The sequence below is a fragment of the Roseomonas gilardii subsp. gilardii genome (genome assembly GCF_023078375.1).
In the GTDB taxonomy this organism is placed as follows: domain Bacteria; phylum Pseudomonadota; class Alphaproteobacteria; order Acetobacterales; family Acetobacteraceae; genus Roseomonas; species Roseomonas gilardii.
Map to the genome: position 1 here is coordinate 958,252 of NZ_CP095554.1, position 113,387 is coordinate 1,071,638.

General features: G+C 70.3%; 98 protein-coding genes and 1 tRNA gene (2 of these 99 only partly in view). 51 read left to right on the top strand and 48 right to left on the bottom strand.

Annotated features, from left to right (window positions below):
* Positions 1-453: the 3' portion of a hypothetical protein gene (locus tag MVG78_RS04430; protein ID WP_247558557.1), read on the top strand. The gene continues 183 nt to the left of window position 1, outside the view; the window shows 453 of its 636 coding nt (coding positions 184-636); its start codon lies beyond the left edge, outside the window; it ends in the stop codon at positions 451-453.
* Positions 454-840: 387 nt separating this feature from the next.
* On the opposite strand, the gene MVG78_RS04435 is transcribed toward MVG78_RS04430, so the two are convergent.
* The 10 genes from MVG78_RS04435 to MVG78_RS04480 form a co-directional block, all read right to left on the bottom strand.
* Positions 841-1,836 carry a 2-hydroxyacid dehydrogenase gene (locus tag MVG78_RS04435; protein ID WP_247558560.1) on the bottom strand — a complete coding sequence of 332 codons (996 nt, stop codon included), beginning with the start codon at positions 1,834-1,836 and terminating at the stop codon, positions 841-843.
* Between the two features lie 62 nt (positions 1,837-1,898).
* Positions 1,899-2,573 carry a GntR family transcriptional regulator gene (locus tag MVG78_RS04440; RefSeq protein WP_247558562.1) on the bottom strand — a complete coding sequence of 225 codons (675 nt, stop codon included), beginning with the start codon at positions 2,571-2,573 and terminating at the stop codon, positions 1,899-1,901.
* A 62-nt stretch (positions 2,574-2,635) separates the two neighbouring features.
* Positions 2,636-4,477, bottom strand: a complete 1,842-nt coding sequence (locus MVG78_RS04445; protein WP_247558564.1) for a response regulator — start codon at positions 4,475-4,477, stop codon at positions 2,636-2,638.
* A gap of 70 nt (positions 4,478-4,547) precedes the next feature.
* Positions 4,548-6,284 carry a response regulator gene (locus MVG78_RS04450; protein ID WP_247558566.1) on the bottom strand — a complete coding sequence of 579 codons (1,737 nt, stop codon included), beginning with the start codon at positions 6,282-6,284 and terminating at the stop codon, positions 4,548-4,550.
* Positions 6,281-7,339: a chemotaxis-specific protein-glutamate methyltransferase CheB gene (gene cheB / locus MVG78_RS04455; protein ID WP_247560311.1), complete on the bottom strand. Its 1,059-nt coding sequence runs from the start codon at positions 7,337-7,339 to the stop codon at positions 6,281-6,283. Before cheB ends, MVG78_RS04450 begins: the two co-directional genes overlap by 4 nt.
* Positions 7,340-7,389: 50 nt before the next feature.
* Complete coding sequence (locus MVG78_RS04460) at positions 7,390-9,741, bottom strand: hybrid sensor histidine kinase/response regulator (RefSeq protein WP_247558568.1); 2,352 nt, start codon at positions 9,739-9,741, stop codon at positions 7,390-7,392.
* Between the two features lie 34 nt (positions 9,742-9,775).
* Positions 9,776-11,443 (bottom strand): methyl-accepting chemotaxis protein, encoded by a 1,668-nt coding sequence (locus MVG78_RS04465; RefSeq protein WP_247558570.1) that lies wholly within the window; start codon positions 11,441-11,443, stop codon positions 9,776-9,778.
* A gap of 6 nt (positions 11,444-11,449) precedes the next feature.
* The gene (locus MVG78_RS04470; RefSeq protein ID WP_247558572.1) at positions 11,450-12,124 is read right to left on the bottom strand and encodes a chemotaxis protein CheW; all 675 of its coding nucleotides are present in this window, start codon (positions 12,122-12,124) and stop codon (positions 11,450-11,452) included.
* A 37-nt stretch (positions 12,125-12,161) separates the two neighbouring features.
* Positions 12,162-13,715: a CheR family methyltransferase gene (locus tag MVG78_RS04475; protein WP_247558574.1), complete on the bottom strand. Its 1,554-nt coding sequence runs from the start codon at positions 13,713-13,715 to the stop codon at positions 12,162-12,164.
* A complete protein-coding gene (locus MVG78_RS04480; RefSeq protein WP_247558577.1) occupies positions 13,712-14,257 on the bottom strand; it encodes a chemotaxis protein CheW in 546 nt (181 codons plus the stop codon). The genes MVG78_RS04475 and MVG78_RS04480 overlap by 4 nt, the downstream gene beginning before the upstream one ends.
* A 562-nt stretch (positions 14,258-14,819) precedes the next feature.
* On the opposite strand from MVG78_RS04480, the gene MVG78_RS04485 reads away from it, so the two are divergent.
* Positions 14,820-14,902: transfer RNA gene (locus MVG78_RS04485), tRNA-Leu, on the top strand.
* Positions 14,903-14,950: 48 nt separating this feature from the next.
* Here the strand turns inward: MVG78_RS04485 and MVG78_RS04490 are convergent.
* On the bottom strand, positions 14,951-15,973 hold the full coding sequence (locus tag MVG78_RS04490; protein WP_247558579.1) for an SAM-dependent methyltransferase: 1,023 nt from the start codon (positions 15,971-15,973) through the stop codon (positions 14,951-14,953).
* A gap of 225 nt (positions 15,974-16,198) precedes the next feature.
* Here MVG78_RS04490 and MVG78_RS04495 point away from each other — a divergent pair, with 225 nt between their 5' ends.
* The gene (locus MVG78_RS04495; protein WP_247558580.1) at positions 16,199-17,266 is read left to right on the top strand and encodes a YihY/virulence factor BrkB family protein; all 1,068 of its coding nucleotides are present in this window, start codon (positions 16,199-16,201) and stop codon (positions 17,264-17,266) included.
* Positions 17,267-17,365: 99 nt separating this feature from the next.
* Here MVG78_RS04495 and MVG78_RS04500 read toward each other — a convergent pair whose 3' ends face one another.
* Genes MVG78_RS04500 through MVG78_RS04515 form a run of 4 tightly spaced genes read right to left on the bottom strand, consistent with a single transcriptional unit; the run spans position 17,366 to position 21,919 of the window.
* Entirely contained in the window at positions 17,366-17,710 is a 345-nt protein-coding gene (locus MVG78_RS04500; RefSeq protein ID WP_247558582.1) for a DUF3325 domain-containing protein, read from the bottom strand.
* Entirely contained in the window at positions 17,707-19,290 is a 1,584-nt protein-coding gene (locus tag MVG78_RS04505; RefSeq protein ID WP_247558585.1) for a PepSY-associated TM helix domain-containing protein, read from the bottom strand. The genes MVG78_RS04500 and MVG78_RS04505 overlap by 4 nt, the downstream gene beginning before the upstream one ends.
* Entirely contained in the window at positions 19,287-19,631 is a 345-nt protein-coding gene (locus tag MVG78_RS04510) for a DUF3649 domain-containing protein (RefSeq protein ID WP_247558587.1), read from the bottom strand. The genes MVG78_RS04505 and MVG78_RS04510 overlap by 4 nt, the downstream gene beginning before the upstream one ends.
* Positions 19,632-19,633: 2 nt before the next feature.
* Entirely contained in the window at positions 19,634-21,919 is a 2,286-nt protein-coding gene (locus MVG78_RS04515; protein WP_247558589.1) for a TonB-dependent siderophore receptor, read from the bottom strand.
* 224 nt (positions 21,920-22,143) lie between these two features.
* On the opposite strand from MVG78_RS04515, the gene MVG78_RS04520 reads away from it, so the two are divergent.
* Positions 22,144-22,593 carry a DUF805 domain-containing protein gene (locus tag MVG78_RS04520; RefSeq protein WP_247558591.1) on the top strand — a complete coding sequence of 150 codons (450 nt, stop codon included), beginning with the start codon at positions 22,144-22,146 and terminating at the stop codon, positions 22,591-22,593.
* A 31-nt stretch (positions 22,594-22,624) separates the two neighbouring features.
* Here the strand turns inward: MVG78_RS04520 and ssuD are convergent, their stop codons facing one another.
* The 10 genes from ssuD to MVG78_RS04570 all read right to left on the bottom strand — a co-directional run bounded on the left by ssuD (position 22,625) and on the right by MVG78_RS04570 (position 34,032).
* Positions 22,625-23,806: an FMNH2-dependent alkanesulfonate monooxygenase gene (gene ssuD / locus MVG78_RS04525; protein ID WP_247558594.1), complete on the bottom strand. Its 1,182-nt coding sequence runs from the start codon at positions 23,804-23,806 to the stop codon at positions 22,625-22,627.
* Complete coding sequence (locus tag MVG78_RS04530; protein WP_247558597.1) at positions 23,803-24,783, bottom strand: aliphatic sulfonate ABC transporter substrate-binding protein; 981 nt, start codon at positions 24,781-24,783, stop codon at positions 23,803-23,805. Before MVG78_RS04530 ends, ssuD begins: the two co-directional genes overlap by 4 nt.
* 267 nt (positions 24,784-25,050) lie before the next feature.
* A complete protein-coding gene (locus MVG78_RS04535; RefSeq protein WP_247558599.1) occupies positions 25,051-26,097 on the bottom strand; it encodes an isopenicillin N synthase family dioxygenase in 1,047 nt (348 codons plus the stop codon).
* Between the two features lie 24 nt (positions 26,098-26,121).
* Positions 26,122-27,435 (bottom strand): O-acetylhomoserine aminocarboxypropyltransferase/cysteine synthase family protein, encoded by a 1,314-nt coding sequence (locus MVG78_RS04540; protein ID WP_247558601.1) that lies wholly within the window; start codon positions 27,433-27,435, stop codon positions 26,122-26,124.
* 11 nt (positions 27,436-27,446) lie between these two features.
* Positions 27,447-28,394 (bottom strand): ABC transporter substrate-binding protein, encoded by a 948-nt coding sequence (locus MVG78_RS04545; RefSeq protein WP_247558603.1) that lies wholly within the window; start codon positions 28,392-28,394, stop codon positions 27,447-27,449.
* Between the two features lie 14 nt (positions 28,395-28,408).
* Complete coding sequence (locus MVG78_RS04550; protein WP_247558605.1) at positions 28,409-29,515, bottom strand: LLM class flavin-dependent oxidoreductase; 1,107 nt, start codon at positions 29,513-29,515, stop codon at positions 28,409-28,411.
* A 345-nt stretch (positions 29,516-29,860) separates the two neighbouring features.
* Positions 29,861-30,604 (bottom strand): ABC transporter ATP-binding protein, encoded by a 744-nt coding sequence (locus tag MVG78_RS04555; RefSeq protein ID WP_247560313.1) that lies wholly within the window; start codon positions 30,602-30,604, stop codon positions 29,861-29,863.
* A gap of 56 nt (positions 30,605-30,660) precedes the next feature.
* Positions 30,661-31,659 carry an ABC transporter permease gene (locus tag MVG78_RS04560; protein WP_247558606.1) on the bottom strand — a complete coding sequence of 333 codons (999 nt, stop codon included), beginning with the start codon at positions 31,657-31,659 and terminating at the stop codon, positions 30,661-30,663.
* A complete protein-coding gene (locus MVG78_RS04565; protein ID WP_247558608.1) occupies positions 31,659-32,711 on the bottom strand; it encodes an ABC transporter substrate-binding protein in 1,053 nt (350 codons plus the stop codon). Before MVG78_RS04565 ends, MVG78_RS04560 begins: the two co-directional genes overlap by 1 nt.
* Positions 32,712-32,952: 241 nt before the next feature.
* The gene (locus tag MVG78_RS04570; protein ID WP_247558610.1) at positions 32,953-34,032 is read right to left on the bottom strand and encodes an ABC transporter ATP-binding protein; all 1,080 of its coding nucleotides are present in this window, start codon (positions 34,030-34,032) and stop codon (positions 32,953-32,955) included.
* 128 nt (positions 34,033-34,160) lie between these two features.
* Between MVG78_RS04570 and MVG78_RS04575 the strand changes: the two genes are divergently transcribed.
* The 8 genes from MVG78_RS04575 (at position 34,161) to MVG78_RS04610 (ending at position 40,923) form a co-directional block, all read left to right on the top strand.
* The gene (locus tag MVG78_RS04575) at positions 34,161-34,853 is read left to right on the top strand and encodes a GntR family transcriptional regulator (protein WP_247558612.1); all 693 of its coding nucleotides are present in this window, start codon (positions 34,161-34,163) and stop codon (positions 34,851-34,853) included.
* The gene (locus MVG78_RS04580; RefSeq protein ID WP_247558614.1) at positions 34,850-35,806 is read left to right on the top strand and encodes an alpha/beta hydrolase; all 957 of its coding nucleotides are present in this window, start codon (positions 34,850-34,852) and stop codon (positions 35,804-35,806) included. The genes MVG78_RS04575 and MVG78_RS04580 overlap by 4 nt, the downstream gene beginning before the upstream one ends.
* 85 nt (positions 35,807-35,891) lie before the next feature.
* Positions 35,892-37,175, top strand: coding sequence for an ABC transporter substrate-binding protein (locus MVG78_RS04585; RefSeq protein ID WP_247558616.1), 1,284 nt, complete (start codon positions 35,892-35,894; stop codon positions 37,173-37,175).
* A 59-nt stretch (positions 37,176-37,234) separates the two neighbouring features.
* Positions 37,235-38,173 (top strand): carbohydrate ABC transporter permease, encoded by a 939-nt coding sequence (locus tag MVG78_RS04590; RefSeq protein WP_247558618.1) that lies wholly within the window; start codon positions 37,235-37,237, stop codon positions 38,171-38,173.
* Positions 38,173-39,006: a carbohydrate ABC transporter permease gene (locus MVG78_RS04595; protein ID WP_247558619.1), complete on the top strand. Its 834-nt coding sequence runs from the start codon at positions 38,173-38,175 to the stop codon at positions 39,004-39,006. Before MVG78_RS04590 ends, MVG78_RS04595 begins: the two co-directional genes overlap by 1 nt.
* A gap of 11 nt (positions 39,007-39,017) precedes the next feature.
* Positions 39,018-39,932: a sugar phosphate isomerase/epimerase family protein gene (locus MVG78_RS04600; RefSeq protein WP_247558621.1), complete on the top strand. Its 915-nt coding sequence runs from the start codon at positions 39,018-39,020 to the stop codon at positions 39,930-39,932.
* A complete protein-coding gene (locus MVG78_RS04605) occupies positions 39,929-40,105 on the top strand; it encodes a hypothetical protein (RefSeq protein WP_247558623.1) in 177 nt (58 codons plus the stop codon). Before MVG78_RS04600 ends, MVG78_RS04605 begins: the two co-directional genes overlap by 4 nt.
* Entirely contained in the window at positions 40,072-40,923 is an 852-nt protein-coding gene (locus MVG78_RS04610; RefSeq protein ID WP_247558625.1) for a Gfo/Idh/MocA family protein, read from the top strand. Before MVG78_RS04605 ends, MVG78_RS04610 begins: the two co-directional genes overlap by 34 nt.
* Positions 40,924-40,968: 45 nt before the next feature.
* On the opposite strand, the gene MVG78_RS04615 is transcribed toward MVG78_RS04610, so the two are convergent.
* Positions 40,969-41,937: a GntR family transcriptional regulator gene (locus tag MVG78_RS04615; protein ID WP_247558627.1), complete on the bottom strand. Its 969-nt coding sequence runs from the start codon at positions 41,935-41,937 to the stop codon at positions 40,969-40,971.
* A 199-nt stretch (positions 41,938-42,136) separates the two neighbouring features.
* Here MVG78_RS04615 and MVG78_RS04620 point away from each other — a divergent pair, with 199 nt between their 5' ends.
* The 6 genes from MVG78_RS04620 (at position 42,137) to MVG78_RS04645 (ending at position 47,209) form a co-directional block, all read left to right on the top strand.
* The gene (locus MVG78_RS04620) at positions 42,137-43,258 is read left to right on the top strand and encodes a mannitol dehydrogenase family protein (RefSeq protein WP_247558628.1); all 1,122 of its coding nucleotides are present in this window, start codon (positions 42,137-42,139) and stop codon (positions 43,256-43,258) included.
* Positions 43,255-43,938 (top strand): amino acid ABC transporter permease, encoded by a 684-nt coding sequence (locus tag MVG78_RS04625; RefSeq protein ID WP_247558630.1) that lies wholly within the window; start codon positions 43,255-43,257, stop codon positions 43,936-43,938. Before MVG78_RS04620 ends, MVG78_RS04625 begins: the two co-directional genes overlap by 4 nt.
* Positions 43,939-43,953: 15 nt before the next feature.
* Entirely contained in the window at positions 43,954-44,607 is a 654-nt protein-coding gene (locus MVG78_RS04630; protein WP_247558632.1) for an amino acid ABC transporter permease, read from the top strand.
* Positions 44,591-45,319, top strand: a complete 729-nt coding sequence (locus MVG78_RS04635) for an amino acid ABC transporter ATP-binding protein (protein WP_247558634.1) — start codon at positions 44,591-44,593, stop codon at positions 45,317-45,319. Before MVG78_RS04630 ends, MVG78_RS04635 begins: the two co-directional genes overlap by 17 nt.
* A 23-nt stretch (positions 45,320-45,342) precedes the next feature.
* A complete protein-coding gene (locus MVG78_RS04640; protein WP_247558636.1) occupies positions 45,343-46,131 on the top strand; it encodes a transporter substrate-binding domain-containing protein in 789 nt (262 codons plus the stop codon).
* A gap of 67 nt (positions 46,132-46,198) precedes the next feature.
* On the top strand, positions 46,199-47,209 hold the full coding sequence (locus tag MVG78_RS04645) for a zinc-binding alcohol dehydrogenase family protein (RefSeq protein WP_247558638.1): 1,011 nt from the start codon (positions 46,199-46,201) through the stop codon (positions 47,207-47,209).
* A 200-nt stretch (positions 47,210-47,409) separates the two neighbouring features.
* Here the strand turns inward: MVG78_RS04645 and MVG78_RS04650 are convergent, their stop codons facing one another.
* The 3 genes from MVG78_RS04650 to MVG78_RS04660 form a co-directional block, all read right to left on the bottom strand.
* Entirely contained in the window at positions 47,410-48,696 is a 1,287-nt protein-coding gene (locus MVG78_RS04650) for an MFS transporter (protein WP_247558640.1), read from the bottom strand.
* Positions 48,693-49,154 carry a MarR family winged helix-turn-helix transcriptional regulator gene (locus MVG78_RS04655; protein ID WP_247558641.1) on the bottom strand — a complete coding sequence of 154 codons (462 nt, stop codon included), beginning with the start codon at positions 49,152-49,154 and terminating at the stop codon, positions 48,693-48,695. The genes MVG78_RS04650 and MVG78_RS04655 overlap by 4 nt, the downstream gene beginning before the upstream one ends.
* A 76-nt stretch (positions 49,155-49,230) precedes the next feature.
* A complete protein-coding gene (locus MVG78_RS04660; RefSeq protein WP_247558643.1) occupies positions 49,231-49,962 on the bottom strand; it encodes a GntR family transcriptional regulator in 732 nt (243 codons plus the stop codon).
* A gap of 133 nt (positions 49,963-50,095) precedes the next feature.
* Between MVG78_RS04660 and MVG78_RS04665 the strand changes: the two genes are divergently transcribed.
* The 6 genes from MVG78_RS04665 to MVG78_RS04690 all read left to right on the top strand — a co-directional run bounded on the left by MVG78_RS04665 (position 50,096) and on the right by MVG78_RS04690 (position 56,871).
* Positions 50,096-51,118, top strand: coding sequence for a 4-hydroxythreonine-4-phosphate dehydrogenase PdxA (locus tag MVG78_RS04665; RefSeq protein WP_247558645.1), 1,023 nt, complete (start codon positions 50,096-50,098; stop codon positions 51,116-51,118).
* Between the two features lie 64 nt (positions 51,119-51,182).
* The gene (locus MVG78_RS04670) at positions 51,183-52,193 is read left to right on the top strand and encodes a Bug family tripartite tricarboxylate transporter substrate binding protein (RefSeq protein WP_247558647.1); all 1,011 of its coding nucleotides are present in this window, start codon (positions 51,183-51,185) and stop codon (positions 52,191-52,193) included.
* A 31-nt stretch (positions 52,194-52,224) separates the two neighbouring features.
* A complete protein-coding gene (locus MVG78_RS04675; protein WP_247558649.1) occupies positions 52,225-52,707 on the top strand; it encodes a tripartite tricarboxylate transporter TctB family protein in 483 nt (160 codons plus the stop codon).
* Between the two features lie 12 nt (positions 52,708-52,719).
* On the top strand, positions 52,720-54,252 hold the full coding sequence (locus tag MVG78_RS04680) for a tripartite tricarboxylate transporter permease (RefSeq protein ID WP_247558651.1): 1,533 nt from the start codon (positions 52,720-52,722) through the stop codon (positions 54,250-54,252).
* Positions 54,253-54,604: 352 nt separating this feature from the next.
* Positions 54,605-55,495 (top strand): NAD(P)-dependent oxidoreductase, encoded by an 891-nt coding sequence (locus MVG78_RS04685; protein WP_247558653.1) that lies wholly within the window; start codon positions 54,605-54,607, stop codon positions 55,493-55,495.
* Entirely contained in the window at positions 55,492-56,871 is a 1,380-nt protein-coding gene (locus MVG78_RS04690; RefSeq protein WP_247558655.1) for an NAD(P)H-dependent oxidoreductase, read from the top strand. The genes MVG78_RS04685 and MVG78_RS04690 overlap by 4 nt, the downstream gene beginning before the upstream one ends.
* 175 nt (positions 56,872-57,046) lie before the next feature.
* Here MVG78_RS04690 and MVG78_RS04695 read toward each other — a convergent pair whose 3' ends face one another.
* From MVG78_RS04695 to MVG78_RS04710, 4 genes are all read right to left on the bottom strand, one after another.
* Positions 57,047-58,867, bottom strand: a complete 1,821-nt coding sequence (locus MVG78_RS04695) for a CocE/NonD family hydrolase (protein ID WP_247558657.1) — start codon at positions 58,865-58,867, stop codon at positions 57,047-57,049.
* On the bottom strand, positions 58,867-59,397 hold the full coding sequence (locus tag MVG78_RS04700) for a GNAT family N-acetyltransferase (RefSeq protein ID WP_247558659.1): 531 nt from the start codon (positions 59,395-59,397) through the stop codon (positions 58,867-58,869). Before MVG78_RS04700 ends, MVG78_RS04695 begins: the two co-directional genes overlap by 1 nt.
* A complete protein-coding gene (locus MVG78_RS04705) occupies positions 59,394-61,016 on the bottom strand; it encodes an ABC transporter substrate-binding protein (protein WP_247558661.1) in 1,623 nt (540 codons plus the stop codon). Before MVG78_RS04705 ends, MVG78_RS04700 begins: the two co-directional genes overlap by 4 nt.
* 126 nt (positions 61,017-61,142) lie before the next feature.
* Positions 61,143-62,528, bottom strand: a complete 1,386-nt coding sequence (locus tag MVG78_RS04710) for an alpha/beta hydrolase (protein ID WP_247558663.1) — start codon at positions 62,526-62,528, stop codon at positions 61,143-61,145.
* Between the two features lie 244 nt (positions 62,529-62,772).
* On the opposite strand from MVG78_RS04710, the gene MVG78_RS04715 reads away from it, so the two are divergent.
* Positions 62,773-63,831, top strand: coding sequence for an AI-2E family transporter (locus tag MVG78_RS04715; RefSeq protein ID WP_247558665.1), 1,059 nt, complete (start codon positions 62,773-62,775; stop codon positions 63,829-63,831).
* Positions 63,832-63,845: 14 nt separating this feature from the next.
* Positions 63,846-64,553, top strand: a complete 708-nt coding sequence (locus tag MVG78_RS04720; protein WP_247558667.1) for an alpha/beta fold hydrolase — start codon at positions 63,846-63,848, stop codon at positions 64,551-64,553.
* A 19-nt stretch (positions 64,554-64,572) separates the two neighbouring features.
* Here the strand turns inward: MVG78_RS04720 and mnhG are convergent, their stop codons facing one another.
* The 8 genes from mnhG to MVG78_RS04760 all read right to left on the bottom strand — a co-directional run bounded on the left by mnhG (position 64,573) and on the right by MVG78_RS04760 (position 72,380).
* Positions 64,573-64,923 carry a monovalent cation/H(+) antiporter subunit G gene (mnhG, locus tag MVG78_RS04725; RefSeq protein WP_247558669.1) on the bottom strand — a complete coding sequence of 117 codons (351 nt, stop codon included), beginning with the start codon at positions 64,921-64,923 and terminating at the stop codon, positions 64,573-64,575.
* Positions 64,920-65,201: an MrpF/PhaF family protein gene (locus tag MVG78_RS04730; protein ID WP_247558671.1), complete on the bottom strand. Its 282-nt coding sequence runs from the start codon at positions 65,199-65,201 to the stop codon at positions 64,920-64,922. Before MVG78_RS04730 ends, mnhG begins: the two co-directional genes overlap by 4 nt.
* A complete protein-coding gene (locus MVG78_RS04735) occupies positions 65,198-65,548 on the bottom strand; it encodes a Na+/H+ antiporter subunit E (protein WP_247558673.1) in 351 nt (116 codons plus the stop codon). The genes MVG78_RS04730 and MVG78_RS04735 overlap by 4 nt, the downstream gene beginning before the upstream one ends.
* The gene (locus MVG78_RS04740; RefSeq protein ID WP_247558675.1) at positions 65,545-67,050 is read right to left on the bottom strand and encodes a proton-conducting transporter transmembrane domain-containing protein; all 1,506 of its coding nucleotides are present in this window, start codon (positions 67,048-67,050) and stop codon (positions 65,545-65,547) included. The genes MVG78_RS04735 and MVG78_RS04740 overlap by 4 nt, the downstream gene beginning before the upstream one ends.
* Positions 67,040-67,420 carry a sodium:proton antiporter gene (locus tag MVG78_RS04745; RefSeq protein WP_247558676.1) on the bottom strand — a complete coding sequence of 127 codons (381 nt, stop codon included), beginning with the start codon at positions 67,418-67,420 and terminating at the stop codon, positions 67,040-67,042. The genes MVG78_RS04740 and MVG78_RS04745 overlap by 11 nt, the downstream gene beginning before the upstream one ends.
* Positions 67,417-70,146 carry a hydrogen gas-evolving membrane-bound hydrogenase subunit E gene (mbhE, locus tag MVG78_RS04750; protein WP_247558678.1) on the bottom strand — a complete coding sequence of 910 codons (2,730 nt, stop codon included), beginning with the start codon at positions 70,144-70,146 and terminating at the stop codon, positions 67,417-67,419. Before mbhE ends, MVG78_RS04745 begins: the two co-directional genes overlap by 4 nt.
* A 165-nt stretch (positions 70,147-70,311) precedes the next feature.
* Positions 70,312-71,007, bottom strand: a complete 696-nt coding sequence (locus MVG78_RS04755) for a TetR/AcrR family transcriptional regulator (RefSeq protein ID WP_247558680.1) — start codon at positions 71,005-71,007, stop codon at positions 70,312-70,314.
* A 461-nt stretch (positions 71,008-71,468) separates the two neighbouring features.
* On the bottom strand, positions 71,469-72,380 hold the full coding sequence (locus tag MVG78_RS04760; RefSeq protein ID WP_247558682.1) for a LysR family transcriptional regulator: 912 nt from the start codon (positions 72,378-72,380) through the stop codon (positions 71,469-71,471).
* Positions 72,381-72,535: 155 nt separating this feature from the next.
* Here MVG78_RS04760 and MVG78_RS04765 point away from each other — a divergent pair, with 155 nt between their 5' ends.
* Together MVG78_RS04765 and MVG78_RS04770 are read left to right on the top strand one after the other, a co-directional pair.
* Positions 72,536-73,459 (top strand): ring-cleaving dioxygenase, encoded by a 924-nt coding sequence (locus MVG78_RS04765; RefSeq protein ID WP_247558684.1) that lies wholly within the window; start codon positions 72,536-72,538, stop codon positions 73,457-73,459.
* Between the two features lie 109 nt (positions 73,460-73,568).
* The gene (locus MVG78_RS04770) at positions 73,569-74,225 is read left to right on the top strand and encodes an alpha/beta hydrolase (protein WP_247558685.1); all 657 of its coding nucleotides are present in this window, start codon (positions 73,569-73,571) and stop codon (positions 74,223-74,225) included.
* Between the two features lie 212 nt (positions 74,226-74,437).
* Here MVG78_RS04770 and MVG78_RS04775 read toward each other — a convergent pair whose 3' ends face one another.
* On the bottom strand, positions 74,438-75,793 hold the full coding sequence (locus MVG78_RS04775) for a glycosyltransferase family 87 protein (protein ID WP_247558686.1): 1,356 nt from the start codon (positions 75,791-75,793) through the stop codon (positions 74,438-74,440).
* A gap of 416 nt (positions 75,794-76,209) precedes the next feature.
* Here MVG78_RS04775 and MVG78_RS04780 point away from each other — a divergent pair, with 416 nt between their 5' ends.
* From MVG78_RS04780 to MVG78_RS04805, 6 genes are all read left to right on the top strand, one after another.
* Positions 76,210-79,554, top strand: a complete 3,345-nt coding sequence (locus tag MVG78_RS04780; protein ID WP_247558688.1) for a phage head spike fiber domain-containing protein — start codon at positions 76,210-76,212, stop codon at positions 79,552-79,554.
* A 50-nt stretch (positions 79,555-79,604) separates the two neighbouring features.
* Positions 79,605-80,753, top strand: coding sequence for an acyltransferase family protein (locus MVG78_RS04785; RefSeq protein WP_247558690.1), 1,149 nt, complete (start codon positions 79,605-79,607; stop codon positions 80,751-80,753).
* A gap of 242 nt (positions 80,754-80,995) precedes the next feature.
* Positions 80,996-82,456, top strand: a complete 1,461-nt coding sequence (locus MVG78_RS04790; RefSeq protein ID WP_247558692.1) for a UbiA family prenyltransferase — start codon at positions 80,996-80,998, stop codon at positions 82,454-82,456.
* Positions 82,457-82,506: 50 nt separating this feature from the next.
* Positions 82,507-83,946 carry a hypothetical protein gene (locus MVG78_RS04795; RefSeq protein WP_247558694.1) on the top strand — a complete coding sequence of 480 codons (1,440 nt, stop codon included), beginning with the start codon at positions 82,507-82,509 and terminating at the stop codon, positions 83,944-83,946.
* 18 nt (positions 83,947-83,964) lie between these two features.
* The gene (locus MVG78_RS04800; protein ID WP_019462852.1) at positions 83,965-84,339 is read left to right on the top strand and encodes a DMT family transporter; all 375 of its coding nucleotides are present in this window, start codon (positions 83,965-83,967) and stop codon (positions 84,337-84,339) included.
* Positions 84,340-84,592: 253 nt separating this feature from the next.
* Positions 84,593-85,807 (top strand): MFS transporter, encoded by a 1,215-nt coding sequence (locus tag MVG78_RS04805; RefSeq protein ID WP_247558696.1) that lies wholly within the window; start codon positions 84,593-84,595, stop codon positions 85,805-85,807.
* A 382-nt stretch (positions 85,808-86,189) separates the two neighbouring features.
* Here MVG78_RS04805 and MVG78_RS04810 read toward each other — a convergent pair whose 3' ends face one another.
* The gene (locus MVG78_RS04810) at positions 86,190-88,448 is read right to left on the bottom strand and encodes a type IA DNA topoisomerase (protein ID WP_247558698.1); all 2,259 of its coding nucleotides are present in this window, start codon (positions 88,446-88,448) and stop codon (positions 86,190-86,192) included.
* Positions 88,449-89,265: 817 nt separating this feature from the next.
* Between MVG78_RS04810 and MVG78_RS04815 the strand changes: the two genes are divergently transcribed.
* The 5 genes from MVG78_RS04815 (at position 89,266) to MVG78_RS04835 (ending at position 94,003) form a co-directional block, all read left to right on the top strand.
* On the top strand, positions 89,266-89,538 hold the full coding sequence (locus MVG78_RS04815; protein WP_428480751.1) for a MucR family transcriptional regulator: 273 nt from the start codon (positions 89,266-89,268) through the stop codon (positions 89,536-89,538).
* A 405-nt stretch (positions 89,539-89,943) separates the two neighbouring features.
* Entirely contained in the window at positions 89,944-90,168 is a 225-nt protein-coding gene (locus tag MVG78_RS04820; RefSeq protein WP_247558702.1) for a hypothetical protein, read from the top strand.
* An 80-nt stretch (positions 90,169-90,248) separates the two neighbouring features.
* Positions 90,249-90,548: a hypothetical protein gene (locus MVG78_RS04825; protein WP_247558704.1), complete on the top strand. Its 300-nt coding sequence runs from the start codon at positions 90,249-90,251 to the stop codon at positions 90,546-90,548.
* Positions 90,549-90,735: 187 nt separating this feature from the next.
* Entirely contained in the window at positions 90,736-92,670 is a 1,935-nt protein-coding gene (gene acs / locus MVG78_RS04830; protein WP_247558706.1) for an acetate--CoA ligase, read from the top strand.
* A 130-nt stretch (positions 92,671-92,800) separates the two neighbouring features.
* Positions 92,801-94,003, top strand: a complete 1,203-nt coding sequence (locus tag MVG78_RS04835; RefSeq protein ID WP_247558708.1) for an MFS transporter — start codon at positions 92,801-92,803, stop codon at positions 94,001-94,003.
* Positions 94,004-94,422: 419 nt separating this feature from the next.
* Here the strand turns inward: MVG78_RS04835 and MVG78_RS04840 are convergent, their stop codons facing one another.
* Positions 94,423-95,298, bottom strand: coding sequence for a LysR family transcriptional regulator (locus MVG78_RS04840; protein WP_247558710.1), 876 nt, complete (start codon positions 95,296-95,298; stop codon positions 94,423-94,425).
* Between the two features lie 106 nt (positions 95,299-95,404).
* On the opposite strand from MVG78_RS04840, the gene bla reads away from it, so the two are divergent.
* The 5 genes from bla (at position 95,405) to MVG78_RS04865 (ending at position 102,069) form a co-directional block, all read left to right on the top strand.
* Complete coding sequence (gene bla / locus MVG78_RS04845) at positions 95,405-96,331, top strand: class A beta-lactamase (RefSeq protein WP_247558712.1); 927 nt, start codon at positions 95,405-95,407, stop codon at positions 96,329-96,331.
* A gap of 345 nt (positions 96,332-96,676) precedes the next feature.
* The gene (locus MVG78_RS04850) at positions 96,677-97,411 is read left to right on the top strand and encodes a gluconate 2-dehydrogenase subunit 3 family protein (RefSeq protein ID WP_247558714.1); all 735 of its coding nucleotides are present in this window, start codon (positions 96,677-96,679) and stop codon (positions 97,409-97,411) included.
* Positions 97,412-97,455: 44 nt separating this feature from the next.
* The gene (locus MVG78_RS04855; RefSeq protein ID WP_247558716.1) at positions 97,456-99,222 is read left to right on the top strand and encodes a GMC family oxidoreductase; all 1,767 of its coding nucleotides are present in this window, start codon (positions 97,456-97,458) and stop codon (positions 99,220-99,222) included.
* Positions 99,219-100,598: a cytochrome c gene (locus tag MVG78_RS04860; protein ID WP_247558718.1), complete on the top strand. Its 1,380-nt coding sequence runs from the start codon at positions 99,219-99,221 to the stop codon at positions 100,596-100,598. The genes MVG78_RS04855 and MVG78_RS04860 overlap by 4 nt, the downstream gene beginning before the upstream one ends.
* Positions 100,599-100,725: 127 nt before the next feature.
* A complete protein-coding gene (locus MVG78_RS04865; protein WP_247558720.1) occupies positions 100,726-102,069 on the top strand; it encodes an amidase in 1,344 nt (447 codons plus the stop codon).
* Positions 102,070-102,460: 391 nt separating this feature from the next.
* Here the strand turns inward: MVG78_RS04865 and MVG78_RS04870 are convergent, their stop codons facing one another.
* The 4 genes from MVG78_RS04870 to MVG78_RS04885 all read right to left on the bottom strand — a co-directional run bounded on the left by MVG78_RS04870 (position 102,461) and on the right by MVG78_RS04885 (position 106,339).
* On the bottom strand, positions 102,461-103,879 hold the full coding sequence (locus MVG78_RS04870; protein ID WP_247558722.1) for a glycosyltransferase family 4 protein: 1,419 nt from the start codon (positions 103,877-103,879) through the stop codon (positions 102,461-102,463).
* Positions 103,880-103,970: 91 nt separating this feature from the next.
* Positions 103,971-104,705: an ABC transporter ATP-binding protein gene (locus MVG78_RS04875; protein WP_247558724.1), complete on the bottom strand. Its 735-nt coding sequence runs from the start codon at positions 104,703-104,705 to the stop codon at positions 103,971-103,973.
* Between the two features lie 7 nt (positions 104,706-104,712).
* Positions 104,713-105,549, bottom strand: coding sequence for an ABC transporter permease (locus MVG78_RS04880; protein WP_247558726.1), 837 nt, complete (start codon positions 105,547-105,549; stop codon positions 104,713-104,715).
* Between the two features lie 223 nt (positions 105,550-105,772).
* Positions 105,773-106,339 (bottom strand): outer membrane lipoprotein, encoded by a 567-nt coding sequence (locus MVG78_RS04885; RefSeq protein ID WP_247558728.1) that lies wholly within the window; start codon positions 106,337-106,339, stop codon positions 105,773-105,775.
* A gap of 319 nt (positions 106,340-106,658) precedes the next feature.
* On the opposite strand from MVG78_RS04885, the gene MVG78_RS04890 reads away from it, so the two are divergent.
* From MVG78_RS04890 to MVG78_RS04920, 7 genes are all read left to right on the top strand, one after another.
* Entirely contained in the window at positions 106,659-108,143 is a 1,485-nt protein-coding gene (locus MVG78_RS04890) for a lytic transglycosylase domain-containing protein (protein ID WP_247558729.1), read from the top strand.
* Between the two features lie 50 nt (positions 108,144-108,193).
* Positions 108,194-108,493, top strand: coding sequence for a hypothetical protein (locus MVG78_RS04895; protein WP_247558731.1), 300 nt, complete (start codon positions 108,194-108,196; stop codon positions 108,491-108,493).
* 46 nt (positions 108,494-108,539) lie between these two features.
* Positions 108,540-109,271 (top strand): aspartate/glutamate racemase family protein, encoded by a 732-nt coding sequence (locus MVG78_RS04900; RefSeq protein ID WP_247558733.1) that lies wholly within the window; start codon positions 108,540-108,542, stop codon positions 109,269-109,271.
* Positions 109,272-109,724: 453 nt separating this feature from the next.
* Positions 109,725-110,822: a flagellar motor protein MotB gene (locus MVG78_RS04905; protein WP_247558735.1), complete on the top strand. Its 1,098-nt coding sequence runs from the start codon at positions 109,725-109,727 to the stop codon at positions 110,820-110,822.
* Positions 110,819-111,685: a flagellar motor stator protein MotA gene (gene motA / locus MVG78_RS04910; protein WP_247558737.1), complete on the top strand. Its 867-nt coding sequence runs from the start codon at positions 110,819-110,821 to the stop codon at positions 111,683-111,685. The genes MVG78_RS04905 and motA overlap by 4 nt, the downstream gene beginning before the upstream one ends.
* A 62-nt stretch (positions 111,686-111,747) precedes the next feature.
* Positions 111,748-112,182: a PaaI family thioesterase gene (locus MVG78_RS04915; protein WP_247558739.1), complete on the top strand. Its 435-nt coding sequence runs from the start codon at positions 111,748-111,750 to the stop codon at positions 112,180-112,182.
* Positions 112,183-112,628: 446 nt separating this feature from the next.
* Positions 112,629-113,387, top strand: the 5' portion of a protein-coding gene (locus MVG78_RS04920) for a methionine ABC transporter ATP-binding protein (RefSeq protein ID WP_247558740.1). Its footprint extends 309 nt past the window's final position; only the first 759 of its 1,068 coding nucleotides appear in the window; it begins with the start codon at positions 112,629-112,631; its stop codon lies off the right edge, out of view.

The following is a 113,387-nucleotide window of genomic DNA, read 5'->3' on the forward strand; positions in this document are numbered from 1 at the left end:
CTGCGCCTGGAACTACCCCGCCAGAATGGCTGGGGCGTGCTGGACCGCCGCAACGGCCAGGCGAAGCTGGTGATGGACAAGATGCGCCTCGTCACCGAACTTCCGGCCGAGGAATTGCAGAAGATGGGCCTGCCCGCCGATTTCGGGCCGAACACGCGCTTCACGCGTGAAGGGGTGGCGACGATCGCCGGGCTGTCCTGCACCAACTGGCGCTATGAGGAGCGCGACGCCAGCGGCCGCGCCTGTCTGACGGCGGATGGCGTGCTGCTGCGCGCCGAAGGACAGGTCCAGGGCCGCCAGGGCGGCATCGAGGCCACCAGCGTCACCTATGCCCGCCAGGACTCGGCCCGCTTCCGCATCCCGCAGAACTACCAGACCCTGCAACTGCCCCAGGGCCTGCCGCCCGGTCTCACGCAGAACCTCCTGGGCGCCATTCCAGGGCTGAAGCGGTAGCGCCGGCTACGCGCTCCTGGCGTTGTTCTGTCTTCCGGGGGAAGGCTCCGCCTTCACCCCCGGACCCCCCATCCGCCAGGACGCTGCGCGCCCTGGACCCCATTCGCTGGCTCTTGCTGACACCGGATCGCGCCGGAGAGCATGGCTCTCCGGCGACTGCGGGCGCCACCAGCACGGACAAGTTGTCTTCTTCTTTTCGGGCGCCCCGCTGATCCGTCTGCGCTCAGGGATCGGACGGCAGACTGACGGCCGCCACCAGCGTCCACGAAAGCCCGGGGTCCGGGGACCGGCTTCGGTCCCCCATCATGGTCATGGGCGGAGTGGGGGTCTCGGGGGCGAGGCAGCGCCTTGCCCCCGGCGGTCAACCACGACGAGCGACGCTTCAACTCAGACCGGATCGATCGCCCCGCGTCCGGACAGCACGCTGGCGATGTTGTCCAGCGTGCGGAAGCCCATGGCGTCGCGCGTATCCACCGTGGCGCTCGCCACATGCGGCGTCAGGAAAACATTGGGCAACTCGGCGAGGCGCGTGTCGAAATCCGGTTCCTTGCGGAAGACATCGAGGCCCGCGGCGAAGAGCTGGCCGGACTTCAGCGCCTCGATCAGCGCATCCTCGTCCACCAGCGAGCCGCGCGCGGTGTTCACGAAGACGGCGCCGCGCGGCAACAGCGCGAAACGCTCACGCGTCATCAGCGTGCCCGTCTCGGCACTGGCGGGCAGGTGCAGGGACAGGATCTCCGAACGCCGCAGCAGCTCGTGCAGATCCGCGACATGCTCGGCGCCCTGCTCCAGTTCCGGCGGCAGGCGACGGCGGTTGTTGTACAGGATTTTCATGCCGAAGCCGCGCGCGCGCTGCGCCACGGCCTGGCCGATCCGCCCCATGCCGACGATGCCGAGCGTCTTGCCGCTCGGGCGCAGGCCCAGCAGGTCCGGCATGCCATAGGGCTTGCGCCAGCCCTCGCGCATCACCTGGTCGTACTCGCGCGCCCGGCGGCTGGCGTTCAGGATCAGCATCATGGCGAGGTCGGCGGTGCAGTCCGTCACCACATCCGGCGCGTTGGTCACGACGATGCCGCGTGCCTTGGCGGCCTCCACATCCATGTGGTCGAAGCCGGCGCCGGGATTGGCGATCACCTTCAGCCAGTCCGGCATGGCCTCGGCATGGGCGGCGGTGAATTTCACCTTGGGGCCGGAGAAGAGCCCGGCGATGTGCTCCTCCCGGATCACGCGCAGCGTGGTGTCGGCATCCATGTCCGTCTCGGTGACAATGGCGTCGAACATCTCGCGGGCGCGGGCGGCGACATTGGGCGGCACCCGGCGTGCGACGAGGACGCGCGGCTTGTCCTGAGGGGACTTGTCCTGGGACGACGGGTCTTCGGTCATGTTTCGTGCGGGTCCTTTTCGTCAGGGGTGCCGGGCGCGGCGCGGTCGATGGGCGCGGGCCGTCACCGGCCTGCTTCCGGAAAGGCCACGGCCAGGGAGCGCAGCGCATGGGTGCGCATCAATCGTTCGGCCCGCTCGGCCTCGCCGGTGGCGATGGCATCCAGGATGGCCTGGTGCTCCTCCAGGGCCAGCCGGGTTTCCGCCTCCCCGGCCAGGACACGCCGGCTGCCGACATGGAAATAGGCGCGCAGGGCCTGGAGGCTGCGGATCAGGAAGGCATTGCCAGTGATCCGGTGCAGCGCGGTGTGGAAGGCATCGTTGGCCCCGGCCAGCGCGGCGCGGTCTCCCTGGGCCGTCGCGGCGCGGATGGCATCGAGCCGCTGTTCCAGCACCCGCAGGTCGGCCGGGCCTGCCCGGCGGGCCGCCAGCGCCGCCGCGGCACCTTCCAGCGCCGCGCGGATACGGCCCATCTCCGCCAGCCTCGTGCTGTCCAGGGAGGACACGAAGGTGCCGCTCTTGGGGCGGGTTTCCACCAGCCCCTCGCCTTCCAGGCGGCGCAGCGCCTCGCGCACCGGCTGGGCGGAGATGCCCAGTGCGACGGCCAGCCGGCGTTCGGACAGCTTGGTGCCGGCGGCGAGGTGTCCCTCCACGATCGCATCCCGCAACCGCTCATAGGCGCGTTCCGCCAGGCTGGGCGCGGCTTCGATCTCCAGGGGGGCCAGGGATACGGGCGGCATGAATCTACAATATCAGAAGAGCAGATTCTGTCACCTGCCCGCTGTGCTGCCCATCGCCCCGTTCAGGGCCGGCTTTCCATCAGTTCCTGGATGCACCGTGCCAAGTCCGCCTGCCGGAAGGGCTTGTGCAACAGCGGGTATTCCTTGGGCAGCTTGTCCAGCTCGGCATAGCCGGTCACCAGCAGCACCGGCATCCGGGGATGGGAGGCCTTCACCGTGGCGGCAAGCTCCGCCCCCGACATCAGGGGCATCGCCAGATCCGCCACCATCAGGTCGATCCTCTCAGCCTCCAGGGTCCGGAGGGCGGAGGGGCCGTCCCCGGCCTCCAGGATCTCGTGACCGAGTTCCTCCAGGAAGGTCGCCGTCACCTCGCGCACGGCGGGGTCGTCATCCACCACCAGGATCCTCAGCGGCCGGGTCCGCGGCAGCGGCACGGGGCCAGCCTGGCTTTCCTCCGGGCCCGGCAGGCCGGACAGCGGCAGGAACAGCTCCACCAGCGTGCCCTGCCCCAGCTCACTCTGCAGGCGGATGCCGCCACCGGACTGGCGCATGAGGCCATAGACCATGGAGAGGCCCAGCCCCGTGCCCTTGCCCACTTCCTTGGTGGTGAAGAAGGGCTCGAAGGCATGGCTCAGCACCTCCGGTGCCATGCCGGCGCCCGTGTCGCGCACCGAGAGCACGGCATAATCGCCCGGCTTCAGCTCCGGCACGTCGCCGGCCTCGACCCTGGCGCGGCCCGTGCCCAGGGTCAGCAGCCCGCCCTCCGGCATGGCGTCGCGGGCGTTGATGCAGAGGTTGAGCAGCGCCAGTTCGAGCTGACCCGGGTCCACCAGGACCGGGCCGAGATCCGGGGCGAGGTCGTGCTCGATGCGGATCAGCCCGCCCAGGGTGCGGCTGAGCAGGTCCTCCATCCCCTGGACGAGCTGGTTCGCATCCACCGGCCGCAGGTCGAGATCCCGCTGCCGGCTGAAGGAGAGCAGCCTCTGCGTCAGCCCGGAGCCGCGCTCCGCGGCGGCGATAGCGTTGCGGAGCTGCCGCTGCTGGCGGGACCCCTCGGGCGCCGTGCGCAGCGCCAGTTGCAGGTTGCCCAGGATCGCCGTCAGCAGGTTGTTGAAATCATGCGCCACCCCGCCGGCCATGGTGCCCAGCGCCTGCATCTTGTCCGCCTGGCGCAGCCGGGCCTCCAGGTTCCGGCGCTCGGTGATCTCGTGCTCCATGGTCACGAGGAAGGCGGGCGCATCCTGGCGGATCACCGGCACGCGGCTCACCGAGAACCAGCGCGTGCCGCCCTCCCGGCGCTCCTCCTCCACCGCCTCGGCGGAAGCGCGGCCGTGCAGGGCCTCCGCCTCGATCCGGGTCAGTGCCTCGGCGGCGTCGGGGGGCAGGAACTCCTGCTCGCGCCGGCCCAGGCTTTCCGCCACGCTGCGACCCATCGATTCCGCCTTGGCCGCGTTCAGCCGCACGAAACGGCCCTGCGCGTCCTTGAAGGAGAGGCGGCCGGGGGAATTGTCCAGCAGCCCGTGTAACAGGCTGCGCTCCGTTTCCAGCGCCCGCGCCAGGGCCCAGCGGTCATGCGCGCTGCCCACCAGCCCGCGCAGCGCCACGGGATCCCAGGGCTTGGGCGAATAGCCGGCGATGCGCCCCTTGTTCAGCGCGGAGACCACCGCGTCGAGATCGGCATAGCCCGTGAGCAGTAGCGCCTCGGCCCTGGTGATGCCGCGCGCCCGGGCCAGCATCTGGTCGCCGGTCATGCCCGGCATGCGCTGGTCGGACAGGATCACCGAGACGTCCGGCTCGCTTTGCAACAGCCGCAGCGCGTCGGTGGGCGAGGTGGTGGCGAGGACGTCGTACTCGTCCTCGAACAGGTCCTGCAGCGCGGTGACGATCTCCGCCTCGTCATCCACCAGCAGGATGGTGCCCCGATGGGCGCCCCTGCGGGACCCCCATCCGCGCCCGGCTCTCCCGGAAGGCCGCTCATGCGGCGGCCCGCAGCGGCACGCTGATGGTGAAGCGCGCGCCGCCTTCCGGCGAGGCTCCCACGGCGATGTGCCCCTCATGCGCGCGCACGACGTTGTAGGCGATGGCGAGGCCGAGCCCGGTGCCGGAGCCGATCGGCTTGGTCGTGAAGAAAGGCTCGAAGATCCGCTCCCGCAGATCCTCCGGCACGCCGGGGCCGGTATCGGCGATCTCGATCACGTATTGCCCGTCCGACTCGCGCGTGGCGATGGTGATCGCTCCCTGATCCTCGATCGCGTCCGCCGCGTTGCCCACGATGTTCATCACCACCTGATTCAGCAGGGAGGGGGAGCAGAACAGCTCCGGCCTCGCATCGAACTGGCGCCGCACCACGATCCGGTTGGACAGCTTGTGCGTCAGCAGCGCCACCACCGTCTCGATCGCTTCCGGCACGTTGAGCGACTGGAACCCGCCATCCTCCAGCCGCGAGAACTTGCGCAGGTTCAGCACCAGGTCCTGGATCCGCTTCAGGCCCAGCGTCATGGACTGCGAGCGCTGGCGCCCCTTCTCCACCAGAGCCCGCGCCTCAGCATCCGCCGCGACATGCGGGCCCAGCCGCTCCAGCACCCGCTCGACCGTGCCCTGATGCGCCAGGATGAAGGCGAGCGGGTTGTTGATCTCGTGCGCGATGCCCGCCACCAGTTCGCCCAGCGAGGCCATCTTGGCGGCCTGCACCAGCTTGGCCTGGGTGTCGCGGAGCTGGCGGTTCGCTTCCTCCAGCTCCGCATTGGCCCGCGCCAGCGCCTCGGCCAATGCGGCCCGGGCCTCGGCGGCCACGGCCTCGGCTCGCGCATGCGCCAGCGCCAGCTCCCGCTCGCGCAGCTCGGCATCGATACGGCGGTTCTCCTCCTGCATCAGCCGGCGGCGCACCACGGTGCGGATGCGCAGCCGGATCGCCTCGGCACTGGCGGTGGCCGAGACCAGGTCGTCCGCCCCGGCCTCGAAGACCTGGGACAGCATCTCCCGCCCCGTGCTCTCGTCATTGCCAAGGCCGACGATCTGGAAGGAAGGGCCGTCGCCCGGCCCGCTGCGCAGCGCATTCAGGCGGCGGCACAGCGCCACACCGTCGAAGCCCGGGCTCAGCATGGCGATCACGACGCAGTCCCAGGCGGCATCCTCCGCCCGGATGGCGGCCAGCGCCTCCTCCGGCCCGGCGACGGCATGGACGGTATAGCCGTCCTGCGACAGCATGTGGCTCATCCAGGCCCGGCGGGTGGCGCTGTCCTCCACCAGCAGGATGGCGGCACGGCGGAAGGCCGGCTGCGCCTGGGAACCGGGGGCCGGTGGCGCTTCCGTGCCGCCCCGCGGCCGGCGTCGCAGCAGCGCCCGCAGCCGCAGCAGGATCACCTCCTGCTCCGCGGATTTCGGCACATAGGCATCGGCACCGCTTTCCAGCCCCTGCCGCTCCAGGTCCTGTTCCCGCGCGTTGGTGAGCATCAGCACCGGGATCGCCCGGGTGCGCAGGTTCATGCGGATGCGGCGCGAGAACTCGTCGCCGTTGATGCCCGGCAGGTGATAGTCGGCGATCACCAGGTCCGGCAGCCCGTCGTTCAGCCCGTCCAGTGCCGCCTCGGCCGTGGCCGCGCGCGTCACCGTGAAGCCCTGCTGCTCCAGCATCCGGCGCAGTTGCAGGGCCTGGGTGTCGGAATCCTCGACCAGCAGGATGCTGGCGCCGGCCGTGCTTCCGCCGCTCATGCGCCCGCCTCCGGCATGGCCAGGCGCAGCAGGCGCGGCGCGATCAGGTGCAGCGGCAGGCTCGCCGAGGAGCCGCCCATCCGCACCGCCGCCGCCGGCATGCCATAGACGACCGCGCTGCTCTCATGCTCGGTGATGGTGAAGCCGCCCTGCCGTCGCAACTCCGTCAGTCCCCTCGCTCCATCCTCGCCCATGCCGGTCAGCAGGATGCCCAGCCCCCTGGCCCCGGCGGCCTGCGCCACGGACTGGAACAGCAGATTGGCCGAGGGGCGCTGGCCGCCCACCGGCGGGCCGGCGCTGACCTGCAGCGGACCGGCCGGCGACAGCAGCAGGTGCCGGTCGCCGGGCGCCACATAGACATGGCCGGGCAGCGGCGTCACCCCGTCGCGGCCGATTTCCACCTTCAAGGGAACGAGACCGTCCAGCCAGGCTGCGAAGCCCTCCATGAAGGGCGCCCCCATGTGCTGCACCAGCAGGATCGGCGCCGGGAAGCCGGCGGGCAGGGCGCCGATTACCCGCGCCAGGGCCGGCGGCCCGCCGGTGGAGGCGGCCATGGCCACCACCGCCGGGCGCGGCGGCGTGGTCCCGGGGGCCACCGTGGGGAAGGGCTCGGGCGGCGCGGGGAGGGACGGCTCGGCGGCCCGGCCGATGGCGCGGCGCCGGATCACCGGCACCTGGCTCATGATGAAGAGCTGGGTGCAGATCTCTTCCGCGATCGCCTCGTAGTGGCGGGAGGACAGGCCGACCGGCTTCTCCACCACGGACAGCGCCCCGGCGCGCAGCGCGTTCATGGAGATGCGCAGCGAGGCATCCTCCACCGCATCGGCGATCACCACGATCGGTGTCGGCGTCTCCTCCATGATCCGCCGCGTCGCCTCCAGCCCGTCCATGCCGGGCAGGCGGATATCCATGGAGATGACATCGGGCCGCAGGCGCGGCAGCGACCGCAGCGCGTCCTCCGCCGATTCCACCGCCCCCACCAGCAGCAGGCGCGGGTCGCGGGCGATGATGTGCATGAGGAGCCGGCGCACCACCAGCGAGTCCTCCACGATCATGACCCGGACGGGCCCCGCGGTCGGCACCGTCCGTCCGGAGGGGGCGCCGCTCACAACAACTGTCCGATCGTGGCCAGGAGCTCGCGCTGGTCGAATTTCTGCTTGGTGAGATAGGCCCCGGCGCCCAGTTCCAGGCCGCGCCGGATGTCCTCCTCATCGGCGCGGGAGGTCATCAGGATCACCGGCAGCCCGGCGAGGCGCGGATCGTTCTTGATGGCCTGGAGGAGCCCGAAGCCGTCCATCCGTGGCATCTCCACATCCGCGAGCACCAGGTCGATCACGGCTTCGCCGCCGCGCAGGAGGTTCAGCGCCTCCACGCCGTCCACCGCCAGCAGGACGCGGTAGCCCTGCGCCTCCAGGATGCTCTTCTCCAGGGTCCGGGTGGTGATGGAATCGTCTACCACCAGGATGCCGGCGCGCTCGCCGGCTTCCGCATTTCCCGCCGGGGCGCCCGGGCGGGGCAGCAGGCCGAGCGTGTCGCCCCGGACCCCGCCGGACTGGCCCCCGGTTTCTCCCTGGGCGCCATATCCTTCGCCGGCGCCGCCCATGCCGCGCAGCCAGCGGTCCATCAGCCCTTCGGGGCGCAGCAGCGGCACCAGGCTTCCCGCCGGCAGGACCAGGCCGGAGACCAGGGCCGGGTCCAGCCCCCAGCCGCCGCCCGCGCCCATATCCGCCGCCGAGACGGGCAGTGTCCGCACGTCGGACAGAGCCTCCACCGCGAGCAGGCAGCGCCGCTCCCCGGCCCGCAGCAGGACCATGCTCAGATGGCCGGCCTCGACGGGCAGCCGGGCGCCGGGGACGCCGAGAAGGGAAGCGAGGTTCGTCACGGGCAGCATAACGTCCCGCCCGCCCCATGCGATGCGGGTGGCGAGATGGCCTTCCGCCCATTGCAGCGCCGCCTCGGGCAGGCGCAGCAGCCGTTCCACCCCATGGGTCGGCAGGGCCAAAGGATGGCCGCCGGCTTCCAGCAGCAGAACGTTCTGCCGCGTGGCGGAGAAGGGCAGGTCGATCACCACCTCCGTCCCCCAGGGATGGCGCCGGCGCATCAGCGCATGGCCGTGCAGCGCCCGCGCCGCCTCCGCCACCACCGACAGGCCGATGCCGCGCCCCGACAGCCGGCCCACCGTCTCGGCAGTGGAGAAGCCGGGCTCGAAGACCAGGGCGAGGAGGCGGTCCTCGGCCGGAGGAGGCGCCTCGGTGCTACGGGTGGGCAGCAGGCCCTGGCGCACCGCCTGGGCCTCGATGCGCTCCAGGTCCGGCCCGGCGCCATCGTCGAAGACACGCAGCCGCAGCCGGCCGCCGCCCAGCTCGATGCGCAGCCCGACCTCGCCCCGTTCCGGCTTGCCCAGGGCCCGCCGCCGCTCCGGCGGCTCGCCCCCATGCCCCACGGCGTTGCGCAACAGGTGCAGCACCGGGTCCTTCAGTGCCTGCAGCACGCGGCGGTCGGCCTCTGTGTCCAGGCCTTCCAGCCGCAGGGCGATCTCCCGGCCCTCGGAGCGCGCCAGGTCGCGCGTCATGGAGCCCAGGCCGCCCAGGACGGCCTCCGCCGGGACCAGGGAGATCCGCTGCACCCCCAGGCGCAGGCGGCGCGAGAGCTGCTCGGCGTTCCAGGCCGAGTCCCGGCTCTCGCGGGACAGGGCAGTGAGGTCCCGGCCGAGGCCGGCCAGTGCCAGGTCGAACTCCCGCAGGCGCGCCTCCGCGCCGTTCCCACCGCCCGCCGCCTTCCCGGCCTCTCCGCGCATTTCCTGCCAGTTCCGGCGCAGCCCCCGCAGCCTGCGCTCCAGCCGGCGCAGCGCCTCCGCCTGCCGGTCCTGCCGCTGCAATTCCCCGGACAGTTCGTGCAGCAGGCCGGACAGGGCATCGACGCGCCCAGCCTCGACCCGCAGATACTCACCGCCCGGTACCGGATGCCGCTCGGCGGGCGCCGTTTCCGCCCCCTCGCCGGGCCGTTCCGCCTCGTCGCGCCGCACCGGCACGGCCGCCGGGACCGCCGCCTCCGCCCGGTTCTCCGGCGCGATGCCCAGCAGCGCGTCGAGCGCCGCCAGGGCGGCCGCCGGGGGCGGCGGCCCGTCCTCCCCCGGCGGGGTGGCGAGATGCGCGGCCACCTGGGTCTCGATCGCGTCCAGCCCCTGCTGCGCCACCGCCTGGGCCTGGGCATCCAGCGGCATCCCGCCTTCGCCCAGCCGGGAGAAGAGCGTTTCCAGCCGGTGCGCCAGCTCCTCCACCGCGGGCAGGTCCACCGCCCGGGCGGCACCCTTCAGGCTGTGCGCGCGGCGGAAGATGTCGCGCAGGTCCAGCGGCCGCCCGGCCTCCGCCGCCGCCAGGGCGGCACGGATGGCATCCAGGTGTTCCCGGTGCTCCACCGCGAAGGCGGCCAGCAGTTCCTGGCGGAAGTCGGACATGCGCGCGCGGCCTTCCCGTCCGGTGGTGCCGCGCTCAGAGCCGGTAGCGGTCGGCCAGCGCGACGAGCTGCTGCGCGAGCTGGCTGAGGTTGCTCGCCGCCGTGTCGAGCTGCCGCGTGCTGGCCGCCGTCTGCTGGCTCGCCTGCCGGATGTTGCCCAGCGCGCCCATCACCTGCTCGATGCCCAGTTGCTGCTGGTTGGTGCTGGCCACGATCTGCTGGAAGGTCTGCACGCTTTCCTGGATGCTGCCGGTGATCTCGCGGATCGTGGCATGGGTGGTGTCGGTGCGCGCCTTGCCGGCGGAGACGCGCTTCACCGCCTCCTCCGTCAGCATCACCGAGGCGCTGATGCCGCGCTGGATGTCGCCCAGGATGGAGCGCACCTGCCCGGTCGCCTCCTTGGCCTGGTCGGCCAGCGTCTTCATCTCCGCCGCCACCACGGCGAAGGAACGGCCCTGCTCCCCCGCCGCCGCCGCCTCGATGGCGGCGTTCAGCGCCAGCAGGTGGGAGCGTTCCGAGATGTCGTTCACCGTGGCGATGATCTCGCCGATCGCCTGGGTCTTCTCGCTCAGCGACACGATGTTCGAGGCCACGGCCTCCGCCTGCTCGCGGATCGAATCCATGGCCTGCATCGTGTCGTCCACGGCGCGCAGCCCGGCGCTGCTGTTGCGCGCCGCCGCCTGGGCGGAGGTGATGACCTCCTGCGCCCGCTTGCCGATCTGCGTGCCGGTATGGGTGATCTCGTCGGCCGTGGCCGCGGTCTCCTGCACCGCCGCGAGCTGCTCCTCCACGCCCGCCGCCTGTTCCTGGGTGGAGGCGCGGATCTCCGCGGCGGCGGCGTTGAGGTTCTCGGTCACCTCCCGGCTCTGCCGGGTGAGCTGGCGCAGGCCCTCCACCATCCCGTTCAGCATGGTACCGAGCTGGCCGATCTCGTCCTTGCCGGTGGCGGCCGCGGCGCCCGACAGGTCGCCCCGGCCGACGCGGTCGACGAACTCCATGAAGGCCGAGAGCGGCGCGCTGATGGTCCGGCGCACCAGCGCCGCCAGGATCACCCCGACCAGCACGGCGACGCCCAGCACCGCCAGCACGGAGAAGCGGCTGTCCTCATACGTCCTGGCCACCACGGCCTGCCCGGCCGCCAGGGTTTCGTCCAACTCGGTATCGGCCTGTTGCAGGGCGGTGTCGAGCTCGTGCGACAGGGCCAGGATCGGGGCCGAAACGGCGGTCACGCCTTCCAGGTCGTTGGCGCGGATCGCCGCGAACTGCGTCTCCGTCAGGCCCCGCATCTGACCCAGGATTCCGGCGCCGCGCTCCAGGGACTGGTTCAGGCGCTGCCAGGAGCGCCGGCGCTCCTCCGAGACGGAGTTGTCGCCGAAGCGGCGGGCACGGTCGCGGGCGTCGCGGATCGCGGCCTCCGACCGGCCATGGGCCTCGTTCCAGAGCTTCTGGGAATCGTCGTCCGGCACCGGCCGGCCCAGCGTGCGCAGCAGGAAGCGCGACACCGCCGTGTTGCGCGCCTCCTGCACGGTCAGGCTCTCCGTCCGCACCGCATCGAGCTGGCGCATCATGGCGAGGTCGCGGGTGACGATGGTGTCCGTCGTGTTGCGGACCAGGCTGAGCTGGCTCAGCCCGTACCAGCCGAGGCCGGCGAGCATCAGGATCAAGGCGACGAAGCCGAAAAGGATACGGTTGGCGATCGACACGCGGATTCAGGCTCCCGCAGCGGAGGTGGCGGACAGGAAGGGTTGCAGCAGACGTTCGGGGTCGAGCAGGCCGAGCACCATCTCCCGCGGGCCGAGCGGTCCGGCCGGGACCAGCCCACGCCCGGCGATGGCGGCAGCGCGGTCGTCCCGCCCGCCGGATGGCGCGGCCAGGGGCTGCGGCGTGACCACGCCCAGCGCGCGGTCCACCCGCAGGGCCACCCTCAGGGCTCCTCGCCCCGGCTCGCCACGCAGCAGCAGCAGGTGCCCCGCCGGGCCGTCCACCCCCCGGCCGGCAGGGGGTGGGGCAGGGGGCAGGGCAGGGGGCAGGCCGAGCATCGCCGCCAGGTCCAGCACCGCATAGGGCTGCCCCGCCCGGGCGAAGAACCCCAGCAACGGGGGCGACATCACGGGCAGTCCCACCAGCGCGGTGGCCGGCTGCACGGCGAGCAGCCGTTCCAGCGGCAGGCCGTAGCATTCCCGGCCGAGCGCGCAGGCCAGGATGGGGGGGAGCGCGGCGGGAGCCACGGCGGCCCCCGCCACCCGGCTGTGGCGCGCGGCCAGCCGGGCCGCCCGTTCCTCCAGCAGGCGTGCGGCCCGGGCCTCGCTCAGCCCGCCCACCGCCGGCAGTGCCCGGGGCGCTTCCGCGAGGGCGGCCTCCCCTGGGACAGCGCCGGGGGCCAAGTCCCGTTCAGGAAATCCATGGGTCATGGGCCGGGCGTCAGGACATCGAAAGGCCGAGTTGCAGGCGGGCGAGGGCATGCAGGTTGGCAGCGGTCATCCCATCCCCCTCCTCGACAGGCGTTTCCCCCGGCAGGGCGCGGGCGATCCGGGCGGCGGTCGCGATGGCACGCCGCCCCTCCTGCCGCCGGCCGAGATCCAGCAGCAGCAGGCCGAGCTGGTAGTGCGCGGCCAGGAAGTTCCTGTCCAGATAGAGGGCGCGCCGCAGGGCCGCCTCCGCCTCCGTGGCCTGGCCCAATGCGCGGGCCAGCAGGCCGTCATAGAAGTGCGCCGCCGCCCGCATCGGGTCCTCGCGGAGGGCGGCGGCGCAGGCGGCGCGCGCCGCTTCCGTCTCGCCGCGATTGGCCAGTTCGCGAATCCGTTCGAGCGCCGTCGGACCCCCTTCGGTCGCCGGCATGGCCGGGGCGGGGGGCACAGGTTCCGGCAAGGGGAGAGGCGCCGCCATCGCAGCCCTGGCCCGGCTGGCCCCGGCCCAGACCGCTGGCACGAAAAGCGGTGCCGGATCGGCGGGGGCTTCCGGCCCCGAACTCTGCCACGGCATTTTCCATGGCTGACTCCAGGGCGGCACGAGGGGTGTCGCACCGGCCATCTCGGGCGGGGCTGCCTCCGCGCCGGCCCCGGATGCCTCCCCGGATGCTTCCTGGCCGGATGCTTCCTGGAACGAGGCGGCGGGGCGGCGGTAAGCCACGGTGCCCGGCAGTTGCTCCACCGACAGGAAGGCGGCGAAGGCCGGGTTGGGCTCGGCATGGCCCAGCAGCATCCAGCCCTCCGGCGCCAGCCTGTCCCCCAGGGCCCGGACCAGCCGCGTCACGGTGTCCGGATGGAAATAGATCAGCACGTTGCGGCACAGGATGAGGTCGAAGCCACTCAGGTTCAGCGGCGCGGCGGGGTCCAGCAGGGAAAGGAGGTTGTGCCGCTCGAACCGCACCAGGGCGCGGAACGGCGGCCGCAGCTGCCAGCTCCGCCCGGAAGGGTCGGGCGCGAAGTCCTGCGCCCTTTCCCCGGCCGCTAGGCTGCGCAGCGCCCAGGCGCTGAAGCGGGCCTCCCGGGCCGTGGCCAGGAAGGATTCGTTGATGTCGGTACCCAGGATGCGGCAGCGCCAGCCGCCGATCTCCTTCCCGAGCAGGCGGTGCAGCAGGATCGCGATGGAATAGGGCTCCGCGCCGGTGGCGCAGCCGGCACTCCAGATCCGCAACTGCCGCGTCGCGCGGTTGCGCCGGATCAGCTCGGGCAGGATCCGTTCCTGCAACGCGGCGAACTGTTCCGCATAGCGGAAGAAAAAGGTCTCCCCGATGGTGATCTCGGCTTCCAGCGCCGACCATTCGGCCTCCCCACCCAGGGGGTCGTCCAGGCGGCGGAGATAGGTCTCGCTGGAGGGCGAGGCCGTGGCGCGCATCCGGCGCAGCAGGCGTTCCCAGAGAAGTTCGTTCTTGTCCTGGTAGTAGAAATGCCCCGTGCGCTGGATGATGCGGCCCTTGAGCTCAAGGAAGGCCGCGTCCGGCAGCAGCGTCGGCACGCCGGGGCGGCCGTTCATGACGGCGCGGCCCATTCCTCCAGGCGGCGCCGGGCCTGCGCTTCCAGCTCCGCCAGGGTGGCGCGCTCGCGCTCCATCAGCAGCCGCTCCGGCGCCAGGAGGCGGGCGAAGCCGTCGGGCAACGCGACCTCGGCCTCGGCACAGCCGTTCAGGCTCTGCTCCGCCGGCACTGCCTGCAGCCATTGCCGCGGCACCCGCACCACGTCCAGCACCCGGTCCACCAGCAGCGCGAGGCGATCCCGCCCCTCGCCGAGCAGGATCAGGTGGCGGTAGATGCCGGCCGCGGGGCTCTCCTCCGCCCGGATCTCCGCCTCCGGCTCCAGCAGGCGCGACAGGCGAAGCACGGCCACCGCCTCGCCCCCCAGGTTCAGGAAGCCAGCCAGGAGCCGTGGCAGGCCGGGCGGAGCCCAGAGGCGCGGCAGGGGCAGAAGCTCCCCGACCGCCTCCCGGCGCAGGGCCAGCCGCGTTTCCCCCACGGCGAAGAGCACCAGCTGCTCGGTCCGGGCAAGGGACAGGTTCGGATCGGACAGGGAGGCGACCAAGGAAGGAAAAGGCTCCGCAGCAAGGCTGGCAGGTGGCGGATCGGCGCAGACCAGGGATCAGGCCAGCATGCCACAGACGGCCCGATGCATCCAAGGAGCCATCAGGAATCGCATTTCGTAAAATAAATTCAGCCAATGGCTGAAGATACGGGATGGAATATGCCCCCCGGGGGCGGCGGGAACCACCAGCGCCCAGGGGCTTCCCGCTCCGTTACGAGGCTCTGGCCGTCCGGCGCAGTGATCCGGGCTGGAGGGCTATCTGGCGAAGCTCCGGCGCGGCGGAGGCTATGAGTTCGGCCTTTCGATCGAGGCCAGCCGCGTGCTGGTGGGCATGGCGCTGAGTGCCTTCCACCACGAGGTGCTGACGGGGTAGAGGGCGGAGGTCCCGGAAGCGGAACTGCAAGGCCGGATCGACCGCGCGGTGCGGATCTTCCTGAAGGGAAGCCGGGCGGAGGCGCCGCGACGCGGTTGACTGCACCCCGGCTTCCGATAAACCGCCTGCGTCCGGTGGGCTGACCCACGGGGGAGCATCATGGCCCTCCCAGGTGCCTTCCACGTCTTCGCGGGCGTGGTGGAATGGTAGACACAGACGACTTAAAATCGTTAGCCTTCAATGGCTTGCCGGTTCGAGTCCGGCCGCCCGCATCCTCTTGGCACAGGGCGTAGCGACCGGGCTCTCCCGACCGGTTCGCCTCACACCGCGCCGGGTCCGTGCCCTTCCTCTCCGGGGCGGCTCCAGTGGAACATCAACTCGTGCTTGTTGTAGACGCCGTGGGTCAGGCGGGCGCCGGGGATGGCGGCGAATTCGGCCGCCGTGTCATGGTCCGTGCTGCCCTGGAACTTGATGGTGCAGAGCATGTGCCGCGCCTTGCCGGCCTCGATCCAGCGCCGCACCAGTCCCAGCAGCCGGGCCGGATAGCAGATCACGTCGCTCAGCAGCCAGTCCACCTCCGGATGCGTGCGCGGGTCCAGGCCGAAGGCGCTTTCCTGGCGCACGGAGACGCCGGGCATGGCGGCCACGCGCGGGTCGAGCGGGGCCTTGTCCACCGCCACCACGCGTGCGCCCAGTTTCGCCAGCGCCCAGGTCCAGCCACCGGGACAGGCGCCGAGGTCGAGGCAGGAATCGCCCGGCCCGGGCCAGTGGCGGGCCGCCAGGAAGGCTTCCCAGAGCTTCAGATAGGCGCGGCTGGGCGGCCCCTCGTGGTCCTCCACCAGCACCGGCGCGCCGGTGGGATAGGGGCTGGTCTTTTCCGGGCTGGCCAGCATCAGCTCCGGGCGCAGCAGCGTCCATCCGCCCAGCGGCGCGGTGGGGACGGGGGCGGGAAAGGCCACGGGCCTCGCCTTGACCGGAGGCAGCGCCGCCTCGATCAGCGCGGCGCGGCGATGGTTCCCCGTGGAACACAGGGCCCAGTTGCGCTGGATGGCGCGCAGCGCGCTGGCCGCCCCCTTGATCGAGGGGACCGGCAGGAGGCGGGGCGCCGTCCAGACATCCAGCGCCCAGGGACACGTCACCGCCGCATCGGGCGAAAGCGCCAGTTCCCCCTGCCAGCCCGACAGGCGGACACCAGCCCGGCGCAGCGTTTCCGTCAGGTCCGCCTCGAAGCCCGGATGCGCGCGGTACACGGCCCGGACCCCGGCATGGCTCTCGGGCGGCAGAGCGGGATCGGCCGGTGCACCCGCTGGAACGGGAGGTGACGGGGCGCGGGAGAAGGTCATGAGGGGGCCATTAGCCCGGCGGGCCGCCGCCGTCAGCCCGCCAGATCGGTCCGCCGGCAGAACCCGCCGCAAGCCCGGCGGGCGAGGCAGGAGAAGGTCAGGGACGCCATCGCGCGCGAAGTGCCGCGGCCCGGAGCAACCGCGCGGCCGTCCTGCTCGTTCTGCTCCCGGTCCGGCAACGCGCTCCCATCGCCCGGACCGGGGGCAGAACGAGGTTTCGGTGACATGCTGCGCAGGATCTGGGCTCTGATCACGGATACGGTAAGCGGCTACATCGCCGATTCCTGCCTCAGCCGCGGCGCCTCCATCGCCTACTACACCATCTTCTCCGTGGCGCCGCTGATGATCATCGCCACCGCCATCGCCGGCTTCTTCTTCGGCGAGGAAGCGGTGCGCGGCGCCCTGGACGACCAGTTGCGCGGTCTGGTCGGGGAGCAGGGCGCCGCCACCATCCAGGACATGGTCAAGGGTGCCAGCGACAGCACCAGCGGCACCATCGCCACCGTGGTCGGCCTCGTGACCCTGCTGCTGACCGCCAGCGGCGTGTTCGGGGAGCTCCAGGGCGCGCTCAACGCCATCTGGAAGGTCGAGCCGGATGCCGACGAGGACACCACCGAGACCGTCAGCCGCCTGGTGCGCGCCAAGGCCGCCAGCATGGGCCTGGTCGCCGCCACCGGATTCATCCTGCTGGTCTCGCTGGCGGTCAGCGCCGGCATCTCCGTGCTCAGCACCTGGCTGCAGGGCCGGCTGCCCGAGGTCACGCTGCTGATGTCGCTGATGAACTTCGTGATCTCGCTGGGGATCATCACGCTGCTGTTCGGCGCCATGTACAAGATCCTGCCGGATCGCCGCCTGCCCTGGCGCGATGTGGCGATCGGTGCCTTCACGACCGCGCTGCTCTTCACGATCGGCAAGTCGCTGATCGGCTGGTACCTGGGCAGCAGCAACATGGCGACGACCTATGGCGCGGCCAGTTCCGTGATGATCGTGCTCCTCTGGGTCTATTACTCCTCCCAGATCTTCCTGCTGGGGGCCGAGTTCACCCGTGCCTATGCCGGGCTGGAAGGCAGCCAGCAGCATGCTCCCGTGCCGGCCGATCCGAAGGCGGCGGGGCGGAAGATCGCGGCTCCGGCGCCCGCTTCGAGCGTCGTCCAGCCGGCCCCGCTGGTCACGCGGGAAGGCGCCTTGTGGCGCGTGGCGGGCGTGCTGGGCGTCACCCTGGCGGCCGGACGCGAGATCCGGCACGGGCGCCGCCCCTGGCTGGGCCTGTTCCGCCGCTCGGCGGGCGGCTAGGGGCGCCCTTCCTGCATTCCTGCCTGTCGTGCTTTTGGCCTGGGGAAAGGCGGCGCCTCTCCCCGGGGCCAGTCATCCGGGGGCCGGTTCGGGGGCCGGTCAGATCAATGCCGGCAGCAGGGCCGAACCGATCAGGGCCACGACGGCCGGGGCGATCACCAGGCGCGGGGCATAGGACAGCAGCAGCGCCAGCATCAGCGCGGCCGCGGTCAGAAGGCCGGTCCAGAGCGTGATGCCGGGCCCGGCCCCGTGGGCGAGCGATACCGGCAGGAGCGATGCCGCCAGCAGCAGCCATCCACCCCAGGCAAGGCCGTGCCGCCGGCGTGGCGGGATCCGCCGCACCCCGAAGACCTGCTCATGATGGCGCTCCATCGCGAGGCAGAGCCCGGCAAAGCCGGCATAGGCTAAAGCGAAGCTCAGGGGGACAAAGCTCAGCCCGGTCACGATCCGGCCTCCGCCGGGAGGGCTTCCGCCGTGGGGCGACGCTGCGCGGCCCGTCGCCGTGGGGGCGTGGCCTGGTGCCGTGCCACCTTCCAGGCGATGGCGCCCAGGCCCAGGCCGAGCGCCAACAGGCCGAGGTCGAACCAGACGCGCACCCAGTCCCCCGCCGCCAGGGTCTCGGTCAGGGGGCGTTGCCCCAGCAGCAGGTTCCCAACCGGCAGGGCGGCGAAGAGCAGGGCCGCGAGGGTGAACTGCTCCACCCAGCCCCGCCGCCCACGCCGCAGCAGCGGATGCAGGCAGCAGGCGCCCCAGGCGAGGAAGAAGGCATGGATCTCCCACTCGGCACGCCCGGCCATGTCGGCCGGCAGCAGCCGGTTGGCCCAGAAGTAGGCCGCCATGGCCACGGGCAGGCCGCCGATGGCCGCGAGGTTCAGATGCTCGACCAGCCGCGTGCCGAAGCCCGGCTTGCCCTTCTTCGCGGCCTGCTGCCGCTGCTTGACCGCCCAGAGCAGGCAGCCCGTGGCCACCATCGTCGTACCGGCGAGGCCGGACAGGATGAACAGGCCGCGCAGCAGGGGGCCCGCGAAACGGCCGAGATGCAGGCCATACATCACGCCGCGTGTTTCCATCACGGCGCCGGACTGGTCCTGGACGGAGATCAGCTTGCCGGTCGCGCCCTCGAAGAGCAGGCTCTGCATGGCGGTGGAGATGCGGTCGGCATCCCGCCGGACGAGCTGGATCGTGGCGCTGGCGTCGCCGGCATTGCTCACCGTGATGCGCCCCACCTCCCCGCCCTGCCAGCGCTGCCCGGCCTGTTCCAGCAGGGGCGCCAGCGGCACGAGGGGCGCTGCCTGCCCGGATGGCCGGAGCGCGGGCGGGTTGCCGAAGAGTTCGGCGTTGAAGGCGTTGCGGCCCTCGGGATAGGTGCGGTCGATGCCCCAGGGCATGAGCATCAGCATGAAGATCACCAGGCCCGTGTAGGTGATCATCAGATGGAAGGGCAGCGCGAGCACGGCGCCGAGATTGTGCGCGTCGAGCCAGGAACGATGGCCCTTGCCGGGGCGGAAGGTGAAGAAGTCGGCGAAGATGCGGCGATGGGTGATGACCCCGCTGACGATGGCCACCAGCATGAACAGCGTGCAGAAGCAGATGATCCATCGTCCCCACAGCACGCCGATGTAGTGCAGCTCGAAATGGAAGCGGTAGAAGAAGTCGCCGCCCATGGTCTTCCGCATCTCGACCGGCTGCCCGGTGGCCGGATCGAGGAGCTCGCTCTGGAAGCCGCGGCCGGAGGCCGCCGGGGCCCGCCAGAAGACGCGGGTCACGCCTTCCCGCGCATCGGGCAGCGTGATGAACCAAGCGGGCGAGCGGGGCGCCTTGGCCTCCAGATAGGCCACGGCGGCGATGGCCGCGTCCGGGGCGCTGGTGCTGGAACGCGCGATCTCAGGCCGCATCCAGTAGGAGATCTCGGGCCGCAGATAGGCGGCCGTGCCGGTCAGGAAGACAGCGAACAGGACCCACCCGACCAGCAGGCCCGACCAGGTGTGCAGCCAGGCCATGCACTGGCGGAATCCCTCCTTCACGGCGCATTCCCCTGAAGCAGGAGCAGCCCCAGCAGCGGGGCCGCCACGATGGCGAGGCCGGTCCAGGCCCGCAGGGCCGAGCGCGCGGCGAAGACCCATACGACCGCTCCGGCATACACGGCGAAGCTTCCCATCATCCCCGCCAGCACCGCATCCATGCGTGCCATGGGCAGCATGGCCACGGTGGTGGCGAAGAGGGCGGACAGGGCGTAGCCGCCGGGCAGGGCCGCCAGGACGCGCAGGAGGATATCCAGCCTGCGGCGCCCCTCCGGCCCCATCCCCCGGACGGGCCGCAGCCAGGAGGCGGACAGAAGGGTTCCGCCCTGCCGCATCGCTGCCATGGTCAGAAACGGTACCGGATGGAGCCGGTGACCGTGCGGCCATAGCCGTACCAGCACCAGGCATAGCCATAGCAGCTCGCGACATAGCGCGTGTCGGCGAGGTTGCTGATGTTCACCGCTGCCTGCATGCCCTTCAGCTCCTGCATCGCCTGGCCCAGATCGTAGCGCAGGGCGGCGTCGAACAGCGTCACGCCCTTCACCTTGAAGGTGTTGGCGTCATCGCCCCAGCTCGGGCCGAGGTAGCGCACGCCGCCGCCGAGCCCGAGCCCGGACAGGAAGCCGCTTTCCGCCGGCACGGTGTAGTCGAGCCAGGCCGAGGCGGTGTGCTTCGGCTGCGCATAGGGCACCTTGCCCTGCAGGCTCACCACCGGCCCGGTCGAGCCCGGCACCGCCGGATAGATGCCGTAGTCCCGGCGCGTCGTGGTGTTGCTCTTGGTGTATTCGATGTCGAGATAGGCATAGGCGGCGGTGAAGCTCAGCCCGTTCCTCAGCTCGCCCTTGGCCTCCAGCTCGACGCCGCGCGAGCGCGTCTCGCCCGCCTGCACGCTGTAGTTCGGGTTGACGGGATCGGTGGTCAGCACGTTCTGCCGCAGCAGGTCATAGACCGCGGCGCTGAACAGCAGACCGCTGCCCGGCGGCGCATAGCGCAGACCGGCCTCGTACTGGCGGGAGGAGATGGGCTCGAAGGGCCGCAGGAGGCGGTCCGTGCCGCTCGTCGGCTCGAAGCTCTCCGTGTAGCTGACATAGGGCGCGAGGCCGTTGTCGAAGAGGTACACGGCCCCGGCGCGGCCGGTCCAGGCGTCGTTGGTCTGGCGCGGGTTGCTGGTCAGCCGGCCCGTCGCCACCGAACGGTTCTCGGTGGTGGAATCGTACCAGTCGCGCCGCCCGCCGAGCAGGACGACCAGCTTGCCGAGCTTCAGCTGGTCCTGGAGATAGATGCCGCTCTGGTTGGTGCGCTGGCTGGCATAGGTGCTGAAGCCCGGCCAGACCGTGTTCTGCCCGCTGTAGATCGGGTCGAACAGGCTCTGCCGCCGGATCGTCGCCCCCGCTGGCGTGTTGTAGAGGGCGGAGCCGGTATAGGTGTCCTGCAGGATGCGCGTGTAGTCATAGCCGGCGAGGACCGTGTGCTGCACCGGCCCCGTGTCGAAATTCGCCTGGATCTGGTTGTCGATGTTGAAGACGTCGAAATCCGCGTCCGTGCCGTAGACCGAGCGGACCGTCTGCGTCATGTCCGGCGTCACCGCCGAGCCGTAGAGGCTGCGGTACTCGCCCTTCGTGTGCATGTAGCGGAAGTTCTGCCGCATCGTGAACACGTCGTCGATCCGGCGTTCCGCCAGATAGCCGATCTGGTAGTGCTCGCGGTTCAGCCGCTCGAAATCCGGGTCGCCGTCATAGTAGCGCATGCGGATGCGCCCGTTCGGGTTGGGCAGTGCCGAGCCCCAGGCGGGCACGCCGCCATAGGAACCGCCCTCCGGGTCGCGCTGGTAATGGCCGAGCAGCGTGATCCGTGTGTCGGCATCCGGGCGCCAGGTGAGCGAAGGGGTGAAGAAGTAGCGCCGCACCCGCGTCTCGTCGAGTTCGCCGTCGCCCTCGGCATAGGAGCCGATGAAGCGTCCGAGCCATTCCCCCCGCTCGTCCAGCCTGCCGCTGACATCGCCGGCGAAGCGGACATAGTCGCGCGTGCCCGCCTGCAGCAGCACCTCCCTGATGCGCTCCTCGGTAGGCCGCTTGCTGATGGCGTTGATCAGCCCGCCGGGCGGCGTGCTGCCGAACAGCACCGAGGCCGGGCCGCGCAGCACGTCGATCCGTTCCAGGCGATAGGTGTCGAGGCTGGGATTCGCATCCCGCCCGCCGGCCAGGCGCAGGCCGTCCAGGAACTGCGTCGGGGAGTAGCCGCGAATCGTCATCTGGTCGAGCCGCACGGCCGCCGAGCCGCGCGTCTCCGGCACCACTCCCGCAGTGTAGCGCAGCGCCTGGTTCATGTTCTGCGCATCGCGCGCCCGGATCTCGTCGGCGGTGATCACGGAGATCGACTGCGGCGTCTCGATGATCGGCGTGTCCGTCTTGGTGCCGGAGGCACTGACCCCGGCCACGAAGCCGCGCACCGGGCTGGAGCCGGTCTCCGTCCGGCCTTGCACGGTAACCTCCGGCAACGTCACGGCAGAGCCGCCGGCGCTTTCGGTTTCTTGCGCCTGCGCAAGGTTCACGGGAATGGCGACGGCGGCCAGCAGGACGAGCGGAGAGACGCTGCTGCCTTTGCGGCAGAGCGTGATGGAGCGGCGAGGCACTGAAACTTCCCCAGCTATGCAACAATGATTATCATTCTCACATAACACGTATGTCACTTCTGTCCATGAGAGAATGTCGAATGGATGGATCTTCGATGACCAAAATGTCAGTTGCGGGCGGAGGGACAGGCGGGACGCCGGCGAAGACGCATCGGCAGGCCCGTACAGCGTGCGGTTGACCCTCCCGGTGATTTGGCCGACGAGCCGTCAGGCCGGAGGGAATCATGTTTCTGCTGCGCTGGATCAGCTTCCGCGGGCGCCTGTCGCTCGGACGCTACTGGATGACCTACATCCTGCCGCTCTTCGCCCTGTACTGGCTCTTCGTGGGGCTGGATGCGGCGATCTTCGGGGCGCCCTCCTGGCAGCCGGTGCCCTCGCCCGTCCCGGCGGTGCAGGCGGCGGAGGTCTGGCGCTTCGAGCAGCGCTACGTCTTCTATCCCGGCGGCCCGATCACCGGCCTGTGGCTCTGGCTATCCTGGTTGCCCGGTCTCGCCGGCATGACCAAGCGGTGGCACGACAGGGGCCGCAGCGGCTGGTGGAACCTGCTTCTGCTGGTCCCTGTCATCGGCTGGATCTGGCTGTTCATCAGCCTGTGCTGCCGCGACGGCACCCGGGGCCCGAACCGCTACGGCCCCGATCCGCTGGAGGTCCCCGCCCAGGCGGCGCGGGGATAGGGCAGGGCGGATCGCCGCCCCGCCGCGCTCCTCAGCCCTTCTTCTCCACCGTGGTCATGAAGGCGCCGCCGCCGTTGACGAGGCTTGGCCCTTCCAAGCCGGGGCCGCGCCGCGTGGAAAGGTTCAGCAGCGGGAAGAGCAGATCCGCCACGCGATACGCTTCCTCCAGATGCGGGTAACCGGAGGCGATCAGCGTGTCGATGCCGAGCGCCTGATACTCGCGAATCCTCGCCGCGACCGTTTCCGGATCGCCGACCAGCGCCGTGCCCGCGCCGCCGCGGACCAGGCCGACGCCGGCCCAGAGGTTCGGCGCGATCTCCAGCCTTTCGCGCGAGCCGCCATGCAGCGCCAGCATCCGCTTCTGGCCGACGCTGTCGCTCTCCTGCGCCAGCTTGCGCTGCGCCGTGGCGATGGTGTCGTCCGACAGGTGGCGGATGAGGCGGCGCGCGGCATCCCAGGCTTCGCCTTCGGTTTCCCGCACGATCAGGTGCAACCGGATGCCATAGCGCAGACTGCGGCCCAGGGCGGCGGCCCGGCTCCGCACATCCGCGATCTTCTCGGCCACGGCCGCGACGGGCTCTCCCCAGCTGAGGTAGGCATCGGCCTGGGCGGCTGCCAGCGCATGGGCTGCCGGCGACGAGCCGCCAAAGTAGAGCGGCGGGTGCGGGCGCTGCACGGGCGGGAAGGCCAGCCGCCCGCCCTGCGAGGAAAGATAGGTCCCCTCGTGCCGGACCGTTTCCCCGGCCATGAGGCCGCGCCAGATCGTCAGGAAATCATCCGCCTGGGCGTAGCGTTCGTCATGGCCCAGGGTGAGCCCGTCGCCGGCGAGGTCGGCGGGGTTGCCGCCGCAGACGACATTGGCCATCAGGCGGCCCCCGGTGAGCCGGTCCAGCGCCGCGTATTGCCGTGCCGCCTCGCCCGGCAAGGTCAGTCCGGGACGCAGCGCCACGAGGAAGCGCAGGCGCTCGGTGAAGGGGGCGATGGAGGCTGCGGTGACGAGCGCATCCTCGCAGCCATTGCCGGTGGGCAGCAGCACGCCGCTGTAGCCGAGCTGGTCGGCCGCCTGGGCGATCTGGCGCAGGTAGCGGTTGTCCACCACGCGGTGGCCCTTCTCGGTGCCGAGATAGGAGCCGTCCCCGCCGGAGGGCAGGAACCACATCAGGTCCAGCGGTGTCGCCCCGGCACGGCTGTCGGCAAAGGGTTCGGCGTTCATGGGCGGGCTCCGGCGATCTGGCGGGGCGGCGTCCAGACGGCGACGCGGATCTCGATCCGCCGCGGGATGATGCGCAGCGCGGCGAAGCTGTCGGCGATGGCCTGCTGCTGCGCGATGATGGTGTCGTCCATCGCCTGCACGGCATAGACGCCCCGCGCGGCGGCGACGCGCTGCACGGCCAGCGGCACGCCCGTGACCTCCGCCATGATGCGGGCGAGGTCGTCGGGGTTCCGTGCCGCCCAGTCCGCCGCCTCGTTGACGGCGCCGAGCAAGGTGAGGAGCGTGTCGGCGTCCCGATCGGCGAAGGCACGGCTGGCCAGGAAGAAGCTGTTACTCGGGGCAAGGTTCTCGGCCGTCGTCAGGACGCGTGTCTCGGGCTCCTGCTGGGCGATGGCGAAGAAGGGGTCCCAGATGGCCCAGGCATCGATGCTGCCCTGCCGGAACGCCGCCGCCGCGTCGGAGGGCTGCAACTGCACCGCCTGGATGTCGCCGGGGCCGAGGGAGACCGAAGCCAGGGCGCGGACCACGAAGTTATGGGCGCTCGACCCCTTGGTGAAGGCCAGCCGACGGCCTTTCAGGTCCCCCAGGCTCCGAATGGCCGAATCCTTGCGCACGAGGATCGCGGAATTGCGGCCGCTGACGGGCTGGCCGCCGGCATAGAGGAGATCCGCGCCGGCGGCCTGGGCGAAGATCGGGGGCGTGTCGCCGGTCGCGCCGAAATCCACGGCACCGGCGTTCAGCGCTTCCAGCATCGGCGGGCCGGAGGGGAATTCGATCCATTGCGCGGGGATGTTGAGCGCCTCCAGCCGTCGCTGCTGGCGGAGGATCACGAGCGATCCGTTCTTCTGGTAGCCGATGCGGACCGGCGTGGCGGCGCGCGCCGGGGAGGGTGTCAGAAGGGTGGGCGCCGCCAGAGTGGAAGCCAGCGCGGGACCGGCCAGAAGGCCGAAACGGCGCCGGGAAAGCCTCGATGTCACATCCGTCTCCACGTCTGGTTCAGCCCACCGCCCGGTATGGGCCTTCGGCGCTGGGCGTCATGCCCCAAGGGCTACAGGGACGGAGGCGGGATTTCCATGAACGGCGTTTTCAAACTTCGTGCTGTGCAAAGCAAAATCGATGCGCGCGGAAGCGTGCGGGAGAGTTTTCTTCCGGCCTGGATCGCGTGGGCTCCGCGGGATCGCCGGGCGCGGTGGCGAAAGGCGGGCGCCGGGGCTCCGGAGGGGGCCACGGCGCCCGCTCCGGAGCTACGGCTGCAACAGGTCGGCGTGGTAGCGCCGCGCCACATCGGGATGCGAGCGAAGCCGTCCCTTCAGGTAGTTGGCGCCGACGTTGCGGAAGAGCGGGTTCTCCGGATCGCTGGCCGGCCCCTTGGCCTCCGCGGCCAGTTCCGGCGGAAGGTCGAGCAGCGGCACGGTGGCATCCAGCCGCGCACCGAGGAAGAAGGCCACGGAATAGCGGTCCCGCCCCACCTTCGGGCTCACGACACGATGCACCGTCGCCTTCAGATAGCCATTGGAGGCGAGCTCCAGCAGCTCGCCGATATTGACCACGAAGGTGCCGGGGCGCGGCACGGCCTCGACCCAGCCATTCTCCGTTTCCACCTGCAGGCCGCCCGTATCGTCCTGGAGCACGAAGGTCAGCAGCCCGCTGTCCTTGTGCGGCCCCACGCCCTGCGCCGCGTCATCCGTCAGCCGCGCCGGATAGCGGATGATCTTCATCGTCTGATTCGGATTCTCCCGGTAGATCGGCGCCAGGGCATCCGGATCGCCGACCAGCGCCTCCGTGAACGCCTGCACGAGGCGGATGGCGACCCGAGTCAGCTCCGACTGCCATTGCAGAAGCAGGGGGCGGAGTTCCGGCAGGGCCTTGTCGGGCCAGAGATTGGGGCCCTGGAGGCGTGCCCAGGGCGGCGAGTCCGGCCCGATGGGCAGCGCCTCGCGCTCCGAATGCACGTCGAACTGCTCCCGCCAGTCCGGGCGGCCACGTGTCAGTTCCAGTCCGGCGCGGTTGTAGCCGCGGAAATGCGGCGAGTGGATCATCTGGACCTTCAGCTTCTCGGCCTCCGGCAGGGCGAAGAAGCGCCGGGAGATGTCGCGCACCTCCGCTTCCAGCGCCTCGGACACACCGTGCCCCGAGAGGTAGAAGAAGCCCACCTCCCGCGCGGCATGGCGCAGCTCCGCGAGAAAGGCGGCACGCTCCTCCGGCGTGCCGTCGAGGCGGCGAAGATCGAGGAGAGGCAGGTCCGGCCTGGGGATGGCCGGAACGGTGTCGACTTCGTCTGTGAAGGACATGTCGCGTTTCCCTTTCTGTTTCCGTCAGGCGGCTTCCGCCAGCCGGCCGGCGGCATCGAGGCCCTGCGCCAGATCGGCCAGGAGATCCACCGGGTGTTCCAGCCCGATCGAGAGCCGCACATAGCCCGGCGTCACGCCTGTCAGGACCTGCTCCTCGGCCGAAAGCTGGCTGTGGGTGGTGCTGGCCGGATGGATCGCCAGGCTGCGCGCGTCGCCGATATTGGCGACATGGTAGAACAGTTTCAGGGCGTCGATGAAGCGGCGCCCGGCGTCGAGGCCCCCCGCCAGCTCCAGCCCGACAAGGCCGCCGAACCCGCCGCGCAGGACGCGCTCGGCCCGGGCGCGGGCCTCTCCGTTCTGCAGGGAGGGATGGATCACCCGCGCCACCTCCGGGCGGCGCGACAGCCACTGCGCCACCACGGCGGCCGTTTCGCTGTGCCGCCGGATGCGCAGGGGCAGCGTCTCGACGCCCTGGAGGATCTGGAAGGCGTTGAAGGGCGAGAGCGGGGCGCCGAGATCGCGCTGGACCGAGGAGCGCAGCGCCGCCAGATAGGGGGGCACGCCGAGCTGCGGTGCCGCCTGGGTCCAGACCGTGCCGTGGTAGCTCGGGTCGGGCGTGTTGAGGGCCGGCTGCCGTTCCGGCACCGCGCGCCAGTCGAAGCGCCCGCCATCCACCACGGCGCCGGCGATGCTGGTGCCATGGCCGCCGAGATACTTGGTGGCGGAATAGATCACGATGGCCGCCCCGTGATCCAGCGGCCGGGCCAGCAGGGGCGCGGCGGTGTTGTCGAGGATCAGGGGAATGCCGAGCGGCCGCCCGATCGCCGCGACCTCGGCGATCGGGAAGACGACCAGCTTCGGATTGGGCAGGGTCTCGCCATAATAGGCGCGCGTGCGCTCGTCGGTGGCGCGGCGGAAGTTCTCCGGCTCCGCGGGATCGACGAAGCGCGTCTCGATGCCGAAGCGTGACAGGGTGTTGGCGAAGAGGTTCCAGGTGCCGCCATAGAGGTCGGTCGAGGAGACGATGTTGTCCCCCGCCCGCGCCAGCGCCAGCACCGAGAAGGCGGAGGCCGCCTGTCCCGAGCCGAGCGCCAGGGCCGCGGCGCCGCCCTCCAGCGCGGCCAGGCGCTGCTCCAGCGCATCGACCGTCGGATTGCCGGTGCGGGAGTAGATGTAGCCGAGCTGTTCCAGCCCGAAGAGGCGGCGCGCATGTTCGCTGCTCTCGAACTGGTAGGAGGTGGTCTGGTAGATCGGCACCGCCACCGCGCCATGCGTGGGGTCGGCACGCCAGCCGCCATGCAGGGCCAGGGTGTCGGGATGCAGGGAAGGCTCGGACATCGGGATCTCCTTCAGCCCTGGGTGGAAGGAAGGAGGCTGGTGTCGATCGCCTCCCGGACGTCGAAGCGGCGGGACACGATGCCGTAGGTGGCGCTGCGGTCCACGGCCTCCTGGAACTCCCGCAGCAGGGCTTCGTCGAAGGGCACCGCGCGCGTGTTGTTCACCGCATAGGCGCGTTCGACCACCGCCTCCGGCTGCCGCGTCAGGCGTGCCGTGACCTGGGCGTATTCCCGCAGGTTTCCGCCGGCCCATGCCCAGCCCTGGCGGTTGCGCGCGACGAAGTCGGCGAGGAGCGGCCGCTTGTCGCGCAGCGCGGTCTCGCTGGTGGCCAGGAAGCTGGCGCTCGGGGTCAGGCCGCGTGCATCGGCCAGGACCCTCGCGCCGAACTGCAGCACCTCCAGCGAGGTGAAGGGCTCCCAGACCGACCACGCATCGATCGCGCCGGAGCGGAAGGCGAGCGCCGCCTCCGCCGGCAGCAGCCAGGCGATCTTCACCTCCTCCGGCGCGACGCCATGGGCCTCAAGGATGCGGAGCAGGGAGTAATGGGTCCAGCCACCGCGCGCCGCCGCGACGCGCCGGCCACGGAGATCGGCGACGCTGCGGACCGGCCCGTCGCCCCGCACCACGATGTTCTGCGACGCGCCATCGGAGCGCGTGGCGCCGACGGCCTTGATCGGCGCGCCATTGGCGTAGACGGAAAAGAAGTTGAGGTCGCCCATCGAGCCGATGTCGATGGCATCGGCGTTCAGCGCCTCCAGCAGCGGCTGGGCGGCGGAGAACTCGCTCCAGGCGATGCGGTAGGGCAGGTCCCGGGTCACGCCCGAAGCCTCGAAGAGCGATTGCAGCCCCCCTTTCTGGCTGCCGGCGCGAAGCGTGCCGGCCGGGGCGGCGCGCAGCACCGCGGGGGCGGCCAGCAGGGCGGCGGAGGCGGCGACGAGGCCGCGGCGGGACGCGATCATCCTGTTCTCGCCCCTCACTCGGCCGCCACGGTGCGGACCGGGACGCTCAGGCGGCGCCTGTCCTGCGCCTCCGCCAGTTCGCGCAGCAGCGGGATGAGTTCGCGCCCGTATTCGACGGCATCCGGCAGCGGGTCCCAGCCGCGCAGGATGTAGTGGCTCACCCCGAGTTCCCGGTAGCGCAGCATGGCACGCGCGACCTGCTCCGGCGTGCCGACCAGGGCGGTGCTGTTGCCGCGCCCGCCCAGCACCCCGGCCATGGCGGTCCAGAGCCGCTCGTCCAGCACCTCGCCGCGCTGCGACAGGGCGACGAGGCGCTGGGAGTTCACCGCCTGGCCGGCGGGGATCAGCCCGCTGCCGCCGGCCCGTTCCAGCTTGGCCAGGGCGCGCTCGCGGATATGCCGGGCACGGTCCCAGGCCTCGGCCTCGGTGGCGCCCAGGATCGGGCGGTTGGACCAGGAGAAGGCCAGCTCCCGCCCCTGCGGCAGGCCGGCGCGCAGCCGTGCCAGCATGGCCGCGGTCTCGGCCAGTGGCTCGCCGAACAGGGCGTAGACATCGGCATGTTTCCGCGCGACGTGGAGCGCGGCATCCGAGGCGCCGCCAAAGAAGATCGGCAGCTTGGGCTGGATCGGCCGCACATCGGACCAGGCCTGCTCGACCGAGTAGAACTCGTCCACATGGTCGAAGGGTTCCGTGGCGGTCCAGGTCTTCCGCACCACCTCCAGGAACTCGTCGGTGCGGCGGTAGCGTTCGGAATGGCTGGCATGGTCGCCATCCTTGCGCTGGTCGGCATCCTCGCCGCCGGAGATCACATGCAGGGCCAGGCGGCCGCCGGTCAGGTTCTCCAGCGTCGCGATCTTGCGCGCCGCCAGGGTGGGCGAGACGAAGCCCGGCCGGTGCGCCAGCAGGAAATGGATGCGCCTGGCCACCGAGGCGGCATGGGCCAGGACCAGGAAGCCGTCCGCGGCATTGGTCCAGTAGCCGGCCAGGACGCGGTCGAAGCCGGCCTGTTCATGCGCCAGGGTGATGCGTTCGATGAAATCGGGCTGCACGGCGGGGCCGCTCGGCGCCTCCAGGTCGGAGGTCGGGCGGGCCCAGATCATGCCGGTGATGTGCAGGCTCATGCTGCGGTGTTCCTCATAGGGCGTTGGCGGTGCGGGGCGTGGCTGCGCGGGGGCGCCCGGCGATGGGCGCGCTTCCCCGGCATGGGCCACCCGGGCCTCTGGGCCGTCTGGCCTTCAGCCGGGGCGGCCGCGCCGACATCGCGGCCGGGGCGCGAATCCGCGGCCTGGGCCGGGGAACGCCAGTGGGCTCACCGCCCGGCCACCACGGAGGTGCGCGGGGCCTCGCCGGGGATGAGGCCCAGGAGGTTCAGGCCGGCGAGGAACAGGCCCAGCAGCAGGAGGCTGCGCCAGACGATGCCGGTCATGACGGATGGCCCGGGGCACTGTTCCTTTGGGGCCGCACCGTCAGCCCTCCAGCCCCAGCAGGCCCAGGGCCTCGCGCCGCAGGGCGACGAGATGCGGGTCGTCGCGATGCCGGGGATAGGGGCGGTCCACCACCAGCTCCGCCGTGATGCGCGCCGGGCGGGGGCTGAATACCACCACGCGCTGCGCCAGGATCAGCGCTTCCTCGACATCATGCGTCACCAGCAGCGCGGTGAGGCCGGAACGCTGCCACAGGCGCACCAGCTCCGCCTGCATCGACAGGCGGGTGAGGCTGTCGAGCTTGCCCAGCGGCTCGTCGAGCAGGAGCAGGCGCGGGTCGTTCACCAGGGCGCGCGCCAGGGCGACGCGCTGGGACATGCCGCCGGAGAGCTGGTGCGGATAGGCGCTCTCGAAGCCCGTCAGCCCGACGAGGTCGATGGCCTCCTGCACCCGGTGGCCCTGGCGGCGCAGCAGGCCACGCGCCTCCAGCCCCAGCGCGACATTGGCCCGCACCGTGCGCCACGGATAAAGCGTCGGGTCCTGGAAAACCAGGACGCGGGACGGGTCGGGCGCGCTGATCGGCACGCCGTCGCCCAGGACCTGCCCCGAGACGGGCGCGTCGAGCCCGGCCAGCAGCCGCAGCAGCGTGGACTTGCCGCAGCCCGAGGGGCCGAGCAGCGCCACGAACTCGCCCGGCCGCACGGACAGGGACACGTTGTCCAGCACCGGCAGCGGTTGGCCTTCGAGCTGGAAGGCCTGGCTGGCATGGCGGACCTCCACCGCCATGCCCTCGACCAACCCCGGGTCGCGCTCCGTCGCCGGAGCCTCGCGAAGCGCCGCGCTCACCACCGCACCGTCCCCTTCTGCCAGGCGAGGAGCCGGTCGCGGCCCTTGAAGAGCAGCGTCACCAGCGTGGAGCACATCAGCGCCATCAGCAGCAGCGCCGCATACATGTTGCCGTAGGCGGCCCAGCCCTGGGCCCATTGCAGGTACCAGCCGAGGCCAGCCTTCACGCCCAGCATCTCCGCCACCACGAGGACGGAGAAGGAGGCGCCGAGGCCCATGAAAAGGCCGACGAAGACCTGCGGCAGCGTCGCCGGCACGGCGACCTTGAGCACGAGGAAGGTCTGACTGGCACCCAGCGTGCGGGCGATGTCGTAATAGGCCTTGTTGACGCCCGACACGCCGGACCAGGTGAGTACCGTCACGGGGAACCAGGTCGCCAGCGCGACGAGGAAGGTGCTGGCGCTGCCGCTGGTCGGAAAGGCGAAGAAGGCGATCGGCAGCCAGGCCGTGGCGGGCAGCGGCCCGATCAGCCGCAGCACCGGATGCACCCAGTAGCCGATGGCGCGCGACCAGCCGAGCGCCACGCCCGCCACGAAGCCGGCCGCGGCGCCGATGGCATAGCCGCTGACCAGCAGCCAGAGCGAACGCAGCACGCTCTCGCCCAGCCGTGGCCAATCCTCCAGATAGACCTCCAGCAGCCCCTGCGGCGAGGCGAAGAAGGGCAGGGGAAGCAGGGCGAGCTTGGCGGTCAGCAACTCCCAGGCGATCAGGGCCAGAGGCAGGACGGTGAGCCAGGGCCCGGCCGCGCGCAGCTTCTCGCCAGCCCTGCCGAAACGGGTGCCCAGCAGGGTGGAAAGGAGCAGCGCGACGCCCAGAAGCGCGGCACCCAGGGCGAGTTCACGCGTCTGGCCGACCTCGATGGCATCCTCCGGCACAGCGATGACGGCGGCGGCGGCGATCCAGGCGAGGCCGGCCAGGAGGCCGCGCCCCCAGGAGCCGGTCCTGCCGGTGTCGAGCGGGGCGTCGCTGGCCCCGGCGATGGCGGCGCCGCTCATCACGCCCCCAGCACGTCGGCGGTGACGCGCTCGGCGAAGCGCCTGGGATCGGTACCGGCGCGCATCACCCCGACCGACTTCAACTCCTCCGCATAGAGCTCGATCTCCTGCCGGATCGCGCGGCCGGCGGGATGATGGCCATGGGTATGGCTCCGCATCATGGCGATCAGGTCGTCGCGGCTGGTGCTGGCCGGGGCGTAGGTCAGGAAGGTGTCCACCGCCACCGAGGGGTCATGGGCGGCGAGGTCCTGCGCCTCCAGCAGGGCGCGCGTGAGCGCGGCGGCCACCTGCGGCTCGTTTTTGACCAGGGCGCCGCTGACGCCGATGATGCAGCAGGCGCGGTCGGCCCATTCGCCGGACAGGTTGGTGGCGACCTCGACCAGCTTCCGGTCGCGCTGCAGCAGCCAGGCGATCGGGTCGCCTCCGGACACGGCCTGCGCCTCGCCACGCTCCAGCGCCAGGCCGAAGACATGGGCCGGAAAGACCTTCCAGGTGACGTCGCGATCCGGGTCGATGCCACGCCGCTTCAGCAGCATGGAGAAGAAGTTCTTGTCGGCGCCGCCCATATCGGCCGTGGCGATGGTCTTGCCACGCAAGGAGCCGACATCGCCCGTGACCCCGGCGGCGGGGTCGCCGATCAGCCGCATGCAGCCGCCATGCGTGCCGCCGGTGATCTTCACGTCGAAGCCCATTTCCAGCGGCTTGAGCCAGCGCAGCGCCATGCCGACGCCGGCATCCGCCTTGCGTGTCGCGATCGCCTCCAGCAGCGCCTCGGTGGACGAGCCGAAATTGACGAACTCGACCTCCAGCCCATGCTTCGCCAGGATGCCCTGCTTCTGCGCCACCGCGACGGGCGAGGTGCAGATGGCGGTCGCGTTCCAGGCGAGCGTCAGCTTGCGCAGGGCGGTGCCGGGCGCGGCGCCCGGCGCGCTGGCACGGCAGATCGGGGTGCCGCGAAGCAACGCATCCAGCGCATCGGAAGCACCGCCGGCACGGGGCGCGAACCCCATCAGCGGCAGCGACAGGCCGGCAAGGCCCATGGCGCCCAGCAAGGCCCGCCGATCCGGACGGATGGGACCATCACCCCGGGCCCGGCCCTTCGAACTTCCCGACATCCTCTGACCCTCTAAACATCACTGATTCTCGCGTTAATTAGAGAATCACGATTTCAGATAGTCAAAAGGATGCTGGTTCGTAGTTCGCGGCTCTTCTGGAAGATCCGTCCCCGGATGGCCGGCCGTGGAGAATGTCCCGCCCCTGGCCGGCGGCGCGAGCAACCGGGCCGTCGCCATTCTAGCCGATGCGATTGCCCTGCGCGGCGTCGAAGAAATGCAGGCGGGCCGGATCACCGGCGACGCTCACCGTATCGCCCGCGCGGACGCCGCTGCCGCGCGGGAATTCCAGCGTCAGGTTGCGCTCCCCTTCCAGGCCGAGATAGCCGAAGACCTGGCTGCCCAGATGCTCCACCAGGGTCAGCCGCCCCGAGAACCATGCGCTGTCCTCGTCGCAGGGGAAGAGATCCTCCGCCCGGATGCCCATCACGGCGGGACCGGCGGCGGGCACCGGGGCGGGCAGGCGGATCGGGCGCGCGGCGCCGGCGGGCATCGCCATGCTTGAACCGGTGTCGTCCCGATGGAGGTCGCAGGGCATGGTGTTCATCGTCGGGCTGCCGATGAAGCGGGCGACGAACAGCGTGTCGGGGCGGTGATAGAGGTCCAGCGGCGCCCCGACCTGCTCCATCCTGCCGCCGTTCATCACGACGATCCGGTCGGCCAGCGTCATCGCCTCCACCTGGTCATGGGTGACGTAGATGGTCGTCGCCTTGAGGCGCCGGTGCAGCTTCGCGATCTCCAGCCGCATCTCGACGCGCAGCGCGGCATCGAGGTTGGACAGGGGTTCGTCGAAGAGGAAGGCATCCGGGTGACGCACGATGGCGCGCCCCATCGCGACGCGCTGGCGCTGCCCACCGGAGAGCTGCGCCGGGCGCCGGTCGAGCAGGGATTCGATCTTCAGGATGCCGGCGGCACGCCTGACCTCCGCCTCGATGCCGCCGGGCGGCTGGTTCCGCATCTTCAGGCCGAAGCCCATGTTCTCGGCCACGCTCATATGCGGGTAGAGCGCATAGTCCTGGAAGACCATGGCGATGTTGCGCTCGCCGGGTGGCAGGTGGCCGATGCTGCGGCCGCGGATGCTGAGATCGCCGGCGGTGATCTCCTCCAGCCCGGCGATCATCCGCAACAAGGTGGACTTGCCGCATCCGGAAGGGCCCACCAGCACGATGAACTCGCCGCTCTCGATCTCCAGCTCCACCTGCTGGAGCACGTTCAGGGCGCCATAGTCCTTCCGGATGCCACGCAGCGTGATGGCCGCCATGGAACTTCCCTCCTGGCCGGGCGGGGCCTGATTCCATGCCGGAACCACCCCGACCGGCCATTTCGTTGTTGCCTGTCTTGTGTAATATCAATAATGATATTGATATCGAGTGACAAGGAGTTTCGGCCATGGGCGAGGCGGTCCTGGCGCCCCCGAGCCGGGGCGTAACCCGGGGAGGGGCTGGCAAGGCGTCCCTGCCCTTCATGGCGCTGAAGCGGCAGATCATGCTGGGCGAGCTGGAGGCCGGGCAGGTGCTGACGGAACTCGACCTCGCCAGCCGCTTCTCCTGCAGCCAGGGCACGGTGCGGGAGGCGCTGCTCCAGCTCCAGGAGGAAGGGCTCGTCCAGCGCAAGGGCTATCGCGGCACCCAGGTCTCCGCCTGCACGACGGATGAGGCGGTGGAGATGTTCCATATCCGCCAGGCGATCGAGACGCGCGGTATCCGCCGCGCCATGCGCCACCCTTCGCGCGACCTCGTGCCCGACCTGCGCGCCCTGATGCGGCGGATGGAGGAATCCGCCGAAGGCGGGGACGAGCTGGAGCTCGCCGCGCTCGACCGGGATTTCCACCGCCGCCTCTTCGCCGAGGCTGGCCTCGCCGCGCTGGACCCGATCCTGCACCGCTGCCTGGTGCACAACCACCGCTACAAGATCTCCCGCAGCCTCGGCCCGCGTGACCTGCGCCAGACCGCGCTGCGCCACGAGGCCATCATCGCCGCCATCGCGCAGGGCGACACCGAGGCGGCGGCGGCGGCCCTGCGGCACCACATCGCCACCATCGTCGACCTCGGCCCGAACATCTTTCCGGACAGCGCCCCATGAGCGACCTCTCCAGCGAACTGGCCCCGGAGATGCGGGCCCTGGCGGAGCGTGTGGCGGCGGAGGATGGGCCGCAGCCGGACACCACCACCCTGCCGCCGGCCGAGGGGCGCGCCCTGGCGGCCCGGCTGGCGGAGCGGTGGAACCGGAACCTGCCGGCTATGGCCGAGGCGCGCTGGGCCGTGGTCCCGGCCGATCCCGCGCTGGGCACGCCGGAGCAGGAGCTCCTCGTGCTACGGCCGGAACAGGCACGTCCCGGCGCCATCCTCTTCGTCCATGGCGGCGGCTTCGCCTTCTGCGACGCGCGCACCCATGAACGCTGCGCCCGTGGCCTCGCCATCGCTTCCGGCCTGCCGGTGATCCTGCCGAACTACCACCTCGCGCCCGAGCATCCGTTTCCCGCCGGGCTGCGCGACGTGGTCGCGGCGCGCCGGCGGGCCTTCGCCGCCTCCGGCCTGCCGGAGGGGCCGCTGCTTCTCGCGGGGGATTCGGCGGGCGCCAACCTCGCCTTGGCCTCCGAGCTCCATGAGCAGGCGGCGGGTGAATCCCCGGCCGCGGCGCTGCTGCTTTTCTACGGGGTCACGGATGCGGATTTCGGCACGGAATCCTACACCGTCTTCGCCGATGGCCCCGGGCTGACGCGCGCGAAGATGCAGCGTTACTGGAATTTCTACGTCGCCGACTGGGATCGGCGCCGCGACCCGCTCGTGGCCCCGCTGCACGCCCCCGAGGCCGCGCTGCGCAACCTGCCGCCGATGCACCTCATGGCCGCCGGGATCGATCCGCTGCTGAGCGACACGCTGAACTTCGCCGCCCGCCTTCGCGCCCTGGGCCGGGCGGAGGAGGCGACGGTGGTGCCCGGCGTCGTGCACGGCTTCCTGCAGATGTCGGAGCACCTGCCGCAGGCCCGCGAGGCGATCGCCGCCGCCGGCGCCTTCGCCCGGCAGATCGCATGACCGCCGTGCCTTAGCTGCCGCGCGACGGAGTGGCCGAACCGAATACGGCGGCCGGGGTAAGAAACTTGTCTGGGAGGACACGGGAATGATCGCACGACTGCGTGGACTTGCCTTCCGCCGCCCCGCGGCCGGGCGGGGAGCAGGTCAGGGGGCGGGCCGGCGTGGCCTGGGCCGGCTGGCCCTGGCCGGCCTGGCCTTCGCCGGGCTCGCATCCGGCGGCCTCGCCACCCGGGCGGCGCAGGCCGAGACGGTCCGCTTCTGGTACCATGTCGACAATCCGGAAAACCCGATGACGTCGCTGGTGCAGAAGTTCCAGGCGGCCCATCCGGGGATCACGATCCAGGCGGAGAACGTCCCCTGGAACAGCTACTACGACAATCTCTACACCGCGCTGGTCGGGGGCAATGCGCCCGACGCCGCGATGGTGAAGCTCTTCGCCCAGCCGCGCCTCGTGGAGATGGAGGCGCTGGAGCCGCTGGATGCCCGCATCGCCCAATGGCCGGGCAAGGCGGACCTGCTGGACAACCTGCTGAAGCTCAATGCCGGCCCGAACGGCAAGCAGTACTACCTGCCGGTCCAGTATGTGGTGCTCTACCTGTACTACCGGACCGACCTGTTCCAGGCCGCCGGCCTGCAGCCGCCCCGCACCTGCGACGAGTTCCGCGCCGCCGCCAAGGCGCTGACCCAGGCGCCGGACCGCTACGGCTTCGGCTTCCGCGGCGGCAAGGGCGGCTGGGACCAGTGGGGCAGCTTCGTCTTCTCGCGCGGTGCCTCGCTGACCAAGGGCGGGCTGACCTCGCCCCAGGCGGTCGCGGCCAACCAGTGGCTGCTGGACATGTTCCAGAAGGACAAGTCGATCCCGCCCTCCGCGCCCAATGACGGGTTCCAGGAGATCGTCGGTGCCTTCAAGTCCGGCCGCACGGCGATGACCATCCACCATATCGGTTCTGCCAATGATCTCGTCGCGGCACTGGGCGACAAGGTTTCCGCCGTGCCGGTGCCGAGCTGCGACGGCAAGGCCTGGACCTCCTACGGGGACGAATCCCTCGCCATCTTCTCGGCCTCGCGGGTGAAGGACGCCGCCTGGAAATGGATCTCCTTCCTGGCGGAAGGCGAGAACAACGCGGCCTTCATCAAGGCCACCGGGCAGTTGCCGGTGACGCGATCCGCCTCCGCCAGTTGGACGGGGCATCCGAAGCGCTTCGTCGATGCGACCGTCGCCTCGCTGCCCTTCGCCGCCGTGCTGCCGCAGAACTCCGCCACGGCGGATTTCGTGAACACCGAGTGGCAGACGGCCATGCAGCAGGCGCTGACCGGGCGGATCACGTCGCAGCAGATGATGACGCAGCTCGAACAGCCCTTCCGCTGATCGTGCCGGAACAGGGGGGCGGGCGCGTGACCCCGCCCCCGCGAAAGGGAAAGATCCGCATGAGCGAGACCGTTTCCATGGCGATGCCCGGCGGGATGGCGTCGAACGGGTGGCGGGCGCGGGCGATGCTGCGCCTGCGCGCCATGCCCTATCTGCTGCTGGCGCCGGCCCTGCTCGTCACCCTGCTGATCGTCTTCGTGCCGATGGTGCAGGCCGTCTGGACCAGCTTCTACGACCTGGTGCTGTTCCGCCCCAACGCCAGCCGCTTCGTCGGGCTGGGCAACTACCTGCGCCTGCTCTCCGATCCGGTCTTCTGGACGGCGCTGTGGCAGACCGCGCTCTGGATCGGCCTCACCGTGCCGCTGCAGATGGGGCTGGGCCTCGTGGCGGCGCTGCTGCTGAACCAGGACTTCGCCTGGCGCGGCATCGCCCGCGCGCTGGTGGTGATCCCCTGGGCGCTGCCCAGCGTGGTGATCGCGCTGATGCGGCGCTGGATCTACGATCCCAGCACGGGCGTGGCGAACGACCTGCTGCTGCGCCTGTCCATCATCCAGTCGGCGGTGCCCTGGCTGGCCGATCCGGACACCGCCCTCTATGCCGTGATCGCCACCCTGACCTGGCAGGGCTTTCCCTTCTTCGCGGTGATGATCCTGGCCGGCCTCCAGGGCATCCCGAAGAGCCAGTACGAGGCGGCCGCCATCGACGGCGCCTCCCCATGGCGGCAGTTCCGCTATGTCACCCTGCCCGGCCTCGCCCCGGTCCTGGCCACGGCCGGGCTGCTGCGGGTCATCTGGGTGGCCAATTCGATGGACGTCATCTTCGTGATGACCGGCGGCGGCCCCGGCTACGCGACCTATACCTTGCCGCTCTACGCCTTCGTGAAGGCGCGGCAGAACCTGGATTTCGGCTATGGCACGGCCATCGCCGTCACCTTCACCATCCTGCTCGCCGGGATCGTGGCGCTCTACCTCTCCCGCACGATGAAGGAGGCCGAGTGATGCGCCGCCACGGCTTCGCCCGCCGCCTGCTCACCATCCACCTGCCCGTGGCGCTGATCGTGCTGCTGGCGATCGGCCCCTTCCTCTGGATGATCCTGACCTCGCTCACGCCCAGCGCGCGGATCGTGGCCAGCGGTGTGTCCGTCTCCCCGGCCGGATGGAGCGCGGACAACTACCTGCGCCTGCTGCGGCAGACCTCCTTCCTCGGCAATATGGGGCACAGCCTCATCGTCGCGCTCGGGACGGTGGCGGTGGGGCTCACTGTCTCGGTGACGGCGGCCTATGCCTTCTCGCGCTTCCGCTTCCGGGGGCGGCGGCTGCTGATGCTGCAGTTCCTGCTGGTGAACATGTTCCCGGTGGTGCTGCTGATCCTGCCGCTCTTCATCCTGATGCGGAGGCTGGGGCTGCTGGACACGCATCTGGCGCTGATCCTGGCCAATTCTACCGTGGCGATCCCCTTCGCCGTCTGGATGCTGCGCAGCTATGTCGGCGCCATTCCGAAGAGCCTCGACGAGGCGGCGATGATCGACGGCTGCTCGCGCCTCACCGCGCTGCGCCGCGTGGTGCTGCCGCTGGCCCTGCCGGGCATCATCTCCACCGGCATCTACATCTTCATCACCGCCTGGAACGAGTATCTCTACGCCCTGACGCTCGGCGGCAGGAATGTCCGCACCGTCACGGTCGCGATCCAGACGCTGATCGGCGAATACCAGATCGAATGGGGCCTCCTCGCCGCGGGCGGCGTGGTGGGTGCCCTGCCGGTCACGATCCTCTTCCTGCTCGTGCAGCGCCGCCTCGTGGGTGGCCTGACACAGGGCGCCGTCAAGGGATGAAACGGAGCATCATGACAACCGGACCAAGCGATGGAGGGCAGCGCGTGAATCCCGTCGGCCTCGTCTCCATGCAGTATGCGCGGCCCTTCACCGAGGAGCATTTCCACCTCTTCGACCGCATGCGCTCCCTGGGCTTCGACTTCGTCGAGCTGTTGGTACCTGAGCCAGGCGAGATGAACCTCGCCGTGGCCGCCAGGGCGCTGCGCGATGCCGGGCTGGGCGTGGTGCTCGCCGCCCGGGTCAATCTCGACCGCAACCTGTCCTCCGCCGAGGCATCGAAGCACCGCGCGGGCGTGGACTATCTGCGCTACGCCGCGGATTGCGCCGCCGCGCTGGGCGCCACGATCGTCGGGGGGCCGCTGACCGGCAATCCCCTGGTCTTCGCCGGGCGCTCCCCGGCACCGGTGGCGGAGGAGGAACGCCTGGCTCGCAAGGCGCGCTGCGTGGAGGGGCTGCGGGCCGCCGGCGCGCATGCCGCGGGCTGCGGCATCCGGCTCGCGATCGAGCCCCTCAACCGCTTCGAGAGCGATGTCCTCTGTACCACGCAGCAGGCGATGGAACTGCTGGAGGCGGTGGAGCATCCCTCGGTCGGGCTGATGCTCGACACCTTCCACATGGCCATGGAGGAAGCCTCGATCGCCGAGGCGATCCGCCTGGGCGGCCGGCATCTCATCCATTTCCAGGCCAACGAGAACCATCGCGGCTTTCCCGGCACGGGATCGATCGACTGGGTTCCCGTCTGCCGTGCGCTGCACGAGGTGGGCTACGAGGGCCCCGTCTCGCTGGAGCCCTTCCGCCGCAACGACGACCGCTTCGGCGTGCCCTTCGCCCAGTGGCGGCCGCCGCATGAGGATGAGAGCGCACGCCTGGACGCCGCCGTCCGCTTCATCAAGTCCCATCTTCTGCTGACGGAGTACCGGCGATGACCCTCAGGATCGGCTGGATCGGCTGCGGCACCCATGCGACGCAGATGCTGCTGCCGCAGCTCCTGCGCCATGACGTGGAACTCGTCGCCCTTTGCGACGTGGACGGGGCCGCCTGGCCCAGGCGGGGCGCCAGTTCGGTGTGCGCGAACGGACGACCAGCGCGGCCGATCTGATCGCCACGCCCGGCCTCGACGCGGTCGGCATGGCGGTGGGTCCGGACCAGCACCTGGCCTTCGGCAAGGCGGCGCTGGAGCGTGGGCTGCCGGTCTTCATGGAGAAGCCCCCGGCCGCGACCGCGGAAGGGGCGAGGGAACTCCTGGCCGCCGCCGAGCGCGCCCGCAAGCCGCTCCTCCTCGGCTTCATGAAGCGCTATTCGGTTGGCAACAGGATCGCGAAGAACATCCTGGAATCCGGAGAATTCGGCCCGATCTATGGCCTGACCGGCTACTACATGACGGCGCCCGGGTATTTCGAAGGGAATGTGGACTATACCGGGTTCCTGCTGCATCACTGCGTCCACTACATGGACCTGGTCTCACATCTCGTCTCGCCGGTCGTGGGCATGCGGGCCCGGAAGGTGGAGCGGAAGCCGGGGCGCATCCTCTTCCACCTGGCCCTCGACTTCGAATGCGGCGCGATCGGCACGGTCGCCATGGGTACGATGCAGAGCCGCGGCACCCCCGTGGAGCGGATCGAGCTGATGGGCGACCACCAGCGCATCGAGGTGGACGACGTCGTGAACGTGACCTGGCACCGCAACCCGCCCTTCAAGGTCGCCGATCCCGCCGCGACCCTGCTGGAAAGCGAGGACACGCTCACCTGGCGCCCGAATTTCACCGCCGCCGCGAACGAGGACTACAAGGGCTATCACGCCCTCCTCGCCGATGTGGTCCCGGCTTTGGCGGGGCAGAAGACCGGGGCGCCGGACATCGCCGCCGGGGTGGTGGCCATGGAGCGGCTGGAGGCGATGCGGCGGCAATTGGAGATCTGAGACGCTACCTGGCGGCACGGGCGCGCGCCCGTGCCGCCGGTCAGCCTATCCGGCGGCTTTCCGCGAGCTCATCTGCGGCATTGCCGGCGCCGTGCCGCTCGGCTTCCGTTCCTCGCCCTGGAGCGGGCCGGTCACGATCGACCGGAGCATCGTGGCACGCGCACTGCGCAGGTGCGCGCGGCATTTCGCGTCGATCAGCCGCAGGTCCCGGCTGCGCAGCGCCGCGATATAGTCCAGGTGCTCGCCGATGGCGACGATGTTCCGTTCCTTCTCGTCCGTCTTGTCCCACTGGTAGTGGTAGTGGAAGATGATCGAGATCACGTCGTAGAACTCGCGGATGAAGCGGTTGTGCGACGCTTCGTGGATCAGCCTGTGCAGGCGTTCGTCGAGGCGTGAGAAATCGCTGTAGCGGCTGTCGATGTGCCGCAGCAGGTCGCGATGCTCCCGCTCGATCGCGTCCAGGGCGGCCCAGGCCGGGGCGGTGTCGTCCAGGCCGACGAAGCGCCGTGCCGAGCGCAGCTCGAACATCTCCCGGATCTCGTAGATCTCCGTGGCGAAGCCGGTCGTCACGCCCTTGAAGATCCAGCCGCTGTTGGCGCGCCGTTCCAGCAGGCCGAACTGGCTGAAGCGGGTCAGATACTCCCGGACCGCCGTGGTGGAGGTGCCGAACTGCCGCGCCAGCTCGGCGCTGTTGATCGTCTGGCCGGGACGGTGATCGCCGGTCAGCACCATCTGCATGAACTTGCGCTCCACGATCTGCGAAGCGCCTTCCGTCTGCGGATCGGGGAAGTGGTCCCGCGGGTCGGGATGGCGCGCGAGACAGCGCTCCCCCCCATGGCCCCGCAGGATTCCCGCTTCTCTCAGCCCGGCCAGGATGGCGCGCACCGTGGTCCGGCTCACCCCCAGTTGCGCCGCGAGCCCGGCCTCCGAGAAGGGCAAGGGGCCCAGGGGCTGTTCCGCCAGGAGATCCAGGCAGCGGTTGAAGCTCCTCTTGTAGAGCGTGTTCGTCTTCATCGCGGCTTCCCTTCCGGTACTCCCATTCGGCACGCCCGTCCGGGCTGGTTCTTTTGGCGGTACTTTGTGCATTAAAAACCGATTGACAGGCTCCGCCTACCTGTCCTTTATGTAAAAACATACATAAGTCAGAAGACACGGGAGGAGATGCGCGCATGGATGGGGTCCGTTCGCCTGACCACGTCTGGTGGATGCCGGCGTGACCGGCCGCATCATCCAGTTCGGCACGAGCCGCTTCCTGCAGGCCCATGTCGATCTCTTCGTGCATGAGGCCAGGCAGTCCGGCCAGCAGGCCGGCCCCATCACGGTCGTCCAGACCTCGGGGGATGCGGCACGGGCCGGCCGCGTGGCGGCCTTCGGGCGCCCGGAAGGCTATCCGGTGCTGATCCGTGGCATCGAGGATGGCCGGCCCGTCGATCGCTCGGTCACCGTCACCAGCATCGACCAGGGCCTTTCCGCCAGCGCGGACTGGGAGGCGCTGGAACGGCTCTTCGCCGGGGAGGCCGCCTATGTGGTCTCCAACACCGGCGACATGGGCTATGCGGTGGCGGAGGCGGATCGCGGCCCGGCCCTGCTGGACGGCGTGCCGGCATCCTTTCCCGGCAAGCTGACCCGCTTGCTGCACGCGCGCTGGCAGGCCGGCGCCCGGCCGATCACCATCCTGCCCTGCGAGCTGATCAACCGGAACGGACGGGTGCTGCAGGCCCTGGTCCTGGAACTGGCGGCGCAGGCGGCGCTGCCGGAGGGCTTCCGCGACTGGCTACGCGAGGGCGTGACCTGGACGGACACGCTGGTGGACCGGATCGTCTCCGAGGCGCTGGAGCCGGTGGGCGCCGTCGCCGAGCCCTATGCGATCTGGGTCATCGAACGCCGCCCCGGGCTCGTCCCGCCCTGTGCCCATCCGGCGATCGTGCTGGCGGAGGAGCTGGAACCGCATGAGCGGCTGAAGCTGCATATTCTGAATCTGGGCCATACGGTCCTCGCGGATCTCTGGCTGCGGGACGGCCGGGCCGCGGAGGAAACGGTGCGCGAAATCCTCGCCGATCCGGCGGTGGCGGACCGGCTCGGCCGGATCTACCGCGAGGAAGTGCTGCCCGGCTTCGCCCGCAGGGGCATGGGGGCGCAGGCGGAAGCCTATGCCGCCACCACGCTGGACCGTTTCCGGAACCCCTTCCTGAACCACCGGATCGCCGACATCGCGCAGAACCACGGCGCGAAGGTGGAGCGGCGGATCGGCGCCTTCCTGCACTGGCTGGGCGAGGCGAGGGGGGCGACGCCGATGCTGGATGCGGTGCTGGCACGGCAGGAAGGCCGCGGATGACCTACCAGTTCGACTTTTCCGCGCTGCTGCCCTACTGGCGCGAATTCGCCGAGGGCGTCTGGCTGACGTTGCAGCTCTCGGCCGTCTCGACCGTGTTCGGCTTCATCGGCGGCGCGCTCTGCGCCATCGCCCGGACGGATGGGGCGCCCTGGCTGAAGCGCCTGGTCGGCGCCTATGTCGAGGCCATCCGCAACACGCCGCTGCTGGTGCAGATCTTCCTGATCTATTTCGGCATCGCCGTACTGGGCATCCGCGTCGATGCGAACCTGGCCGCGGTGATCGCGCTGGTGGTGAACGTGGTCGCCTATACCTGCGAGATCATGCGCGCGGGCATCGAGAGCGTGCACAAGGCGCAGATCGAGGCGGCGGAATGCCTGGGGCTCAGCCGTGCCCAGACCTACTGGCACGTGGTGCTGCGCCCGGCCATCGAGCGGGTCTATCCGGCCCTGGTCAGCCAGTACGTGCTGCTGATGCTGGCCTCCTCCATCACCTCGCAGATCTCGGCGGAGGAGCTGACGGCGGTGGCCAACCGCATCCAGTCCGACACCTTCCGCGCCTTCGAGACCTATATCGTGGTCGGCCTGCTCTACCTCGCCCTGTCCTTCGTGGTGCGCTGGGCCTTCTGGGGCTTCGGCATGCTGGTCTTCACCCGCCGCCGCAAGCTCGGCACGGCGCTGTAGGGGGGACGGGACACCATGCCAAGCTTCGGCCTCGGCCATCTCGAATTCCTCCTCGTCGCGGCGTGCTGGACCATCGCGCTCTCGGCCGTGGCCTTTGTCGGCGGCGGGGTGCTGGGCTTCCTGGTCGCGCTCGCGCGGATCTCCGACAACCCGCTGCTGCGCCGCCTCGCCGCCGGCTACGTGCAGGTGGTGCAGGGCACGCCGCTGCTGATCCTGCTCTTCCTGATCTATTTCGGCCTGCCCATCCTCGGCTTTGAGAACGTCCCGGCGCTGCTGGCGGCGGGCCTCGGCCTGACCGTCTATTCCTCCGGCTTCCTGGGCGAGATCTGGCGCGGCTGCATCGAGAGCGTGCCGAAGACCCAGTGGGAGGCCGCGGAATGCCTGGCCATGACGCGCTGGCAGCGCATGACGCGGGTGATCCTGCCGCAGGCCATGCGCATCGCCACGGCGCCGACCGTCGGCTTCCTCGTGCAGATCGTCAAGAACACCTCGCTCGCCTCGGTGATCGGCTTCGTAGAACTGTCCCAGGCGGGCAAGCTGATCAACAACTCCACCTTCGAGCCCTTCCGCGTCTTCATGGCCGTCGCGGTGCTCTACTTCCTCATCTGCTACCCGCTCTCGGCCTGGAGCCGCGGGCTGGAAAGGAGGCTCAATGTCGGCCGTCGTTAAGCTCGACAATGTCCACAAGAGCTTCGGCCCGCTGAAGGTCCTGGACGGTGTTTCCTTCGCCGTGGACCGGGGCGAGGTCGTGGCGGTGATCGGCCAGTCCGGCTCCGGCAAGTCCACCGCGCTGCGCTGCATCAACGCGCTGGAGAGCATCGAGCAGGGCTCGATCCAGGTCTGCGGCCATGAGATCCACAGCCAGGCGCTGGACAAGCGCGCGCTGCGCCTGGATGTCGGGATCGTCTTCCAGAGCTACAACCTCTTCCCGCACCTGACCGCCGAGCAGAACATCATGCTGGCGCCCACCTGCGTGAAGAAGCTGGGCAAGAAGGAGGCGCGGGACCTGGCGCGCGACGTGCTCTCGCGCGTGGGCCTGGCCGAGAAGGCGGACCACTATCCCGAGCAGCTCTCGGGCGGGCAGCAGCAGCGCGTGGCCATCGCCCGCAGCCTGGCGATGCAGCCGAAGGTGATGCTGTTCGACGAGGTCACCTCGGCGCTCGACCCGCAACTGACCGGCGAGGTGCTGAAGGTGATGGAGGACCTCGCGCGCGGCGGCATGACGATGATCCTGGTGACGCACGAGATGGGCTTCGCCCGCAAGGTCGCCACCAACGTCATCTACATGCGCCAGGGCAAGGTCTGGGAGACCCTGCCCGGCCACCGGCTGACGTCACCGCAGACGCCGGAGCTGCGGGACTTCATCGGCAACGATCTCTGACCAGGAACCGGAGGAACACAGGAATGAACCGCAGGACCCTTCTCGGCGCCGGCCTCTCGCTCGCCGCCGTCTCCACCCTGGCGCTGCCCGCCCGGGCCGATACGCTCGACACCATCAAGTCGCGCAAGAAGCTGATGGTGGCCATCGATCTCGGTTCCCCGCCCTTCGGCCAGACCGACGCGCAGATGCAGCCCACCGGCTCCGATGTCGAGACGGCGAAGCTCCTCGCCGCCGACTGGGGCATGCCGCTGGAGATCGTGCAGGTCACCAGCCCCAACCGCGTGCCCTTCCTGCTGACCGGCAAGGCGGACATGGTCATTGCCTCCTTCTCCGTGACGGAGGAGCGGCAGAAGGTGATCGACTTCTCCCGCCCTTATGGCGTCATCCAGATCGTGGTGGCCGCGAAGAAGGGGATGGAGATCAAGGACTATGCCGCCCTGGCCGGCAAGCGTGTCGGCACCACGCGCGGCAGCTCCAACGACAAGGAATTCACCTCGCTCAACACCGGGGCGCAGATCATCCGCTATGACGACGATGCGACGCTGGTGACGGCGCTGGTCTCCGGCCAGGTGGATATCATGGCGACCTCGCCGCAGATCATGGCCACCGCCAATGCGCGGGCGGGCGGCGATCCGTTCGAGGTGAAGATCGTGGTCAAGACCAACCCCTATGCCATCGGCATCCGCAAGGGCGACACCGCGCTCAAGGCGGCGCTGGACCAGTGGATCGCCACCAACCTGGAAAACGGCAAGCTGCGCGAGATCTACAAGAAGTACAACGGCGTCCCGTTGCCCGAGCAGATGCCGGCCTGATGCCAACGCGCCGGCCCGCCACCTGCGGCGGGCCGGCCGCCCGACCTGAAGAGCGGAAGACAAGACCATGAAGGTGCTGATCTGCGACGAACCCGGCAAGCTGTCGGTGATCGACCGGCCTGAGCCGGAGCCGGGCCCGGGCGAGGCACTGGTGCGCATCAGGCGCGTCGGCATCTGCGGCACCGATTTCCATATCTTCCAGGGCAAGCATCCCTTTCTGGAATATCCGCGCGTCATGGGCCACGAGCTGTCCGGCACGGTGGAAAGCGCGCCGGAAGGAAGCGGCCTCCAGGCCGGGCAGAACGTGTATATCGTGCCCTATCTGAGCTGTGGCCGGTGTGTCGCCTGCCGCAAGGGTATCACCAATGCCTGCCAGAACATCAGCGTGCTCGGCGTCCACAAGGATGGCGGCATGGCGGAACTCCTCTGCGTGCCCGTCGGCAATGTGGTGCCCGTGGGCGACACACCGCTGGAGGATGCGGCGATGACCGAGTTCCTCGCCATCGGCGCGCATGGCGTGAAGCGGGGCGGCATCTCGGCGCAGGACCGTGTGCTGGTGGTCGGCTCCGGCCCGATCGGCATGTCGGCCATCATCTTCGCCAAGGCACGCGGGGCCCATGTCACGGTGATGGACATGCGGGAGGATCGCCTGGCCTTCACGCAGGACAGGCTGGGCGCCGACGCGCTGCTGCTGGCCAATGGTGAGGCGGAGGCCAGGGCGGCGGCGGCCACGGATGGCGACTTCTTCGACGCCGTGATCGACTGCACCGGCAACCTGGCGGCGATGCAGCGCGGCTTCGGCTTCGTTGGCCATGGCGGCCGCTATGTCCTCGTCTCCGTGGTGCGGGACAACGTGACCTTCTCGGACCCGGAGTTCCACAAGCGCGAGACCACGCTCTTCGCGAGCCGCAACGCCCAGCCGGACGACTTCGCCGAGGTCGTGCGCCAGATGCGGGCCGGCAAGGTCCCGACACAGGCCCTCAACACGCATCGCGGCCCGCTCTCCGCCGGGCCGGAACTGTTCCGCGACTGGCTGCGGCCGGAAGCGGGCGTCATCAAGGCCATCCTGGAGATCTGACACGGCGCGGCTTCTGCCGTCGCTCCCGTTGCATCCCCGGGGAGGCTCCGCCTGCCCCCGGAACCCCCACCGCTCAGGGAGGCAGGGGCCTCCCCGAGACCCCGCCTTGAGTTGGCGCTGGTGGGATCAGCAAGACACCATTTCCGCGCTGGTGGTGTCCTCGGTCGCCGGAGAGCCATGCTTCCCGGCGTGGTCCGGCGTCACTCCGCCGGTTGCATTTGTGGCCGGCGGTAGAGCGTGGCGACCAGCAGGGCGGCCACCAGGCAGAAGGTGCCGGCCACATAGAGGGCGGGCAGGTAGGTGGAGAACTCGGTCCGGCTGAACCCGGCGCCGAAGGCGGCGGTGGCGGCGCCGAGCTGGTGCCCGGTGAAGATCCAGCCGAAGACCAGCCCCGCCTTTTCCGGGCCGAAGCGGTTGGCGGCGAGACGCACGGTCGGCGGCACGGTCGCCACCCAGTCGAGCCCATAGACCACCGCGAAGACGGAGAGCGCGTAGACGTTGAACTCGGTGAAGGGGAGGTAGAGCAGGGAGAGGCCGCGGAAGGCGTAGTAGGAGGCCAGCAGCCAGCGGTTGTCGTAGCGGTCGGACAGCCAGCCCGACAGGATCGTGCCGGCGAAGTCGAAGATGCCGATCACCGCCAGCATGCTCGCCGCCCCGACCGCCGCCACGCCGTAATCGCCGCAGAGCGCGATCCAGTGCGTCTGGATCAGACCATTGGTGCTGAGGCCACAGACATAGAAGGTCAGGAACAGCACCCAGAAGGTGTAGCTGCCGGCTGCCTCCCGCAGCACGCGGAGAGGGGAGAGGAGGAGGTTGCCCAGCCCCTGCTCACGCGGTGGCCCTGCCTGCTGCACGGAGGTCCCATAGGGCGTGAGGCCGAGATCCGCGGGCCGGTCGCGCATCAGCAGCAGCACCACGACCATGGCGAAGGCCAGCGTGCCCAGCACGAAGACCAGGGCGGTGCGCCAGCCATAGGCCGTGCTGAGGCTGGCCAGGATGGGCAGGAACACGAGCTGTCCGGTGGCATTGCTGGCAGTGAGCAGCCCCACCACGAAGCCGCGCCGTTCCGAGAACCAGCGCGTGGCCACGGTGGCGCCCAGCACGATCGCCGTCATCCCCGTGCCGAGGCCGACGATGACGCCCCAGAGCAGCACGAGCTGCCAGAGCTCCCGCATCAACAGCGAGCCGAGCAGCCCGGCGGAGATCAGCGTCAGGGCGCAGAGGATGACGCTGCGCACCCCGAAGCGGTTCATGAAGGCGGCGGCGAAGGGGCCCATCAGCCCGAACAGGGCGAGGCGCAGCGCGAAGGCGGTGGAGATGTCGGCGTTCTGCCAGCCGAATTCCTGCTGCAGGGGCTCGATCATCACCCCGGCGGAGCCCATGGCCCCGGCGGTGGCGAGCATGGTGAGGAAGGTCGCCCCCGCGACCACCCAGCCGTAATGGATGCCCTTCTGCCGCAGGCCCGTGGCCAAGGCGGTGGAGATCATGATGGTGTTTCCCCGTGGTCGCCCGGGCGGGCGGGCTGGTTGGATCCGGAAGGAGAAGGGTCGAGGTCGTTCAGAAGGGCGCGCAGGTTGCGGGCGCCCTCCGCGCCGAGCAGCGCCTCGACCTCCGCCTGTGCCTTGTTCCAGAGGGGCGCGCCGTCGTGCAGCACCCGCCGGGCCGCCTCGGTCAGTTCCAGCGCGGTCTCGCGCTGGTCGCGCCCGGCCACGCTGCGGATCAGCCCCTCGCGCTCCAGCAGCTTGGTGTTGCGACCGACCGTGGAGCGGTCCAGCAGGCTGAGCCGCGCGAGTTCGGTGAGCGAGACGGGCTGGAAACGCCCGATCCGCCGCAACAGGCTGTACTGGGCCACGTTGACGCCCGCCGGGGCCAGGGCCTCGTCATAGATCGACGAGACCTTCCGCGCCGCCACGCGCAGCGCTACGCAGTAGCATTCCGTCATCATAAATGCGGGTATATGCCCGCATTTGCCGCCCGTCCAGGATTTTCCGCGCCCAGCCTTATCCGCCGGAGTAGGGGGTTCAGATCTGGTCGCGCACCCGTTCCAGCGTCTTGTCCAGATGCAGTTGCAGCACCCGCGCCAGGGCCGTGCCGTCGCGCTTCTTCAGGGCCGCGACCATCTGCTCGTGCTCGGCCACGGCCCCGGCCCATTTCTCCGGACCGGCATTGCCGATGAAGCGGATATGCTTCATCCGCGCCTGGATCGCCTCATGCGCCCAGATCAGCGTGGCATTGCCGGACAGGGCCACGATCGCGGTGTGGATCGCCTGGTTCAGCTTGAAATAGGCCATGCGGTCCCGGGCGGCATAGCGGTCCATCATCGCCTCGTGCAGCGCCACGACGCGTGCGATCCCTTCCCCCGAGGCTTCGCGGCAGGCAAGCTCCCCCGCCAGCCCTTCCAGGTTGCGCAGCACCGTCAGGCTGTCGGTCACGTCCTTCAACGTGACCTTCCGCACCACCGCGCCCCGGGCCGGCACCAGTTCCACCAGCCCCTCACCGGCCAGCATGCGCACGGCCTCCCGCAACGGGGTGCGGGAGACACCGAGCTTGGCGCAGAGCGCGACCTCGTTGATGCGGGTGCCGGGGGCGATGGTGCCTTGCGTGATCAGGTCGCGCAGCCGGGCGGCCACCTCTTCCTGAAGCGGGCGGCGCACGATGGGGCCGACCCCGCCCGCCGGCGGGCTTTCCAGCCCTTCCTCATCCATCAGGGCGGAGACGGCCATCAGCTTCGAACCCGGTCCATGCTCATCCATATGCAAGCCCCTTTAGATATGCCTTGACGGGGCTGCCCCGTCCACATTAGGTCTGGATTACTGTATGCAGTGTGAAGCATACTCTATGTGACGACTGGCACGAAGCCAAAGCAAGAAAGCGGGAGAGGGCGGCATGGAAGCGCAACTGCTGACGAGGCCGAGGATTGCCCTGGCCATGGGCGACGCGGCGGGCGTTTCCTCCGAACTTGCCGCCAAGGTTCTGGCCGATCCCGTGGTGCGCGAGGCCGCCGAGATCACCGTGATCGGCGATGTGCGGATGCTGGCGCGGGGTGCCGAATTCGCCGGCGTGGACCCGGATGTCGATGTGGTCCGCGAGGGCGAGGCCATGCCGCGCCGCGTCCCCGGCCGTCCGGTGCTGGTCGATCTCGGCCATGGCAATCCGGACGATATCAAGCTGGGCGAGATCTCCGAGGCTGGCGGCCGCTTCGCCACCGAGAATTTCCGCCGTGCCCTGCGCATGGCCGCCGCCGGCGAAGCCGATGCGGTCTGCTTCACCCCCTTCAACAAGGCGGCGATGCGCCTCGTCACCCCGGGCTACGAGGACGAGATCGGCTTCTCCGCCGAAACCATCGGCTTCCACGGCGTGGCCAAGGAGTTCAATGTCCTGGAAGGGCTGTGGAACGCCCGCGTCACCTCGCATGTGCCGCTGAAGGACGTGGCCGGGCTGCTGACGAAGGAGAACATCCTCGACAACCTGCGCCTGACCGACGAGGCGCTGCGTGCCTCCGGTGTCGCCCGCCCGCGCATCGCCGTGGCGGGGCTGAACCCGCATGCCGGCGACAACGGCAATTTCGGGCGGGAGGAGATCGAGGTGATCGCCCCGGCGGTGGAGGCCGGCAAGCGCGAGCAGATCGCCTGCGACGGCCCCTTTCCGGCGGATACGGTCTTCGTGCGCGCCAAGCGCGGCGACTTCGATGCGGTGCTGACCATGTACCACGACCAGGGCCAGATCGCGATGAAGCTGATCGGCTTCGATGCCGGCGTGACGCTGATGGGCGGTTTCCCCTTCCCGATCTGCACCGCCGCCCATGGCACGGCCTATGACATCGCGGGCAAGGGCATCGCCCATCCCGGCGCCATGCGCAACGCGCTGCTGCTGGCCTCCCGCATGGCGGCGAGCCGCATCGCCGCCTGATCGATCCCTTTAACGGCGCGAAGGCCCGGAACGGGTGCGCGCCTTACCCTGGAGGAAAACAAGAATGCGCGTTCTCCCGACGCTGACGCTCGCCTTTTCGCTCGGCGCCGCCTCCCTGGCGGCGACGGCGCCCCGCCCCGCCCTGGCGGCCTGGGAACCGAACCGCCCCGTCGAGTTCATCGTCACCTCCGGTGCCGGCGGCGGCACCGACCTCTTCGCCCGCACCATCCAGGCGGCCATCCAGAAGCATGATCTGCTGAACGTGCCCGTCGTCGTCACCAACAAGGGCGGCGGCTCGGGCGCAGAGGGCTTCGTCTATGGCCGCGGCTCGCAGGGCGATCCGCTGAAGGTGATCTTCGGCACCAACAACGAGTGGCTGCTGCCCTATGTGGCCCGCGTGGCCTGGAAGCCGGAGCAACTCGTGCCGGTGGCCACCATGGCCTTCGACGAGTTCATGCTCTGGGTGAAGGCGGACGCCCCCTACAAGACCGCCGCCGACTACATCGCCGCGGCCCGCGAGAAGCCGGGCGCGATGAAGATGGGCGGCAGCCAGACCAAGGACACCGACCAGATCCTCACGCTGAAGATCCAGAAGGCGACCGGCGTGCGCTTCACCTACATTCCCTTCCGCGGCGGCGGAGAGGCGGGCGTGCAGCTCGCCGGCGGCCATGTGGATTCCAACGTCAACAACCCCTCCGAGAGCGTCGGCGGCTGGCGCGGCGACCAGGTCCGCCCGGTCTGCGTCTTCCGCAAGACGCCCCTGCCGGTCACGGAGAAGGTGACCGCGACGCAGTCCTGGGCCGATATCCCGACCTGCGCCAGCCAGGGCATCCCGGTGGACGAGTACCGCATGCCGCGCACCGTCTTCCTGCCGCCCGACGTGCCGAAGGAGGCCCAGGAATTCTGGACCGGCGTGATGCGCAAGGTCACCGAGACGCCGGAGTGGAAGGACTACATCACCCGCACGGTGCAGAGCGCGGTCTTCCTGACGCCCGAGCAGATGAAGCCCCTCATGGAGGAGGAGCAGAAGTCCGGCAAGGAGATGTTCGCCGCCGAGAAGTGGCTGGTGAACTGAGGCACCGGAAGCTGGACAGGGAGCGACGGCGATGCTGACCCGCTACCGGATGGAAATGGCCACGGCGGCCGTTGTCTTCCTGCTCGGCGCCGTGGCCGTGATCGGTGCCATGGAGCTCGATTACGGCTGGGCGGAGGATGGGCCGCAGGCCGGCTACTTCCCCTTCCGCATCGGCCTGATCGTCATGGCCGCCGCCGTCGCGATCGCGGTGCAGAGCTGGTACAACCGGGTGGCGCTGACGCGGGAGGTCTTCGTGGACCGCGCCGGCGGCGGCCGCGTGCTGCGCTTCGGCCTGTCGATCCTGGCCCTGGTGGTGCTTTCGCTCACCCTCGGCATGTATGTCGCCATGGCCGCCTACCTGATCGTCATGATGCGCTGGCAGGGGCGGCATTCCTGGCTCGCCAGCATCGCCGTGCCGCTGCTCTACACCGTCGCGACCTGGCTGGTCTTCGAGAACTGGTTCCTCGTGCCGCTCCTCAAGGGGCCGGTCGAGGTCTGGCTCGGCCTGGCCTGAGGAGACTGGGCGATGTTCGACAACCTCGATTCGCTGATGCACGGCTTCGGCGTCGTGCTCACCTTCCACCACGTCGCCATCATCATGGGCGGCGTGCTGCTGGGCATCCTGGTCGGCGTGCTGCCCGGGCTGGGCGCGCCGAACGGCGTGACGCTGCTGCTGCCGCTGACCTTCTCGATGGACCCGGTCTCGGCCATCATCCTGCTCACCAGCCTCTACTGGGGCGCGCTGTTCGGCGGTTCCACCACCTCGATCCTGTTCAACATCCCGGGTGAGCCCTCTTCCGTCGCCACGACCTTCGACGGCTATCCCATGGCCCGGAACGGGCGGGCCACCGAGGCGCTGACCTATGCCTTCCTCTCCGCCGGCTTCGGCGCGCTGGTGGGCGTGGTGGTGATCACGCTGCTCTCGGGCTTCGTCACCTCCTTCGCGCTGCGCTTCGGGCCGCCGGAATACTTCGCGGTCTATCTCCTGGCCTTCGCCTCCTTCATCGCCTTCGGCGGCGGCGCGCCGCTCAAGACGCTGGTCTCCATCTGCCTGGGCTTCGGCTTCGGCATGGTGGGCATGGACACGGTGTCCGGCTCCATGCGCCTGACCTTCGACATCCCCGCGCTGATCAAGGGCATCTCCTTCCTCGTCGTGGTGATCGGCCTTTTCGGCATCGGGGAACTGCTGCTGACGCTGGAGGAAGGGCTGGAGTTCAAGAGTGTCCGCGCCAAGCTGAACCCGATTGAGATCCTGCGCGCCGCCGCGCGGATGCCGCGGTACATCCTCGCCATGCTGCGCGGCAGCGCCATCGGCGTCTGGATGGGCATCACCCCCGGCGGGCCGACCGCGGCCTCCTTCATGTCCTATGGCATCGCCCGCAAGGTCTCGCGCCGCCGCGACCATTTCGGCAAGGGCGAGCCGGAGGGCGTGATCGCGCCGGAAACGGCGGACCATTCCGCCGGCACCGCCGCCATGCTGCCGATGCTGGCGCTGGGCATCCCCGGCTCCGCCACCTCGGCGGTGATGCTGGGCGGGCTGATGATCTGGGGCCTCAACCCCGGCCCGATGCTCTTCATCGAGCAGAAGGATTTCGTCTGGGGCATGATCGCCTCGATGTATCTGGGCAATGTCATCGGCGTGGTGCTGGTGCTGGCCACGGTGCCCTTCTTCGCGGCGCTGCTTTCGGTGCCCTTCACCATCATCGGCCCGATCATCGTCACGGTCTGCCTCGCCGGCGCCTATACCGTCGCGAACTCCGCCTTCGACCTCTGGATCATGCTGGTCTTCGGCGTGGCGGGCTATGTCATGAAGAAGCTGGACTACCCGATCGCCCCGCTCGTCCTGGCCATGGTGATCGGCGACAAGGCGGAGGACGCCTTCCGCCAGTCCATGCTGCTGTCCCAGGGTTCGATCGGCATCCTGTGGTCCAACCCGCTGGTGGGAACGATCTCCACCATCGCTGTCCTGTTCCTGCTGTGGCCCATCGTGGCGGCCATCCTGGGCTGGCGCCGCGCCGGCAAGTCGGCCCTGGCCGCGGGGTCGGGAAGCCAGGCGTGATCGTCCGTGTCCGGCCCCGGGAGGAGGCCCTGCCTCCTCCGGTCCCCCTCCGCTGGGGACATGGTATGTCCCCAGACTCCGCCTTGCGTTGGCACGGGGCGGAGGCGTTGTCCGGGAGACCATGCCGGAGCGCGCATGGACGAGCGGAACTCGTAGAACACAACAGGGCGTCCGCGATCGCGGCATCCGCCGTCGCCGAAGGGCTGAGCCCTTCGGCGCGATCCCGCTGCAGTGAAAGCCAACGCATGGAAGGTCCAGGAAACTCAGTTTCCTGGCGGATAGGGGGGCCGGGGGAAAGGTGGAGCCTTTCCCACGGGACAGCGCAACGCCCGAACCGAAAGCGGAACGACGCATGAAACTCGCATTCCTCGGCCTGGGCCTGATGGGTGGCCACATGGCGCGCCGCGTGCTGGCGGCGGGGCATGAGCTGACGGTCTGGAACCGTTCCCCCGACAAGGCCGCCCCCTTCGCCGAGGCCGGCGCCCGCGTGGCGGCCAGTGCCGCCGAGGCGGTGCGCGAGGCCGAGGCCGTGATCCTGATGCTGGAGAACGGCCCGGTGGTGGAGCGCGTGCTCTTCGGCAGCGGCATGGCGGAGGCCCTGCCGCCCGGCGCGGTGGTGGCGGACATGTCCTCCATCAAGCCGGCCGAGGCGCAGGATCATGCCGCACGCCTGGGCGGGCGGGGCGTGCATCATGTGGACGCACCGGTGTCCGGCGGCACCACGGCGGCGGAGGCCGGCACGCTCGCCATCATGGCGGGCGGCGAAGCGGCGCCCTTCGCCCGTGTCGAGCCGGTGCTGCGCGCCATGGGACGCCCGGTGCTGGTCGGACCGCATGGGGCGGGGCAACTCGCCAAGCTGGCCAACCAGGTGATCGTCGGCGTCACCATCGGTGCGGTGGCCGAGGCGCTGATGCTGGCCGCGCGCGGCGGCGCCGATCCGGCCAAGGTGCGTGAGGCGCTGCGCGGCGGCTTCGCCGAGAGCCGCATCCTGGAACTGCATGCCCAGCGCATGATCGAGCGCGACTTCGCCACGCGCGGCCGCTGCGTCACGCATCTGAAGGACCTGGACAACACGCTCGACGCGGCGGAACGGCTGGGGCTGGAAAGCGTGCCCTATTCGGCGCTCACCGCCGATCTCTATCGCGGGCTGATCGAGAGCCAGGGCGATCCCGACCACTCCGCCCTGCTGCTGGAGCTGGAGCGCCGCAACCCGCCTGCCGGGGCAGAGGAGGCGAAGGCATGAACCACGAGATCCTTTTCCGCGACCTGGGTGACCGTTGCTTCGGCTTCGCCCTGACAGGTGCCAAGGGCGGCTTCAGCCGCACCCTGCTGGCGCAGATCCGTGCCATTCCCCGGCTGCGGCCGGCGGCGCTCTGCGACCTCGATCCCGAGGGCGTGCTGGCACTGCTCGCGGAGCTCGGCTTCCCGGCGGATGCCGCCCGGATCTGCGAGACGCCGGACAGCGCGCGCGAGGCCGCCGCCACCGGCCATATCGTGGTGCTGCGCGACCAGTCCCTGCTGGGCGCCGTGCCGCATGACATCCTGGTGGAGGCCACGGGCCAGCCCGAGGCCGGCGCCCGCATGGCACTGGAGGCGATCCGCCGCGGCGCGCATGTCGCCATGGTGAGCAAGGAGGTGGATTCCGTCGTCGGTCCGCATCTCAACCGGCTCGCCTGCGACCGGGGCCTCGTCTACACCACGGCGGATGGCGACCAGCCGAGCAACCTGATCGGCCTCGTCACCTGGGCGCGGCTGCTGGGCTTCGAGGTCGTCGCCGCCGGCAAGTCCAGCGAATACGACTTCGTCTTCGACCATGCCACCGGCACCGTGACCTGCGCCGACCTGCGTGGCGAGGCGCCCGCCCTGGCGGATCTGTGGGCATTGGGCGAGGATGTGACGGGCACGCTGGCACGCCGTTCCGCCGCGCTCGCCGACCTGCCGCAGAGCGCCACGCCCGACTACTGCGAGATGAACGTGGTGGCCAACTCCACCGGCCTGCTGCCCTCGCGCCCGGAGCTCAGCTACCCGCTCTGCCGCATCACCGAACTCGCGGATGTCTTCATCCCGCGCGAGGATGGCGGCATCCTCGACCGCACCGGCGTGGTGGACGTGTTCAACTGCCTGCGCCGGCCGGAGGAGGTGAGCTTCGGCGGCGGCGTCTTCGTCGTGGTCCGGGCGGGCGACCGGCCGGTCTGGGAGATGCTGCGCGGCAAGGGCCATCTGGTGAGCCGCAACGGGCGCTATGCCTGCATCTTCCTGCCCTATCACTTCATGGGCCTGGAAACGCCCGTCTCGCTGCTGTCCGCGGCGGGCCATGGCCGTGCCTCCGGCAGCGACCGGCAGCGGGTGGAAGCGGTGATGGTGGCGCGCGCCGAGCGCGACTTCCGCGCCGGCGAAGTGCTGGAGATGGGCGGCCACCACCACATCATGACGGATTGCACGCCGCTCCTCCTGCCCGTGGCCGAGGCGCGGGGGCTGGCCCCCTTCTACCTCGCCGCCAACAAGCCGCTGCGCGTGGATGTGCCGCGCGGTACGCTGATTCGTGAGGAAATGGTGGATCTGGAGGGCTCGCTGCTCCAGTCCCTGCGGCAGGAGGACGTGGTTCCGGCTGCGGGCTGATCACGGCGGCGTCGCGCCTGTGTTCCAGCCCCGGGAGAGAGGCGCTGCCTCTCCGCCCGGACCCCCACTCCGCCGGGGACCGAGGCCGGTCCCCGGACCCCGGGCCTGAGTTGGTGCTGGCGGCTGCCGTTGATCTGTCGCCCGGCCCTTGGACGCAGGTGGGCCGGCGGGGTTCCTACCCTGCCGGCACCACCGGCAGCACCAGGTGCGAAGCGCGCCCGGCATCGACGAAGAGCGTGTTGGTGGCCGCCCGCATCCGCCGCCAGTTGCCTTCCGGCTCGCCGGTCTGCGGGTTCAGGTCATAATGTGGGAACTCGCTCGATGCGATGTCCAGCCGGATGCGGTGCCCTGCCTTGAACAGATTGGCCGTGGGGAAGAGCTCCACCGTGACGGGCACGGGCACGCCCGGTTCCAGCGGCACGGGGCGTGACGGGTCCTCGCGGTAACGGCAACGCAGGATGCCCTCGCAGAGATTCATGGCGAAGCCCTGCGGGTAGTCTTCGCTGGGCGGATACACATCCACCAGCTTGGCGGTGATGTCGGTGTCCGGCGCGTCGGAGGCGATCCAGAGATGCGCCACCACGGGGCCGACCGCCGTCACGTCCCCGGCCAGGGGCTCCGTCTGGAAGACCAGCACATCCGGGCGGGAGGCCAGCGGCAGGAAGGGAGCGCGATGCGCGTACATGTCGGGCCGTTCGCGCTGGTCATAGGGGCCGCCGGCGATCAGCGGCTCCATCGAGGTGATCGCACCGCCCACGGTCGGCACCGGATTGGCGGGGTCGGCGGTCCAGGACAGCGGCGCCGCGGCTTCCGGCGGCGCGTCCTCCCGCAGCCCGCCATCGCCATGCAGGTGGAAGCGGGTGAAGCGCGTGTCCGGCAGCGGCCAGTCCGTGGCGTGCCGCCAATGGCCGCCATGTTCCAGCCGCCCTTCCACATTCTTCCGGCCGGAGCCACCGCCCATGACGAAGACGCGCACGGGCGGATCGGAATCCACGCCATTCGCCTCGCCCTTCAGCCAGCGGTCGAAGAAGCGCAGGCGGAAGGCGCGCCAGTCCCCGGCCCAGGAATCGATGGTGGCCTCGGGGCCGAACTCCACCTCGCCGAAGGCGGTCTGCGAGCGGTTGCCATGCGTCCAGGGGCCGAGGATCAGCGAGGGCCGCCCACGCCCGGCATCGCGCAGCCCCCGGAAATTCTCCACCGCCGTGCGCGGATAGGGATCGTACCAGGAAGACATGTGCACCATGGACACATCGGCATAGCGGCCGTGCCAGCCCTTGGCATAGATGCCGAGGCGCTGCCAGTATTCGTCGAAGGCGCCGCGCTGCCACTGCTCGAAGAGATAGTCCTCGTAATCCGGCGCGTGCCGCACCGGGGAATGGCCGGGCTTCCAGGGCCAGCGGGCGAACCAGTCATGCAGGCTCTCGCCCGCGAAAGCCGCGCTGCGCACCGGGTCGGCGATGGTTTCCGGCGCGAGGCGCCCCTGGTTGAAGGCCCAGGTCGCCTGCTTCAGCTCGAAGGCGCCGCCACGCCGGATGCCGCCGTTCCAGGCATCGGAGAAGCCGCCGGAATCCAGGATCTGCGCCGCGAGGCCCGGCGGGTCGAGGCAGCCCAGCGCGGCCTGGGTATGGGCCGCGTAGCTCAGCCCCATCGTGCCGATCCGGCCGTCGCACCAGGGCTGTTCCACGATCCAGGCGCAGCAGTCGTAGCCGTCCTCGCCATCGGCGAGGTACTTCACGAACTCGCCCTCGGAACCGTAGCGGCCCCGGCAGTCCTGATAGACGACGGTATAGCCGGCGGCGTTGAAATACGCCGCGATCGCCTCCCGCTTCACGGGGACGGGGTCGGCGGCGGTACGCTCGGAGCGCGAGACCTCGCGCTTGCCATAGGGCGTGCGCTCCAGGATGGTGGGCCAGGGGCCTTCGCCGTCCGGAAGATAGATATCCGTGGCGAGGCGGACGCCGTCGCGGCAGGCCATCCTGTACTCGGTGCGGCGCATCACCGATTCTCCCCGTCCGGCACGAAGTCGAGCTGCATCATGTCCCAGTCGAAGTAGCGGCCGCCGACCTTCAGCGCGCGGCGCTGCACGCCGAAGGACACGAAGCCGAGCCCACGGTACAGCGCGGCGGCCGCGTCATTGCCGCAGGTGACGGTGAGATGCAGCAGCTCCACATGCTCCTGCGCATGCGCGATCAGCCGCTGCATCAGCGCATGCGCGACACCCTGGCCACGCAGCGCGGGCGCCACATAGACGCCCCAGACCATGCCCCGGTGCCGCGCCTTGGCGCCCTTGTCCACCAGGAAGCCCGCCATGCCGCCCAGCGCGCCGTCACGGAAGGCGCCAAGCACGAGGTCCGGCGGAAGCGCCCCGGCCAGTTGCGCGGCGAAGGCCGCCTCATCGCGCAGCCCGGCCTCCTCATGGCTCATGCCGAAGGATTCCGGATGGTCGCGCAGCGCCTTCAGCCTCAGCCGCCGGAACGCCGCGCCATCCGCCCCGTCGAGCGGGCGGATCGCGATGCCGGTGCTCACGGTTTCGGCCGCAGGTGCTGGGCCAGGGTGTTCTCCTCCAGCCCGCCCTCATAGGTCAGGTTCGCGCGATGCGCCCAGACATTGTTGGGCACATGCAGCGGCAGGATCGCCGCATCCTGCTGGAAGGCGACCTCCTGCGCCTGCCGCAGCAGCGCGCCGCGGCGTTCCGTGTCGGGGACGGTGCGCGCCTGGTCGATCAGCGCATCGAAAGCCGGGTTGCTGTAGCGCCCGCGGTTCAGCCCGCCATAGCCCCTGCCGTCATAGCTGTGCAGGACCTGCGACAGGCCGAGCCAGCTATCCCCCGTGGTATGGCCGAAGCCGATCAGGAAGGCGCTGAACTCCCGCTTGCCGGCGCGGGTGAAGAAGACGTTGGAGGGCATCACCTCCACCCGCGCGTCGATGCCGATGCGGTTCCAGAACTGCGCGACTGCCTGGGCAGTCTTGTCGTCCTCGACATAGCGGTTGTTGGGCGAATGCAGGGTGAGGCGGAAACCGTCCGGATAGCCCGCCTCGGCCAGCAGGTGCTTCGCCGCCGCGGCATCGTAGGCGGGGGCGGCGAGCTGCGGGTCGTAGCCGACCTGCCCCTCCACGGCGAGCTGCCCGGCGGGCCGTCCGCTGCCCTGGAGCACACGGTCCACGATCAGTGCCCGGTTGATGGCGAGGGACAGCGCCTGCCGCACCCGCGCATCGCGCAGCGGATTCTTCGGCAGCGGCCTGCCCTCCTTGTCCGTGGCGAAGGGTGTCGTCTCCCCGCCCTGGTCCAGCGCCAGATAGATCAGCCGTGCCGAGGGGGAGGCGGTGAGGCCGATCTTCCCGTCCCCGCGCAGCCGCGCGACGTCGCCGGGCGGCACGTTGTCGATCAGGTCCACATCCCCGGACAGCAGTGCCGCCATGCGCGCGGCGTCGCTGGCAATGGGGCGGATGGTGACACGGCGGAAGGCAGGCTTCTCGCCCCAGTAGCGGTCGTTGCGCTCCAGCACGAGTTGCGAGCCGGGCTGCCAGCTCACGAAGCGCCAGGGGCCGGAGCCGATGGCGGCTCGGCCGCTGTTGAAGTCGGCGGTGCTCGCCTCCTTCGCGACCCGGGCCGGGATGACATAGGCGGTCATGGCGTTCAGCACCACGGCCGGGTCCGCGCCGCGCGAATGCAGTCGGATGGTGCGCTCGTCCACCACCTCCATGCTGGTCACGGCGGCCTGCATGCGGATGAAGGGCGCCGGGCTGTTCGGCACCTTCGGCATGCGCTCCAGCGAGGCACGCACATCCTCCGCCGTCACAGGCGCGCCGTCCTGGAACACCGCGCCGTCGCGGATGCGGAACTCCCAGACATCCGGCTGCGGATTGGTCACGGTGGCGAGCCCCGGCACCGGCCGCATGTTGCTGTCGGAGCCGATCAGCGGGTCGAAGATATGCTGCGCGATGGCCTGGTTGGCGCCGACCAGGGCGAAATGCGGGTCGAGCGAGGAGGTCTCGGTCTGCAGAGCGATCCGCGCCTCGTCCGCCGACCGGGCCCGGGCGGGCGTCGTCACAGCGGGTACGCCCATGGCCGGCAGGCCCAGCGCCGCCAGGAGGGCCAGGAGGGGGCCGCGGCGCGGAATGCGGGGCGGCTGGGGTGGGATCATGGGCGTCGCTCTCCCTTTGGCTCCGGCCATGCCGGCCGGGAGCGGGGCTCCGGGGCGGCGGGAGCGTGAATCGGGCACGGAGGATGCGCCGATGCGGCGTGCCGGCATAGGGCGGCCGCGCACCCGTCAGTGCGGCGCGCCGAGCCCCTGTCCGATCCGCTCCAGCATCTCGTCGAAGAAGGGGTTGGAGGACATGCGGATCAGCGCATCGAGGCTGACCGCCAGCACGCCGCGCTCGCCCTTCGGCGCGATCGTGCCGAAATGCACCCCGAAATCCTCGTCGGCCGGGTCGGGAAACTGTCCGTAGAGCGAATCGCTTTGCGGGAAGGGCAGGGCGACGTGGGAAAGGGAATAGACATCGCGCGGATAGGTGTCGCGCAGCGGCACCACCCGCATCTCCATGCTTCCAGGCTCGGTCACCCGCGCCACCATGGCCTCCTGCCCCGGCGCGGCATTGGTGACGACCACGGTGCGGTAGCGGCGTGGCCCCGGCGGCAGCATCCGCTCCAGCGCCGTTTCCGAACTCGGGCTGAGCAGGATGCCCAGCTTGCTGTTGCGGTTGAGATCGAACAGCACGAGCTCGCTGCCATTGGCCGGCAGCAGGGCATAGAGCGCATCCAGCACAGCGGGCGTGCTGACCGTGGTGTCGAGCACCGACTGGAAGGTCAGCACCGGCGGCAGCCCGGCGAGCCGGCCCTCGCGCGCGCGCTGGCTGACCTGTTCCTGCAAGGCCCGGGTCAGCCGCCAGGACTGGCGCGCGCCGTTGACCGGAAAGGAGTTGTACTTGAACGGGTTGAACTCCGGCACGATGCCGAGCCAGCTCGCCTTGGCGAAGCGCGGCAGCAGGGCCGGCAATCCCGCCAGCCCGGCGAAACGGGCGAATTCGGTGATGCCCACCATGGGCGAGATCAGCACCACCCGCTCCGGCCGCGCCAGCCTGGGATCGTCCAGCGCCTCCATGGCGTATTTCATCGCCAGCGCGCCGCCGTTGGAGAAGCCCACGATCTCGAGCGGCCCCTGCGGGACGCGCCGCCGGGCCTCCCGCACCGCGAGGCGTGTGGCCGCCATCCAGTCCTCCCAGGTCACGTCGCTCAGCGCCGCCGGCACGGTGCCATGCCCCGGCAGGCGGATGCCGATGGCGACATAGCCGCGGTCACGGTAGAAGCGGCCGACATGGCGCAGGCTGTAGGGGGCGTCGGTCAGCCCGTGCAGCAACACCACCGCGCCGCGCGGCGGGCCGTCGGGCTCCAGCACGAAGGAGCGGTTCCAGTCCTGCCGGAAGCGCGGCGGATAGACGGGGCTGCCCTCAAAATAGCGGTTGAGCGGCGTGCGCTCCTCCGGCGTCAGCTTCTGCGTCACCTCCCGCCGCACGGAGTCGAAGACGCGCTGCTCCGCCGCCAGATAACCCGCCCAGTCGGTCTTCCCGATCTCCTCGGCCCGCATTTCGCTGGGAACATAGAGGTGCCAGGTCCGCAGCGGCGGGCCGCTCTGGACCTGCCAGGCGCGCAGCACGAAGACCGCCAGAAGGGCTCCGAGGACAAAATACAGGCCCCTGCGGAGAAACCTGATCGGAAATGCCGGCACCGGTGCGCCTCCATCCTTCGGGGCGCCGCAAATCAGCCAACCCGAATCGGCACGCTGTCGGCCCTCAGCGTCTATGCTGCAACCCGGCGGTGCCGCCGGGCAAGCATGCCGGGGCGTATTGACAACCGGTCCGGCCCATTCCCAATGGCCGGGTCACAGGAGAGAAATCCGCATGGGGACCGAGCCGGGCCTCCTATCGCATGCCGCACGCGAACCGGTGCTCCGCCTGACGACGGGCCTTTGCGCGGCGGTCCTCGTCTTCGCCTCGCTCCGCGAGGCCGCCTCGGTCTTCGTGCCCGCGACCTTCGCGCTCTTCATCATCGCCGTGGTCTGGCCTTTGCAGAGCCTGCTGCAGCGCCGCCTGCCGAAGGTGCTGGCCCTGGTGATCACGCTGATCGTGGCGCTGGTCGCGGTGATGCTGCTCGCCCTGCTGGTGGCCTGGGGCTTCTCGCGGATCGCGCAATGGGTCATCGCCAACGCGACGCGCTTCCAGGACCTCTACCTCCGCCAGGCGGAATGGCTGGAGGGGCACGGCCTCCCCGTGGCCGGGCTGGTGGCGGAGAATTTCGACATGCGCTGGGTCGTCTGGCTGGCCCAGGCCGCCACCGGGCAACTCCAGGGCTTCATGAGCTTCGTCACCGTCACGCTGGTCTTCACCATCCTGGGCATGCTGGAGGTGGACATCCTGCACCGGAAGCTCTCCGCCATGGGCCGGCACGGGGAGGGGCGCCGCCTGCTCGATGCCTGCATGCGGGTGGCCTCGAAGCTGCAGACCTACATGCTGGTGCGCACGGTGATGAGCGCGCTGACCGGCGTGACCATCTGGGCCTTCGCCCTGCTCGCCGGGCTGGACCTGCCGGTGGAATGGGGCCTCATCGCCTTCGCGCTGAACTACATCCCCTTCCTCGGCCCGCTGGTGGCGACGGTCTTCCCGACCTTCTTCGCCGCCCTGCAGTTCGGCTCCTGGGAAATGCCGCTGACCGTCTTCCTGGGGCTGAACACCATCCAGTTCCTGTCCGGCAGCTATATCGAGCCCCGCCTGGCCGGAAAGGCGGTCTCCGTCTCGCCCTTCATCGTGCTGTTCGCCGTCTTCTTCTGGTCCTTCCTCTGGGGCATCGCCGGCGCCTTCATCGGGATTCCCGTCACCATCGCGGCTCTGGTCCTCTGCGCCGCCTATGACAGATCGCGCTGGATCGCGGATCTGCTCTCCGGCCGTGACACGGCCGGCTGAAACGGCCGCCGACCATGCCCGCCTCGCAGGAAGCCAGCCCCGCCGCCCCGGAGCGGGTCCTGCTGCTGCATGGCATCGCCCGGCGCGCCTCCTCCATGTCCGTGATGGAACAGGCGCTGCGCGCCGCTGGCTACGAGACGCTGAACATCGACTACGAGGCGCGCCGCAAGCCGCTGGAGGCCTTGGCGGAGGACCTGCATGACGAGGCCGGGGCGTTCCTGCAACGCGACGGCGGCCGGGTGCATGTCGTGGCCCATTCCATGGGCGGGCTGCTGGCGCGGGCCTATATCACCCGCCACCGCCCTCCGGCGCTGGGCCGGGTGGTGATGCTGGGCACGCCCAATGCGGGCAGCGAACTGGCCGACCTGCTCTGCGGGCAGGCTCTCTACCGCCCCCTCTATCACCGCGTCTTCGGCCCCGCCGGGGCCCAGCTCGTGACCACGCCGGATGCGGCGCTCGCGACCCTGCTCGGCCCGGTGGATTACGAGCTGGGCGTCATTGCCGGCGACCGCGCGCTGAACCTCCTGGCCGCCTGGCTCGTCCTGCCCGGGCCGAATGACGGCAGCGTCTGCGTCGCCCGCACCCGGGTGGAGGGGATGGCCGACCATATCGTGCTGCACGTCACCCACACGCTGATGATGCGCCACCCGGAGGTGATCCGGCAGAGCCTCCATTTCCTGCGCCACGGCCGGTTCGACCATGGGATAACGACCGAGGGCTGACGCCCCCCGGCAACCCGGATCAGCCGCGCAGCCGCTCCTCCAGCGGCGCCTTCTGCCGCTCCACCACCTCCGCCAGCGGGTCCTCGCCCTTCAGCCCGCGCAGCGTCGCGCCGGACATGTAGGCGGCCCGGCCGAGAAGCTGTGCCGCCACCGGCAGGGTGAGCAGCAGAAAGAGGATCGTCAGCACCCCGGTCGGCAGCTTCACGGCATCCCCTGCCAGCAGCGCGCCGACCAGCACCAGCGTGGTGCCCAGCGTGCCGGCCTTGGTCCCCGCATGCATGCGTTGGAAGGCATCCGGCAGCCGCACCACGCCGATGGCGGCGATGCAGAGGAAGGCGGTGCCCAGGATCATCAGGAGGGCGGCGATCATCGTTGGCTTCCCTTGCGTTCCAGGAAGGCGGCGAAGGCGCAGGTGGCGACGAAGTTCACCAGCGCGATCACCAGCCCGACATCGAGGAAGGCGCTGCGCCCCGTCGCCAGCGCCGTCATGGCGGCGAAGGCCACCGCGACGGCGGTGAGCATGTCCAGCGCCACGAAACGGTCGGCGAAGCCCGGCCCCGCGATCATGCGATAGGCGGCGAGGCCCAGCGGCAGCACCAGGACGAAGGCCAGCAGCCCGGCCAGGGTCTCGATCCCTTCCATGCTCATCGGCCTCCTTCCAGCATCAGGATCCAGCGCTCGTAGAGGCGCTTGAACTGCGCGATCACCTCCTCATCCGTCCGCGCGTCCAGCACATGCACGTAGAAGCGGCGCAGGTCGTCCGAGACGTGCAGGCAGGTGGAGCCCGGCGTCAGCGAGACGCAATAGGCGAAGAGCGCCACGCCCCAGCGCGTGCGCGCCTCCACCGGCACCACCACGATGGCCGGCAGCGGCTGCGCATAGGGCGACAGCACGATGCGCGCCACGGACAGGGAGGAGGCCACCAGGTCCCACAGGAAGGTGACGATCAGGCAGAGCAGCGCCCAAAGGCGCAAGGGAAGGCGCAGCAGGCTCATGCTCCGCCTCCCGCCGGCAATGCCCCGGGCAACATCCCTTGGGCCGCCTCCCGCGCGAAGGCGCCGAGCGGCTCTACCCCGATCCCCATGGCGAGGATCAGGAAGGCCAGGATGCCCAGGGCCGCCAGCATGGCGGGCGGTACGCGGCGCGGCGCGCGGCCGCTGCCCGGCGCCTTCCAGAAGGCCTCCACCCAGATCTGGCTCATGGAATAGACGGTGACGAAGCCGGTCGCGAGCAGGACCAGCGCCAGCGCGCCGCCACCCGACAGGAAGCCCGCCTGCACCAGCACGAACTTGCCCCAGAAGCCGGAGAAGGGCGGGATGCCGGACAGCGACAGGGCCGGGACGGCGAAATACACCGCCAGCATCGGCTGCCGCTTCATCAGCCCGCCGCAACGGTTCAGGTCGGTGCTGCCATTGGCGCGGGCGATGGCCCCGGCGGCGAGGAACAGGCTCGTCGTCACCAGGATGGAGTGCAGCATGTAGAGGATAGCGGCGGCCAGACCCGCCAGGCTGGCCAGCGCCAGCCCCATCATCATCGTGCCGATCGAGGCGATGATCTGGAAGGCGAGGATCCGCCGCGTGTCCTCCTGCGCCATGGCCCCCAGCACGCCCAGCACCATGGTCACCGCCGCCAGCAGGCCCAGCATGGGCGCGAGGCCCGGGATGACCGGCGCCGTGCCCAGGCCGAAGACCAGCACCAGCACACGCAGGCAGGCATAGAAGCCGACCTTGGTCAGCAGCCCCGCCATCCCCGCCAGCACCGTCATCGGCGCGGTGGGATAGGCCGCAGGCAGCCAGGAGAAGAAGGGGAACAGCCCCGCCTTCAGCCCGAAGCCCGACAGCAGCAGGAAGGCCGAGGCCACCAGCGCCAGGCTCGGCGCCCGCCCGCTCAGGGCGCGGGACAGGTCGGCCATGTTCAGCGTCCCCGCCTCGCCGAACAGCAGGGCGATGCCGAGCAGCATGAAGCCCGCGCCGAGCATGCTCAGCGCGGCATAGCGGATCGCCCCGTCGATCTGCGCCCGCCGCCGGTCGAGCACGGTGAGGCCCAGCGCCGTCACCAGCATCAGCTCGAACCAGACATAGAGGTTGAAGATGTCGCCGGTCAGGAAGGCGCCGTTCACCGCCGCCAGCATGGCCAGGAACAGCGCATCGAACCCGGCTGCGCGCCGGCGCGGCCCGATATCCGCCCGCGCATAGATGGCCACCACCAGCCCGACGATGCCCGTGAAGACGGACAGCATCGCCCCCAGCCGGTCGGCCACGAAGCTGACCCCGAAGGGGCGCGGCCAGCCGCCGAAGACGAGCGTCAGCGGCCCGTTCTGCGACACTTCGGCCAGCAGGCCGAGCGAGGCGGCGAGCATCAGCCCGATGGCGGCCTCCATCGTGGCGCGCTGCCAGTCCGGGCGGTGGCGCAGCACGGCGCAGAGCGCCGCGGCCAGCAGCGTGCCCACCACCGGCCAGAGGAGCAGGAGGCCCGGCAGCAGGGATTCAGCGCGCATCGGCATCCTCCCCGTCCTCAGGGAAAGGCGGCTCGGCGGCGGTGATCCGGGCGGCGTTGATCGTGCCTTCCCCACGCCAGGCACGCAGCACCAGCGTCATCAGCACCACGGTCAGGGCGAAGCCGATCACGATGGCCGTCAGCACCAGCGCCTGGGGCAGGGGATCGGCGGACAGCCTCAGCACCGCCTCACCATCGGGAATCAGCGGTGGCTGGTCCGAGCGCAGCCGCCCGGTCATGAACAGCACGAGGTTCACCGCGGTGGACAACAGCGCCAGTCCCAGCACCAGCCGCGCCAGGTTGCGCGACAGCGCCATGTAGAGGCCGCACCCGGCCAGCGCGGCGGCCACGAAGGCAGTCAGCAGGTTCATCGCTCCGCCTCCCGCTGCAGGCCGAAGAGGAAGGCCAGCACCCCGCCCAGCACCACGGCGAAGACGCCCAGGTCGAAGATCAGCGTGGTGCCCTGCTTGACGGTCAGGCCGAACAGGTCGGCCTGGACCCAGAGATGCTTCAGGTAGCTGCCATGGGCGAGCAGTCCCGGCACGCCACTCAGCACCGCCAGCCCCATCCCCAGCCCGACCAGCACCATCGGATGCAGCCGCAGCGCCGCCCGCGCCCGCTCCACGCCCCCCGCCAGGGCCAGCATGGCGAAGGCGAGCGCCGCCACCAGCCCGCCCACGAAGCCGCCGCCGGGCTGGTTATGCCCGCGCAGCAGGATCATCACCGCCGCCAGCAGCAGCAGCGCGAAGAAGGCACGGCTGGTGGCGGCCAGGATGAAGGCGGCCGGCCTTTCCCGTGCCGGGACCGGATCGGCCTTCAGCAGCGACCAGGCCATCAGCGCCGACATGCCGATCACCACCGTCTCGCCCAGCGTATCGAAGCCACGGAAGTCCACCAGGATCACGTTGACCACGTTCTGGCCGAAGGCGGCGGCATAGCTCTGCGCGCCATAGAAGCCGGAGACCGTGCCATCCGCCGGCCCGGCCAGCATGTCCACGGTCGTCAGGAAGACCAGCGCGGCGAAGCAGCAGGAGAGCAGGATGTCGTGCTGCCGCTCCGCCCGGCTGCGCGTCGCCGGGGCCGCGAGCGGCAGCACCAGCAGCACGGCGGTCAGCAGCACGACGATCAGCGCCTCCACCGAGAACTGCGTCAGCGCCAGGTCCGGCGCGCCGTTGCGCAGGAAGACCAGCGCCACCGCCAGCCCCACCAGCCCCACCGCCACCAGGGCGGACAGCAGGGAGCGCGCGCGGGTGGCGGCGAAGCCCCCGGCCAGCCCGACCAGCAGGATGGCGGCGGTGGCCGGGTCGAAGCGGCCGAATTCCGGCCAGCGCGGCACCGTGCCCGCCCGCACCGCGCCGAACAGGCAGAGCCCCATGGCCGAGACGGCCGCGAGCCAGAGATAGCGCCGCAGGTCGCCATTCTGCACGAAGCCGGTGACCCGGCGGGCGAAGCCGACCAGGCCGCGCATCAGGGCATCGTAGCCGATCTCGGCGGCATAGTGGTCGAAGGGCTGGAGCGCCAGCAGCCAGGTGTGGATCGATCGCCAGAAGGTGACGATCACCGCCCCGATGGCCACCACCACCAGGCTCAGCATCAGCATCGGCGTCAGCCCGTGCCAGAGCTCGACCTTCACCTCCACCGGCTGGCCATAGATCGCCAGCACCGCCGGGTTCAGCACGTTGTCGCGCACCCATTCGGGCTCCAGGCTGATCGTGAGGCCCAGCAGCGACAGCAGCAGCGGCCCCAGCGTCAGCCCCACCGTTTCCCCATGCTTGACCTCGGTGATCTTGCCGCGCCCGAGGAAGAAGGGCCGCAGCGAGACCACCCCGGCCACGCCCACCATCACCGCGTTCACCAGCACCGCGATGGCCACCGGCACGGCGTCCCAGGAGCTCTGGATCTGCGCTTCGAACAGGAACTCCTTGGAAATGAAGCCGATGAAGGGCGGCAGCCCGGCCATGGACAGGCTGGCCAGGCTCGCCGCCACTGCCGTCAGCGGCAGGAAGCGCACCAGCCCGCCCATCTGCCGCAGATGCGACTTGCCGGTGGCGTGGATGGCATTGCCCGCGCAGAAGAACAGCGCCGCCTTGTAGAGCGCGTGCGCCAGGATGAACCCCACCGTGGCCACGCTGGCCATCGGCCCGTCCAGCCCGATCAGCATCACCAGGATGCCCAGCGAGGCGACGGTGGAATAGGCCAGCGCCGCCTTGAAGCCCTGTGCCCGCAGCGCCTGCACCCCCGCCACCAGCATGGTCGCTGCGGCGAAGCCGATCAGGATGCTGCGCCCCCCCGGCACCTCGGCGAAGAACCCCTCGAACCGCGCCAGCAGGTAGATGCCGAGCTTCACCATCGTGGCCGAATGCAGATAGGCCGAGGCCGGGGTCGGTGCCTGCATGGCGTTGGGCAGCCAGAAGTGGAAGGGGAACTGCGCCGACTTGGTGAAGCCGCCGAGCAGCAGCCCGATCACGATCAGGGCGACCCAGGGGCTCCGCGCCAGCTCCCCTGCCCGGTCGCTGGCCCCCGAGAAGCTGAAGCTGCCCAGGGTGATCCCGATCAGCACGATGGCGCAGAGCAGCCCCAGCCCCCCGCCCACCGTCACCTGCAGGGATTGCAGCGCCGAGCGGCGCGAGGCCGGGCTCTTGCCGTCGAAGCCCACCAGCATGAAGGAGAGGATGCTGGTCGCCTCCCAGAACATGAAGAAGACCAGCAGGTTGTCCGACAGCACCGCCCCCAGCATGGCGGTCATGAAAAGCAGGATCAGGGTGAAGAAGCGCGCCCGGTCGCCCGGTGATTTCTCCGCCATGTAGGCGCCGGCATAGACCACCACCAGCGTGCCGATGCCGGTGATCAGCAGCGCGAAGAGGAAGGAGAAGCCGTCCAGCCGGAAGGCCAGCTCCACCCCCAGCGACGGCGCCCAGGGCAGCCGCGTCTCGGCCACGCCGCCCCCGGCGATCAGCGGCGCAAAGCTCAGGAACATCCCGAACAGCCCCGCCGGCAGCAGCGCCAGCCCCCAGCCCCCGGCGCGGCCGAGCAGGCGCGACACAGGCGCGGCCAGGCAGGCCCCGGCCAGGGCGACCAGCAGGATCAGCGGCAGCACGGCGAATTCACCGGCGGCTGGGCAGGGGAGATGCCAGGATCTCGCGGGGTGAGGTTCCGCGGGCCACGGTTTTGTCGGCGGAGCAGGCGAAAGATCATGCCGGAGAAGCTCCCTGGCTTGTGATGGGTTTCCGGGCCGGGCCGGTTTCCATGCCGGTCCGCCGCCTCACGCCGCGGTTCCGCCGCCTTCCGCCCCCGTTCCGGCGGTGGGAGGGCGCAGCATGCCCAGCACGCCCTGCACCAGCATCTCCCGGTGCCGCGCCCGCAGCCCGGCCTCCCCCAGATCCTTGCCGAACAGGACCTCGATCGTATGGCGGTTGGCGGAGCGGAAGAAGCAGAAGCCGCTGATGAAAAGGTGCACGTCGATGGCATCGACATCCTTGCGGAACAGTCCCTCGCGCTGACCCCGTTCCAGGATGATGCGCAGTGCGTCGATGATCGTGACGTTCAGGCTCCGGGCGTTGCGGGACTGGCGCAGGTACTGGCCGTGATGGATGTTCTCGATGGTGACGAGGCGGATGAAGTCCGCATGGTCCCACTGGTAGTCGAAGGTGAACTCCGCCATCCGGCGGATCGCCTGCTCCGGCGCCAGCGCCTCCAGCCGCAGCTCCCTCTCTACCGAGCGGATGTCGTCATAGGCGGCCTCCAGCACGGCGAGGTAGAGCCCCTCCTTGCTGCCGAAATAATAATAGATCATCCGCTTGGCGGTCTTGGTGCGCGCCGCGATGGCATCCACCCGCGCACCGGTCAGCCCGTGCCGCGCGAATTCCTCGCGCGCCGCCTCCATGATCTCCCGCTTCGTGCGTTCCGGATCGTTCCGGCGGAAATGTGGCTCCGTCAATTCGCTCGTCGTGTCGGCCAATGGGACGCTCCTGCGAATCCCTTCATACCCGCCCAACATCGCCACGGCCAAATGCCGCCGCCCAGCCCCGGTTGCGCTTCACGTCCGGCGTTGCCCTGTCCCCGGGGGACAAGGCTCCGCCGTCGACGCAGTGCGTCGACCCCCCGGTCCCCCTGATCCGCCAGGAACCTGGTCAAACGTATACGTTTGACCCTGGACCTCCCATTCGTTGGTGCTCTCCGGCGACTGTGGGCGCCACCAGCGCGAACACGGTGTTGTTTTTCTTTTCGGGAGCCCCGCTGATCCACCTGCCCCCAGGATCAGCCCGCAGGCTGACGCCCACCACCAATGTCAACGAAAGCCCGGGGTCCGGGGACCGGCTCCGGTCCCCCATCATGGTCATGGGCGGAGTGGGGGTCTGGGGGCGAGACGGCGCCTTGCCCCCGGGGGCCAGCCACGAAGCGCGACGCCACCCGCCGGGCCTATCTGGTCTCCCCCTCGATGACAGCCCGGCGTGCCGCGATCGCCCCGGCCAGGAAATCCGTCAGGGCGCGGATGCGCGGCAGGTGCCGCAGGTCCGGATGGGTCAGCAGCCAGAGATCGGCGGCGAAATCCGGTTCCGGCGGTGCCAGGCGGCGCAGGCCCGCCCGGCTATCCCCCACGAAACAGGGCAGGTGCCCGATCCCCAGCCCCGATTCGACCGCGTCGGCCAGGGCCAGCACCCCATCGAACCGCGCCGCCAGCCGTGCCGCCGGCACACGCTCCCGGGCGAAGCGTGTCACCTTCAGCCCGGCAAGATTGTCGCCGAGACAGACCCAGTCCCGCCCCATCGGATCGGCACCTGGGGCGACCGGCGCGGAGGCGGGCTCGTAGAGCGCCCAGGCGATCCGCGCCACGCGCCGCCCGACCAGCGTATCCGGCGGCTTATCGCTGGCCCGCAGTGCGACATCGGCATCCCGGCGGGACAGGTTGGCGGCGGCATTGCCGGTGACGAGGTCCAGCCGCACGTCGGGGCAGGCGGCGCGGAAACGCACCAGCATCGGCATCAGCAGATCGGCCAGCAGGCTGTCGCTGGTGGCCAGCCGGACCTCGCCGGCAGGGCCGGGGGCTTGTCCGGCGAGGCGGCGGGTGACGGCGGTGATGTCCTCGTCCACCCGTCCGGCCAGGGCCGCCATCTCCTCCCCCGCCGCCGTTGGAGCATAGCCGCCCCGGTGCCGCTCGAAGAGCGGATAGCCCACCATCTCCTCGATCTGCCGCAGGCGGCGGAAGACGGTGGAATGCGCCACCCCGAGCCGCGCCGCGGCCGCCGGCAGCGCCCGCGTCTCCGCCACCGCCTGGATCAGCCGGAAATCATCCCAGGCGAGGGCAGTGGGGGAGCGGGGCTTATCGGTCACGATGAGCTGGAGCCTCGCATTCCGCACCGCTCGCTGGAAGGGGCGGCCTCTGATGCATGATCCGCATTGCAATCATGCAATTCGTTTGTGGTGGGAGATAGGGGCCCATTGCCCATATGCATGACAGACAGTGAAACCAGCCTGGAGGAGCTTCCATGGCCCGCAACGGCATCCATCATGTGACCGCCATCGCCGGCAAGGCGCAGCGGAACCTCGACTTCTACACCCGCACCCTCGGGCTGCGGCTGGTGAAGAAGACGGTGAACTTCGACGACCCCGGCGCCTACCACTTCTACTACGGCGACGAGGCCGGCAGCCCCGGCACCATCCTGACCTTCTTCCCATGGGAGAATGCCGCCCCCGGCCGCGCCGGGATCGGCGAACTGCAGGAGACGGTGTTCCGCGTACCCCAGGGCGCGATCGGCTTCTGGACGCAGCGCCTGGCGCCGCATGGCGTGGAGCGCGCGGAGGCGTTCGGCGAGACGCTGCTGCGCTTCCGCGACCCGGACGGCATGCGCCTCGCCCTGGTCGGCCTGCCGGGCATTGAGGCTGAACCCGTCTGGAGCACGGGTGAGGTTCCGGCCGAGGTAGCGATCCGCGGCTTCCACGGCGTGCGCCTGATGCTGGACCGCACCGAGGCGACCGGTGCCATCCTCAGCGATGTCTTCGGCTTCGCCGAGGCGGCGCGCGAGGGCGACACGCTGCGCTACCGTGCCGCAGGCACGGTGCTGGGCGGGATCGTGGACCTGCAAGGTGTCGGCGGCTTCCTGCCGGCGCGGCTGGGGCGGGGTTCGGTGCACCACCTGGCCTTCCGCGCCGCCGATGACGCGGCGGAGATGGAGATGGCGCGCAAGCTCGTGGAGAACCACGGCATCCGCACCACGGAACAGAAGGACCGCGACTACTTCCGGTCCGTCTACTTCCGCGAGCCGGGCGGCGTGCTCTTCGAGATCGCGACCGACATCCCAGGCTTTGCCGTGGACGAGGCGCCGGAGGCCCTGGGCACGGGCCTGCAACTGCCGGCCTTCCTGCGGCCCCACCGGGCGGCGATCGAGGCCGCGCTGCCCGCCCTGGCCTGACCCCCTGGCCTGACCCCCTGGCCTGACATCCTGGCCCGACCCTGGGACGGCGCGCCCCCCCGGTGGCGCGCCGTCCGGGCAGGAGAATGACACGAAAGGAGACACCCGCATGAGCGGCACCGAGACCGGCCCCAGAACCGGCCATGGCACCCGCCTGGGCTTCCAGCACCGGTTCCATCCGGCCACGCGCCCGGGCCGCCCGCCCCTGCTGCTGCTGCACGGCACCGGCGGCGATGAGGACGACCTGTTGCCGCTGGGCGAGGCGGTGGCGCCGGGTTCCGCCCTGCTTTCCCCACGCGGCCAGGTGCTGGAGAACGGCATGCCGCGCTTCTTCCGCCGTCTGGCGGAAGGTGTCTTCGACGAGGCGGACTTGCGCCGCCGCACCGACGACCTCGCCGCCTTCATCCGTGATGCGCAGGGGGCCTATGGGTTGGAGGCGCCGGTCGCGCTCGGCTTCTCGAACGGCGCCAACATCGCCGTGGCGCTGCTGCTGCGCCATCCGGGCCTGCTGCGCGGGGCGGTGCTGCTGCGGGCCATGCAGCCCTTCCGGGACGAGGAACCGATCCCGCCGCCGGGGCTGGACGGTACGCCGGTTCTGCTGCTCTTGGGCACGGCCGACCCCATCGTGCCCGCCGCGAACAGCGAGGGGTTGGCGGCGCGGCTGCGCCAGGCGGGGGCCGGGGTCGAGCGCCATGCCCTGCCGGTGGGGCATGGCCTGTCGCAGATGGACCTGTCCCTGGCACGGGCCTGGCTGGACCGGCTCTGAGGGCACCCGGCCCGCCTCAGGGACGGCCCGGCCATCCATCATCGGCAGGTTCATGGCGAGCCGCATGATGCCGGGACGCCCAGGCCCGAACCGGTGTCAGCGAACGGTAACGAACCGAGGGCAGGGGAGGAGTCGGGGCAAGACGGGGCCTTGCCCCCGGGAGCACGGCGATGCGCGATGGGCAGGTAGCGGCGGCCTTCCTGCCCCTGGCGTCAGGACCCCGCCGCCGGCTGCGCGGCCCGCCCGCCCAGGTGGAAACCCTGTGGCGAGGCGGCCCAGGCCCGGCTCCAGGCGAGCAGGCCGAACCACAGCAGCCCACCGAAGAGCAGGTAGGAGACGCCGAACCGGGCATAGGCCTCCATCAATCCCGGATTCGCGAAGGTGATGACGAGCACGGCCGGCGTCGTCAGCAGGATCGCGGCCCAGCCCAGCGCGCGCCGCGCGGGGCTGGCGGAGAGGGTGGAACCGGGGGCCAGGAAAAAGGCCGCCGGCATCAGCATCAGCGCGTAGTAGTGCGACCAGGACAGCGGGCTGCTGACCACGGCCAGCACCAGCACCAGCATGTACTCCAGATCCCGCCCCTGGCCGCTCCGTGTCCCCGCATCCTGGCTCCCGGCATCCTGGCTCTCGCCGATGGCGCCCTTCACGCAGGCAAGCAGCGCGGTCAGGTAGAGCAGCCCGACCACCACCGTGCCGGTCAGCCGCTGCAGCGGTGCCGGGCTGCGCAGCGTCTCCCAGTCCATCAGCGCCACCGGGCCTTCGGCGAGGCGCACCAGGAAGCCCGCCACGGACTGCACGTTGAAGGCGCCGAGCGGATGGCTGCTGAACTGGAGCACGCAGAGCTGCAGCCAGTGCCAGTGCATCTCCCAGCCGAAGATGGCGAGGGACAGCAGCCCCGCCGCGCCGCAGAAGCCGGCGAAGCCGGCCGTGGCGTGCCAGTTCCGCCGCAACAGGAAATACAGGCCGAAGAGCATGAGCGGCAGCTTGATCACCGCCGCGAAGCCGAGCAGCAGCCCCGCCGCCAGGTCCCGCCGCCCGCGCAGCAGCCAGAGCCCGGCGGCCAGCATCAGCAGCACGATATGGGTGGTGTTGCCTTCCTTCAGGCTGTTCTGCAGCGGCCCGTTGATGGCGAAGAGCAGCAGCAGCAGCCAGAACCCCGTCCCGCGCAGCCCGGTGAGCCGGACCAGGAGCAGGAAGGCACCCGCCGTGGCCGCGAGGCCGATCAGCGTGAACAGTACCGCCGCCGCCTTGTCCGGCAGCAGGCCGAAGGGCGCGAAGAGATAGGCCACGATGGGCAGGTTCACGAAGCCGTCCACGCCCCGCTCGATCTGCGGCCCCAGCGCCGCTGGGCGGTCCAGCACGGCCTGCCCGCCCAGGTAATAGGCGGCACGGAAATCCTCGAAGAGGTGCCGCGGCTCCGAGATGGCGAAGAGCGCCAGCGCCGCGACGGCGCAAAGGGCGGGCAGGGCCCAGGCCGGCCTCGCCTCCCGGCGCGCCAGCCGGAAGAAGAGGAACAGGCTGCCGGCGATCGTCACGAGATCCGCGAGGGGGAGCAGTTTGGTCAGCATGAGAAGCGTCCGGGCCTCCGTCGGGTGCCGTTCAGCACAATGAGAATCGGGCCGCCGGGGAGGGCGGAGCAGGGAATATGTCTCATCATAGAGACGTTTTCGCATCTTTTAGCAATATTTATTGCACTCCTGTCGCAGGAGTCTCATGATACGGCGCAGAGGCAGACAGGGATCGCGGACTGGAACTCATGGGACGGATCGGGAACAGGACGGAGGGGCGGCAAAAACGCCGCAGCGCCCTGCCCATCCTCGCCTCCTGCCCGGCCTCTCTCTCCACGGGCATCGGGCCGAAGGATCTGGGTCATGGCCGCCCCCCGGTGGCCCCTTCCCGGTCGCGTCGCCATGCCTTGCCCATCCCCCCGGCCTCCCGCCGCGGGCCCGGTTCACGCAACGGCAATGCCAGGAGGGCATGAGGCATGGCGACCACCAACAGCAGGCCCGTCGCGGTGGCGGACACGGCTGCCGTCTCGGAGGACGGGGTGCTGCAGGCCACGGGCAACGTGCTGTCCAACGACCGGGACGCGGATGGGGACGCGCTGACCGTCACCGCCGTGAACGGGCTGGCCGCGGGCGTGGGCACGACCATCGCCGGCACCTATGGCAGCCTCGTGCTCGGCGCCAACGGCCAGTACACCTATGTCCTGGCCAATGCGCAGGCGAATGTGCAGGCGCTCGCCGCCGGCCAGACGGTGACGGAAACCTTCACCTACACGATCTCCGACGGGCAGAGCCATGCCGATGCCGGCGAGAACCTGATCGCGCAGTCGGAAGCCTTCGACGATGCCTCCTGGGTGCTGTTCAACGGCATCGGAACCCTGCCCACCGTCACCAGCAATACCGCCACCGGACCGACCGGCACGGCGACGGCCGATCTGCTGACCCTGACGGATGGCAGCGGCATCTACACCGACACCGCCGTCAGCGGGCAGTACACCTTCAGCATCTGGGTGCGGCTGGTCAGCGGCGACGGCAACTTCGCCTTCAACTACTATGACGGAACCAGCGACAGCATCCAGTCCGCGACCGCGACCGGCGAATGGCAGCGCTTCAGCTGGACCTTCACCGGCAATGGCAGCAGCGAGGCCAATGTCGCCATCCTGCACGATCTCGCCTCCTCCCCCGGCAGTGTCTTCGAGATCTGGGGCGCGCAGCTCAACAGCGGCGGCAGCGCCGGCACCTATGTCGCCACCACCGGCACCCCCGTCACCGCCACCACCGTCACCACGCAGAACCTGATCCCGCAGTCGGAAGCCTTCGACGACGCCTCCTGGGCGCATTTCACCGTCACGGGCACCCAGCCCACGGTGACGGCCAATGCCGCCACCGGCCCCACGGGCAGCGGTACGGCCGACCTGCTGAGCCTTTCCGGCATCGGCACCGGCATCTACGTCAACACGGCGGTCAGCGGGCAGTACACCTTCAGCGTCTGGGTCCGTCTGGCCAGCGGCGACGGGAGCTTCAGCTTCAACTACTACGACGGCAGCAGCAACCACCTCCAGTCCGCGACCGCCACCGGCGAATGGCAGCGCTTCAGCTGGACCTTCGACGCCAACGGCAACGGCAATGCCAATGTCGCCATCATGCACGACCTGGTCACCGCCACCTCCGGTGTCTTCGAGCTCTGGGGGGCCCAGCTCAACCAGGGCGCGGCGGCGGACAGCTATATCGCCACGTCCGGCAGCGCCGTCACCGTCACGGGTTCCGGCACGGGGGACGAGACCGCCACCCTGACCGTCACCATCACCGGTGCGGCCGACAGCAGCACCGGCGGCCCCGCCCTGCCCGTCGCGGTGGCGGACACGGCTGCCGTCTCGGAGGACGGGGTGCTGCAGGCCACGGGCAACGTGCTGTCCAACGACCGGGACGCGGATGGGGACGCGCTGACCGTCACCGCCGTGAACGGGCTGGCCGCGGGCGTGGGCACGACCATCGCCGGCACCTATGGCAGCCTCGTGCTCGGCGCCAACGGCCAGTACACCTATGTCCTGGCCAATGCGCAGGCGAATGTGCAGGCGCTGGAGGCCGGGCGGAGCGTCACCGACGTCTTCCACTACACCGTCACGGACGGGGCGGGCCACACCGTCACCACGCAGAACCTGCTGCCCTATTCCGAGGCGCTCGACAATCCGGCCTGGGTGCGGTTCAGCGCGAACGGCGCCTCCGCCACGGTAATGGCGAACGAGGCGATGAGCCCGCTCGGCACCAAGACGGCCGAGCTGCTGAGCATGACGGGCTACGGCACCGGCATCTACACCAGTACCGCTGTCAGCGGGCAGTACACCTTCAGCGCCTGGATCCGCCTGGCCGCCGGCGACGGGCATTTCAGCTTCAACTACTATGACGGTGGCAGCGACCACTTCCGGTCCGCCCTCGCCACCAGCGAGTGGCGGCACTTCACCTGGACCTTCACCGGCAGCGGCAGCAACAGCGCCAATGTCGCCATCATGCACGACCTCTCCACCCTCACCTCGGGCAGCTTCGAGATCTGGGGCGCGCAGTTGAATGCCGGCGCCACGGCGGATGCCTATGTCGCCACCTCCGGCACTCCCGTCACCCAGGCCAGCACCGGCCTCGCCACCATCACCTCCACCCTGACCGTCACCATCACCGGTGCGAGCGATACGCTCAGCGCCGCCTCCACCCTGTCCCTGGCCGACCATGCGGACGGGGTCGTGGCGAATCTCGCGACCGGCCAATGGGCCCAGGCGCTGAAGATCATGCCGCTGGGCGATTCCATCACCTATGGCTGGCGGCAGATCGACACCAACTACGGCTACCTCCAGGACAACCTGGCGAATGGCTACCGTCAGCCGCTCTGGGCGGATTTCACCGACCGGGACATGCTGATCAACTATGTCGGCTCCCAGAGTTCCGGCACCGACACCCTGCCCGATCACGACCATGCTGGCTTCCCGGGCTGGAAGGCGGACGAACTCGCCACCATCCTGCCCAGCCTGCTCAGCAGCAGCGCGCCCGATGCGGTGCTGCTCATGGCCGGCGCCAACGACGTCTTCCGTGAGGATGCGGCACAGAACACGGTCGGCACCGACATCAAGGCGATGCTCGATGCGATCGCAGCCGCGAATCCCAGCACCCATGTCTATGTCTCGACCATCCTGCCGACCGCCTGGGCCGATGCGTCGGAGGTGAACGCGGTCAACGCCGTCATCCGCTCGACCGTGCAGAGCGCCATCGCCAGCGGGCAGAAGGTCACGCTGGTCGAGATGCCCGGCGTCACCACCGCCGACATGTATGACGGCATCCACCCGACCGAGGCAGGCTATGCCGAGATGGCGCAGTACTGGCTGAACGCCATCCTGACCGCCCAGGGAAACAGCGGCGGCACGCCCGGCGGCACCGCCCAGGCCATCGCCTCCGGCATCACCTCGATCCTCGGCGGCAGTGGCAACGACCTGCTGATCGGCGACACGCGGGCGAACACGCTGAACGGCGCGGACGGGAACGACCGCCTGATCGGCGGCGGGGGGAACGACACGCTGATTGGCGGCGCGGGGGCGGACGAGTTCGTCTTCCGCCCCGTGGCGGGAAATGTGGTGGTGCAGGATTTCAGCACGGCGGAGAAGGATGTGCTGGTCTTCGACGGCATCGCCGGGCTGAGCAACTTCGCCTCGCTGAGCGGCCATATCGCGCATGTGGGCAGTTCCACGGTGATCGACCTGTCGGGCTTCGGCGCTTCGGCGCAGATCACCCTGCAAGGCTTCACCGGCAGCCTGACCGCGGACAATGTCTGGTTCTCTTGAAAGCCCCGGCCAGACCGGAGAGGCAGGGTAGGAAGATGGAAACGCCAGTCGTGACGTCCGGACATTCCGCCAGCAAGGCGCGAAAGAGCGAGTATCTCTACGGGGTGGATGCCATCCGCTTCCTGGCCGCCCTGATGGTGGCCGTCTTTCACCTCACCTGGTACGAGGCCGCCACCCATGACGTGGCCTGGTTCGGCTGGGTGGGCGTGCAGATCTTCTTCGTGCTGTCCGGTTTCGTGATTGCGAATTCCGCGAACGGCACGACGCCGCTGGCCTTCCTGCGCTCCCGCGTGCTGCGCCTCTACCCGGCTGCCTGGGCCTGCGCCGTGCTGAGCCTCGTCGTCCTGACCCTCGCGCCGCAATCCGATGGCAGCCTGCTGCGCCCCTTCCTGGCCTCGCTCGCCCTGGCCCCGACCGGCCCCTGGATCGCCACGGCCTATTGGACCCTGCCGATCGAGATCGTGTTCTACGCGCTGATCCTGCTTCTGCTGCTGCGTGGCGCCTTCCACCGGCTGGAATGGCTGGGCATCGGCCTCACCCTGGCCAGCAGCGCCTATCTCACCGCCTATGCCCTGCAGGTGGCCGGCCTCATCCACGGGCCCTCGCTCGAATTCGGCTATGGTGTCCGCAACCTCACCCTGCTGCGCCACGGCATCTACTTCGCCGCCGGCATCTTCCTCTGGCTCTGGTCGCGGCAGCGCCTGTCGCGCGCCGGGGCCCTGGCCCTGCTGCTGGCGATCCTCGCGGCGCCGGTGGAGATGACCTGCCGCACCCTGGAGATCGTGGAGAAATCGCCCGGCCACCTCGATGCCGCCGCGATCTGGCCCTGGCCCATCCTGCTCTGGGCCCTGGCCTGTGGCGGGATCATCGCCTCGGTGATCTGGCGCGCGGAGATCGCGCGCCTGCCGGGCACCTGGCTGCGGGTCCTGCGGCAGGCGGGGCTGACGACCTATCCCCTCTATCTCCTGCATGAACCCATCGGGCACACGCTCCGGCACGCCTTTCACGCGCAGGGGGTGCCACCAGTCGCGGCGGCGCTGCTCGGGGTCGCCGGCACGTCCCTGGTGGCGCTGGCCGTTGCCGCCCTGGCCGAACCCCTCCTGCGGCGGGCGCTCCAGGAACTTCTTCGTTGGAAGCGTGGCGAGGTGGCGCCGGAGGCGGGGCTGGGCCTGCTGCGCCGTTCCGGCGGCGTGATCTGATGGCGGCCCCATCGCAGTGGATTCGCCTCGCCCGGAACTCCCCACAAGCGTGAATTTTTGCTTGAAAAACAACCTTTAGGGAAGAAACCCATTCTGGCTTCGCGGTGTATCCCAAAAACGTGTTTTTGCAGCATCGATTCCCGCATTGTTTGTAAAAAATTCCAATTGTCTCTATTTTGGTCTTTACATCTTATTGCTGCTCTGCACCAATTAGGAGCCTCGTGACATAAGGAGTGGGCCCCATGGATATGGCAGTAGAGTTGCTGGCAGTGCCTGCGGCAGCGCCCGCTGCCCGACCCCTGGTCGTCGACCTCGACGGCACGCTGATTCGCTCCGACCTCCTGATCGAGACCGCCTTCGCCGAGCTCGGCCGTCATCCGCTCTCCGGCTTCCGCCTGCTGCGCGCCCTCATCTCCGGCAAGGCGGCGCTGAAGCACCTCCTGGCCGAGACCGCGGAGATCGACCCGGCGACGCTGCCCTATGACGAGGCGGTGCTCGACCGGATCCGGCAGGCCCGTGCCCAGGGTCGCCCCGTCTGGCTGGCCTCCGCCAGCAATGCGCGCCTGGTCGGGGCCATTGCCGATCATCTCGGCCTCTTCGACGGCTGGCTCGCCTCCGATGCCACCACCAACCTCGCCGGCCCGGCCAAGGCCCAGGCCCTGGCCGAGCGCTTCGGCCATGGCGGCTTCGACTATATCGGCAACGACACCGCCGACCTGCCCGTCTGGGCGGAGGCTGGGCACGCCCTGGCGATCCGCACCTCGCCGCGCGTCGGCCGGCGCCTCGCCACCATCCATCCGGATGCGGAGCACCTGCCCTCCGCCCGCGCCACCCTCAAGACCTGGCTGAAGCTGCTGCGCGTGCACCAGTACGCGAAGAACGCCCTGGTCTTCGTGCCGCTGTTGACGGCCCATGCCTTCACGCCGGATGCGCTGCTGCAAAGCGTCCTGGCCCTGCTGGCCTTCTCCCTCTGCGCCTCCAGCGTCTATCTCCTGAACGACCTGCTGGACATCGCGGCCGACCGCGCGCACCTGACGAAGCGCCGCCGCCCTCTGGCCAGCGGCATGATCCCGCTGATGGACGGCATCCTGGCCGTGCCGGTCCTCTTCCTCGCCTCCATGGCGGTGGCCATCGCGGTCTCACCGGCCTTCCTCGCCGTGCTGCTCGGCTATTTCGCCCTCACCACCGCCTATTCGCTGGTGCTGAAGCGGAAGATGCTGGTGGATGCCGTGGCGCTGGCGCTGCTCTATGCCTTCCGCGTGGTCGGTGGCGCGGTGGCGATCAACGTGGCCATCTCGGAATGGCTGATCGCCTTCTCGCTCTTCATCTTCATGGCCCTGGCCCTGGTGAAGCGCTACATCGAGCTCTCGACCCTGCTCGACCGCTCGCTGCCGGACCCCTCGAACCGCAACTACAAGACCGGCGACCTGCCGATCGTCGCGGCGCTGGCAGCCTCCAGCGGCTTCAACGCCATCATCATCCTCACCCTCTATCTGTCCAGCGACGCGGTGCACTCGCTCTACAGCCATCCGCAACTGCTCTGGCTGCTCTGCCCAGTACTGATGTTCTGGTTCGGCCGGGTGCTGCTGATGGCGCATCGCCGCCTGATGCATGACGACCCCATCGTCTTCGCCCTGCGCGATGGCGTCAGCCGCTACGTCCTCCTGGCCTCGGTCGGCATCGTCCTGGCTGCCACCTTCTGATCCCACTCCGGAAGCACGCCCCCGCAGATCCCGTAAGGAAGGCCCCCCGCATGTTCATTCAGCCGAGCCGCTTGAGCGCGGCGCGCTTCCCTGGGGAGGCGCGCACCCTGGAGCGCGACGCCGCCGTGTCCTCCGGCGTGACGGACAGCCTGGTGGCGACGGGCTGGGCGCTGCTGGGCGCCGGCCTGTCCTGGTGGGCCTCGGCGCAGTTCGCCCCGCACTTCTACCAGATGGAATGGATCAACATCTGGTTCCAGGCGGACCATCCGCGCGTTCTGGGCAACATGCTGGACATGCGGGGCTCGCACCGCTCCTCGGTGCATCCGATCTTTTCGATCCTGACGATTCCGCTGACCAACCTGCTCATGCTGCTCGGCCTGACCCCGCTTGCCGCGGGCAGGGCGCTGATGGCGGGGGCGGGGGGCCTGACCCTTGCCTTCTTCTACCTCTCGATGCGCGGCCTGGCGCTGAGCCTGCCCATCGCCGGCCTGCTCACCGCCGGCCTGCTCGTCAGCGCCACCTATCTCTACTGGTTCGCGGTCATCGAGACCTATCCCTTCGCCGCCCTGGGCACGAGCATCATGCTCTGGGCCCTCACCAGCTGGCGTGACAGGGGCACTCTGCCCTGGGCCCTGGCCTCGGCCGCGACGCTGGCCATCACCACCACGAACTGGAGCTTCGGCCTCGCCGCGGCCTTCTTCCGGCTGGGCCTGCGCCGCAGCATCGTGGTCAGCCTGCTCGCCTTCACCATGGTCGCCGGCATCGCCGTGGTGCAGCGCCTCACCTTCGAGGACGCGGGCGTCTTCTTCCAGCCGCGCGTGCTCAAGCAGGAATCGGAATTCCTGCGCTCCGCGCGGGAGGAATTCTCCCAGGCCGAGGAAGCCAAGGGCGAGACCCCGGCTTCCGTGCTGCGCTCGATCCTGCTCTACAGCGCCGTCACCGCCCATCCGCGTGTCGAGCCCGTGCAGGATGGCATCCTCGAAAGCATCACGGTTCGCCGCACCGATGCGGGCGCCCCGCCGGACTGGGTCTACCAGTACGTGAAGGCACACGTCCCCTTCATCGAGGAACGCGTCTACAACCTCCTCAACAACCAGCATTCCCCGGTGCTGGACCAGGACTGGCCCGGCCTGGCCGGCATGCTGGCCTGGACCGTGCTGCTGGCCTGCGGCATCTGGGGCGCCATCCTGCACCGGCCGGCGCGCCCGGTCGCACTGGCGATCGGCGCCTTCCTTCTTGGCCAGATCGCCCTGCACCTCGTCTATGGCGAGATCACCTTCCTCTACGCCGCGGACTTCTTCCCCGCCCTGCTGGCCCTGGCCGCCTTCGCCTTCTTCACTCCGGCGCGCCGTCTGGCAGTGGTCGCGGCCCTGGCCTTCGTCATCCTCGGCGGCATCAGCAACATCACCGAACTGCGCAACAGCATCGCCGAGGCGAACAGCATCACGCAGAAGCCCCTCAATCCGGTCCTGCATGGCAACAAGCACTGAAGATCAGACGGAACGCGCATGCCCATCTCCACCTACTTCCTGCTGATCAGCAGCATCGCCCTCGCCACCTTCTCCCAGGTGGTGCTCAAGATCGGCATGTCCTCGGAACCGGTTCAGCTCGCGCTGAGCCGGCGCCAGCCCATCGACACGGTGGCCTCCATCATCACCTCCCCCTGGGTCCTGGGCGGGCTGACCTGCTTCGGGCTGAGCGCGGTGGTCTGGCTCCTCGTCCTGTCGCGCATGAACCTGTCCCAGGCCTATCCCTGCGTCGCCCTAGGCTTCGTGCTGACCATGTGCGCCGGCTACTTCCTGCTGGGCGAGCCGATCAACCTGCTGCGGATCGGCGGCCTGTCCCTGATCCTCGCCGGCGTCGCCTGCGTCGCCGTCAGTTGATCGGCCCGGCCCCGCTCACCGGAGGAGCCTGAACGGCCAGCCCCGGAAGATGCTGCCCCGAGATCCGCTCCGGGGGGCTGGGCTGCGGAAAAACCTGGGCTGGGGCGGCACGGCCCGTGCGATCCCTGTCAGCATCCTGCCAGCCGTGACGGCCTTTCCTGAATCCGGAAGGGCCGGACCGGTTCACCGGGGCGACCCCGGAGGCAGGTCCGGCCTGGCCCGCCCAGACCGGCTGACCGAGGGGAGACGCCATATGAGCCAGGGCAGCCTTGCCGCCGAACGGCCCGCCGTGAGCCAGACCGCCTTCACCGTGCTGGCGGCGCTCAGCCTCTGCCACCTGCTCAACGACATGATGCAGTCGCTGCTGGCGGCGCTCTTCCCCGTCCTGAAGGCGAGCTACGGCCTCAGCTTCACCCAGATCGGCTTCCTCGCCTTCACCTTCCAGCTCACCGCCTCCCTGCTGCAACCGGCCGTGGGCTGGTACACCGACCGCAAGCCGCAGCCCCGCTCCCTGCCGGTCGCCATGGGCTTCACCTTCTGCGGGCTGCTGCTCCTGGCCTGGGCGGACCACTACTGGTCGCTGCTCTGCGCGGCCGCCATGGTGGGCATGGGCTCCTCGGTCTTCCACCCGGATTCCTCCCGCATCGCCCGGATCGCCTCGGGCGGGCGGCACGGGTTGGCGCAGTCGATCTTCCAGGTCGGCGGCAATGCCGGCTCGGCGGCCGGCCCATTGCTCGCCGCCTATGTCGTCCTGCCGCGCGGCCAGGGCAGCGTCGCCTGGTTCTCTCTCGCCGCGCTGCTGGCCATGTCACTGCTCTGGTGGGTCGGCGGCTGGGCGCATGGCCAGCTTCTCAGCCGCCGCCGCGCCATCGGCCACGCCGCGGCGCCGCATGCCGCCCTGCCGCGGCAGAAGGTCATGATGGCTATCGCCGTGCTCGGCATCCTGGTCTTCTCGAAGTACATCTACATGGCCAGCCTGACGAGCTACTACACCTTCTACCTGATGCAGAGCTTCGGCCTGACCATCCAGGAGGCGCAGGTCTATCTCTTCCTCTTCCTCGGCGCCGTCGCGGTCGGCACCGTGGTGGGCGGGCCGGTGGGCGACCGCTTCGGGCGCAAGGTGGTGATCTGGGGCTCCATCCTCGGCATCCTGCCCTTCACCCTGGCGCTGCCCTATGTGAACCTGTTCTGGACGGCGGTGCTCACCGTGCTGATCGGCCTGATCCTGGCCTCCGCCTTCTCGGCGATCCTGGTCTATGCGCAGGAACTGGTGCCGGGCCGCGTCGGCGTGATCTCCGGCCTGTTCTTCGGCTTCGCCTTCGGCATGGGCGGCCTCGGCTCCGCCCTGCTCGGCATCCTGGCGGATGCGAAGGGCATCACCTTCGTCTACCACCTCTGCTCCTTCCTGCCCCTGCTCGGCATCCTCACCATCCTGCTGCCGAATCTGGAGCGGCATCGGGCAGGGTAGGGGGCAACAGCCCCGTCGCGCCTGCGTTCCGGCCCCGGTGGAGGCCCTGCCTCCCCCGGCCCCCTCCGCTGGGGACATGGTATGTCCCCAGACCCCGCCTTTCGCTGGCACCGGGTGGCAAGGTCAGCCAGCGGCCTGATCCCGAAGGGCAGGCGGATCGGCGAGGCTCCAAAAGAAGAAAAACACCATCTCCACGCGCGCGGCGCCGGCAGCCCGCCGGAGAGCCTGGCTCTCCGGCGCGACCCGGCATCAGCAAGCGCCAACGAACCGGGTCCAGGGTGCGCAGCGTCCTGGCGGATGGGGGTCTGGGGGGAAGGCGGAGCCTTGCCCCCGGAAGGCAGCGGCCTCCACGGAGCAAAGGCCGGAAGCGACAGCCCCCGCCTCAGGCCGGCGCCGCATCCCCCCGGGCTGCACGTCGCCGCGCCGGGGCACGCCCCGCGCCTGCCTTCCTGGGCCGGCCCTTGCCCGGGCCTGCCGCCTTCGTCCGGCCCGGCGTCTTCCCCTGCTGCCCGTCGATCCAGGCGGAGATGGCGGCAGCGCTTGCCTGTGCCTCCTCCGGCAGGGCCACGCCACGCTGCTCCGCCAGCTTCCGCGCGAAACCGAGCTGCGCCGCGCTGGGTGCGCGGCCGGTCCCTGCCTCGCCACCGCCTTCCCGGCGCGGCGCGTGCTCGTCGAGGAAGGCGCGGCAGGCCGTCGCGGAGCGTGTGTAGCCCTTGGGTGGCGCGATCCCCTTGCGCTTCGCCAGGCTGGCCACGAAACGCGCCATGGCCGGGGTCGGCGCACCTTTCCCGCCCGGCGCGCCGCCACTGGCCAGGAGCGGCGCCTCGCCCGAGGCCGCGCGCTCGGTCAGCCGCGCGATGATCCGGCTGGCCTGGGCGCAGACGGCGTCGATCGCGCCCATCATCTCCTGCTGCCCCACCAGCACCTCGTCCAGCAGCCGTTCGAGCTGCGCCGTCACGCCGGGATCGACCAGCGCCGGATCGGCCTGTTCCAGAACGGCGAAGAGCTGGAGCCCGCGTTCCGTCGGCACGATGTGCTTGCCGTCGATGCGCAGGAAATCCTGCGCCTTCAGCCCACGGATGATCTCGGCCCGCGTCGCCGGCGTGCCGATGCCCTTGGCCTCCTTCAGCCGGTCCTGCAACGCCTCGTCCCCGACGAAGCGCCAGGCGTTCTGCATCGCCTCGATCAGCGTACCCTCGTTGTAGCGCGGCGGCGGGCGCGTCTCCTTCGCCTCCACCTTCGCCTCGCTCAGCGCGGCAGGCTCGCCATCGCGGAGAGCGGGGAGGAGCTGCGCATCCTCGCCCTTCTCCTCGGCGGGCACCCATTCGGGGAAGGCGGCGCGCCAGCCCATCTCCAGCGGCTGCCGCCCCACGGCACGGAAGGCGTGGCCCTTCACGTCGATCGTGGCCGTGGTCTGGCGATAGCGGAAATCCGGCATCATCGCCGCCAGATAGGCGCGCGCGATCACGTCGAAGAGCTTGCGCTCATCCGCCGAAAGGCGCGGCCAGGCCTCGCGCAGCCGCTCCACCGTGTTGACGTTCGGGATCACCGCGTGGTGGCTCGCCCCCGCCAGGCCCTTGTCGTGGAAGGCCCCGCTGGCGCCGCGCCGGACCAGCGGCGGCTGCGGTACGGGAATGCCGCTCCAGGCCCGCCCTTCCCGCAGGGCCGCCACGATGCGCGGCACATCAGGGATCAGGCTTTCCGGCAGGTAGCGTGTCTCGGCGCGGGGATAGGTGATGACCTTCTTGCCCTCGCCGTCATAGAGTTCCTGCGCCACCTCCAGCGTGCGGGCCGCCGACCAGCCGAAACGCGAGCCGCAGAGGCGTTGCAGCGAAGGCAGGTCGTGCAGGCGCGGCGGCGATTGCCGCTTCTCCTCGACCTTTACCGCGAGCGGCCCCTGGAAGCCCTCGGCCAGGGCGGCGATGGCTTCGGCCTCCTCGCGCTTCAGGATGCGCTCCTTCGGCGCGTGGCGCATGCGCAGCCGCCCGGCCTCGACGGCGGCACTCGCCACCACCTCGAAATAGCTCTGCGGCACGAAGTCGCGGATCTCGATCTCCCGCCGGCAGACGATGGCCAGCGTCGGCGTCTTCACCCGCCCCACGCCGATCACCGCGCGTGCACCCTTCGCCAGCGTCACCGTAGCGGTGCGGGTGAGGGAGAGGTTGTAGATCTGGTCCGCCTGCCGCCGCGCCACCGCCGCCGCGTAGAGCCGCGCATGCTCGGCATTGGGCCGGGCATGGGCGAAGGCGTCGCGGATGGTCTGCGGGTCCTGCGCGGTGAACATCACCCGCATCACCGTACCGCGATAGCCATAGTGCTCCAGGATCTCCTGGCCGATCAACTGCCCCTCACGGTCGCAATCCGTGGCCAGCCAGACGCGCTTGGCCGAACGCAGGGCCGCGCGGATCGCCTGTAGCTTGGACGCCTTGTTCCCGCCCGTGGCGGGGCGCGTGCCGTAGAGCGACTCCGGCCGCAGCAGTATGGGGCTCCAGCGCTTCCAGGCCGGGTTCGCCTCCTCGGGCTCCACGAGGTCGAAGAGATGCCCCTCCGCCGGCAGCACGGCGCCGTAACGTTGGCCCACCGCGGCGCGGATATCCTTGGCCTGGCTGGTCTTTTCGGCGATGACGATCTGCTCGGCCATGTTGCTTCGAGGGGAGATCCGGAACAAAACTGGAACCGGAATGCCAGAGCGGAAGCGACGGCGCCAGATTCAAATTTATCGCCACAGGGTCTATAGCCCTGACATGACGTGATCGGCCGGGCGCCTTCCCGGCACGGTCCGAGGCCATTCCACCCGCCGAAGAAACCCAACCGAGAAGAGTCGTCCTTTGCAATTGATGCCCGAGCAAGCCGGGATCGCCCGGGCCTGCGGATGCCAGATCGTGCCCGCCACCGAGGAGCAGATCTGGCGCCTGTCGCGGGAACACCGGATCTTCCGCCTGGATGGCGCCGCCGTGGTGGTCCGCCGGCCCGATGGCTTTCTGGAAACCGCCGGCACGCTGCGCCTGCTGCTGGAGCAGCATGCGCGTGCCCAGGATCTGGCCGAGGCGGCACCCGCCATGCCAGCAGCCATCCCCGAGCCGCCCGTTGCCGCAGGGCCTGGCCCCGGGCCGGGGGCAGCGCCTTTTCCGCCGGCCGAGCGGGAGCGGGCGCTGTCGCGGCGGACCCCCCGGGGAGCTTTCGGGGGTTCTTCCGGCGGCGTGCACCGGGAATTGCCGTCCGAGCCGGACCCCACATCCGTGCCTGGGCCTGGGCCTGGGCCACGGCGATGGGAGCCTGCGCCGGCTGTGGCCTCGCCTGACGGCGCGCCGCCCGATTTCGCGGATCGGCGGCCCGCCCCGCCACCGGAGGCACCTGCTGGAACCCCCTTGGAGGTCTCTGGTGACTTCCTCGGAGAGGCCCCGGCGGCGGCGCCTGTGGCGGAACATCCGGCCAGCACGGAACCCGTGGCGGGGCCCATGGGGCCACGCCCCGAGCCGGCCGTGCCGATCGCCGAGAGCGTGACGCCCGAATATCTGGTCTGCCTGGAAGATGGGAGGCAGGTGAAGATGCTCACGCGCCACCTCAAGGCTGCCTATGGGATGACGCCGGACCAGTACCGCGCCCGCTGGGGCCTGCCGCCGGATTACCCGATGATGGCGCCCGGCTCGGCCGAGCGCCGGGCCGCCGCCCGGGCTCCGCGTGCCGCCGGCCGTGGCCGCGCCGGCGGGGAGGAAGGCGCCGTCGAATAACGCTGCGCCGGGACGGGTCTTCCAGGAGGGGGCGCCGGGGGGCAGGACGGGGCGATGCCCCCCCCCGGCCTCCATGTTTCAACCTGTCACACCGGCCACGAAGCCGCCGCTTCCGCCCCAGAGATTCCCTGGGGGCGCCCGAGACCTGCCCTGGGGCGGGTGTCCTCTTCCTCTCGCGCTCACCAGCCCAGAGGAGGCCCAATTGCGCAAGACGTTCCGTGGTAGCCTGCTGTTCTCCGCCCTGCTGCTCGGTTCCGCCGGCATGGCCATGGCCCAAGGGACAGTGCAGGGGGCGGCCCCCGCTGCCACGTCCGGGCCGGCGGCCACCGCCGCCACGGCCCCCTCGCAGCTCCCGTCCCAGCCCCAGCCCGAATCGCAGTCCCGGAACCAGGCTTCCCCGGCACCGTGAAGACCCCCGTGGCCAAGGCCGGGGAGGGCGAAGGCGCACACCAGGCCCCCCGTCACGAAGCCGCCGGCACGGCGAAGCATTCCCACCCCGGCAAGGCCAGCCTGTCGTCGTCGCGCTCCGCCGGCCATACGGCGGAGCGGACCCGGGAGGCCGGGCAGGCCGCCCACAGCCAGACGGGCACCGGCCCCGGCGCGGAGGCCCCCGCCACCCGCGTCAACTGAACCGCCGGGCCGGCGCTGTCACGGGAGGCCGCGCCGGCCTTTCCCGCCACCCGCTTCCGCAGAAGGATCGAAGACGTCCCATGCGTAAACTGCTCTACGCCGCCCTGCTGGCCCCGCTGCTGTCCGTGACCGCCCTCGCGGCCGGAGAGGCGCAGGCGGCGCCCGCCCCGGTGTCCGTGGTGCCGGAGGCGCGGGCCGCCGGCCTTCTGCAGCCGGTCCAGTACTACTACGCCCCGCCGCCGACCCGCTGGCACGGGCCGCCGCCGCGCCGCTGGCGCCCGCCGCCGCCGAGGCATTGGCATCGCCCGCCCCCGCCGCCCCCGCGCTGGCACCGTCCGCCCCCGCCGCGCTACGGCTACGCGCCGCCACGGCGCTACTGACGGCTGGTCTTCACGCTTCCTGGGCTGTCGGGAGGTTCGGTGAGTTTTGATGGCGGAATGGCGCAATTCTGCGCCATTTCCCAGGGCAGGAAGCCGGCCCGATTCCTCCCCTTGCTTGACGGCGGCGCCGCGCCGCGTCCCAATCCGCTTCAAACGCCCCACCGGCGCCTGAATCGGGAGTGAAATGATGGTCGATGACGCACTGATCGCCGTGAAGCCGGAGATCGCCGCCAAGGCCCATGTCGATGCGGCCAGGCGCCAGGCCATGGCGGAGGCGGCGAGAAACGACCCGGATGGCTTCTGGCGCGGCCAGATGGACCGCATCGCCTGGATGCGCGAGCCCACGAAGATCAAGAACGCCTCCTTCACCGGCGATGTCTCCATCCGCTGGTTCGAGGACGGCATCCTCAACGCCTCCGTCTCCTGCCTGGACCGGCACCTGGAAAGCCGGGGCGACCAGACCGCCTTCATCTGGGAGGGCGACGACCCCAACAGCGACGCCCGCGTCACCTATCGCGAACTGCACGAGCGCGTCTGCCGCCTGGGCAACGTGCTGCGCGATCTTGGCGTCAAGAAGGGCGACCGTGTCACCATCTACCTGCCCATGGTGGTCGAGGCCGCGGTGGCGATGCTCGCCTGCGCCCGTATCGGCGCCATCCATTCCGTGGTCTTCGGCGGCTTCTCGGCCGACAGCCTCGCCAGCCGCATCCAGGACTGCGAGAGCACGCTGCTGCTGACCGCCGACGAGGGCCGGCGTGGCGGGCGCCGCGTGCCGCTCAAGACCAATGCCGACGAGGCGCTGAAGAGCTGCCCGACCATCCGGAACGTGATCGTCGCGCGCATCACCGGCGGCGAGGTGCCGATGCAGGAGGGCCGCGACCATTCCTGGGAGGCGCTGACCGCCAAGGCCGCGCCGCAGTGCGAGCCCGAGCCGATGGAGGCGGAGGACCCGCTCTTCATCCTCTACACCAGCGGCTCCACCGGCAAGCCGAAGGGGGTGCTGCACACCACCGGCGGCTACATGGTCTGGGCGTCCTTCACCCATGAGCTGGTCTTCGACTACCAGCCGGGTGAGGTCTACTGGTGCACCGCCGATGTCGGCTGGGTCACCGGCCACACCTATATCGTCTATGGCCCGCTGGCGAACGGCGCGACCTCGCTGATCTTCGAGGGCGTGCCCTCCTGGCCCGACAACAGCCGCTTCTGGCAGGTCATCGACAAGCACGAGGTCAATATCTTCTACACCGCGCCCACCGCCATCCGCGCCCTGATGCGCGATGGGGAGGCGCCGGTGAAGAAGACGTCCCGCAAGTCGCTGCGCATCCTGGGCAGCGTGGGCGAGCCGATCAACCCGGAAGCCTGGCTCTGGTACTACCGCGTCGTGGGGGAGGAGCGCTGCCCGATCGTCGATACCTGGTGGCAGACGGAAACCGGTGGCATCCTGATCGCGCCGCTGCCCGGCGCCGTGGCGCAGAAGCCCGGCTCCGCCACCCTGCCCCTGCCCGGCGTGCAGCCGGCCCTGGTGGATGGCGACGGCAACGTCCTGGAAGGCGCGACCGAGGGCAACCTCGTGATCACCGATAGCTGGCCTGGCCAGATGCGCACCGTCTTCCGCGACCACGAGCGCTTCATCCAGACCTATTTCTCGACCTTCAAGGGCACCTACTTCACCGGGGACGGCGCGCGGCGGGACGAGGACGGCTACTACTGGATCACCGGCCGCGTGGACGACGTGATCAACGTGTCCGGCCACCGCATGGGCACGGCGGAGATCGAGAGCGCGCTGGTCGCCCATCCCAAGGTGGCCGAGGCCGCCGTGGTCGGCATGCCGCACGACATCAAGGGTCAGGGCATCTATGCCTATGTCACCCTGAATGCCGACGAGCAGCCGACCGAGGCGCTGCGCAAGGAACTCGTCACCTGGGTGCGCAAGGAGATCGGCCCCTTCGCCGCGCCGGACGCCATCCACTGGGCGCCGAGCCTGCCGAAGACGCGCTCGGGCAAGATCATGCGCCGCATCCTGCGCAAGATCGCGGCCAACGAGATCGAGGGGCTGGGCGACACCTCCACCCTGGCCGATCCGACCGTGGTGCAGGACCTGATCGACACCCGCATCGGCTGAAACCCATCTCCCCGGGGGCGGGCGGCCGCCCCCGGGAGGCCGGTTCCGGAAACCCGCCCCCTTTCCGTCCCCCCTTTTCGGTCCCTGAGGCGGTTGCGCCCGCCGCCGCTCTGCGCAGGATGGCCGGCGCATGTCCGACTCCCCGTCCGCCACCACCCTTTCCGCCGCACAGGTCGGCCATCTGGTCTTCGTCCTGGGCCTCGCCGGCTTCTCCTCCGCCCTCACCACCCGCGCGCTGGACCCGCTGCTGGTCAGCGTGGCGGCGGATTTCGGCACCAGCGTCGAGCGCACCGCCCTGCTCGCCTCGGCCTTCGCCCTGCCCTATGCGCTGATCCAGCCCATCCTCGGCCCCATCGGCGATGCGCTGGGCAAGCGGCTGGTCATGATCCTCTGCGCCAGCCTGCTGGTCCTGGCCCTCGCCTTCGGCGCCCTGGCCACCAGCCTGCCCATGCTCTTCGTGGCGCGCATCCTGGCAGGGGCGGCGGCGGGCGGCATCACCCCGCTGGCGCTTGCCACCTTCGGCGACAGCGTGCCGATGGCGGAACGGCAGGTGGCGATGAGCCGCTTCATGGCCTGGACCATCGGCGGGCAGGTCGCGGGCGGCGCGCTTTCGGGCTTCCTGGCGGCTTATCTCGGCTGGCGCGGCATCCTCGCCGCCTGCGGCATGGTGGTGCTGGCGGGCGTGGTGGTGCTGTGGCAGGACAGCCGCCGCCGCCCGGCCCCGCCTGCGCGCCGCTTCGACCTTTCCGTCGCGCTGAACCATTACAAGGGTATCCTTTCCAACCCCGTGGCGCTGCGTCTCTTCTCCGGTGTGGCGGCGGAGGGGCTGCTGGTCTTCAGCATGTTCCCCTTCCTCGCTGCGCTGCTCGCCCTGCGGGGCCTCGGCGGCACCTCGGAGGCGGGGATGGCGCTCGGCATCTTCGGCCTGGGCGGCTTCGCCTATGCCAGCCTGGCGCCGCTCCTGGTCCGCACCATCGGGCAGGCGAACATGATGCGCCTCGGTGGCGTTCTGGCCGGCTGCGGCCTGCTGCTGGTCGCCCTGGCCGGCGCGCTGGCCATGGTGCTGGCGGGAACGCTGCTGCTGGGCCTCGGCTATTTCATGCTGCACAACAGCATCCAGGTCCGCGTCACCGAGGTCGCGCCCAAGGCGCGCGGCTCCGCCATGGCGCTGCATGCCTGCAGCTTCTTCCTCGGCCAGTCCCTGGGGCCGGCGGTCTTCGGCATCGCCCAGGCGCGGATCGGCACGCTGCCCAGCCTCGCCGCCTGTGCCGCCGGGATCGTCCTGGTCGGCCTCTGGCTGGCCCATACCCGCCGCCCGGTGCGGGGGGCCTAGTTCTGGCGGACGGACCCACTTGTCCACCATGCCGGTGGGCGGGGGCCGTCACCGCTTTCGTCCGTGTCACTTTAGGGTTTTAGCCTTTTAGGTATTTATTCATCCAGATCAGTGGAACTCAAGGCCCGGAAACGTAAGCGACTACCGTCATGTCAGGCTGGTTTGAGGATTTAATTCCTGTATCCCGCCGTGGCTGGGAAAGCAAGGGGAGATACGGGCGGTGGCCGTGCCTCGTCCCGCGTGGCGGGGCCGGCTGGGGCGTCCGGGGCCCGGGGGAAGGCTCCGCCTTGCCCCCGATACCCCCATCCGCCAGGAGCCGGTGGCTCCTGGACCTGCCTTTCATGGGTTCTCGTTGTGGCCGGATCGCGCCGGAGAGGCAGCGCCTCTCCTCCGGGGGTAGGGAGGCCAGGCCGCCCGCATCACTCCGGCCGTGCCGCCTCCGCCAGCAGCCATTGCCGGAAGGCCCCCAAAGCCGGTGTCTCGGCCCGTGACTTCAGCCGGGTCAGCCAGTACGCGCCGAGCGTGACCTCGGTGGCGAAGGGGCGCACCAGCCGTCCGGCGCGCAGGTCGTGCTCGAACATCCGCGCCGGCAAAAGGGCGACGCCCACGCCCTGCACCGCCGCCTCCGCCATGGTCAGCGAGGAATCGAAGACGAAGCCCCGGATCGCCGGGGGCGCCAGCCCCGCCGCGGCGAACCAGCGTTCCCATTCATCGGTGCGGTAGGACCGCAGCAGCACCTCCGGCAGCAGGTCCGCAGGCTGGCGCAGCCGCCAGGCCAGGGCCGGGGCACAGAGTGGCGAAAGCGGCGCCGCCAGCAGCCGCACCGCTTCCGTCCCATGCCAGGCGCCGTCGCCGAAGCGGATGGCGCCGTCCAGCCCCTCGCCGGCGAGGTCCACGCGGTTGTTGTTGGTCAGCAGCCGCAGGTCCACGAAGGGATGTGCCGCGCGGAAACGCGGCAGGCGCGGCAGCAGCCAGCCGGTGACGAAGGTGCCCACCGCGCCCAGTGTCAGCACCTCCCGCAGCTGCCCGCCCGCGAAGCGTTCCAGCGTGCCGGAGATCTGCCGGAAGGCCTCGGTCAGCACCGGCAGCAGCGCCTCGCCCTCCTCGGTCAGGGCGAGGCCGCGCGGCAGGCGGCGGAACAGGGTGACGCCCAAGATTTCCTCAAGGCTCTTCACCTGATGGCTGACCGCCGCCTGGGTGACGCGCAGCTCCAGCCCGGCCCGCGTCAGGCTCAGGTGCCGGGCGGCGGCCTCGAAGGCCCGCAGCGCGTTGAGCGGAAGCTGCGAGGGGAGCATGGCGTGATCCCTTAGCTTTCTTTGGGGCTCTCGCGAGAAACGATCGTTTGCCGCGACCCGGCCGCCTGCGCAATCTCCGCCCGCCAGCATGGAGGGGAATGGCAGGATGATCGGCAGGCGGATGGGCATGGGCGCCATGGCGGCGCTGGGCTTCGGCATGATGGGGACGGTGCCTTCACGGGCGGCATCCGTGGCCGGGAAGGGGGATGCGGGAGCCGGCTTCGGCGCCCTGCCGGCCAGTTTCGCCGCCATCGAGCGGCGGGTCGGCGGGCGGCTCGGCGTGGCCGTGCTCGACACCGCCACCGGCCAGCGGGCCGGGTATCGCGAGACGGAGCCTTTTCCCCTCACCAGCACCTTCAAGCTCCTGGCGGCGGCGGCCGTCCTGGCGCGGGTCGATGCCGGGCAGGCGCGGCTGGACCAGCGCATCCGCTATGGGCGGGAGAAGCTGGTGGCCTATTCCCCCGAGACGGGGAAGCATGCCGGGGAGGAGGGGATGACCCTGGCCGCGATCTGTGAGGCGGCCGTCACGCTCAGCGACAACACCGCCGGCAACCTGATGCTGGAACAGGTCGGCGGCCCGGCGGGGCTGACCGCTTGGCTGCGCTCCATCGGCGACGGGGTGACGCGGCTCGACCGCTGGGAAACCGCGCTGAACGAGGCGAAGCCGGGCGATCCGCGCGATACCACCAGCCCGGCCGCGATGCTGGCCAGCCTGCACCAAGTGACGCTGGGCGAGGTGCTGTCGGACAAGGGGCGGGCGCGGTTGATCGATTGGCTGCGCGCCAACAGGACGGGCGACAAGCGCCTGCGCGCCGGCCTGCCGGAAGGCTGGCGGGCGGGCGACAAGACCGGCGCGGGGGAGAACGGCAGCAACAACGATGTCGGCCTTCTTTGGCCGCCTCATGCCTCTCCGGCCGGGCCGGCGCCGGTCCTGGTCGCCGCCTATTCCACCGGCAGCACGGCGGATGGCGCGGCCCGCGATGCGGCCCTGGCCGAGGTGGCCGCGGCCATCGTTGCCGCGAAGGGCCACTGAAGCGGGCCTGACCCGGCCGGAAGGTCACGGAGGCGGAGCGGGCATCCGGATCACGAACCGGCGGAGCCCCGGCCAGCCGAGGTGGCGCGATGGGTGATGGAAGTTGAGTGCCGAGAAAAACCGGGCGGGATGGAGATCCCGTTCATGGGTGCAAAGTCATGTGTAAGTTAAAATAGCGAAATTCCAATGTAGGAATTTTAATTTTCGCCGTTTCAGCCATGCTGTCAGCGGTTTCGCCCGTATGTTTTCTTTACGATATGGTTATGCTGCTTATCAACGATTGACAGGTGAAACAGGGGGCGAATAGGCCGGGTTCAAAACACGCTTTCCGGCCAGGGGTCCCGCATGTCGACAGGTCACATGACGCTGCGTCGTCATTTCCTCCTTACCACGGCACTCGCCCTTCCGGCGGCGGCCACGCTGGGGGCCGCCTTCGCCCGGATGCCGGCGGCCGAGGCGGCGGAACGCCTCGCCCCCTCGCTCGACAGCTACAAGCCCGTCTTCTTCTCGGCGGAGGAGTGGGACTTCGTGAAGGCCGCCTGCGACAGGTTGATCCCTTCCGATGCGGAAGGCCCGGGCGCGCTGGACACCAATGTGCCCGTCTTCATCGACCAGGAGCTGAACGGCCCCTATGGGCAGGCGGCCGACTGGTACATGGAAGGCCCCTTCCAGCCGGATGCCCCGGCGCTGATGGGCTTCCAGCTTCCCTATCCGCCGCAGGAGATCTACCGCCGCGGCATCCGGGCCACCGGAGCCTTCTGCCGGAAGACCCACGGGAAGGATTTCGAGGCGCTCGACGCCGCCACGCGCGACGCGGTGCTGACGGGGCTGCAGCACAACGAGATCCGCTTCTCCGATTTCGGCGAGCCGCAGCTCAAGGCCGGGGAATTCTTCTCCTTCCTGCTGACCAACACCAAGGAAGGCTACCTCTCCGACCCGATGTATGGCGGCAACAAGGGCATGGCGGCGTGGAAGATGATCAACTTCCCCGGGGCCCGTGCCAGCTTCCTCGAATGGGTGGGGCAGCACAATGTCCGCTACCCGCTCGGCCCGGTCAGCCTCCTGGGCGAACGCGCCTGACCCCGTCCAGCTTCGCTGACGCGCCCCTCCCGCTAGGATTCCCCATGACTATCGTCAAAGACGCCGTTGACGCGGTGGTTGTCGGACTGGGCTGGTCCGGTTCGATCATGAGCATCGAGCTGGCGCGTGCCGGGCTCAAGGTCCGTGCGCTCGAAAGCGGTCCCGAGCGCACCAACGCCCAGCACATCTACCCCAGGCCGGCCGACCAGCTCGCCTATTCCATCCGCCAGAAGGTCTTCGCCCGCCCGCGCCAGATGGCGACGACGGTGCGGCACAACACCGACGAGGTCGCGCTGCCGACGCGCAACTGGGGCGCCTTCAAGCCCGGCAACGGCGTCGGCGGTGCCGGCGTGCACTGGACCGGCGTGCTGATCCGCCCGACGCCCACGGACCTGAAGCTCAGGACCTTCGCCGACCAGGCCTACAAGCCCGGCCAGTTGCAGGAGGACATGCAGATCCAGGACTTCCCCTTCACCTGGGAGGAAATGGAACCCTTCATGGACCATTTCGACAAGGTCTGCGGTGCCTCCGGCGCCACGGGGAACCTGCGCGGCCAGATCATGGAGGGCGGCGATCCCTTCGAGGGGCCGCGCTCGAATCCCTTCCCCATGCCGCCGCTGAAGGACACGCTGAACAACACGATGTTCGCCGAGGTGGCGCGGAAGATGGGCTACCATCCCTTCCCGAACCCCTCCGCCGCCGCCTCCGGCCCCTACACCAATCCCTATGGGGTGCAGATCGCGCCCTGCAACTACTGCGGCTTCTGCAGCGACTACTACTGCCTGAACTACTCCAAGGCCTCGCCGCAGACGACCATCCTGGATGCGGCGCGGCGCCTGCGGAACTTCTCCTACGAGGTCAACGCGCATGTCATCCGCGTGGACCTGCATGACGACCGCAAGACCGCCAGGGGCGTGACCTATATCGACGAGCAGGGGCGGGAGGTCTTCCAGCCCGCGGGCATCGTCATCCTCAGCAGCTTCCAGTTCAACAACGTGCGGCTGATGCTGCTCTCCGGCATCGGCACGCCCTATGACCCGCATACGGGGGAGGGCGTGGTCGGCCGCAACTACGCCTTCCTGAGCAACGGCAATGCGACGCTGTTCTACAAGGACAAGGTGTTCAACCCCTTCGCCTCCGCCGGGCCGACGGGACAGATGATCAACGACTTCTCGCCCGGCAACTTCGACGCCGCGTCCCATGGCTTCATCGGCGGCGCGAAGCTGCACAGCTCCCAGGCCGGCGGCGCGCCGATCGGCGCCTCGCTGCCCGCCGGAACCCCGGGCTGGGGCGCCGGCTGGAAGAAGGGGATGAAGGACTGGTACGGGCATTCCATGAAGGTCAGCATCACGACGACCTGCATGTCCTATCGCGGCAACTACCTGGACCTCGACCCGACCTACAAGGATCCCTACGGCCAGCCGCTGCTGCGCATCACCTTCGACTGGAAGGAGAACGAGCTGAAGCTGCAGCGCTTCCTGCGCGAGCGTGTGCTGGAGATCACCAGGGCGCTGAACCCGGACAGCTTCACCGAGAGCTTCCTGAAGATGGACTCGCACTGGGACACGCGGGCCTACATCTCCACGCACAATGTCGGCGGGGCGGTGGCGGGCGAGACGCCGGTGGATTCCGCCATCAACCGCTATCTGCAGAGCTGGGACGTGCACAATGTCTTCGTCCCTGGCGGCAATGCCTTCCCGCAGAATTTCCAGGCGAACCCGACCAACATGATCGGTGCCATGACCTACTGGTCCGTCAAGGCGATCACGGAACAGTACCTGAAGAACCCCGGCCCCCTGGTGCAGGCGTGAGCGGCAGGACCATGACGGTGCTGAAACCCCTGTTGCTGGCGGCCGGCCTCCTGTCCGGCCTGACGGGTGCCGCGCTGGCGCAGTCCGCTGCCTCCACGCCGGGCGAGGCGGCGCTGATCGAGCGCGGCGCCTATCTCGCCCGCGCCGGCGACTGCGTGGCCTGCCACACCGGCCCGGGCGGCAAGCCCTTCGCCGGTGGCCTGGCGATCGAGAGCGATCTCGGCCGGATCGTCACCACCAACATCACGCCCGACAAGCAGACCGGCATCGGCAGCTACAGCGAGGCGCAGTTCGCCGCCGCGCTGCGCCAGGGCAAGCGGGCGGATGGCGCCAACCTCTACCCGGCGATGCCCTATCCGTCCTACCGGCTGATCACCGATGAGGACATGCACGCGCTCTACACCTTCTTCATGAAGGGCGTGGAGCCGGTCGTGAACCGGCCGGAGGAGACGCGGCTCGGCTTCCCCTTCAACCAGCGCTGGGGATTGTCGCTCTGGAACTGGGCTTTCGTGCCCAGCGGCACCTTCCAGCCGAACCCCCAGGCGAGCGAGGAGATCAACCGGGGTGCCTATCTGGTGGAGGGGCTGGGACATTGTGGCACCTGCCACACGCCGCGCGCCTTCACGATGCAGGAGCGGGGCTTCATCGCGAGCGACCGGCACTTCCTCGCGGGCACCGAGCTGAACGGCTGGCACACGCCGCAGCTGCGCGCCGGCGGCGAGGCCGCCCGCGGCGTGGCCACCTGGAGCGTGCAGGACATCGCCGACTATCTCGGCAAGGGCCGGAACCGTGTCGCCGCGGTCGGCGGCGAGATGAAGCCGGTGGTCGAGCACAGCATGAACTACATGACGGATGCCGACCTGCACGCGATCGGCGCCTATCTGAAGTCGATCCCCAACACCATGCCGCCGATCCAGCCGAAGCCGGACGGGCAGGCCCGGACCGAGGCGAAGCTGACCGCTGCCGTTGATCTGGCGCTGGGTGAGCGCCTCTACCTCGACAATTGCGGCGCCTGTCACTTCGTCACCGGCCATGGCGGGGCCACGGTCTTCCCGCGCCTGGACGGCGCCTCGATCGTGAATGCGGAGAACCCGACCGGGCTGATCGCCACGATCCTGGGCGGCGCGGCCACACCCTCGACCGACCGCGCGCCTTCCGTGCTGCCGATGCCGGGCTTCGCCTATCGCCTGTCGGACGAGGAGGTGGCGGCGCTGGCCAGCTTCCTGCGCAGCGGCTGGAGCAACACGGCCCCGGCGGTGACGGCCGAGCAGGTGGCCCGGGTGCGCGCGGCCCTGCCGAAGCAGCCGGAGCCGGCGCCGCGCACCGGCTTCAGCAATGCGTCCGGTGGCAGCAACCCGACTTCCGGCCATCCGTGACGGGCGGCGCCAGGATGGCTTCCGCCCATCCTGGCGCCAACCTCCTGCCGGGCGGGCAGGGCGCAGGGCCCCCGGCATGCCGTTTGCAAACCGACGGGCGACATCTTCCCGCCAGGGGGTTCCGCCCATGCCACAGCCACGTCTCCGTCCCTATCTCTCGCGCATCCAGGGCTTTGCCGCCGGCCGGGACTCGCCCCGCGCGGTGCTGGAGGAATGCCTGGAGGCCCTGGCGGCGTGGGAACCCCGGATCGGCGCCTTCACCGCGCTGAACGCCGAGGCGGCACGGCAGGCCGCCGACGGTGCCGCGCGGCGCTGGCGGGAGGGCAGGGCGCTTTCGCCCATCGACGGCATGCCGGTCGGCGTCAAGGACACGATCGAGACGGAGGACCTGCCCACCGGCATGGGCTCCCCCCTCTATGACGGCTATCAGCCGCGTTTCGATGCCGCCAGCGTGCAGGGGCTGCGCGAGGCCGGTGCCGTCATCCTGGGCAAGACGGTGACCACGGAATTCGCCTCCACCGAGCCGCGCGGCACCCGCAACCCCTGGGACACGGACCGTACCCCGGGCGGCAGCAGCAGCGGCTCCGCCGCCGCGGTGGCGGCGGGCGAGGTCTGCGGCGCGCTGGGCACGCAGGTGGTGGGCTCCATCCTGCGCCCCTCCGGCTTCTGCGGCACCTATGGCTTCAAGCCCAGCGTCGGCGGGCTGAACCGCGGCGGCAGCCTGGACTTCCTCAGCCAGAGCTGCACCGGCCCGATCGCCGCCAGCCTGGAGGATTGCTGGGCCATGGCCATCGCCATCGCCGAGCGGGTCGGCGGCGATCCGGGCTATCCCGGCCTGTGCGGGCCGAAGGCACCGCCACCCGCGCGCCGGCCGGAGCGGCTCGCCCTGCTGCGCACCGCCGGCTGGGCGGTGCTGGAACCCCAGGCCCAGGCGGCGCTGGAAGGGGCGCTCGACATGCTGCGCCGCCATGGGGTCGAGATCCTGGAGGCCGCCACCTGCCCCGAACTGGCGGCGGTGGAGCAGGCAATCGCCCCGGCCATGGAGATCGTCACCCGCATCAATGCCTGGGAATGGCTCTGGCCGCTCGGCAGCTATATGCGCCGCGATCCCGCCGCGCTCAGCCAGGCCACGCATCTCCGCTGGGAACGGGCCCGCGGCATGACCCGGGCGGACTACGCCGCCGCCCTGGAGCGGCGGCAGGCGGCGCGCGAGACCTTCGCCCGCCTTGCCGCGCGCTGCGATGCCGTGGTCAGCCTCACCGCCCCGGGCGCCGCGCCGGCCGGGCTGGGCTCCACCGGCAACCCTGTCTTCGTCGCGCCCGGCTCGATGCTCGGCGTGCCCGCCCTGGCCCTGCCGCGCCTGACGGCGAGCGGCCTGCCACTCGGGTTGCAGCTCCTGGGCTTCAGCAACGCCGATGCGGCGCTCTTCGGTCATGGCGCCTGGGTGGACAGGACACTCTCCGCCGCTTGAACCGGCGCGGTCCGCGCATGACGTCTGGTGTCGCCCTGTCCCGGGGGACAAGGCTCCGCCTTTTCCCCCGCGCCCCCTATCCGCCAGGACGCCCAAGGGTCCCATGGGGCCCCTGGACCCCATTCGCTGGCACCTGCTGAGGCCGGATCGCGCCGGAGAGCATGGCTCTCCGGCGACTGTGGGCGTCACCCGCGCGGACAAGCTGTTTTTCTTCTTTTTGGGCTTCCTGCTGATCCACCTGCGCCCAGGGATCAATCCACAGACTGACGGCCACCAGCGGTGCCCACGAAAGCCTGAGGTCCGGGGACCGGCTTCGGTCCCCGGCGGAGTGGGGGGCCGGGGCGAGAGGCAGCGCCTCTCCCCCGGGGGCAGCCTCAGGCGTAGCGCCCGATCAGCCCAGCGCCGCCAGAACGGCGGCGGCGGTGCCGGACCAGGGCACCGGGTGGAAGCCTTCGCGGATCCCGGCTTCCATGGCGGCGAGATGCGCCGGATTCTCGATCAGCGCCCGGGCGGCGGCGGTGGCGCCGGTGGCGTTGTCCGGGTCGAGATAGGCGCAGAAGCGCCCTCCGGCCTCCGGTACCGAGGCCCGGTCGGAGGCGAGGCAGACCCGGCCGAAGCTCAGGCTTTCCGTCACCGGCAGGCCCCAGCCCTCGTAGAAGGAGGGAAAGACGGTGAAGCGGCAGTCGCGGTAGAGCAGCCGCAGGTCGGAATCGCTCGGCGAGCCGGCCAGGACCAGCTTGCCGCCGAGATTCGCCGTGTTGCGGATCTGGCCGAGCAGGTCCTGAACCAGCCAGCCGGCGCCGCCGGCGAAGACCAGGCGCGGCACCTCCCGCTCCGGCATCTCCTCCAGCAGCCGGCGCCAGACGCGGAAGGCGAGGGCGTGGTTCTTGCGCGCCTCGATGGTGGAGACGAAGAGCACATAGCCCGGATCGCCCGGCGGCGGCGGCACGGCGGGTTCCGGACGCCGCGCGGCGCCGAAGCCGGTGCCGACGGGAAAGGCGGTGATGCGCGGTGCCGGGGCGATGCCCTGCCGCGCCGCCCATTCCGCCGCGTCCCGCGCCGTGGCCTCGGAGATGGCCAGCACATGGTCCACCTGCGGCAGGGTGCGGCGCAGCCAGGGGCCGAAGACCCGCATCAGCCCCGGATCGGTCCATTCCGGGTATTTCACCGCGATCAGGTCATAGAGCACGAGCGCGATGCGCAGGCCGGTGTGCGCCTTCATCCGGCCCAGCACCAGGCCGTAGTCCGGATGCGCCCAGGGCGCGCCGGGGATCAGCAGCGTGTCGCCGGGCGCGGGTTCCACGACCGTGCGCTCGGGCGCCTTGCCCGTGCCCGGCCCGCGCCGGCCCAGCGCGCCGGTGGCGCCCCGCAGCGCGCGGCCGAGCTCCGCGGCGACCGAGGCCTGCGCCACGGTGGCGCGGGCGAGCGGGATGCGGACATCGCCCGGCAGCCAGCCCGCCGCCCGGCGGAGCAGGCCGCGCCGGGCCTCCTCCACAGGGGCGGCGATGTGCTCCGCCACCACCGCATGCCCGTCGCGTCCCGGTGGCGGCGCATCGTCGCCGCCGGAGAGCCGGGCGTAGAGCGCCTCCAGCTCCGCCCATTCCACCGCGCGCAGCCCCTCGCGCGGCGGCACGGCGCGGCAGAAGCGAACGCCCGGATGCGGCGCCAGGGCACGGCAGAGCTCGAAGGCGAGGCGCTGGATGCCGGACAGCCGGTTGCGGATCGCGGCATAGTCCAGCAGGTCGCCGACCTCGACCCAGAGGGTGCGTGCCGGATGGGAGATCGGTGCGCTCGTTGCTGCTGCGCTCATCGGGACCCCGGTCAGGTCAAGGCCAAGGGGGCGGGGAGGGATGTTGTGTCGGCCCCGGCGAGGACCGCAAGGCATCAGGCGGGAAGCGCCGTCAGGCGGCCGTGCCCACCACCTCGTCCACCGTGCCGTCGGCGGTGATGCGTCCGGCCTCCAGCCGGATGGCGCGGTTGCACCAGCGGCGCACCACGTTGAAGTCATGCGTGGCGATGACCATGATCTCGGCCTTGTCCACCAGCGCCGCCAGCCGCTCCTCGGCCTTGCGCATGAAATCCGCGTCGCCCGCCGAGAACCATTCGTCCATCAGCAGGATGTCGGGGTTCATGGTGGTGGCCATGGCGAAGGAGAGGCGGATGCCCATGCCGGCGGAATAGCCGCGGATCGGCACGTCCAGGAACTCGTCCAGGCCGGAGAAGGCCGCGGCCTCGCGCTCCAGCTCGGCGATCTCGGCCTCGCTCAGGCCCCGGAAGAGGCCGCGCAGGCGGATGTTCTCCCGCCCCGTGGAATCCGGGTCCATGCCGGCCGCCGGGTCGATCAGCGAGCCGATCTCCCCCTCCACCCGCAGCGATCCGCCAACCGGCTCGTAGATCCCGGCCAGGGTCCGCAGCAGCGTGGTCTTGCCGGCGCCGTTGTGCCCGACCAGCGCCACGCGCTCGCCGGGGCGGATGGTGAAGGTGAGGTCGCGCAGGGCGTTCACCACCACGCGGTTGGACTCGTCCGTGCTCACCCGCACCGCCGCCTTGGCCAGCAGCCGCTTCTTCAGCGAGCGGGAAGCGACGTGATAGAGCGGGAACTCGATGTTGAGCCCCTGGGCCTCGATGATAGCCATGTCGTCGTCAGACCCAGAAGGCGAGGCGGCCGCGGAAGCGGACGAAGAAGCCCAGGGCCAGCCCCGTGGCGACCAGGGTGTAGAGGATGGCGCCGACCCAGGCCATCGGTGCGCCGCCGCCATCCACCAGCGGGCCGCGCAGCACTTCCAGCAGGTCGTAGAAGGGGTTCAGCGGCAGCCAGGCCCGGGCCGCGGGGCTCAGCAGGTCGGCCTTCCAGATCACCGGGCTCATGAAGAAGGCGAGCTGCATGATGTTGGTCACGATCGGCCCGACATCGCGGAAGCGGGCGCAGATCATGCCCAGGAAGACCGAGGCCGCCAGGGCGTTGACGAAGAAGATCAGCAGCCCGGGGACCAGCAGCGCGACCTCCGGTCCCGGCCAGCGGTTGAAGATCGCCAGCACGATGAAGAGCAGGGGGATGTTGTGCGCCGCCGTCAGCACGTTGCGGAAGACGCAGCGCATCGCATGCACGGAGAAGGGCAGGCGCATCTGCCGGATCACGCCCTCCGCCCCTGTCAGGGCCGAGCAGGCATCCAGCACCAGGTTGTTGATCGTGTTCCAGGCCACCAGGCTGACCGCCAGATGCGGCAGGTAGTCGCGCAGGCTGATGCCGAGGAGGCGGGAATAGAGCAGCCCCAGCCCCATCAGCATCGCGGCGGTGGAAAGGGTCAGCCAGAAGGGCCCGATCACCGAGCCCCGGTAGCGATTGCGCAGGTCGAGTCGCGCCAGCGCCCAGCTCAGCCGCCAGGTCTGCAGGCCGGAGGTCAGATCCTCCATGGCGCGGGAGAAGCGTCGCGGGTTGCGCGCGTCGATCTGGAAGACGGGCGACGGCTGGGCGGTCATGGCGGGCGTGCCTATACGAAGCCGGGAAGCGCCACAACCTGTCTTACCGGCAGGGCGGCCCCGCCCTGCCCGCCGGAGCCGTGGCGGGCCGTGTCACCAGGGGGCAGGGAAGGCCGGGAGACCGGGGGCAGGCATCGCCTTTCCCCCTGTGCTTCCATGGGGTCCCAATGGGAGCACCAAGTGGGAGCCCCGAGTGGGAGCTCCCGTGAGAGTCCCTGCGGTCCTACTTCGGCGCGTAGGCGCCGACCGGGCGGGAGGACAGGCCGGCGGATGGCGGCGGGGCGCCGATGGCCCGGCCGATGCGCACCTGGTCGGGGCCATGGGTGATGAAGACCCGGTCGCCGACCTGGAGGTTGTCCTCGTTGGTCTGCACCACGGCGATGTCGCCGCCATTGTCCTGCTGGATGATGAACTCGATGGCCTGGCCGGTGCTGGTCCCGCGCTCGATCGCATTGCCGGCGAGGCCGCCCAGCACCGCGCCGCCGAGGCCGCCCAGCACGTTGCTGCGCCAGTCGCCGCCGATGAAGGAGCCCGCCACGCCGCCGGCCACCGCGCCGGCCGCCGTGCCGACGCCGCTGCGGCCGCTCTGCACCGTCACCGGCCGCGTGCCCTTGATCACGCCATAGGTCACCGCCGCCGGCATGCCCATGGTCGCGCTGCTGTAAGTCGTGCCCGTGTTCTGCGGCGCGCAGGCGGTCAGGCCACCGGCCAGGGCCAGTGAAACCAGACAGAGCCGAAGAGCAGCCGAAGACGAACGACGCGCGCGGGAATGGCTTGTTATACGACGCATGAGGCGTTCCTTTCGGAATTGCGAAGAGTCTTCTGCGCGAAATGTGGCGAGAAGGGGGCGCCAACGTGGCGTGGATCGCACAGCGGCGCCAGCCCACGACATGCAACGGAGAGTCTCCACTTGCTTCATGCCCGGGCTTCCGTTAGCCCTTTCCGCCGCAGGCACCGTCTGCACCGCGGCTTCCGGCCGTTTCGTCAGCGTGGGGGCGCCGGCGACCGGCCCATCCGGAAGGCTCGCGGGAGTACCGAGTTGGGGGGATTGGGGGATGCTTCCTCGCGGGTTTGATCGGCGCGGCATGGCCGTGCGCGTGCGGGGGGCGATGACTCTGTCGCTTCTCGCCTGTGTCGCCGCCTGTGGCAGTCAGCAGGCCACGACCACGTCCTCCCGGCACATCTACGATTCGGCCTCCAACTACCGCCGTCCCGCCTCCTACGACCCGCCCGGCCCGCCCAGCGATCCCTGGGGCCCCTATATCCGCGACGCCTCCAAGCGATTCGACGTGCCGGAGCGCTGGATCCGCGAGGTGATGCGCCAGGAGAGCGCGGGCCGGACCACGGCCACCAGCCCGGTGGGCGCCATGGGCCTGATGCAGGTGATGCCCGGCACCTATGCCGAGCTCGCCTCCCGCTACGGGTTCGGGAACGATCCCTATCACCCCTATGACAGCATCATGGCCGGCGCCGCCTATATCCGGGAGATGTACGAGCTCTACGGTAGCCCGGCCTTCCTCGCCGCCTACAATGCCGGTCCCCGCCGCCTGGAGGACTATCTCTGGGGCGGCAAGGGCCTGCCGGCCGAGACCCGCAACTACGTCGCCCGGATCGGGCCGCGGATCGTGGACGCCCATCCGTCCCATCGCGCGCCGCCGGAGGTCTATGCCGCCGCCGACATTCCGCTGCGCATCCCGCCCGGACCGCGCCGCGGCGACACCGCCACCATGCTGGCGCTGCGCGACCAGCGCCGCGCCGTCGATCCGGGGGTGAAGGTCGCCGCCCTGCCGCCTGGCCCGGTGGTGCGCATGGAGCCCATCCCCGACGGCTCGACCAGCATCGCCTCGGCCCCGCCGCCGGCCCCCGTGCAGGTGGCCAGCCTGGGCAACGGTCCGGTCATCGCCATGGAACCGATCCCGGACGGCTCCACCCGTTCCTCTTCCGGCTCCTATGCCCCGCAGGGCACCGTCGTCGCCATGGCGCCGATCCCGGATGGCTCGACCGGCCCCGCTCCCTCCTCCCGCTTCGGCGGCAACGTGGTGGCGATGGACCCGATTCCCGACGGCTCGACCACGCCGCGCGAGACCTCCACGACGAGCTCCCGGATCGAGACCGCCTTCAGCCGCCAGGAAATCCTGCCGACCCCGCCGGCCTTCGCCGCCGGCGCCCATGCCGCCACGCCCGCCAGCCGTGCCAAGGCGCCCCGCAGCGCCCCGGTAGAGCTCGCCGAGGCTGCCGCGCCGCGCCGCGCCGCGCCGCCCCAGTCGCTGAGCCTCGTCGGCACGGCCCATGCCGGCACCCTGTCGCGCCCCGGCCTCAGCACGGCCACCGCCGCGCCGGGCGCCGGCAACTGGGCGGTGCAGGTCGGCGCCTATGCCAGCGAGAGCCAGGCCCGCACCGCAGCCAACCAGGCGCGCTCCAAGATCCCGGCCAGTGGCGTGCGCGTCGCCGTGCAGCCGGTGATGCAGGGCAAGACCGTGCTCTACCGCGCCCGGGTCATGGGCCTGTCGCGCGACGGCGCCCAGAACGCCTGCGAGAAGCTCCGCAGCGGCCGTGGCGCCTGCATGACCCTGTCGCCCGACTCCCAGAGCTGAACGCCGGGCCGGGCGCTCCTCCTCCGGTCACGCCGGATGGCCGCTACCTCGTGGTGCGCGGCCGGCTCTGGCGCCGTGCCGATCCCACGCTGTCCGAATCCGGGCGCGAGGCGCTGGTCCAGGCCCTGATGCGGGCACGCCGCGCGGTGCGCGACGCCGGCCGGCGGGGCGATGCGGAGGCGCTGCGCGCCGCCCGGCAGGCGGTGGACGAGGCGAAGCGGGGCCTGGGCGAGCGCGGCCCGGTCTGGTGGCAGGACGGCGCCCCCGACTACACCCGCCATCTGGCGCACAACACACCCTATGCCGGCTGGTACGCCGCGCTGGACGAGGCCGCGCCGGAACAGGGCTGAACGGCCCCTTCGCAACCGCAGCCGGGTGGCGCATCCTCCCCGGCCGATGCGCCTCCTCCTCCTCAACGGCAACACCGATTCGGCGATGACGGCGCGCCTGCGCCACCATGCCGGCGCCTGGCTGGCCCGGCAGGGGCGCGGGGATGTCGAGATCCTTCCCTGCACCGCCCGCTTCGGCGCCCGCTATATCGCCACCCGTGCCGCCGTGGCCGTGGCCGGGCATGCGGTGCTGGAGGCCATCGCGGAGCAGGACGCGGCGGTGGACCGCATCGCCATCGCCTGCTTCGGCGAGCCGGGTTTCCTGGCGGCGCGCGAACTCTCCCGCGTTCCCGTGCGCGGCATGGCGGAGGCCAGCATCGCCGCCGCCCTGGCCTTGGCTCCTGCTGCCCGGATTGCCTTGCTGACCGGCGGCGAGGCCTGGGGGCCGATGCTGCGGGAACATGCCTTCGCCCTGGGTCACGGGCCGGACCGCATCCTGGTCCGCGCCGTGCCGCCCGCCGGCGACGCCCTGGCCCGCGACCCGGATGGCGCGGCCCGGCTGCTGGCCGGGGCGGCGGAGGCCGCCATCGCGGAAGGGGCAGGTGTGGTGGTCCTGGGTGGCGCCGGCCTGGCGGGCCTTGCCCCCGCCGTGGCGGCGCATCTGCCCGTGCCGGTGCTGGACAGCCTCGACTGCCTGCTGGAAGCCAGCCTCGGCGAACCTCTGCCGCCCCTGCCGGCACCGCCAGCTGCCCCGTCCTCGGGGCTGTCCACGGCACTCTCCGAACGCCTCGGCGGCTGATCCGGGCTTCCTCCGGCGGTTGTGCTGCGTGGCCGGCCCCGGGGGAGAGGCTCTGCCTCTCCGCCCGGACCCCCACTCCGCCGGGGACCGGAGCCGGTCCCCGGACCCCGGGCTTTCGTGGGTTCCGGTGGCGGCCGTTGCCGTGGCTTGATCCCTGGGGGGCCGGTGGAAAGGGGCTCCCGAAAGAAGAAAAACGCCTCCCGCGCTGATGGCATCCGCAGTCGCCGGAGCGCCATGCGCTCCGGCGTGATCCGGCATCAGCGGAAGCCAGCGAAAGGGAGGTCCAGGGTCAAACGTATACGTTTGACCAGGTTCCTGGCGGATGGGGGGTACGGGGGCGAAGGCGGAGCCTTTTATCCCCCGGGCCACAGGCGAAACGCCCGCAGGCGCGCCCGGCGGCGGCCCGACAAAGCCCCGGCCCACATAACCCCCGCTTAAGGACTGCCGTGCAGGATGCGCGCCGACGGCAGCGCAGCATGGGGCACGGAGAGCGTGGCGAGAACCCGCAACCAGGGACCGACGATCGTCATCCGGCGGGAGGAAGGGGGCGAGGCGGGCCATCACGGCGGCGCCTGGAAGGTCGCCTATGCCGATTTCGTCACGGCCATGATGGCCTTCTTCCTGCTGATGTGGCTGCTCAACGCCACCACGGAGCAGCAGCGCAAGGGCATCGCGGACTATTTCGCGCCGACCAACCTGATGTCCCAGGCGACCTCCGGCAACGGCCAGCCCTTCGGCGGCAGCACGCCGCATTCCCCCGCCCAGCTTTCCACCGACACCAGCAGCCCGCGCATCGAGACCGGCCCCCGGCCGGTGCTGCAGGATATCGAGGTGGAGGACGAGACCGACACCCCGGCCCAGCCGGTGGCCACGCGGCAGGCCGAGCCCGGCCCGGATGACAGCCCCGACGCGACGCCCGGGCGGGCGAGGCTCCCCACGGCCGCCGCCGGTGACGGTGGGCTCCATGATGGCCCCGGCGCGGCACGGCGCGATGCCGACCTCGCCGCCGCCTCGGAGGCCGCGTTGCGCCAGGAACTGGAGAAGCGGGAGCGCGCCGCGCTGGAACAACTGGCCGGCCAGCTCCGCGCCGCCGTGGCGGGCGATCCGGCCCTGGCGGAGCTGGCGCAGCAGTTCCGGGTGGAGCAGGTGCCCGAGGGCCTGCGGATCCAGCTTCTGGATTCGGAGGGCAAGCCGATGTTCACCTCCGGCGGCAACACGCTGAACGACCGTTCCCGCGCCCTGGTCGCCAAGGTCGCCTCGGTGATCCGCCGCGTGCCCAACGCGGTGTCCATCACCGGCCATACCGACGCCACCCCCTTCCGCGGCGATGCCCGCAGCAACTGGGATCTTTCGGCCGAGCGCGCCAATGCCACCCGCCGCCTGCTGGTGGAGAACGGGGTGGGCGAGGGTCGCCTGCGCAGCGTCGCCGGCCTGGCGGAGCGCGAGCCGCTGCTGCCCGAGGCGCCGGAGGCCGCGGCCAACCGCCGGGTCTCCATCCTCCTGCTGCGCCAGGCGCCGCCGCCCGCCACGACCGGAGGAGCGCCGCGATGAACGCGATCCTGGGCCTCGTCGTGATGCTGGGCTGCGTCTTCGGCGGCTATGTGCTGGCGGGCGGCAAGTTCGACATCATCATGCATGCCCTGCCGCACGAGATGATGGTGATCGGCGGCGCCGCCCTCGGCACCTTCATCATGGCCAACAGCCTGAACGACATCAAGCACACGCTGGGCGGGCTGGCGAAGGTGCTCAAGGGCTCACGCTTCCGCAAGGCGCAGTATGTCAGCATGCTCAGCCTGCTCTTCTTCCTGGTGCGGCTGGCGCAGCAGAAGGGCAACATGGCGCTGGAGCCGCATATCGAGAAGCCGGAGGAAAGCAACGCCTTCAACCACTTCCCCGATATCCGGAAGGACCATCACGCCGTCCTGCTGATCTGCGACTACCTGCGCATGGTCGGGATGAATGCCGACGACCCGCACCAGATCGAGGATGTGATGGCCCGCGAGCTCAAGAAGATGCGGGAGGAGGAGATGCATCCCTCCCATGCCCTGCAGAGCATCGCCGATGCCCTCCCGGCGCTGGGCATCGTCGCGGCGGTGCTGGGCGTGATCAAGACCATGGCCAGCATCGACCAGCCCCCCACGGTGCTGGGCGGCATGATCGGCGGCGCGCTGGTCGGCACCTTCCTCGGCGTGCTGCTGGCCTATGGCATGGTGGCCCCCGTCGCCGCCCGGCTGAAGGGCGTGGTGGAGGAGGAGGCCAAGTATTACGAGGTGATCCGTGCCGTGCTGATCGCCCATCTGCACGGCAATGCCCCCCAGGTGGCGGTGGAAACCGGCCGGAAGATGGCGCCCAGCCAGCATATGCCGAGTTTCCAGGAGCTGGAGGCTACCCTGCAGGAACTTCAGATCGCCTGAGGTCCGGGGAAACTGACGCCAGAACTTGACGCCGGGTGGGGCCTGCTGCCACCGCTTCCCGCATGAGCGAAACACGTGAACGGGCCGGCGGCCTGCCGAACCACCTGGGCTTCGATGTGGAGGAATGGCGGGAGGGTTATGCCCGCGTGGGGTGCGAGGTCACCCCGGAACTCCTGAACTTCGCCGGGATCATGCATGGCGGCGCGATCATGGCCCTGGCCGATCAGGCGGCCGGCATGGCGGGGCTGTGGTGCTCCGTGCCGGGCCATGTGCGCTACGGCGTGACGGTGGACCTGAACTGCCGCTTCACCAACCGGGTGCCCCCGGGCCGTGTGGTGGCGGAGGCCAAGGTGGTCTCCCAGGGCCGCAGCACCTATTTCGTGCAGTTCGAGGTCTTCGATGCCCGCCGCACCCTTGTGGCCTTCGGCTCCAGCACCCACCGGGTGCGCAAGGGCAGCGAGAGCCTGGAAGGTGTGCCCGGCCTGGCCCGCGAATGATCCCGCGCCCCCGGCCTCGCAGGGAGGCCGGGGGAAATAACACGACAATTGATCGTGTGATAAACCCATTTGCTTGACAGGGCGGGACAATCCGCTTAACCCGGCTCCGTTCCGGCCGGATTCAGGCCGGGGCCGCGGGCGATTTGACGGATGCAGCTTGCGCCGCGTCACCAAGAGCTAAAGCGCCAGGAAGCGAATGCCGGCCCCTCCGGCCCTGCTTCGTGGGTCATCCGACATTGTTGGAGGATCGCGATGCGACGCATGATGCGCATGGCCCGGAGGAATTGAGGCGGGCCGCGCCCGGGTGTCATCCTTTCCACGGGGATGTGCCGGCGGCGCAGACCGGACCTGCCGGATCGTCACGAGGCCGGGGGCGCCGCCTGTGCGACGCCAGCCTGGCCGGGGGCCACCATGCCTCCCAAGAAGCTTCCTGACCGGGTTTTCTCATGTCTTCAGAAGAACAAGCGCCGGCCGCCATCCGGCTCCGTGACCTGACGCGGCGTTTCACCGCGCGCGGTGCGGCGACCCTGGCGCTGGATGGCGTCTCCCTCGATGTCGCCCCGGGGGAGGTCTATGGCATCGTCGGCCGTTCCGGCGCCGGCAAGTCCACGCTGATCCGCTGCGTCAACCTGCTGGAACGTCCCGACAGCGGTGGGGTCGAGGTGCTGGGCCGCGACATGCTGGCGCTGGACGAGGCCGGGCTGCGCCAGGCGCGGCGCGGCATCGGCATGGTCTTCCAGCACTTCAACCTGCTCTCCTCCGCCACGGTGGCGGAGAACATCGCCTTCCCCCTCTCCATCGCCGGCGCGGGGCGGGCGGAGCGCGAGGCGCGGGTGCGGGAACTGCTGCCGCTGGTGGGGCTGGAGGGCAAGCGCGACGCCTATCCGGCGCAGCTCTCGGGCGGGCAGAAGCAGCGCGTGGGCATCGCCCGGGCGCTCGCCTCCGACCCGAAGGTGCTGCTCTGCGACGAGGCCACCAGCGCCCTCGATCCCGAGACCACCGCCGACATCCTGTCCCTGATCAAGTCGCTGCGCGACCGGCTGGACCTGACGGTGCTGCTGATCACCCATGAGATGGCGGTGGTGAAGGCGATCTGCGACCGCGTGGCGGTGATGCAGGCGGGGCGGGTCGTGGAACAGGGCCGGGTCTTCGACGTCTTCACCCGGCCGCAGCAGCCCGTCACGCGCCTTTTCGTGGCGGAGGTG

Excerpts from the sequence above, each read along its gene's own strand:
- MVG78_RS04435 (WP_247558560.1), bottom strand. The coding sequence starts at position 1,836 with ATGACCGAAGACCCGTCGTCCCAGGACAAGTCCCCTCAGGACAAGCCG.
- MVG78_RS04440 (WP_247558562.1), bottom strand. The coding sequence starts at position 2,573 with ATGCCGCCCGTATCCCTGGCCCCCCTGGAGATCGAAGCCGCGCCCAGC.
- MVG78_RS04450 (WP_247558566.1), bottom strand. The coding sequence starts at position 6,284 with ATGAGCGGCGGAAGCACGGCCGGCGCCAGCATCCTGCTGGTCGAGGAT.
- cheB (WP_247560311.1), bottom strand. The coding sequence starts at position 7,339 with ATGATCGTGGAGGACTCGCTGGTGGTGCGCCGGCTCCTCATGCACATC.
- MVG78_RS04460 (WP_247558568.1), bottom strand. The coding sequence starts at position 9,741 with ATGTCCGACTTCCGCCAGGAACTGCTGGCCGCCTTCGCGGTGGAGCAC.
- MVG78_RS04475 (WP_247558574.1), bottom strand. The coding sequence starts at position 13,715 with ATGAACGGCCGCCCCGGCGTGCCGACGCTGCTGCCGGACGCGGCCTTC.
- MVG78_RS04490 (WP_247558579.1), bottom strand. The coding sequence starts at position 15,973 with ATGACCTTCTCCCGCGCCCCGTCACCTCCCGTTCCAGCGGGTGCACCG.
- MVG78_RS04495 (WP_247558580.1), top strand. The coding sequence starts at position 16,199 with ATGCTGCGCAGGATCTGGGCTCTGATCACGGATACGGTAAGCGGCTAC.
- MVG78_RS04510 (WP_247558587.1), bottom strand. The coding sequence starts at position 19,631 with ATGGCAGCGATGCGGCAGGGCGGAACCCTTCTGTCCGCCTCCTGGCTG.
- MVG78_RS04520 (WP_247558591.1), top strand. The coding sequence starts at position 22,144 with ATGTTTCTGCTGCGCTGGATCAGCTTCCGCGGGCGCCTGTCGCTCGGA.
- ssuD (WP_247558594.1), bottom strand. The coding sequence starts at position 23,806 with ATGAACGCCGAACCCTTTGCCGACAGCCGTGCCGGGGCGACACCGCTG.
- MVG78_RS04535 (WP_247558599.1), bottom strand. The coding sequence starts at position 26,097 with ATGTCCTTCACAGACGAAGTCGACACCGTTCCGGCCATCCCCAGGCCG.
- MVG78_RS04540 (WP_247558601.1), bottom strand. The coding sequence starts at position 27,435 with ATGTCCGAGCCTTCCCTGCATCCCGACACCCTGGCCCTGCATGGCGGC.
- MVG78_RS04545 (WP_247558603.1), bottom strand. The coding sequence starts at position 28,394 with ATGATCGCGTCCCGCCGCGGCCTCGTCGCCGCCTCCGCCGCCCTGCTG.
- MVG78_RS04550 (WP_247558605.1), bottom strand. The coding sequence starts at position 29,515 with ATGAGCCTGCACATCACCGGCATGATCTGGGCCCGCCCGACCTCCGAC.
- MVG78_RS04555 (WP_247560313.1), bottom strand. The coding sequence starts at position 30,604 with ATGGCGGTGGAGGTCCGCCATGCCAGCCAGGCCTTCCAGCTCGAAGGC.
- MVG78_RS04560 (WP_247558606.1), bottom strand. The coding sequence starts at position 31,659 with ATGAGCGGCGCCGCCATCGCCGGGGCCAGCGACGCCCCGCTCGACACC.
- MVG78_RS04570 (WP_247558610.1), bottom strand. The coding sequence starts at position 34,032 with ATGGCGGCCATCACGCTGCGTGGCATCCGGAAGGACTATGGCGCCCTG.
- MVG78_RS04575 (WP_247558612.1), top strand. The coding sequence starts at position 34,161 with ATGGGCGAGGCGGTCCTGGCGCCCCCGAGCCGGGGCGTAACCCGGGGA.
- MVG78_RS04580 (WP_247558614.1), top strand. The coding sequence starts at position 34,850 with ATGAGCGACCTCTCCAGCGAACTGGCCCCGGAGATGCGGGCCCTGGCG.
- MVG78_RS04585 (WP_247558616.1), top strand. The coding sequence starts at position 35,892 with ATGATCGCACGACTGCGTGGACTTGCCTTCCGCCGCCCCGCGGCCGGG.
- MVG78_RS04590 (WP_247558618.1), top strand. The coding sequence starts at position 37,235 with ATGAGCGAGACCGTTTCCATGGCGATGCCCGGCGGGATGGCGTCGAAC.
- MVG78_RS04595 (WP_247558619.1), top strand. The coding sequence starts at position 38,173 with ATGCGCCGCCACGGCTTCGCCCGCCGCCTGCTCACCATCCACCTGCCC.
- MVG78_RS04600 (WP_247558621.1), top strand. The coding sequence starts at position 39,018 with ATGACAACCGGACCAAGCGATGGAGGGCAGCGCGTGAATCCCGTCGGC.
- MVG78_RS04605 (WP_247558623.1), top strand. The coding sequence starts at position 39,929 with ATGACCCTCAGGATCGGCTGGATCGGCTGCGGCACCCATGCGACGCAG.
- MVG78_RS04615 (WP_247558627.1), bottom strand. The coding sequence starts at position 41,937 with ATGAAGACGAACACGCTCTACAAGAGGAGCTTCAACCGCTGCCTGGAT.
- MVG78_RS04625 (WP_247558630.1), top strand. The coding sequence starts at position 43,255 with ATGACCTACCAGTTCGACTTTTCCGCGCTGCTGCCCTACTGGCGCGAA.
- MVG78_RS04630 (WP_247558632.1), top strand. The coding sequence starts at position 43,954 with ATGCCAAGCTTCGGCCTCGGCCATCTCGAATTCCTCCTCGTCGCGGCG.
- MVG78_RS04635 (WP_247558634.1), top strand. The coding sequence starts at position 44,591 with ATGTCGGCCGTCGTTAAGCTCGACAATGTCCACAAGAGCTTCGGCCCG.
- MVG78_RS04640 (WP_247558636.1), top strand. The coding sequence starts at position 45,343 with ATGAACCGCAGGACCCTTCTCGGCGCCGGCCTCTCGCTCGCCGCCGTC.
- MVG78_RS04645 (WP_247558638.1), top strand. The coding sequence starts at position 46,199 with ATGAAGGTGCTGATCTGCGACGAACCCGGCAAGCTGTCGGTGATCGAC.
- MVG78_RS04650 (WP_247558640.1), bottom strand. The coding sequence starts at position 48,696 with ATGATCTCCACCGCCTTGGCCACGGGCCTGCGGCAGAAGGGCATCCAT.
- MVG78_RS04655 (WP_247558641.1), bottom strand. The coding sequence starts at position 49,154 with ATGATGACGGAATGCTACTGCGTAGCGCTGCGCGTGGCGGCGCGGAAG.
- MVG78_RS04660 (WP_247558643.1), bottom strand. The coding sequence starts at position 49,962 with ATGGATGAGCATGGACCGGGTTCGAAGCTGATGGCCGTCTCCGCCCTG.
- MVG78_RS04665 (WP_247558645.1), top strand. The coding sequence starts at position 50,096 with ATGGAAGCGCAACTGCTGACGAGGCCGAGGATTGCCCTGGCCATGGGC.
- MVG78_RS04670 (WP_247558647.1), top strand. The coding sequence starts at position 51,183 with ATGCGCGTTCTCCCGACGCTGACGCTCGCCTTTTCGCTCGGCGCCGCC.
- MVG78_RS04675 (WP_247558649.1), top strand. The coding sequence starts at position 52,225 with ATGCTGACCCGCTACCGGATGGAAATGGCCACGGCGGCCGTTGTCTTC.
- MVG78_RS04680 (WP_247558651.1), top strand. The coding sequence starts at position 52,720 with ATGTTCGACAACCTCGATTCGCTGATGCACGGCTTCGGCGTCGTGCTC.
- MVG78_RS04685 (WP_247558653.1), top strand. The coding sequence starts at position 54,605 with ATGAAACTCGCATTCCTCGGCCTGGGCCTGATGGGTGGCCACATGGCG.
- MVG78_RS04690 (WP_247558655.1), top strand. The coding sequence starts at position 55,492 with ATGAACCACGAGATCCTTTTCCGCGACCTGGGTGACCGTTGCTTCGGC.
- MVG78_RS04695 (WP_247558657.1), bottom strand. The coding sequence starts at position 58,867 with ATGCGCCGCACCGAGTACAGGATGGCCTGCCGCGACGGCGTCCGCCTC.
- MVG78_RS04705 (WP_247558661.1), bottom strand. The coding sequence starts at position 61,016 with ATGATCCCACCCCAGCCGCCCCGCATTCCGCGCCGCGGCCCCCTCCTG.
- MVG78_RS04715 (WP_247558665.1), top strand. The coding sequence starts at position 62,773 with ATGGGGACCGAGCCGGGCCTCCTATCGCATGCCGCACGCGAACCGGTG.
- MVG78_RS04720 (WP_247558667.1), top strand. The coding sequence starts at position 63,846 with ATGCCCGCCTCGCAGGAAGCCAGCCCCGCCGCCCCGGAGCGGGTCCTG.
- mnhG (WP_247558669.1), bottom strand. The coding sequence starts at position 64,923 with ATGATCGCCGCCCTCCTGATGATCCTGGGCACCGCCTTCCTCTGCATC.
- MVG78_RS04730 (WP_247558671.1), bottom strand. The coding sequence starts at position 65,201 with ATGAGCATGGAAGGGATCGAGACCCTGGCCGGGCTGCTGGCCTTCGTC.
- MVG78_RS04735 (WP_247558673.1), bottom strand. The coding sequence starts at position 65,548 with ATGAGCCTGCTGCGCCTTCCCTTGCGCCTTTGGGCGCTGCTCTGCCTG.
- MVG78_RS04740 (WP_247558675.1), bottom strand. The coding sequence starts at position 67,050 with ATGCGCGCTGAATCCCTGCTGCCGGGCCTCCTGCTCCTCTGGCCGGTG.
- MVG78_RS04745 (WP_247558676.1), bottom strand. The coding sequence starts at position 67,420 with ATGAACCTGCTGACTGCCTTCGTGGCCGCCGCGCTGGCCGGGTGCGGC.
- MVG78_RS04765 (WP_247558684.1), top strand. The coding sequence starts at position 72,536 with ATGGCCCGCAACGGCATCCATCATGTGACCGCCATCGCCGGCAAGGCG.
- MVG78_RS04770 (WP_247558685.1), top strand. The coding sequence starts at position 73,569 with ATGAGCGGCACCGAGACCGGCCCCAGAACCGGCCATGGCACCCGCCTG.
- MVG78_RS04775 (WP_247558686.1), bottom strand. The coding sequence starts at position 75,793 with ATGCTGACCAAACTGCTCCCCCTCGCGGATCTCGTGACGATCGCCGGC.
- MVG78_RS04780 (WP_247558688.1), top strand. The coding sequence starts at position 76,210 with ATGGCGACCACCAACAGCAGGCCCGTCGCGGTGGCGGACACGGCTGCC.
- MVG78_RS04790 (WP_247558692.1), top strand. The coding sequence starts at position 80,996 with ATGGATATGGCAGTAGAGTTGCTGGCAGTGCCTGCGGCAGCGCCCGCT.
- MVG78_RS04795 (WP_247558694.1), top strand. The coding sequence starts at position 82,507 with ATGTTCATTCAGCCGAGCCGCTTGAGCGCGGCGCGCTTCCCTGGGGAG.
- MVG78_RS04800 (WP_019462852.1), top strand. The coding sequence starts at position 83,965 with ATGCCCATCTCCACCTACTTCCTGCTGATCAGCAGCATCGCCCTCGCC.
- MVG78_RS04805 (WP_247558696.1), top strand. The coding sequence starts at position 84,593 with ATGAGCCAGGGCAGCCTTGCCGCCGAACGGCCCGCCGTGAGCCAGACC.
- MVG78_RS04810 (WP_247558698.1), bottom strand. The coding sequence starts at position 88,448 with ATGGCCGAGCAGATCGTCATCGCCGAAAAGACCAGCCAGGCCAAGGAT.
- MVG78_RS04815 (WP_428480751.1), top strand. The coding sequence starts at position 89,266 with ATGGGGCCACGCCCCGAGCCGGCCGTGCCGATCGCCGAGAGCGTGACG.
- MVG78_RS04825 (WP_247558704.1), top strand. The coding sequence starts at position 90,249 with ATGCGTAAACTGCTCTACGCCGCCCTGCTGGCCCCGCTGCTGTCCGTG.
- acs (WP_247558706.1), top strand. The coding sequence starts at position 90,736 with ATGGTCGATGACGCACTGATCGCCGTGAAGCCGGAGATCGCCGCCAAG.
- MVG78_RS04835 (WP_247558708.1), top strand. The coding sequence starts at position 92,801 with ATGTCCGACTCCCCGTCCGCCACCACCCTTTCCGCCGCACAGGTCGGC.
- MVG78_RS04840 (WP_247558710.1), bottom strand. The coding sequence starts at position 95,298 with ATGCTCCCCTCGCAGCTTCCGCTCAACGCGCTGCGGGCCTTCGAGGCC.
- bla (WP_247558712.1), top strand. The coding sequence starts at position 95,405 with ATGATCGGCAGGCGGATGGGCATGGGCGCCATGGCGGCGCTGGGCTTC.
- MVG78_RS04850 (WP_247558714.1), top strand. The coding sequence starts at position 96,677 with ATGTCGACAGGTCACATGACGCTGCGTCGTCATTTCCTCCTTACCACG.
- MVG78_RS04855 (WP_247558716.1), top strand. The coding sequence starts at position 97,456 with ATGACTATCGTCAAAGACGCCGTTGACGCGGTGGTTGTCGGACTGGGC.
- MVG78_RS04865 (WP_247558720.1), top strand. The coding sequence starts at position 100,726 with ATGCCACAGCCACGTCTCCGTCCCTATCTCTCGCGCATCCAGGGCTTT.
- MVG78_RS04870 (WP_247558722.1), bottom strand. The coding sequence starts at position 103,879 with ATGAGCGCAGCAGCAACGAGCGCACCGATCTCCCATCCGGCACGCACC.
- MVG78_RS04875 (WP_247558724.1), bottom strand. The coding sequence starts at position 104,705 with ATGGCTATCATCGAGGCCCAGGGGCTCAACATCGAGTTCCCGCTCTAT.
- MVG78_RS04880 (WP_247558726.1), bottom strand. The coding sequence starts at position 105,549 with ATGACCGCCCAGCCGTCGCCCGTCTTCCAGATCGACGCGCGCAACCCG.
- MVG78_RS04885 (WP_247558728.1), bottom strand. The coding sequence starts at position 106,339 with ATGCGTCGTATAACAAGCCATTCCCGCGCGCGTCGTTCGTCTTCGGCT.
- MVG78_RS04890 (WP_247558729.1), top strand. The coding sequence starts at position 106,659 with ATGACTCTGTCGCTTCTCGCCTGTGTCGCCGCCTGTGGCAGTCAGCAG.
- MVG78_RS04900 (WP_247558733.1), top strand. The coding sequence starts at position 108,540 with ATGCGCCTCCTCCTCCTCAACGGCAACACCGATTCGGCGATGACGGCG.
- MVG78_RS04905 (WP_247558735.1), top strand. The coding sequence starts at position 109,725 with ATGCGCGCCGACGGCAGCGCAGCATGGGGCACGGAGAGCGTGGCGAGA.
- motA (WP_247558737.1), top strand. The coding sequence starts at position 110,819 with ATGAACGCGATCCTGGGCCTCGTCGTGATGCTGGGCTGCGTCTTCGGC.
- MVG78_RS04915 (WP_247558739.1), top strand. The coding sequence starts at position 111,748 with ATGAGCGAAACACGTGAACGGGCCGGCGGCCTGCCGAACCACCTGGGC.